Below are 115,343 nucleotides of genomic sequence, written 5' to 3' on the forward strand. Positions count from 1 at the left end.
CTTAATGAAGCGGCGATGGTGTATATCCAGCCATCAGGCCAGTCCAGTTTGGGCAGCGCGTGGCGGACACAGGACTGGGCGAAGGCCGAGCGCTGAAAAGCCCATGGGGCGACCATGGCGAGCACTTCAGTCAGCGTCTTCACCGAGGCGGTGAGAGTGGTTGCCAGCAACTCTTTTTCCGCGCAAACCAGGCGGTACTGACTGACTGCGTCGTTAAGCGCTGAGACCAGTTCTTCCCGCGGGCAAGGTTTACACAGGTAGCGGAAGATGGCCCCTTTGTTGATGGCTGCGATGGAAGATTCCAGGTCGGCCTGCCCGGTGAGCAGCAGACGTACGCTGTCGGGGGAGACTTCCCGAACTTTGGCGAGGAAGGTGGCGCCGTCCATGCCAGGCATACGCATATCGGACATGATCACGGCAAAACGCTCGCCATGGCGGATCGCGTCCAGGCCAGCTTCGCCGCCGTTGGCGACCACAACCTCAAACTCGCCGAAAAGGTTTCGCTCCATCGCAGCGAGCACATTGGGTTCATCATCTACGCACAGCACCCGGGGTAAGGCGGTTTCAGTCATCAAGAGTTTCCTGCGTATGGGCGAGCATCTGCTGCCACAGAGGCAGTTTATTCAGCACGCCAGTTTGTTCGAGATAGTCCGGATCGGGGGCATCGTTGTTGGCGAGAGCTACCGCTACATGCACGGTACCGATCACGCCGAAGGTTTTATCCGCTGCACGGGAGGGCTGTACATGACCGGCCACGGCTTCCACGATGTCGAAGGGTAAACCCCACAAGGCCAACAGATACGCCCCTACCGCGGCGTATACCGGCGTGTTGCAAACCGTGGTGGTCGACTTGTCGTCGGGCTCCCTCAGTTCCGGGATCAGCAGCGCAATCCGGGCGAGCAGGGCGGCGGTCGATTCCAGCCCCTGGTGGCCGCAGATACGCGCGGCCAGGCTGGAGGCGAGCAGGGCGCTCTGTTGTAGCCGCTCCACATAAGGATCGGTCTTCGCATCGGCAAACACCTGAGAGGCCAGAACCAGCAGTTTCACCTGATCCAGACCCAGATGGGTAATGGCGTTTCCGATGTCATGGATCTGGCTGCCTCTGGTGAAATAGGCAGAATTAGCAAGCTGCATAATCCTGGCGCTCAGCGCCGGGTCACTGGCAAGAACAGTGGCGACCTGTCGGGTATCGCTGGCGGGGTCGGCAAGCAGGCGGCATACTTCGAGAAACACTTTTGGGGCGGCAGGCAGTCGGCTGATGCGGCCCACTGCATCGATCACCGCCGGGTCCTGGAACATGTCACGCAGGGCCAGCGCGCTGCTTACCGTCGTCAGCAGCAACGTGCTGTCACAGGGTTTGGCAACAAAGCGGTGGGCTACGTCCAGCATACGCAAGGTGGCGTCGGGCTCAGAATAGCCGGACAGGATAATACGTATTGTGCCAGGCCAGCGGTTGCGTACCTCAGTCAGCAATTCAGCGCCGTCCATAAAAGGCATGCGCATGTCAGACACCACCACGTCGGCTGGTTGTTCCTCCAACATCGTCAGCGCCTGCTGGCCGCTATTGGCGAAGCGGCATTCCCAGTCGGTATCTTGCATCATCAGGGCGCGCTCAATACCAGAGAGTACCCGACTTTCGTCATCGACGAACATCACTTGCATGCGGGAGATTCCTCTTTGTGGCAGTGAAGAGGCAGCCGCAGAATGAAAGTTGTGCCGACACCTTCTTCTGACTCGCAATGGATCCGCCCATCATGTTTGTCCACCACCGTTGAATAGACAATGGCAAGACCCTGACCGGTACCTTTGCCTACTGCTTTGGTGGTGAAGAACGGATCGAAGATGCGGTCGCGGATCCCCACCGGAATGCCGCCGCCGTCGTCTTTGACCCGGATCTCCATATGCTCGCCGTCGCGCGCTGCGGATACGATGATGCTGCCTTTCTCCCTGACGCCTTGCTGGATGGTATCGGCAATCGCATGGGCGGCGTTCACCACCAGGTTGAGAATCGCCTGGCCAATCATATCGCGCAGACACGGCAGTTGCGGCAAGTTGTCCTCGAACTGCGTCTCGAGTTCTGCGACGTATTTCCATTCATTGCGGGCGACGGTCACCGTCGTGTTGATGACCTCGCGCACATCCACCAGTTCTTTCTCATTGCGGGAGGGGTGGGAGAACTCTTTCATGGCGGCGACAATCTTGGCGATATGGCCAAGGCCCTCCAGAGATTCATCTAAGGCGCCAGGGATCTGGCGGCGCAGGAATTCCACTTTAGCGCGCTTAAGCACCGCGTCGAATTCCGCCACCACCGGTTCTTCGGCCATTTTCTCCCGCGCCACCACGGCCAGCGCCAGTGCCGAGTCCAGCAGGGTTAGCAGGGAAACGGTGGCGGCTTTAACGAAACCGACATTATCGGAGACATACTGGGTAGGGGTGTTGATCTCATGGGCAATGCCGGCGGCGAGTTGACCGATGGACTCCATCTTCTGTGCCTGAAGCAACTGAACCTGGGTGAAACGCAACTCGGTCAGCGCTTTTTCTAACTCATGCCGTTCGTTTTCCAGTTCCAGGGTCTTGCGGGCGACCACCTTCTCCAGCCCCACGTGCTGCTCCAGGATGGCAAACGGCGTAGCGTGACTATGCCTGGACTCTTGTGCGATGCGGCGCTTGAGTACATCAATGGTCTTGTCGCGGGCGGCGAGCTTTCGCTCGTATTCGGCGGCGGACAGACCCACAGTGGACGCTTCAGGAAACGCTTCTTCAGGCAACGTTCTATCCTCCAATAGCGACGCCCGTGAAGGTCTGGTTCACGTGCAATCCGTTGTACTGCTCACCGTAGGTGGAAAAACCTACTACCCGGTTTTGCGCCATCACGCTGCCGATCTGCTGCTCAAGCCCTTCCTGTTCAAACTGAAGACGACGCAGGATGCAATCGCAGCCGATGATTACCACCGGATGCGGAATTGTTTCGCGGACTTTGGCAAAGGCCTGCTCCAGCGTTCGGACCGGGTCCTCGGCTTTGCCGATAGCGACGATCAGCCCTGCCTCGATGGCGCAGTAGCAAGTGAGGGAGAGGTCTTCGTTCCATTTCAGAATGGATCGCACGTAGGGCTCGTCGCCAAAGGAGAGTACCAGTGGATTACGGGAGAATACGGTCGGCGTCAACTCCTGCACCGTAAGACCGAGAGCTTCCGCATAAACCTGGGCGGCAGGTTCGCCGTTGATCTCGAGGATGAGTCGTTTCTCCGGATCGGCCTCGGTGATGACCAGCTCCACCTCGCCGGGCTCGAAGTGCTGAACCTTGAAGGTGGTGAGGGGCGAACTGGTCTCGACAACGGCAAACACGGCAGCGTCGGAAATAAACTGCCCATTGCCATCATAGACATAAGTCTTCTCGAAACGCAGGTCATCGCCGGCAGAGCCACCGATGATGGGAACATTACCGACCTGCTGGTAGAGATTCGCGACCAGGCGCTCTTCGGCCATCGAGAGACCGTCTACCAGCAGCAGGCCGAAACGCTGTAGCTGTGGCCGGGTTTCACAGTCGCGGCGAATTTCTTCGGCGATATCGGCCACTACTGCGCTGTAGTCGAGCAAAGGTTGGATCATAAAGCTGCGGGTGCGAAAGCCTCCGCCTAATCCGAGGCCCAGCAGTCCGGAATGCTGGAAGCCTTCCGGGCCAATCTGACCAGAGGAGGTGCAACCTACACAGGGGCAGGAGAAGGTGTTTTTCAACTCACGACCGAGGATGTCCAGGTCATAGTCTGGAGAACAGAAGAAAATAACGGTATCAATGCCTTCATGGCCAATCTGGCTGGCAAATTCTGCGACAGCCTGGACTGGATCCGGAGACTCGCTACTGGCATATTTGGGTTGGAAGTTCACGACGAGTTCTCCCGATCCTAAACAGAAACCATCGCCTGCACTGCTGCGCTGGTCCGATTTAAAATTCTGTCACTTATCCCGATGAAGCTAGATTAGGTGCTGGCAGTACAAATAGCAAATATGCAAAATTTTATCTTTTTAATCTGTTACGGCTTTTCCCGCCGTTCCGCCAATTATCCCGGATAATCAGTCAGGCAACGTAAAACCGCCGCCCTCCGTCCAGAGGGGGGATATTTTATTTTTCATGCTGATATGCCACTAAGCTACCGGTAATCAGCGGTGAAACGGTTGACCGGGAGTGCCTCCTTACTGCGCCGCGCTTATCATTTCCTCACTTGTCTGTCGCCCCCAGTTGTTGCGCTTTGTCCGCATTAAACGCATAGGATAAATTTCACGCAGAGCACGTTCATCGACAATCGAGTCCATGCTGGTCCGTTCAATTTCGGAGTTATTACAGGCGAAGTGTTTCAGTGAAGCGCCGACCCCCTGCTGCTGCAAACCATTAATCACCCCGCTGGCGATATCGCCAGCAATCAGCGGATCTTCTGAATAGTATTCGTAGCTGCGGCCACCCAATGGGGTGCGACGAATATTAATGCCAGGCCCAAGCAGCAGATGGACGCCCATTTGCTGACACTCTTTTCCCAATGCATCACCTAATGTCTGCGCTAACTCCACGTCCCAGCTACAGGCGAAGCTGGAGCCATTGGGGAAACAGGTGGCTGGCTTCATGGTGCCCCAGGCAATTTCAACGTCTTTGGCACGCTGATTCACCACATTGAGGAAGCCGGCGAAATCCTGGCCGCCTTTTTCATCATGATCAATTTGTTGTACCGAGTAACGTACGCCGTAGGTGCCATCAGTCATGACCATGCGGGGAATGCCCAGACGTTCATTAGCTTCTGTTTTCCACATTCCATGGCCACTGAGAATATCGCCTAATTCTGCCGGCGTCATAGAATGGACCAGGGAAGAAAACTCCCCGTTTTCAAACAGCTTATTGCTCATGCTTATATCCTGAAATGATGGCGCAAGGTCCGATGCCAGATAATTAACGACAGACACTATGGCGGCAGCCTGACAAAAGACGCAATTAGTAAATTTCTGGTCTTGATATTAAAAAAAACTATCCAGTGCGTTAATTTTTAATCTCGTGACATCCCGGCATGGTTTGGTTCTCGCGGCGCGCGTCAGATGAATGTTATCTTGCCTTGTTGCCGGTTTTTAAAAGCGCAGCGCGCGATGCACGCTGCCGGAGCGCTGCGCACGTTAATAATGCAGTGTTTTTTTCTGGTGCAGGGTAGAGTTCGCTAATTATTTTGTCGGTCTTTTATCCGCATCAGTTTCTTTTTTTTGGTTTTTTTACCCCGGCTAATAATTATCCGGCCGTACCGTTTTCGATGCCCGGATTAATCGCCGGAGTGAAAGCTAATTTTTAAGTTAATGGCATTTATGGTGCGGCGCTGACGGTTTTTTTTGCTGGCTAATTATTTTCTATCCAGACGCTAGCTTTATAATAATTTACCGATTCATGGCGCTCAAATTATCTTGTTTCCTTCATTTAAAGGTAATCAGCCAATCTATGGCTGCCTGAAGGACGCAGAAATGACAGAAAAAACAACCGTAATTGATACGCTGGTGATTGGAGCGGGTCAGGCTGGTGTGGCGATGAGCGAGCATTTAGGCCGGCTGGATATTCCTCATCTGGTGCTGGAAAAAAATCGTATCGCTGAAGCATGGCGTAGTGGTCGTTGGGATTCGCTGGTGGCCAACGGTCCGGCCTGGCACGATCGTTTCCCGGGGATGACTTTTCCCGATTGCGACCCCGATAGCTTTGTCGCCAAAGAGCAGGTTGCTGACTATTTCGTCGCCTACGCCGGGAAAATTAATGCGCCGATCCGCACTGGCGTTGAAGTGATGCGGGTAGAACGCAATCTGAATCGTTCAGGTTTTACCGTTGAAACCTCCGCAGGCGTGATTGAAGCACAGCGGATTGTCGCGGCCACCGGTCCGTTTCAGCGCCCGGTGATCCCCGCCATTGCCGCTAAAAATCAGCGCATCCATCAGATCCACTCTGCTGAATATCATCATCCCGGGCATCTGCCACCGGGGGGAGTGCTGGTGGTGGGAGCGGGGTCATCCGGCGTGCAGATTGCCGACGAACTGCAACGCGCAGGCAGGGATGTCTGGCTCTCGGTTGGCCCTCACGATCGCCCGCCACGTTCCTACCGAAACCGTGATTTCTGCTGGTGGCTTGGGGTGCTGGGACTCTGGGATGCTGCTGCCAGCCAGCCGGGTAAGGAGCATGTCACCATTGCCGTCAGCGGCGCGCGCGGCGGGCACACCGTCGATTTTCGTCAGCTGGCGCAACAGGGAGTGAAACTGGCTGGCCTGACAAAATCTTTTGACGGCGATGTGGTAACTTTTCAGCCTGATCTGGCGCAGAACATTGCGCGCGGCGATGAAAATTATCTTTCGTTACTGGATGCCGCCGATGCCTGGATCGCCCGCAATGGCGTGGATCTGCCAGAGGAACCTGCGGCGCGCCATTTCTTGCCGGACCCGGAATCGGTGGTGCATCCGCTGCTGGAACTCAATCTGTCGCAGGCGGGCATCACCTCTATTATCTGGGCTACCGGTTATGCCACCGATTATAGCTGGCTCAGGGTTAATGCTTTTGACGCACAGAACAAGCCGCAGCATCACCGCGGGGTTTCCACTGAGCCAGGCGTCTATTTCCTTGGCTTGCCGTGGTTGTCACGCCGTGGTTCTACCTTTATCTGGGGTGTCTGGCACGACGCCAAATTTATTGCCGATCAGATTGCCATTCAGCGCCAGTATCAGCAGTACAAAGACGCCTCTCAGCGTTAACTGAGATTGCTGCCGACGCCGGTTGCTCCTGCCGGGGAAGATGATGATCACTTGTGGGTACGAACCTGAAGGTTGCGGCGGAGAGGGGATTCCCCGGCATACCTCTCTCTGCCATTTTATATGCGGCGCTCACCTGATCTGACTAAGCGCCGCCATTCAGCTGCCTGCGCGCTAAAATCATAATTGAATCGCTTCAGCAAACAAATTTACGCTGAAGGGTTAAAAAACGATCAAATTCTGCAACCCAATACCTACATATAATTCATTTTTTGCCGATATAAACACTCATCCAACATATGAGCGGTAAAAATGTCACCTCTAATCCGGTCTGTTGTATGCGTTCTCATGTGTTCTTCTCCAGAAAAAATAGTGATCTGACATGACCTAATCAGATGCCGGTCTGGCAAAGATTATCGTTTTTTTTGTGATTAAGTGATTGGATAACAATGAAAATATCATGATTTGGTTTTTTGCTTCAGTGTCAGAAACGCAAGCGAAGATGACCAGTCACTCACTAAAAACCACCAGTAAGAGTGCAGTAAATGCATCATCAATCAGTCGCCGGAGCCTTTATGAGAATACTTAAAGATATAACCTTCAGAAAAATGATAATGATTATCCTCATTGCCTTCAGCCTGATTTGGGGGATGGCGACACTTCTGACGTTTAATAACTTTAATTCTATCGACAATTTATTGCAGCAAAATCTTGTGCAAAAAACATCCTACTCCCTGCTGGTGAAAGGGAATGATCAGTATTTTCGTTCCATGACCAGGATGTTACGCGCGCTGGATTATCTCCAGACGGGTAATAGCGCCGATGCGGAAAAAACGTTTGCTTCGGCCAACAAGGCGCTCAAAATTACCCAGGATATGCTGGCGCAGTTTCGTACCAGTCAGCATCCGGGTGTCAGCGACGAAGTCATCCAGACAATGATCAACGACTGGGATACCCTGATTAACAAAGGGATTGTACCGATGCTGGCCGCCGCGGAAAACAATCAGCAGGACCAGTTTCGTGCCTTATTCCGCAAAGTTTATCCGCCGCTGAGTGTGCAGTTTGGTGTTACCGCTGAAAAGTACAGCCAGGGCATTCAGTCCAACGTCCTGGTAGAACAGTCGCTGGCACAGGTGGCTTATAATAAATATGTTTTACTCTGCGCGTTGTTTGCCGGGATTATCACGCTGTTTTTAACCGACCGTTATCTGGTTAGCTATCTGGTGAAGCCGATCTCCTTGATCAAAGCCCATATGGAGATAATGAAATCCGGCAGACTGGACAACGATCTAAAGGATTTTGGCCGTAACTGCGTGGGGCAACTGATACCTTATATTCGCGATATGCAAAAAAATCTGCGTGATACGGTACAGGCGATTCAGGAAAGCTCCGGCAGTATCTACATCAGCACCAATCAGATAAAACAGGGTAACGAAGAGTTGTCCGATCGAACCGATCAGCAAGCTGCCGCTCTGCAACAAACCGCAGCCAGCATGGAACAGCTGACCTCAACCGTCAAAAATAATGCGGAAAACGTGCGTCAGGCGCGTCAGCTGACGGAATCAACTCAGCTGACGGCGAAAAAAGGCGGCGATGTCACCGCCACGGTGGTGGGCACCATGCATCAGATTTCGGAAAATTCCCGCAAAATTGCCGACATCACCGACGTGATAAACAGCATCTCTTTCCAGACCAATATTCTGGCGCTGAATGCCGCGGTGGAAGCCGCCCGCGCCGGGGAACAGGGGCGTGGTTTTGCCGTAGTCGCCAGTGAAGTGCGGGCTCTGGCCCAGCGTAGTGCCCATGCCGCGAAAGAGATTGAAGGGTTGATCAGTGAATCGGTAATTCGCGTCAAAGCGGGTGTGGAACAGGTCCAGCAAACGGGTGATGCGATGTCGATGATTATTGATTCGGTTGAGCAGGTGAATCAGCTGATGGGCGAAATTTCCGTCGCCTCGGAAGAGCAGAGTCGCGGAATTGAGCAAATTGGTCTGGCGATGACTGAAATGGATGGTGTAACCCATCAGAACGCCTCTCTGGTGCAGGAAGCCGCAAGCAGCGCCGCGAATCTGGAAAAAGAGGCTGAGCAGTTGAAAAATACCATTGCGATCTTTGAGCTCGGCACGCATAAAAATACTCCGGTCGCCGCTAAAGTAGTAAAAGCCGATCGCCCCGGTCGGGGAAGCGGTAAAGTGGCGGAGAGCGGGCAGAACTGGGAAACGTTCTGATAAGCCGCAGCGCCAGCCTGTCATCGCGCGGCCACCTTCAGGTGGCCGCGCGGGTTAGCATCAGTGGCAACAGGAAAGACTAACATGCGCGCTGAAAATGGCAGCGGCGCAGCCGCCTGAAGAAAATCTCTCTCCTGCCGATATGATTTACTGATTATTTTAGTAAGGATACTTTATGAGACGCTGTTTATTTCCCCTGCTGCCGTTGCTGCTAAGTGCAACCGGCGCGGCAGGTGCTGAAACCCTCCCGGAAAGTTTAATTCACTGCGACAGTCGCTTCTTCTCTGAACTCTATATTCAGCAAAGCAAATTTAAACATGTTGCCCCTCTGACAACCGATAGCCAACATCACGCATGGTTTGTCGCGCCAAAAGACCGCGGCAATACGGTCTGGTTTGCTCAGCCAGTGGCGGTGCAGCAGCTAACGCTTTCCGGCTATTACTCGCAGCAAGATGATTTAGCGGAGATGGGTAAATATTATTTCTGGGGGCTGGTTATCGACCAGTCTGTGGAAGCCGTGATAAAAGCGATGCCAAATGTTAACTGGAAAAAAGTGAACGATGAATATTTCGCCGTGGCGATGATTAAACGCCCCGGCGAGCAGGTATGGCAGAAGAACGAAACGGCGGTAAGCGGGATTGCGCCTGCCAAAGGAAGTGTGGAAAAGCTCGCTATGCTGAGTGTCAGAAACGGCAAGACCCAGCTGCTGTGCTCGGTGCAGGGAAGTGTGACAAAAGAGGTGTTACTTCCTCTGCGTCCGGACCTGATAGCAGGCAAAAAATGATGAGAGTCTGGATAGGCGCCGTGCTTATTTCACTGGCTGGTTGTGCCAGTCAGACCTCGCCACAGCCGCCAGCAGTGGGTAAACCTCCGGCAGGTTTCGTCAGAATGTTGAGCAATGAACAAGTAATGACTTATGCCGATTTGCACCAGATATCCAGCTATCAGGGAAACTCGCATCTGCGCCGGTTTTATATAATTAATAACTATACCCCGCAAACACGGATAAAAGAAAAACCGCCGATTTATATTGCCAGTTCCCGTGTCATTAACGTGATTAACTGTGATACGCAGGAACGCGCACAATTTGAACATATTTTCTTTTCGCAGCCTTATGGGCAGGGAGAGGTCGTCACGATGGGCGATGCGGTCGGGCAATGGCACGCGTTTCCCAAAGATTCATTGATGGGCATGATGGCTGACATGATCTGTAAAATCGATCCTGCCCGGCTGAAACCAGAACCGGCAAAAGAGACACGCGTACCGCTGCTCGGTTAACCGCTGGTGGGTGAATGGTGAAGATAGTTGCACTACCCTGGCTACCGTCCTGAATATCAGGCGGTAGCAGCATAGGGTTCATCCCGTGCCTGCAGTTTATTGATCACATTGTTGTTCACTGACCATTTGCTGCAGCAGCCGGACAAGAACCTGCTGTTCAGCTGACGAGATGCGCGATAAAAAGGTCATATCGACATCCTTTGCCACCGGCTGCGCGAGCTGTAAGACCTTTTCTCCCTCAGCGGTAAGATAAATATATCGTCGGCGCCGGTCGCTGACCCCGGCTTTGCGCAACAGTAACCCGCGTTTCTCCATACGTAACAGCATCTCTGCCAGCGTGGCTTTGGTGCTGATCGCCGCATCGGTCAGATCCATTTGTTCTATCCCGGGTTGCTCAGCCACGGCACACAGCACGGCATATTGCTGCTTGGTGAGTTCCGGCATCGATTTTTGCCATTGCGCGGTATGTTCCTGAAATAGCTGGCGCATCAGGTGAAAAGGGATGCTTGCAAGGTGGTTATTCATCATGCCTGCTCATATTTTTATAACGATGCTGCGCGGGTGGGCGGATCACCAGAATACTGTAATAGCTGAATGATTTTAAATATCTTTTATTTTGCTATGCGAATAATTCGTATACGAACTATTTTTTCGCGCCCGCCTTGTCTGGCCGGTGATGCGGCGTTAAGCTAATTATATTGTTCGTACACGAACAATATGGTTTTTAGACGCCTTTATGAGATCGATCACAGAGGTTGCGGGCGCGGCTGGTGCGCCATTGGGTGTGGCTCTGTTCAGGGCACAGCTCCGGGGGATAAAGCATGGCATTTGATGATTTACGCAGTTTCTTACAGGCACTTGATGAGCAGGGGCAATTACTCACTATCAGTGAAGAGGTACTGGCCGAGCCGGATATTGCGGCTGCGGCTAACGCCACCGGTCGTATTGGTGAAGGCGCGCCGGCCATCTCTTTCACCAGCATTAAAGGTTTCATTGATGCTCATGTGGTTATGAACACCCTTGGTTCCTGGCAGAATCACGCTATCGCGCTGGGCCTGCCGCCGAACACCCCGGTGAAGCAGCAGATCGAAACCTTTATTCGCCGCTGGGATACCTTTCCCGTGGCGCCGGAACGTCGTGCCAACCCGGCCTGGGCAGAAAACAGTGTGGATGGCGATGATATTAACCTGTTTGATATTTTACCGCTGTTCCGTTTAAACGACGGCGATGGCGGCTTCTATCTTGATAAAGCCTGCGTGGTATCCCGCGATCCACTGGATCCGCTTCACTTTGGCAAACAGAATGTCGGTATCTACCGCATGGAGGTCAAAGGCAAGCGTAAACTCGGTCTGCAGCCGGTTCCGATGCATGATATTGCGCTGCACCTGCATAAAGCGGAGGAGCGGGGCGAGGACCTGCCGATTGCCATCACCCTTGGCAACGATCCGATTATCACGCTGATGGGCGCTACCCCGCTGAAATACGATCAGTCGGAATACGAAATGGCTGGCGCACTGCGTGAAAGTCCTTATCCGATTGCCACTGCGCCACTGACCGGCTTTGATGTGCCATGGGGATCAGAAGTGATCCTCGAAGGGGTGATCGAAGGTCGCAGGCGTGAAATTGAAGGCCCCTTTGGTGAGTTTACCGGCCACTATTCGGGTGGACGTAATATGGCGGTTGTACGTATTGATAAGGTTTCATACCGCAGCAAACCGATCTTTGAGTCGCTCTATCTTGGCATGCCCTGGACCGAAATTGATTACCTGATTGGCCCTGCCACCTGTGTCCCGCTTTATCAGCAACTGAAGGCTGAATTCCCTGAAGTCCAGGCGGTAAACGCCATGTATACCCACGGGCTGCTGGCCATTATCTCGACGAAAAAACGCTATGGCGGCTTTGCCCGCGCAGTTGGCCTGCGTGCGATGACCACGCCACATGGCCTCGGCTACGTCAAAATGGTGATTATGGTGGATGAAGATGTCGATCCGTTCGACCTGCCGCAGGTGATGTGGGCGTTATCTTCGAAAGTGAATCCGGCAGGGGATCTGGTGCAGTTACCCAATATGTCGGTACTGGAACTCGACCCGGGTTCCAGTCCGGCCGGGATAACCGATAAGCTGATCATTGATGCCACCACCCCGGTTGCTCCGGATAGCCGTGGTCACTACAGCCAGCCGGTGAAAGATCTGCCGGAAACAGCGCAGTGGGTCGCAAAGCTGACCGCAATGTTGGCCAACCGTAAATAAGGAGAACAAGATGATTTGTCCACGCTGTGCTGATGAAAAAATTGAAATGATGGCGAAATCACCGGTCAAAGATGTCTGGACGGTTTATCAGTGCCAGCTCTGTCTGTATACCTGGCGCGATACTGAACCCCTCCGCCGCACCAGCCGGGAGCATTATCCGGCGGCCTTTCGCATGACCCGGCAAGATATCGATAATGCGCCTGAAGTTCCTGCCGTTCCGCCGCTGCTGGCAGCCGCTAAAGGTTAACTCCGATGGCGCATCAATGATGCGCCTCATTTCAGTGGTTTCTGCTAAATGCTTAGCGCTTGATACCCGCAAAAAATCGATGTTGGCGCCGGTCCGGGCAGTTAACATCAACCGATCGATTTATGAATTTAACTCATAATGGCATCAATAAAATAGCATCTACCGCCATAATTATGCGCCCCCTATACTGAGCTTAACGTTTAACGAGTAGTTTGAGGGGAAAACAATGAATTTGAAAATCACGCTAAGCGGCTCCCAGCCTTCTCAGCCGGGTCCTGAAAATTACTTTACTGGCAGAGTGCGGATTGATTCGCCTTTTGCCGGCAGTGGTGATGCCAGGATCGGTGGTGCGATGGTGACTTTTGAGCCAGGCGCGCGCACCGCGTGGCATACACATCCATTGGGCCAGACACTGATTGTCACTCATGGGCGCGGATGGCTGCAGGAACAGGGGGATGAGATTCGGGAAATTAATCAGGGTGATACCGTTTGGATCCCAGCCGGTGTAAAACACTGGCATGGCGCGACGCCTGACAATGCCATGACACATATTGCTATTGCCGAGTCAGTAAACGGCAGCCCGGTTGAATGGATGGAAAAAGTGACCGACGCGCAGTACACAAAATAACCCGTAGCTAATCCGCAGTATGGGTCTGGCTGTGGATTATTCACTACCCCGCTAAGCCGCCACTGATAAACCGCACGCGCGGCTTTAACCCTGACGCCAACTCACAGTACACTGGTCGGCAGGGTGTTAACCTGCTTTCCTTGCCATCGGATCCCACTAAATCTATGTATACTCTGAAAGTGTTGAGCATCGTGTTTCTCGGCGTATTACTGCTGTCGTTTGGCAAGAGTCTGGCTCAGGCGATGCGCAATGGCGACTTCGCCAGCGGGCAGAGCTGGGCAACGGCACGGCGTGATTCCGCCGGTATCGCCCCGGATCCGCAACAGTATGCCAGTACGGCTATTGTTCAGGTCTATACCGCACAAACCTATGGCTGGCGCGGGCTATTTGCGGTTCATCCGTGGATCATTTTTAAGAAGGCCGGAGAAAGTCAGTATCACCGTTACGAAGTGATTAGCTGGGGCGGTAATAATGTGGTGCGCCGGGACTATACTATTGCGGATGGTTTCTGGTTTGGCGCCCGGCCGGGACTGTTGCTTGAGCACCGTGGCGCGGAAGCCGAAGCGATGATCCCGCAGATTGAAGCCGCGATTAACAGCTATCCCTGGCCGCACACCTATCACGCCTGGCCAGGTCCCAACAGTAATACCTTTCTTGCCCATATCGGCCGCGAAGTCCCTGAGCTGAAGCTAAATATGCCCGCCAATGCGATTGGCAAAGATTACCGTTCATTAACCAATCCGATGGGTTTACCGCCGTCAGGTAAGGGGCTGCAGGTTTCGCTGCTCGGCGTCCTGGCATTGACGATCGGCAGGGAAGAGGGAGTGGAGGTGAATATCCTGGGTCTCAATCTGGGGGTGAATCTGGATCCGCTGACGCTGCGCTTACCCTTTATCGGCCAGCCTGGTCATGGCAGTGCGGAAAAGCCACAGAGCTAAAACCGGCGCCTTGCCCGGAGTACAGTTTTATCTCTAACCCACCAACGTTGCTGCCCGCTGCCAGTTTGCAGCGTTGATCACACTACCCCCGCCATCCTGCCAGTCTAATGCTGGCAGGGCGGTTTTTTACGGAGAGGTCGCATATGAAAGCCACGGGTAATGATGCAGCGGTGAAAGCACCCTTAAAAGATCATTTACGTTTCCATCGTGCGCATACCCATTTGGCGCCAACGTTTGGTCAGAGCTGGTTTGCGCTGAAAGCCGAGGCATTTGCCCGCTTTTTTGGTACGCCGATGTTCCTTGGTGGGCAGACATTGGTGGTAACGGTCTGGATCGTCCTTAATGTTAGCGGCATCACCCACTTTGATCCCTATCCGTTTATTTTGCTCAATCTGGCTTTTAGTCTGCAGGCCGCCTATGCCGCGCCATTGATTCTGCTGGCGGAAACGCGTCAGGCGGAAAGGGATAAAGCGAACGCCGAAGCGGATGCGCTACATCGTGAAGATTTGGCCAGGGCCAACGAGTTACGGCAGAAGGTGGCTGCCGATCATGCGGAACAGATGATCAGATTGATTGAAATGAATACCGATCTGACCAATGTAACCAAACAACTGACGGAACGGATTGAGCAGTTAACCCTTGAGTTACATAAAAAACTTGTCTGATTAATCACCTCTTTGCCAGCAGGCGGTGACACTTTCGTCTTTACTGGCAAATTAGCGCAGTAAAAACAGCGTCGCCAGACCGAGGAAAATAAAGAACCCTCCGGTATCGGTTAAAGCCGTGATTAACACGCTGGAACCGACTGCCGGATCGCGTTTCATGCGCGTCATAATCAACGGAATGAGCACTCCCATCAGTGCCGCCAGCAGCAAATTCAGCACCATCGCCAGCATCATCACGCCGCCCAGCGCCGGATTGTCATACATCAGCCAGGTAACAATTCCCATAATGCCGCCCCAGAACAGGCCATTAATCAGCGCCACGCCCAGTTCTCGCAGGATCAGAAAAGAGAAGTTACCGGGTTCCACCTGATGCAGCGCCAGCGCGCGCACGATCATGGTGATGGTCTGGTTACCAGTATTGCCGCCAATTCCGGCGACGATCGGCATCAGCGCCGCCAGCGCCACCAGTTGTGAAATGGTGGCTTCAAACAGTCCAATAACCCGTGAGGCGACAAATGCGGTGCAGAGGTTAACCGCCAGCCAGGTCCAGCGGGTGCGTACCGCCTTTCTGACCGGCGCAAATACATCTTCGTCCGGGCTTAAGCCACCCATCTTACGAATATTGCTGTCGCTCTGCTGGTTCACTAAATCCACCACGTCTTCAATGGTGACACGACCAATCAGTTTACCCTGCTGGTCGATCACCGCGGCGGAGATCAGGTTATAACGCTCGAAGGCGCCCGCAGCATCTTCCGCCTTATCATCCAGCCAGAAAGTGGTGGGTTTGGTATTCATCACTTCAAGCACCCGCTTATCCGGGGTGTTTAGCAGAATATCCGTCAGCGTCAGTTCGCCCAGCAGCTGGTTATTTTTGTCGGTCACAAACAGCTTATCGCTACCGGCGGGTATCGACTTCTTACGGCGTAAAAATCGCTGAACCGTGGCCAGCGTAACCCCGGCGCGCACCGTCAGCAGATTGAAATCCATGATGCGGCCGACGCGATCGCGGTCGAAATGCATCATATCCAGCACATGCGCACGCTGGCCGGGTTCCAGCGAGGTCAGCAGACGACCGGTCAGGTCACGTGGCAAATACTTTGCCAGATACGCCTGATCATTGATATCCAGCGGCGCAATCGCCAGCAGGATGGCCTTATCGCTCATCCCGGCAATCAGGCTTTCCCAGACGTTTTCCGAGGCTTCCACCAGCACCTGACCGCGACGCGCGTCATCAATCAGATGCCAGAGCGCCAGACGTTCATCTTCCGGCAAGGCTTCGAGAATATCCGCGAGATCGGCGGCATGCAGTAGCGGAATATAGTATTGCAACTCGGCGGTTTGCTGTTCTGTCGCCTGTTTTTCTTGCTCAGTTGCGCGATGAGGGTGTTCAACAAGGGTATCGACTAAATCATGATTATTAAGCAGCAGGTTGAGAATACGGCTACGAATTTCAGCCAGTTGCCGGGGGTGGGAAGCAGGTGCAGACATAAATATCCCTTGAGTCGGTAAAGCCACACATCTCTGCCCGTCACGCTTCAGGTCGTCAGCGCGCTGCCGGCAGCCGTTTACGGGTTGCCGCCTGCCCGCAACTCGAATTATTCAGGGTTAAGCAGTATAACGCCGATAAAATAAGCTTATGAAATAAGGGTAAGTTGTCTCAGACAAGGCAACTTAACGCTCATGTCATCGTGTGAGCATTATGAGGTTGATACTGGGGCGGTGATTGCCGGTGTTTCGGGTAGCGCTTTCTTTTGCTGATGATGTTCAATAGCACCCGGAATAGTGTAGATCAAACGTGCAAGTAAAATAATAAAACTGATCAGCAAAACGATACGCGTCATTGGTCCAGTTTTTCGGCGTCGGTGGCCAGACATGGCGTTGTTCACGCAAAGGGTTCCTCGGATAAGCCCGCAACGGCGAGCGATGGGTTATTTAGGCACAGCACGGCAATCAGGTCAATCTGCCATGTAACTGAGGGACAACATAGCATCCTATAACCGATCGCTGGCTAAACATGCGGTTTGTACAAAAAATTATCAATCTGTTTGTTGATTTATGTCAAACTAATAGTGACCTGGTGGCATACCAGGCGGCCCCCGAGCGGGGGCGGGCCAGCCCGCATGGGCTTCTTCAGGACGAAGAGCAAGTAACGGCAGAGACAGATTGCCGGGCTCTGCAACATATGATGATACATATGCGCAAAACTTTCTGTTATCGACGCTTCAGCACCCGCTGGTGGGGACTACCGCTACTGCTGCCGCTGATTCTAATGCCCGTTTCCGGCCATTTCTCCGCCCGACTACAACTTGCCGAAGGCTACGTTTATCTGATCTATCTGCCGCTGGCCATGATGGTGGCGATGCTGATGGTGTTTGACTGGGCGGCGCTGCCGGGAATTTGCGTCGCCTTATTATTTCGCTATTTTCCGTTAATCTCGCCGCCGCAGGCGCTGACCCTCAGCGTGCTGTTTCTTATTGCTATCTGTATCAGCTGGGCTGGCTACCGCTTACATGCGCGTAATCGCTGGGGCGTGGGTTTTGGTGAACTGAGCATGGCGCCAATCCGCCTGTTCTGGCTGGCGTTTTTTCTGCCGACGCTGATGTTAATCCTGCTACAAATGGTCGTGACGCTGGGCGTATTGCCGGAGGCCAGTACCCTTTTTTCGCGCGATCCGTTCACCATCCGCACGCTGATTAACTTTCAGGCGCTGCTGCTCTCCTGTGTCTCGCTGCTACAGGTTTATTACTGGCTGATTCGTATCGTCAAAAACCCACGCTTTGCCGCCATCCTGTGGCAGCGTTTACAGCGACAGATGGCGGAAGATGTCACTTTCCGCGAGTTGTTCTGTTGGGGAGTGCTGATGACGGTGATGTTAGGCATCCTCACCCATTTCCGCCTCGACCGGGAAAACCTGCTGACCAGTGACTACACCTTAACCTTACTGCTGCCGCTGATGCTGTGGGCCGCGATGCGCTTTGGTCATCTGCTGACTTCCCTGAGCTGGTCGCTGATCCTGATTGCGCTGTATCAGTTTCGCGAACAGTTTATTGATCTGCAGACGCAGCTGCAGCATCTGGCGATTATCTCCTCCAATCTGCTGGTATTTACCGTCACCATCTTTCTGATGGCGGCAATCGGCACGCATCAACGACGGGTGATTATTAAGGCCAAACGCGCGGCGTTAACCGATCCGGTGATTGGCTTACCCAATTTGCGCGCGCTCAGCGCTGACCTGGCGGCGCGCGCGCATTCGACGATCTGTTTTCTGCGCATTCCGGAACTGGATTTGCTGAGCCGCACTTATGGCCTGCAACTGCGTATCCAGTACAAACGCTGCCTGGCCGGCCATCTGCGCCCCTTTATGCAGCCGGGCGAAGAGGTCTATCAGCTGCCGGGGTTTGATCTCGCTCTGCGACTGGATAGCGCTGCGCCGCTGGTCCGGGTGGAGGAGATTTCTGCGCGCCTGAAGAACTACCGCCTGACCTGGGATGGCTTACCGCTGCAACCCAGCGTCGGGTTAAGCTTTTGCAGCGTCAGACCCCCGATCAGCCATCTGCATGAACTGCTTGGCGAGCTGAGCGCCATGGCGGAGGTATCGCTGAATAGCGGGCTGCCGGAAAATCTGCAACAGGGCGGCATTCCGGTGCAGCGCAAGGTAAAAGATAAGCTGGCGATGCTGCATGAAGTTCAGTTTGCGCTGGATAACGATAAATTTGTGCTACTGGCGCAACGCATTCAGGGTCTGCGTGGCGATGACTACCACGAAATATTATTGCGGATGGTGGATACCCACGGCGAGCAACTGAAACCGCAGGTTTTTCTGCCGGTGGTGCATGAGTTTGGTATGAGCTGGGAGATTGATCGTTGGGTGCTGGAGCAGACACTCAGCTTTATGGACCAGCAACGCGCAGCGCTGCCCGCCGCACGCTTTGCGGTTAATCTGTTTGCTTCCACCATATGCCGTCCGCACCTGGCAAAAGAGATCGGCGCGATGCTGCAACGCTGCAATATTGAGCCGTGGCAACTGATAATTGAGGTGGAGGAGTCGCATATGCTGAGCGACTTAACCTGGGGTAACCGCTCGATTAATCAGCTGCGCGAACTGGGATGTCCGGTTGCGATTGATGATTTCGGTACCGGCTATGCCAGCTATACCCGTCTGCGCGAGATTCAGGCGGATATATTGAAAATTGACGGCAGTTTTGTGCGCAACATTCTGAGCAGCAGTCTGGACTACCATATTATCGAGTCGATTTGCTGCGTCGCGCGTCTGCGACGGATGAAGGTGGTAGCGGAGTTTGTCGAATCGGAGGATATTGCCGCCGCGTTGCGGAAAATGGGCGTGGATTATCTGCAGGGCTATGCAGTCAGCTTGCCCCAGCTGCTGGTCAGCCTGGCGCCAGCAGCCGGTGAAAAAATCAATCCTTAGTCGGGGCTTTTTGCGCCAGCAAAGTGGCGAAGCGCAGACTGATACGATTACCCTGTTCATCGGTTTTAAACAGCTGACCGACATCCTCGTTGTACTTCACAATGTGCCACTTGCGGTAATAGTGGCTGAGTTCACCGGATTTAAAGGTAAAGGTGAAGGGCAGCGGGCACGGGTAGTCGCTGGTGTCCATGGCGGCAACAATCAGGTTGTAACCCTCTTTCACCGTGCTGGCCTGCATATCGCTAATCATCTGCCCAATGGTTGCCGGCTGCAGGAACATCATCACCACGGTAGAGAACACCAGCTGGTACTCGCCGTTAAAGCGCAGATTATCGAGATCTCTCACGGCGGTACTGATATGGCTGAGTGACTCTTGTGCAACAATATGGTCCAGCGTGGCGATACTGCCGGGATTTTTATCCCAGGCGGTGACGTCAAAACCTTTCTGATTCAGGTACAGCGTATTGCGTCCGTTGCCACAGCCGAGATCGAGCGCTTTACCTGGGGCAATACGCGTGGCGGCTGCAACAATTTCGGAGTGTGGTGCGCTGAGTTGATACTTTTCAGTAAAAAAATTGCCGGAGTTTGCAGTTGTCATCATCAAACCATTATTGAGTGCCTGGCGGTTGATGGCGGATGGTCGCGCCATCCGCCATTAACCGCGGCGTGGATAGTTTTGCGCCGGGGTTTATAACCCTTCCTGAATCATCAGCTTCCAGCCGACAACCTCTTCCCAGTAAATCTGCTCGCGCTCAAGGTCGAGCTGCACCAGGTTGTTCTGCGCGAAATAGCCCTCCGGGAAGGTAAGCGTCCAGTGACCATCATCGGTTTCCAGGCGTAATACATCGGGAGTCGTCGTTGCCTGACGCTGATTATTTAATAGCGCGCCTAAACGCAGTAAAAATACCAGCGGCAGAAATTGCTTCTTCTTGAACAGCGTGAAGCGCGGCATCTCATCCACTTTTACTGCCTTACGGTGGTAACGTACCAGCATTGCCAGCAGCGACTGTTGATCCTGGTTAAAACCGGGCATATTGGTATTTTGCAGGATATACGAGGAGTGGCGCTGTAAGCCGCTATGGTTAATGTTCAGCCCGACTTCATGCAGCATCGAGGCCCATTTCAGTAGTGCCGCCAGCTGCGGATTAGCCAGTTTCGGGTTCTGATCTTTCCACTGCAGATAGAGCTGTTCAGTCGTATCGAGTACGCGTCGCGCCTGATCGGTGTCGATATTGTAGTGATTGGCCAGGCTTTGCGCGGTGCGGCTGCGAATATCCTGATGGCGAAAACGGCCCTCCATCTCATACAGCACGCCTTCGCGCAGCGCGCCGTCAGACAGACGTAGCTCACGGATCGCCAGCGCATCGAACACGCCGCACAGGATCGCCAGCCCGGGGACAAACACCGCTTTACGCTCTTCCGACAGCCCTGGCAGGCTGAGCGCATCAAACGATTTATATTTAATCACTTCGTTGTACAGCATATCCAGACGCTCAGGGGTGATCAGTTTTTCTTTCTCCCCCATCGCCTGCAGCACTTCACAGGCCGCTTTAATGGTACCCGACGCTCCCAGCGCAAACTGCCAGCCCAGCAGACGATACTGCCAGGAGAGGGTCTCCAGCTTTTGTGCCGCCGCGAGGCGCGCACGGCGGAAATTCTCTTTGCTGATCACGCCCTGGGCGAAATAGAAGTGGGCAAAACTGACACAGCCCATGCGCCGGCTTTCTACCAGCATCGGCTCAAAATCTTCGCCAATCACCAGTTCCGTCGAGCCGCCGCCGATATCAATAACCAGCTTGCGGCCTTTTTCCGGCTGCGTGTGCTCCACACCCATAAAAATCAGGCGCGCTTCTTCATGACCGGAGATCACTTCGATCGGATAGGGGATCACATCGGCCGCGCGGCGCAGAAACTCTTCAGCATTCACCGCCTGGCGCAGCGTGTGGGTCCCGACAATCGTTACATTCGCCGGGCTGAAGCCCTGCAAACGTTCGGCAAACAGCGCCAGGCAACTTAACCCACGCTGGATAGCCTCTTCGCTGAGGACATTGTTGCTGTCCAGGCCGTCAGCCAGATGTACCCGCTGTTTCAACCGTCCCAGCACCTGCATCGCGCCATCCACCACGCGGGCAATCACCATGTGGAAACTGTTAGAACCGAGGTCAATGGCAGCAAATTCCTGCGGTTTGGGTGTACTTTTATGGGATATTGGCATAGTGAGTTATTCAGGTTGTTCCAGGGATTTGATGTAATCGTATATGGCTAACTGCGCACGTACTTTACGGCGGTTGCCACGCGGCACATAACGGTTACTCAGCTCTTTATCAACGTAGCGGGCTTTCAGAGTATCACTTAACAGGATGCCAATAATATCCAGTATGCGTTGTTTCAGTGTGGGATCGAGGATCGACACTGCCACTTCGATGCGATAATCAATGTTGCGCGTCATCCAGTCGGCGGAAGAAAGATAGACTTTTTTATCGCCGCCATTTTCAAAAATATAGACACGATCGTGCTCAAGATAGCGGTCTATAATACTGATTACACGAATGTTATCGCTAATCCCTTCCAGATTCGGGATCAACGAACACATGCCGCGCACCAGCAGATCCACCTTCACGCCAACGCTGGACGCAGTGTAGAGGCGGTCGACTAAACCTTTATCCACCAAATTGTTTATTTTCAGTGTAATGCCAGCCGAAAGTCCATTTTGTGCGTTGGCAATTTCATTGTCGATCAGCTGATACAGCATACGGCGCGAGTTTTGCGGCGAAACCATCAGATGTTCAAAGCTCACCGGGCGATACGGGTTTTCAATAAAGTTAAATACCCGCCGCACTTCATTGGTGATGCGCGCATCGGCGGTTAGCAACGAGTAGTCCGTATACAGGCGTGCGGTCTTTTCATTAAAGTTGCCGGTGCCGATATGCGCGTAGCGCACAATTTCACCGTTTTCGCGGCGTGACACCAAAAACAGTTTGGCGTGAATTTTCAAACCCGGTGCGGAGAAAATCACATGCACACCGGCTTCCGTTAAGCGTTTGGCCCAGTGAATATTGGCTTCTTCATCAAAGCGCGCCTGCAGCTCCACCACTACCGTGACTTTTTTACCGTTATAGGCGGCGTGGATCATCGCATCAATAATGCGCGAATTTTTGGCGACGCGATAAATATTAATTTTAATCGCCAGCACACTCGGGTCAAAGGAGGCCTGGCGCAGCAGCTCAAGCACATGTTCAAAAGTGTGGTACGGATAGTAGAGCAGCACATCGTGGTGGCGAATGGCGTCAAAGCCGTTACGAAAACGATCAAACCAGATATGACGCAGCTGCGGCAGCGGTTTATTGACCAGGTTGGCCTTACCGACGTTAGGAAAATTAATAAAGTCTTTAAAATTGTGGTAACGACCGCCCGGGATAATCGAGTCGTAGTTAGAGATATTCAGCTTGCCACGCAGCAGTTCGACCAGCGCATCCGGCATATCGCGCTGATAAACAAAACGTACCGGCTCAGCGGTCAGACGCTGTTTCAGACTGGATGACATCAGTTCCAGCAGGCTGGATTCCATCTCTGTCACCAAATCGTACTCCGCATCGCGCGTCATTTTCATCGAATAGGCGTTGAGCGCATCGTAGTCGAAAAAGCCTTTAAAAATATCATCCAGACAGTAGCGCAGGATATTATCCAGCAGGATCATCGGCTTGCGACGGCGTGGCGCTTCTGGCGGCAGATTAACGAAACGCGGCACCTTATCGGACGGGATCTCCAGCAGCGCATGGTGGATCTCCTCGCCACGGATAATCTCTACCGCCAGATAGGTGTAATCATCTTTCAGGAATTCGGTCAGGTCGGTGTCATGGTTAATCAGAATCGGCGTAATGTGCTGGCGCAGTTGATGTTTAAAATAGTGGCGCAGCCAGCTCTGCTGATTGGGGGACAGCTGACGTTCATTGATCAGGAAGATCTGGTTACGGGCCATTTCCAGCAGCAGATCATTGTACAGACCGTCGAATTCCTGATCGGCTTTCATGACCCGTTGCTGGATCTTTTTCAGCAAATGGCGCTGGGTACTGGCCGATCCCTGCTCTTCACCGATTAAAATGCGACGTTTCAGATCGGCAAAGCGGACCTTATAAAATTCATCAAGATTATTGGAATAAATGCCAAGAAAACGCATACGTTCAATCAGCGGGTTGGTCTTGTCGGCTGCTTCCTGCAACACGCGTTCGTTAAAGGATAACCAGCTCAGTTCTTTTTCGATATATAACTTTTCCTGACCCATTTTTACTCCGTTGTGCTGATTTGGGACTAGGGTACCCAGTGTCCACACCCATTATGGCGAGAGTATGGCAGCATTGTCCAACCTCAACAGTTGTCTTATCAAGCGGCTACGGGCAACATAGCGACTTGAAAGCGAAACGGATACCCTGACAGGCATGATCGATAACCATATTCCGGTGCAGTTCAGCGACAGACGTCGGCGATTTATCGACCGGCTGACTCGCCGCGTGGTCACGGCATGTGGCATCGGTATCCTGCTGGTGATGATGCTACTGTTTTTCTGGCTAATCTGGGTGGTGACATCGTTATTTTCCTCACCTTCACTGCAGTCAGTCAGTACCTTCGCGCTGTGGCAGCCGCAACCCGCGGTGGCGCTGGGCCTCAGCGGTAAATGGGGGTGGCGCATTGACCAGCAGGGACTGGGGCGCTTTATTCCTCTTAGCGGCGAACCGGCGGAACCGGCACTGCAACTGGCAAACGGCCCGGTGCAGGCGGCGCTTACCGCCGATAAATCTGCGGTGCTTTTGTTACAGTCTGATGACAGCGTCAAACTGGTGAGCGCAGATTTTACCGCCAGCGATGGCGCACCGCGCTGGACATTCCCTCTCGGCGCGCAGGGGCAAAATCTCTTATCCGCAGGATTACAGCATCCTGCCGTTGCCCGCAACGGCGACAATCAGTGGCTGGCGGCGGCCTCCAGCGGTGATGCCGTGGTGCTGGCACAGCTACGCGCCGACCAGCCGCCGTTTATCCGCACCATTACCAGCCCCGGCAGCGACCAGCTTATCCTGACCCCGGATGGCAAACTGCTGTTTGCTCTCGCCGGCAATCTGCTACGCGTCTGGCGTATCACTGCCGACGAGATTAGTTTACGCGATACGATTACGCTGCAAGAAAAACCGCACCAGATGCAGCTGCTGAGCGGCGGCAACTCGCTACTGATTGCCGGACCATCCGGCATTGCGCAATGGTTTGATATTGCCAGCCACAGCGGGCCGCACCTTAACTTTATTCGTTATTTCCATGGCGCCCGTTCACAGCCGTTGATCATTACCGAATCGCAACGACGGGTATTTGCCACTGTCAGCCCGCAGGGGGAGCTGCAACTGTTTGCCAGCAAACAGGATGGCGCGATCTTCAGCCAGACACTGACCGCCGGCATCAGCCAGGCGCAATTTGCGCCGCAGGGGGATGGCCTGCTGGTGGAGCGTGCCGGACAGTGGCAATACTATCACTTGCATAATCCATGGCCCGATTTTAGCTGGCGCAGCCTGTGGCAGAAAGTCTGGTATGAAAATTATCCGCAGCCAGCCTGGGTATGGCAGTCTACTGCCGCGAATGATAACTATCAGGCGAAATTCAGCCTGATGCCGATGGTTTCCGGGACGCTGAAAGCCGCTGCGCTGGCGCTGCTGTTTGCCACCCCACTGGCGCTGGCCGCCGCGATTTACAGCGCGTGGTTTATGACGCCCGCGCTGCGGCGCTGGGTAAAACCGGGCATCGAAATGATGGGGGCGTTGCCGAGCGTGGTGGTGGGATTGATCGCCGGGCTCTGGCTGGCGCCGCGCATTGCCGATCGGCTGGCCGGGGTGCTATTGCTGCCGTTTATGCTGGCGCTGACGCTGCTATTTTGCGCCTGGGGTTCGCGACGTCTGCCCGCGCGCTGGCGCCAGCGGCTGTGCGCCAACGGGCGGGAAGTCTGGCTGCTGTTGCCGCTATTGCTGCTGGTCAGCGCCCTCAGCCTGTGGCTGCTGCCGTTACTGGATGGCGTTCTGTTTGGCCGCGGGCTGGCCGCTCGCCTGGCGCACGGTTATGAACAACGCAACTTACTGGTGGCCGGGGTGGCGATGGGCTTTGCCCTGGTGCCGCTGATTTTCACCCTTGCAGAAGATGCCATCTTTAGCGTGCCGGCCTCGTTAGGGCAGGGGTCGCTGGCGCTGGGAGCCACTCCGTGGCAAACCCTGTCCAGGGTGGTACTGCCTGGCGCTTCGGCGGGTATTTTCTCCGCGCTAATGATCGGTTTTGGCCGGGCGGTGGGCGAAACCATGATTGTGCTCATGGCGACCGGCAATACGCCGGTCACCGACGGCGGGCTGTTCGACGGATTACGCACCCTGTCGGCGAATATTGCCGTGGAGATGCCGGAAGCGGCGGCGGGCAGCGCCCATTACCGTATCCTGTTCCTTAGTGCGCTGGTGCTGCTGGTATTTACCCTGATGGTCAATACGCTGGCAGAGCTGGTACGCCAGCGGCTGCGTCAACGCTTCGCTAATCATGAGGGGCAGGGATGAATCGCAATATGCGCCAAAACGATCGCTGGCGCTGGTTAACCGCCGGGGCGGTGGCTTTTAGTCTGCTGGCTTTTTTCCTGCTAATACTGCTGCTGGCGTGGCAGGGACTACGTGGTTTCTGGCCACAACCGGTAACGTTGTTTACCCTCAATCAGCCCGGCGCCGGCAGTGTACAACTGCTGGGTGAAGTAGTGAGCAGCAGCCAGATATCGCGTCAGCAGCTGCAGGATAGCGGGCGCGTATTGCCGGCCAGTTTGCCGGATAGCGTGACGCGTTATCTGCTGAAAACCGGTAACCGCGACTTTGCGCCACCGGATTTCCGCGCGCTGTTATCCGCCGATATCAGCCAGCGGCAGCAGCCGGAACAGATTATCGTGCTACAGCGCCGCAGTGGCGGCAATGCCTATGGCTGGTTCGAGGGGCTACGGGAAGGCAGCCAACCGCTCATCGCCCGCAATATGGATCGCGCCCTGCAGCAGCGTTTGCAACAGACGCAGTTGCAGCAGGCACAGGTGGCTGAAATCCGCCGGATTGAGATGGCGCGTATTAACGTCCAGCTGGAAGCCGTAGAGCATCAGGCTGAGGAGCTGCGCGCCGCGCGGCGTTTTGACGCGCAGCAGCAGTCGATATATCAGGCGGACCGCACGGAACTCCAGCGCCAGTTTAATCGTCTGGCGACCCGGCTGGCGTCACTGAATAGCGAGATCGATCGCAGCGCCCTGCTGCTGCGTGATGCCAGCGGCAGTATACAGCGCATTCCGTTAGCGCAGGTGATCACCGCCTGGCATCCCAATGCGATGAGCCTCGGGCAGAAATGGCGGCATTTTGCCAGCCAGTTATGGCACTTTGTCAGTGATTCGCCCACCGACAATCAGTCGGAAGGCGGCGCCTTCCCGGCGATTTTTGGCACGGTATTGATGGTATTACTGATGTCGGTGGTGGTGATGCCGCTGGGAGTGATTGCCGCGGTATGGCTGCATGAATATGCTGGCCGTAATGCCTTAACGCGGCTGGTGCGTATTGCGGTGGTCAATCTGGCCGGGGTACCGTCGATTGTCTATGGCGTATTTGGCCTTGGCTTTTTTGTCTGGCTGATTGGCGGCTCGCTGGATCAGCTGTTTTTCCCGGCATCGCTGCCGAATCCGACCTTTGGTACTCCGGGGCTGTTGTGGGCGTCGCTAACGCTGGCGCTGCTGACGCTGCCGGTGGTGATTGTCGCCACTGAAGAGGGGCTGTCACGCATTCCGCCAACGCTGCGTCAGGGCTCGCTGGCGCTGGGGGCGACGCGTGCGGAAACCTTATGGCATATTACCCTGCCGCTGGCGCTGCCGGCGATGCTCACCGGCTTGATCCTCGCAGTGGCGCGCGCGGCGGGCGAAACCGCACCGCTGATGCTGGTTGGCGTGGTCAAAATGGTCCCGGAGTTGCCGATCGACGGTATTTTCCCCTGGCTGCATCTCGACCGTAAATTTATGCACCTTGGTTTCCAGATCTATGACCTGGCGTTTCAGAGCCCGAACGCCGAAGCTGAGCGGCCGCTGGTGTATGCCACCGCGCTGCTGCTGGTCACCATTGTGTTAGGACTGAACCTGGCGGCGATGGGCTTGCGCCATCGTCTGCGTGAGCGCTACCGCGCGCTGGTGCAATAACTGTGGAACCTGTTATGGATGCAACTGCGGCTTTTGCCGATGCAGAAACGGCGCTGGAATTGCGGCAGCTGTCGTTGTGGTATGGTGAGAAACAGGCGCTGAACGAGATCTCCTTACGGCTGCCGAGAAACCGCATTACCGCGCTAATTGGTCCCTCCGGCTGTGGTAAGTCGACGCTACTGCGCTGCTTTAACCGGATGAATGATCTGATTGACGGCTGTCGGGTGACAGGCGATATTCTGCTGGAAAAACAGTCGATTATACACTCTGCCGGCGATCTTTCCGCACTGCGCCGCCGTGTTGGCATGGTGTTTCAGCGGCCCAACCCATTCCCCAAATCGATTTATGAAAATGTGGTCTATGGCCTGCGTCTGCAGGGCGTTCGCGACAGGCGCGTGCTGGATGAGGCGGTTGAGCGCGCGCTGCGTGCGGCGGCGCTCTGGAGTGAGGTGAAGGACAGTCTGCGGCAAAATGCTCTGACGCTCTCCAGCGGTCAGCAGCAGCGTCTGGTCATTGCGCGGGCGGTGGCGATTGAACCGGAAGTGCTGCTGCTTGATGAGCCGACTTCGGCGCTGGACCCGATCTCCACGCTGGTAATAGAAGAGCTGATGACCACCCTGAAGCAGCATTTCACGCTGGTGCTGGTCACGCATAATATGCAGCAGGCGGCGCGGGTATCGGATTATACCGCCTTTATGCACAACGGCAGCCTGGTGGAGTTCGCACCAACCGACACGCTGTTTACCGCACCGCAACAGCGGCGTACGGAAGACTATATTACCGGCAGGTATGGCTGAGTTTTATCGTCGCTGTCTGTCGCCTGAAATCGGTTTAATTTGACCGCATGCTGTCCCCGGCTTCAGGCCTGCGAGGCAGTGAAGGGATGCGCTGTTTATAGCGCTCCCGCCCGGCTCAACGCTGAGGGTGAAAACGAATTATTCGAAGGCATGGCCTTCAGCGGGCAGTTTTTCACCGTCCATCCATGCGGCATTATCGCGCATCGTCAGACGACCATCAATAAACCAGCTTACCACCAGCGGATAGATCGCGTGTTCCTGGTGCTGAACGCGTGCATTCACCTCATCTTCACTATCACCGGCAAAAATCGGCACTTTGGCCTGCAGAATTACCGGGCCGCCATCCAGTTCATCGGTGACAAAATGCACCGACGTCCCATGCTCTTCATCGCCATTGTCAATTGCCTGACGGTGAGTGTGCAGACCGGGATATTTCGGCAGCAGAGAGGGGTGAATATTCAGCAGACGCTGATGGTAGCGGGCGACAAACGCCGGGCTGAGAATGCGCATATAACCCGCCAGCACCACCAGATCCGGACCATAGGCGTCGATCTCCAGCATCAGCTGGCGATCGAATGCTTCGCGATCGGAGAACTGCGCGGCTTCTATTGCATGAGCCGGAATACCGCCATTACGCGCACGCTCCAGACCAAAGGCATCGGCTTTATTGCTGAAAACGGCAGCGATGCTGCCGTTGATTCGTCCCTGCTGGCAGGCATCCATAATGGCCTGAAGATTGCTTCCATTGCCGGAAACCAGCACGACTATCTTTTTCATGCGTTAATAACCACACGCTCAGCGGAGTCGGACGCTTTGATCACCCCGATTTTCCAGGCTTTTTCGCCGGCGTCAGTCATCAGTTGCACCGCTTTATCGGCTTCCGCCGCGCTGAGCGCAATCACCATACCCACGCCGCAGTTAAAGGTGCGGTACATTTCGTGACGGCTGACATTCCCTGCCTGCTGCATCCAGCTGAAGATTGCCGGCCACTGCCAGCTGGACTCTTCCAGCACCGCCTGCGTATTGTCTGGCAGAACGCGCGGGATATTTTCCCAGAAGCCGCCGCCGGTCAGATGCGCAATAGCATGCACATCAACCTGCTCAATCAGACTCAGGATGTTTTTCACATAGATACGCGTCGGTTCCAGCAGGTGATCGGCAATTGATTTGCCTGCCAGCTGCGCGGTTTCCGGCTTAGTCTGGCTGACTTCAAGGATCTTACGCACCAGTGAGTAGCCATTGGAGTGCGGACCACTGGAGCCGAGGGCAATCAGTACGTCGCCATCCTGCACTTTGCTGCCGTCGATGATTTCTGATTTTTCCACTACGCCGACGCAAAAACCGGCCACGTCGTAATCTTCACCGTGGTACATGCCTGGCATTTCAGCGGTTTCACCGCCAACCAGCGCACAGCCAGACTGCTGGCAGCCTTCGGCGATACCGGTGATCACGCTGGCTGCGGTGTCCACATCCAGTTTGCCGGTAGCGTAATAGTCAAGGAAGAACAGTGGCTCAGCGCCCTGTACCACCAGGTCGTTCACACACATGGCGACCAGATCGATGCCAATGCTATCGTGGCGTTTCAGATCCATAGCCAGACGCAGCTTAGTGCCGACGCCGTCAGTGCCGGAAACCAGAATCGGTTCGCGGTATTTTTGCGGCAGCGCACAAAGGGCACCGAAACCGCCCAGTCCACCCATCACTTCCGGGCGGCGAGTCTTTTTCACTACACCTTTAATACGATCGACTAAAGCATTACCAGCATCGATATCTACGCCGGCGTCTTTATAGCTGAGAGAGGTCTTATCGGTCACTGCGAAATCCCCACGCGGTTGCGGTTGGTGGTTTGAAAATAAAGCGCGGCAATTCTATCAGCGCAGGCAAACGTTTGCGAGTGCCATCTTAACTGACATTGCGTATCGCTTAATTTTAGACAATCCTTAGCCAAAGCGGTGAGAATTGATTTTAATTGCCTTAAGTCATATAGCGCACGGAAAAAAAGGCGGTATAATCCCGCGATTTTTTTTGCCGCCAACCACTCCGGAGAACACCAATGAAGATCGTGGAAGTCAAACACCCGCTCGTCAAACACAAACTGGGCCTGATGCGTGAGCATGATGTCAGCACCAAGCGTTTTCGTGAGCTCGCCTCAGAAGTGGGTAGTTTGCTGACTTATGAAGCCACCGCCGATTTGGAAACGGAAACAATTACTATCGAAGGCTGGAATGGTCCGGTTGAGATCGAACAGATTAAAGGCAAAAAAATTACCGTAGTACCGATTTTACGTGCCGGTTTAGGCATGATGGATGGGGTGCTGGAGAACGTGCCGAGTGCGCGTATCAGCGTGGTCGGCGTTTACCGCGATGAAGAGACGCTGAAACCGGTGCCTTATTTCCAGAAGCTGGTATCGAATATTGCAGAGCGCATGGCGCTGGTGGTGGATCCGATGCTGGCCACCGGCGGCTCCATGATCGCGACTATCGACCTGCTGAAAAAAGCCGGCTGCAGCAGCATTAAAGTGCTGGTGCTGGTTGCTGCTCCTGAAGGTATTGCGGCGCTGGAAAAAGCGCACCCGGATGTCGAGCTGTATACCGCATCGGTTGATCAGGGACTGAATGAGCATGGCTATATTATTCCCGGGCTCGGTGATGCCGGTGATAAGATTTTTGGTACTAAATAAGTTTACTTAACGATTAAGCCGACCGCAGAGTCGGCTTTTTTATGGCAAAAATAACATCTCAAGGGGATACCATGACTCGTCGCGCCATTGGCGTTAGTGAGCGGCCACCGCTGCTTCAAACCATTCCACTCAGCTTCCAGCACCTGTTTGCCATGTTTGGCGCTACGGTACTGGTACCGATTCTGTTTCATATCAACCCGGCAACGGTGCTGTTATTCAACGGTATTGGCACTCTGCTCTATCTGTTTATTTGTAAAGGGAAAATTCCGGCGTACCTCGGTTCCAGCTTTGCCTTTATCTCGCCAGTACTGCTGCTGTTGCCACTGGGTTACGAAGTGGCGCTTGGCGGTTTTATTATGTGCGGCGCGCTGTTCTGTATTGTGGCGATGATTGTCAAAAAAGCCGGTACCGGCTGGCTGGATGTGATGTTCCCGCCGGCAGCCATGGGGGCGATTGTGGCGGTGATTGGTCTGGAACTGGCCGGGGTTGCTGCCAATATGGCCGGTCTGTTGCCGGCGGATGGCGCGCCAGCCGACAGCAAAACGGTGATTATCTCGCTGGTGACGCTGGCGGTAACGGTATTCGGTTCCGTGCTGTTTCGTGGTTTCCTGGCGATCATCCCGATCCTGATTGGCGTACTGGTCGGTTACGTGCTCTCTTTTGCCATGGGGATTGTGGACTGGACGCCGGTGTATAATTCACCCTGGTTCGCGCTGCCGACCTTCTATACGCCACGCTTTGAATGGTATGCCATCTTAACCATTCTGCCCGCTGCGCTGGTGGTGATTGCGGAGCATATCGGCCATCTGGTGGTCACCGCCAGTATTGTGAAAAAAGATCTGCTGAAAGATCCGGGCCTGCATCGCTCGCTGTTTGCCAATGGTATTTCCACCGTTTTCTCTGGTTTCTTTGGTTCAACGCCAAATACCACCTACGGTGAAAATATCGGTGTGATGGCGATCACCCGCGTATACAGTACCTGGGTCATTGGCGGTGCGGCAATTCTGGCGATTATGCTGTCATGCGTGGGTAAACTGGCGGCGGCAATCCAGGCGATTCCGGTACCGGTAATGGGCGGCGTGTCACTGCTGCTGTACGGCGTGATTGGCGCTTCGGGTATTCGCGTGCTGATTGAATCGAAAGTGGACTACAACAAAGCGCAAAACCTGATCCTGACGTCGGTGATCCTGATTATCGGCGTCAGCGGCGCTAAAGTTCATATTGGCGCGGCCGAGCTGAAAGGGATGGCGCTGGCGACCATTGTTGGCGTCGGTTTAAGCCTGATCTTTAAAGTCATCAGTCTGCTGCGCCCGGAAGAAGTGATCCTCGATGCGGATGAAGAGTCATCACATTGATTGACCGGGGAGCCATTACTGGCTCCCCGGCGTCGACAGGGGCGGTATTAATGCCGCCCGTACGCCTGTTTCAACTAATTCCCTAAGTTGTGATAAACTTTTGCGGTTTTCTGCCCGTTCACACTTGAGGTGCTTCTGAACACGCCGGCACAGCTCTCATTGCCACTCTATTTGCCAGACGACGAAACCTTTGCCAGCTTCTGGCCGGGGGAAAATCCGTCGCTGCTGGCTGCGCTTAAAGGCGCGCTGCTACAGGAACATGGCAGCTATCTCTATTTCTGGTCCCGCGAAGGCGGCGGACGCAGTCATTTATTGCACGCCGCTTGCGCCGAGTTATCTGCCCGCGGTGAAGCGGTGGGCTATGTGCCGCTGGATAAACGCACCTGGTTCGTCCCTGAAGTGCTGGATGGTATGGAACAACTGGCGCTGATTTGCATCGATAATATCGAGTGCATTGCCGGTGACGAGCCATGGGAAATGGCGATCTTCGATCTCTACAACCGTATTCTTGAAACCGGTAAGACGCGTTTGCTGATCACCGGCGATCGCCCGCCACGTCAGCTGAACCTGAAACTGGCCGATCTGGCTTCGCGTCTCGACTGGGGGCAAATTTATAAGCTGCAACCGCTTTCCGATGAAGACAAGCTGCAGGCGCTACAGCTGCGCGCCAATTTGCGTGGTTTTGAACTGCCGGAAGACGTTGGCCGCTTTCTGCTGAAGCGGCTGGATCGTGAAATGCGTACGCTGTTTGTCACGCTGGACCGGCTGGATAGTGCCTCCATCAGCGCCCAGCGCAAACTGACCATCCCTTTTGTGAAAGAGACGCTCAACCTGTAACGGCGACTATAAAATCTCCAGCACCTGCTGTGGCGGACGTCCGATACGCGCCTGACCATTGGCCACCACGATAGGGCGCTCAATCAGTTTCGGGTTCGCGATCATTGCCTGTAGCAGCTGTGTCTCACTCAGCGCCGGATCTGCCAACTGCAGCGTCTGGTATAACTCCTCTTTGCTGCGCAGCAGCTCGCGCGCGCTGCTCATCCCCAGCTGCTGTAGCAGCGTTTTCAGCGTAGCCATATCCGGCACTGTCTCCAGATACAGCACAATATCCGGCGTTACGCCGTGCTGCTGCAGCAAAGCAAGAGTTTCCCGGCTCTTTGAGCAACGCGGATTATGATAAATGGTAACCATCTGTTTTCCTTTATGATTTTGAATACTGACGGAAGCGTTTCTGCAGATGACGCAGCTGATCGATACGCGCGTCATAGCGTGCCTGCTTCAGGCTGCCGAGGGGAACCTGCGAACTGGCGCTGCTAAGAGTGGTGATCGCCTGGTCAAGACGTCCGGTGAGCGCCAGACCTTCGGCGCGCGCGGAAAGCTCTTCATCACGTAACCCTTGCGCCGCAGATGCCTGCGCCAGCAGATCCCAGCCGTTAGGGTCGTCAGGATGAGCCCAGGTATAGCGATTGAGAATACGGCTGGCGGCGGCTGGCTGTTTGCTTTCGACATAGGCATTGGCCAGGTTTAGCTGCAGCACCGGATTACTGCTGGCGGTACGGATGGCGCTCAGGCGTTTAATCGCCTGCGGCGCCTGGTTCAGACCGATATCGATATCCGTCATAATATCCAGATACCAGACGTTATCCGGCTGCCTGGCCAGCATCGGCTCAATAATTTTTTTGGCGTCGGCGAAACTTTTCGCTTCCAGAAACTGAATCGCCTTACCATATTGCGCTGCCTGCTGCTCGCGCACATTACCTTTCGCCCAGCCATTAAGCAGATCATCATTCAGCTGATTACGGCCTGTGGCGTACATGCCCAGAGCGCGCACTTTCGCCATGTAGTAATCCTGCGAGGACTGCACCACCACCGGACGCATCTGATTGGCGCGGTTACGCGCATCCGCCAGACGGCTGTCGGGCAGGGGGTGAGTCAGCAGAATTTCTGGCGGTTTGGAAGCAAAGCGCGACTGGTCAGCCAGTTTTTGCAGGAAGTTGGGCATTGCCTGCGGATCGAATCCGGCGCGCTGTAGCACCTGAATGCCGATGCGGTCGGCTTCCTGCTCATTATTCTGGGTAAAACTGATCACCCCTTGCTGGGTACCGGCGAGGGTACCGGTCAGGGCTGCCATTCCCGCCTGCGGATTGGCCATCGCCAGTAAAATCGAGCCTAAGGCGCCGACCCAGGTCAGGGGCGCATTGCGCTGCTGCTCTTCCATTGCGCGCGCAAGATGGCGCTGGGTGACGTGGGAGATTTCATGCGCCATCACGGAAGCCAGCTGGCTTTCGTTGTCGGTATAGCGAAACAGCGCCGAGTGCAGTACCACGTTACCGCCGAAAAAGGCGAAGGCGTTGATTTCATCGTTACGGATTAAATAGAAATGAAATGGGGTACGCACCGATTCGGCGTGGGCAACCAGCCGTTGTCCCAGCTGATTGATATAGTCATTGAGCAGCGGATCGTTAATCAGTGGCGCACTGGCGCGCAGCTGGCGTACATAAAAGTCGCCCATTTGCAGTTCCTGGTCAATCGACAGCGTTCCGCCCGCAGTAGTGCCGATGTCCGGCAGCGAATCGGCCACATTATCGGCCCGGGAAGGGAGCGCGCTGCCTGCCAGCAGTGCGGTAATCAAGGTGGCGACCAGACTTTTCTTCAACCGGTTGAACATACATCAGTCCCATAACAAGAAAGTAGAGTTTTGACAGACTGCAGGATGAAACGTTCTTTTATCACGGCGCAGACGTTCCTTACTCAGGGTGCTAGTTTAGCGAGTGCCGCCAGAGAAAGAAATGAGTTCTCTGGCAGCATTCGTTACTGAGTTGGTGGAAAAAACTGAACATCAATCAAAAATGAAATAACAAAATTGTGCTGATGGTTGGGTTTTTTCCTCCTGAGCTGTGCAGCAGAATTTTAAAGTGTTGTAAACTCATTCAGATAAATTGAATGCTTTAGTCGGTTTAGTAGGGTAAATTCCGAAAAATATACTGCCGTCCCGCTGAAAAATGCGCTGATTTATCCAGCGTATTTAATCTGTAAATCCTCTTCTTTTGCCACTGACGCCGCCATGCTGGTATTAATTGTTTTTCTGCGGAATATATTTACCTGACTATTTAGTGCCAGGGTTTAATTTATCTTTGGCGTGCCAGGGAACATGGTAAAGTAATCAGACGCTATTTTCTCTGTTATTCCCCGGCTGGGATAGTCTGTCGCTGAGGGGGGCGGGGATGAAATCGCAGGTCCAGCGATTAATCGCAGTTGTGGTTTTTTATGGTAAAAAATAACTTCATATTTAAGCATGCTTATTATCAGCAGGAAGGTAAATTAACTTCATCTCAATGTCAGGAAAAAGAGTTCAAAGCCGCAGGCTGCGATATAGATAAATTAGTCAGCATAATCTAAGGTGCCTGAGTGCGCCGGGGGGCAGAGCCGTCTGCACAGCGGCTGGCGCTGATGCTGGCCCTGCGATGCTGAATGAGCGGTGACGGAACAAAATATCGCATTTCACTAAGCCAAACCGGCAGAGAATCGATGTGGTTTTCCCGTTAGCTATGAACTTTTTATCGGTTGTTAAATTACTATCAGGAGAATAGATTATACCTCCTGTTGTCTCTTATGTATTGATTGCAATCATCGCCGGTTTTGTCGGCGGTAATATCACCCAGGCTCCGGCGCTGGCTAATAAAATCAGCGATCGCTTTACTGATAAAACCGACCCCGCCAATTTCTGGAGCATGCCAGCGATCCCCGGTTATGGGAAAATACATTATGTGGATACCGCTGCATTTAAACCTGGCGGCGATCTAAGTAATAAAGTTGTTTTTCAAATTAACCGAAGTGAAGGGGAGATGACTAATCCGAATCCTGGGCTTGAGCGCGTGGCGCGCGTCACCAACCTGGATGTGGCCGCCGGATACCGGTTGACAAGCTGAAATTTGTGGTATCGATCAATAGCGATGCGGTGCCGGCAGCACTGAATAATCAGCAATTTCATAAGATTTATGGCGTGGATAACCCGAACCTGAAGCTGATCGCTGAGTTGAGACAAGCCGGAGTAGAAGTCTCGATTTGTGACCAGTCGGTGGCCTTTCATCATCTGCAGCGCGACTGGATAGACAAATCGGTTACCCATACCACTTTTCAGTGGTACGACGGTGGCAACGTTAGAAAATCAGGGTTACGCCTTTTTACCCTTATAAGCGGCAAACCGTGATCCCCTCTGGCTGATAACCTGATATCCGGGCGGGGTATCTGTAGCAACCTAATATATTTAAATGCGATTTATCCGCAGCGGCGAAATAAATGATCAAAAATTTCGCCTGGCGGCTAAAGGTATTTGCAGTTAAAGCCAACGGAGGAATACAATTGCGTGGTGCTTAACCAGGGCATACGCCGCACGTATAAGATTGCGCACTATAAAATTGATTTCAAGGCGCTACCACAATGTTCAGTAAAATCGAGGTAAGTCTATGTTGAGGCGACTGTGGCCCAAGACAGACTTACGCACCCTGATCACGTTGCTCGCCATCGCCAGCATCGTTATTACCCTGGCCAATACGCTGTATGCGACTTGGCGCGTTCAGCGTGGTCTGCTGATTAATACCACGCTGGAGTCGAACCGGGTTTATGCCACCAAACTGGCGGCCACCACGGAAATCTTCTTTCAGCTGGCGCAATCCCAGCTGGCTTACAGCGCCAATGTATTAAGCAGCGGTCTCGACAATGAGAACTCACTACAGCAGGAAGTCGATCGTTTACGTGAGCAAACCGACAGTTTTAACTCGGTGGTAATTGTTGATGCCGATGGCTGGGTGCGGTCGATATCGCCGGAGTCCATGATGCTGCAGGGCATGCGTCTGACCACCAGCACGTCGCGCCAGGCGCTGGCGGAGCGGAAACCGATGATCAGTCAGCCAGGCATCTCGGCGGCGAATAATCTGATGGTATTTATCTCAACCCCTATCTGGTCGAAAACTGGCCGCTATCTGGGATACGTTGGCGGTACGCTGTATCTGAAGAAAAAAAGCATTCTTAACGCACTGCTCGGCGAACAGTACTACCGTGACGGCTCTTCGCTGTATGTGGTCGATAAACAGAACCAGGTACTGTATCACCAGGACAGTAAGCTAATTGGTAAAACCATTGCGCCGCTGGTCGCTGACGAAGTCAAAAACCTGCGGCCTAATGGCTATCTGGAAATCAGCGCGCAGAATGGCGAACCGATGCTGGCGGGTTACGCCACGGTACCCACTTCAGACTGGATGATTGTCGCGCTGAAGCCGACTCAAACCACACTGCAGCCACTCACCAGTCTGTTACTGCAGGTGTTAAAAAATTCGGTGCCGTTCGCGTTGCTGACGCTGATTGCCGCATGGATTCTGGCGCGGCTGATTGCCTTACCGTTGTGGCAACTGGCGCGTAAGGCCAGTCAGATGGATACCCAGGGGGTGTCAAAAGAGATCAATGGCATTCGCTCATGGTACTTTGAAGCGGCGCAGATCAAACGCGCGATGCTGGCGGGGATTGGTATTCTGCAGGATAAAATTGGCCGGTTGAAATTTGAGGTGCAAACCGATCCCTTAACACGCTTGCTAAACCGGCGGGGTCTGAGTGCGGTACTGGAGTATTTTCTCACCACCCGCCAGCCGTTTGCCGTACTGGCACTGGATATTGACCATTTTAAACGGGTCAATGATACCTTTGGCCATGACGTCGGGGATGAGGTGATTATCCGCATCGCCCGTGAACTGGAAGAGAGTTCACGCCAGACCGATGTGGTGTGTCGTAATGGCGGCGAAGAGTTTTTAATGATTCTGCCCGGCGCGGATAGTGAGACGGCGCTAAGTATTGCTGATCGCGTGCGGCTGCAGGTGGTGCAGACCGAGATCCCGGCGGTGGGGCGCATGTCGGTTTCCGTTGGCGTTGCCCTGTGGCAGCCCGACAAGGAGAGTATGGAAGAGGTGTTTAAACTGGCGGATGAAGCGTTGTATCAGGCAAAAAAAGCCGGACGCAACTGTGTGATCCTAGCGGGTAAACAGCAACCGCAGCTGACGGAGCCGGCTCGTCTGCATGGCTAAATAATACCGACCCGGCAGCCGGAAACCGGCTGCCGCCTTTCTGCCGGCCGAAATCGACTGTGGTGAGATAAAAATTGCGCTTACCTGCCTGCTGCCTTTCTGTTCAGCGCGCCTTTCAAGTACAATCCTGCCTTTTCCAAAATGAACTCAAGGAAGTAAATGTCATGCTGGCATTGTTAATACAGTGGTATCGCCGTCGCTTCAGCGATCCACAGGCCATTGCGCTGCTGATCATTTTGGTTGCCGCGTTCTGTATTTTATTCTTTTTTAGCGGCTTACTGGCGCCGCTGCTGGTGGCGCTGGTACTGGCTTATCTGCTGGAGTGGCCCACCGTCCGCCTGGAACGCATGGGGTGTTCGCGCAGCTGGGCGACGACGCTGGTGCTGCTGGTGTTCGCCGGTATTTTACTGCTGGTGCTGCTGGTCGTCGCGCCGGTGGTCTGGCAACAGGGCATCAATCTGACGCGCGATATGCCGAACATGCTGACGAAGCTCTACAAATATGCCGCCGGCTTACCGAAGCGCTTCCCGGCGCTGATGGACGCGGGGATCATCGATATTCTGGTGGAAAATTTGCGCGGTCGTCTGACCGGCCTTGGCGAGTCACTGGTGAAATACTCGCTGGCATCGCTGGTCGGTTTGATGACGCTGGCGATCTACCTGGTGCTGGTACCGTTGATGGTGTTCTTCCTGCTGAAGGATAAAGAGCAGATGCTGAATGCCGTGCGCCGGGTATTGCCGCGTAATCGCGGGCTGGCGGGGCAGGTGTGGAGCGAAATGAATCAGCAAATCACCAATTATATCCGCGGTAAGGTGCTGGAGATGGTGGTGGTCGGGATTGCTACCTGGATAGGCTTTCTCGCCATTGGTCTGAACTACTCACTGTTGCTGGCGGTTCTGGTTGGCTTCTCGGTGTTAATTCCTTACGTCGGCGCGCTGATGGTGACGATCCCTGTGGTCTGCGTCGGTCTGTTTCAGTGGGGGCTCGGCGGTGATTTCTGGACGATGTTCATCGTCTATCTGGTGATTCAGGCGCTGGACGGTAATCTGCTGGTGCCGGTACTGTTCTCGGAGGCGGTTAACCTGCATCCGTTAGTGATTATTCTTTCGGTAGTGATATTCGGCGGTCTGTGGGGCTTCTGGGGGGTATTTTTCGCCATCCCGCTGGCGACGCTGGTCAAAGCGGTGGTGCACGCCTGGCCTGACGGCTTACTGGTGGACGAAGAGTAATGAAAACGGGAGCCAGTGACGGCTCCCGTTCGGTGTTGCGCGCTGCCCGCAGGCATCACTCTGATTTCAGATAGTCCATCACAATATCGTGGTGATTGGTGGTTTTGAAATCATCGAACACTTTTTCCACCTTACCATTGCCATCCAGCAGGAAGCTGACGCGATGAATGCCGTCGTAGGTTTTCCCCATAAAGGTTTTTTCTCCCCAGACACCAAACTGCTCGCAAACCTGGTGGTCTTCATCGGAAAGGAGCGTGAAATTCAATAGCTCTTTCTCGGCAAATCGTGACAATTTTTCCGGTTTATCGGTGCTGATACCCAGCACTTCTACCCCGGATTTCTTCAAGTCGTCCATGTTATCGCGCAAGCCGCACGCCTGAACGGTGCAGCCCGGTGTCATCGCTTTCGGGTAGAAATAGACCAACACGCGCTGTCCCTGGAAGTCGGCCAAATTTACTTGTTCGCCGTCCTGATCGGGCAAGCTAAATTTCGGTGCACTGTCACCGGCTTTCAGTGGATTCATCACTACTCTCCATTTTTTCTTCATGCTGTGGGTAATTCACGACACTAATAGTGCCCTGAGCCTGCAGTTCTGTACATAGCTTGTTAAACGCTTGTTCAATAAATGAGGCGTCCTGGCTGGCTGGACTGTGCGCAGTAATCTGAATATAGAGTAATGGCGGCTGATTTTCTTGTGCAGGTTGTGTGCGCGACACCAGTTCCGCAATATTCATTTGATGTGAATCAAACAGATCGGTGAAACGTTCGATGATATGCGGCGAGTCGGTGACTTCCACCTGCACCCATACCGTAGCCGGCATTGGTGGGTGTGCCCGGGCATTGGTGCGCTTCATTACGATCAGCAATTCCAGCTCCGCGCCCTTGAGCGGCAGGGTCGATTCAATCAGCGTAATGGCATTCCAGCTACCGGAAAGCAGCATGATAAAGGTGAATTCATCGCCGAGCATGGCCAGCCGGCTGTCTTCAATATTGCACCCACAGCTGCTGACATGGCGGGTAATGGTATTGACGATACCCGGACGGTCAACGCCCAGTGCGGTAATGACCAAATGATGTTGCTGTGACTGCGGCAAAATGATACTTCCTGTCCGTCATGGTGATTAGCAATAGTGATAACCCTAAGGTAAACATAAAAAATACCCTCTGCCAAGCGCCTCAGCGGCCTTGTCTGCTTGCTTTTCAATGCCCGTCAAACGTACCATGAAGGACTTGTTTGTGGAGGGGATGGCCAATGTTCACGGGAAGTATTGTTGCGCTCGTTACGCCGATGGATGACAAAGGTAATGTCTGCCGTGCGAGTCTGAAAAAACTGATTGATTATCATGTCGCTAGCGGCACCAAAGCGATCGTATCTGTAGGTACCACCGGCGAATCCGCCACCCTCAGCCATGATGAACATGGCGATGTGGTGATGCTGACGCTGGAGCTGGCCGATGGGCGTATTCCGGTGATTGCCGGAACCGGTGCTAACGCGACAGCGGAAGGCATCTCTCTAACCAAACGCTTCGAGAATTCTGGTGTTATCGGTTGTCTGACCGTCACGCCATACTACAACCGTCCGACGCAGGAAGGGTTGTATCAGCATTTTAAAGCCATCGCCGAAAGCACCGCGCTGCCGCAGATGCTGTATAACGTTCCTTCACGTACTGGCTGCGATATGCTGCCGGCAACCGTGGGTCGTCTGGCCAAAATTAAAAATATTATCGGGATTAAGGAAGCCACCGGGAACTTATCTCGTGTTAGTCAGATCCAAGAGCTGGTTGATGAAGACTTTGTGCTGGTAAGCGGCGATGACGCTTCGGCACTGGACTTTATGCAACTGGGCGGTAAAGGCGTCATCTCGGTAACGGCAAACATTGCCGCCCGTGAGATGGTTGAACTCTGCGCCTTAGCGCAGCAGGGCAACTTTGTTGAAGCGCGCCGCCTTAACCAGCGCCTGATGCATCTGCATCAGAAGTTATTTTTTGAACCCAATCCTATCCCGGTAAAATGGGCTGCGAAGAAATTAGGATTAATAGCAACCGATACGCTGCGTCTTCCAATGACGCCATTAACCGACGCGGGGCGTCCGGTTATCGAGCAGGCGCTCAGGCATGCGGGTCTGCTGTAAATTAGGGAGATTTGATGGCTTACTCAGTAAAGAAGTCCACGGTAGTGAAAGTTGTTGGACTGTCAACGGTGATGCTGCTTGCAGCTTGTTCCAGCGACCAGCGCTATAAGCGTCAGGTGAGCGGTGACGAGTCTTATTTGCAGGCGACCGAACTGAAAGATTTAACCGCACCAGCAGGAACCATTCTGCCGCTGCAAAATGGTGATTATGAGATCGCGGCAACCACCAGCAATGGCGCGGTTGGCAAACAGCTCGACATTCGTCCACCGGCCCAGCCTCTGGCGCTGGTGAACGGTACGCGCACGCAGTTTACCGGCAATACCGGCATGCTGCTGCTGGAAAATGGGCGTAGCGGATCTATCTGGTCACAGGTAGTGAGTGTGGTTCAGTCGTATAAGTTCCCGATTGCCGATCGTCAGGATGCCAGCCAGCAGCTGACTACCGACTGGGTACAGTGGAATCGCGCGGATGAAGATAACCAATATCGTGGTCGTTATCAGATCAGCGTGCAGCAACAGGGCTATCAGCAGGCTCTGACGGTGCGTCTGTTGCAGTTGCAGCAGCAGGGACAAGACATCACCGCCCCGGTACAGGTTCAGCGCTATACCGCGCAGATGCTTAACGACATCAGCACCGGTTTAGACAAGAACCAAAGTGCGCAGGAAGATGCTGCCGCCAATCGCAGCGTATCGCATATTGATGTGCAGAGCGGCGCTGATGATACCGGTTTGCCAAATCTGATTCTGCGCGCACCTTTCAATGCGGTCTGGCAGCGTTTGCCTGATGCACTGAAACGCGCAGGAATGGAAGTGACCGATAACAACCGTTCGCAGGGTAGTCTGGCGGTGACCTATAAATCACCGGGCAGCGGCCACTGGGAAGATCTTGGCGCTAAAGATCCGGAGTTGCCAAACGGCGATTACAAACTGCAAGTGGGTGATTTAGATAACCGCAGTAGCCTGCAGTTTATCGATCCGAAAGGACATCCGCTGACCCAGTCGCAGAACGATGCGCTGGTCGCCGTGTTCCAGGCGGCATTTAGCAAGTAAACTAAAAGGGCCGGAGCACTCCGGCCTTTTTTCATTGCTGCAACCGATTTAGTCGACGCAGGGGACGGATTACTTCCGCCCGTGCAGATGTATAGCAACACTTCTATCACGTTTGGAGTTAATCAAGATGCAAAAGAAAGCTGAGTTGTATCGCGGCAAAGCGAAGACCGTTTACAGCACCGAAAACCCGGACCTGCTGATACTCGAATTCCGCAACGATACGTCAGCAGGAGATGGTGCGCGTATTGAGCAGTTCGACCGCAAGGGGATGGTCAATAATAAGTTTAACCACTTTATTATGACCAAACTTGAAGAAGCGGGTATCCCGACGCAAATGGAAGCGCTGCTGTCCGATAACGAAGTGCTGGTGAAAAAGCTGGAGATGGTGCCGGTTGAATGTGTGATTCGCAACCGTGCGGCTGGTTCACTGGTGAAACGTCTCGGTGTGGAAGAGGGTATCGTGCTCAATCCGCCACTGTTCGATCTGTTTCTGAAAGATGATGCCAAACACGATCCGATGGTCAATGAGTCTTACTGCGAGACCTTCGGTTGGGTGAACAAAGAGAACCTGGCGCGCATGCGTGAGCTGAGCTATAAAGCGAACGAAGTGCTGAGCAAGATGTTCTCTGACGCCGGTCTGATTCTGGTGGACTTTAAACTGGAGTTTGGCCTGTTCAACGGTGAAGTGGTGCTGGGTGATGAGTTCTCACCTGATGGTGCGCGCCTGTGGGACAAAGAAACCCTGGCGAAAATGGACAAAGACCGTTTCCGTCAGAGCCTGGGTGGCCTGATTGAAGCCTATGAAGAAGTCGCACATCGTCTTGGCGTTAAATTAGACTAACCGCGCAATCGTTTCCCTCGCACTATTCCTGCAACAGGTCGGTTAATCCGGCCTTTTTTTATCAGCTGCATTGCCCGCTGTTATCGCAAAGAAAGCCTGCGGTTGCGCGCTGGCCGTGTGGCGCTCTGGTTATTCGCTGGCGCCACGACTACTATAACCGGAGTTATTCCCGTTGCAGGACGGGTCTTCGCCGCAATAAGTGATTACAGAGGTTAGCATGCGTTGGCAGGGGCGTCGCGAGAGCGACAATGTGGAAGATCGTCGTTATCAGTCACCCTCGATGGGCGGCGCGCGCATGCGCATTCCGCGTGGTAAAGGCGGAATCATCTTACTGGTTCTGGTGATGGTGGCCGGTTATTACGGCTATGATCTGACGCCATTACTTTCCGGCGAGCAGTCCGCGCGATCGTCGCAGCAGAATAGCAACGCAGGCGGTGATGAAGCGGCAAAATTTACGGCGGTAATGCTGGCCACCACGGAAGATACCTGGCAAAAACTGTTCCGCCAGATGGATAAACCCTGGCAGGCGCCGAAGCTGGTAATGTATCGCGGCGCCACCGCTACCGGCTGCGGTACCGGCCAGTCAGTTACCGGGCCCTTTTATTGTCCGGCTGACCAGACGGTGTATATCGACCTCTCTTTTTATGACCAGATGAAAAACAAACTTAACGCCAACGGTGATTTTGCGCAGGGTTATGTGATCGCTCATGAGGTGGGGCATCATGTGCAGAAGCTGTTGGGCATTGAGGCCAAAGTGCGCCAGATGCAGCAAAACGCCGCACCAGGTCAGGTTAACCAGCTGTCAGTAAACATGGAGCTGCAGGCTGACTGTTTCGCCGGCGTCTGGGGATACTATATGCAGCAGCAACATATCCTCGAAGCTGGCGATCTGCAGGAAGCGCTGAATGCTGCGAAAGCGATTGGCGATGATCGCCTGCAACAGCAGAGTCAGGGGCGGGTAGTCGCCGACAGTTTTACCCATGGCAGCTCTGAGCAGCGTTACAGCTGGTTTAAACGTGGCTATGACAGCGGCGATCCGGGTAAATGTAATACCTTTGGCGGTTAATTGCTGATGGATCTGCTTAACCTTACGGCGGCGATGCAACAACAGGGCGTGCGTCGTTTGCTGGTGATCAGCGGCGACGCACGCTGGTGCGAGCAGCAGGCTCAGCAGTGGATGGCGCAACTGACCGGCGACTGGTTGTCTGTCGGCGATGCGCCGCTGACTGCGTTGCACTGCGCGCCTGGCGCGCTGCGTACCCTGCTGGGGCGGGAGTTCCGCCATGCGCTGTTTGATGCCCGTCGCGGTTTTCACGCTGAAGCTTTTGCCGCGCTGGCCGGTACGCTGGTTGCCGGTAGCTGGCTGCTATTGCTGGCGCCGCCCTGGCCGGCATGGCCCGCCACGGTGGATAACGATTCCCTGCGCTGGAATGATGCCGCTGAGGCCATTGCCACGCCCAATTTTGTTACTCATCTGCAACGACAACTGCTGACTGATACGCGCGTGGCGCTACTGCGCCAGCATCTGCCGCTACGGTTGTTGCCCTTAGCGGCGCGTGCGGACTGGCAGCCAGCTGGCGAACGCCAGCAACAGCAACTGCTGCAGAAATTACTGACTGCGCCGCCGGGTATCGCGGTACTGACCGCGCCACGCGGTCGTGGCAAGTCAGCGCTGGCGGGTATGCTGGCGCAGCGCTGGCCGGGACGATGCTGGGTAACTGCGCCAGCCAAAGTCTCAACCGGCGTACTGGCGCAGTTTGCCGGCGCGGCTTTTCACTTTTTTGCCCCGGATGCTTTGCTGGCGGCCTGTGCCAGCCAGTTACCATCACAAGTCGACTGGCTACTGATCGATGAAGCGGCGGCGATCCCGGCGCCGCTATTGCAGCGTTTAATCAGCTATTTCCCGCGCGTATTACTGACCACAACGGTGCAGGGTTATGAAGGCACCGGGCGCGGTTTTCTGCTGAAGTTTTGTGCCGCACTGCCACAGGCGCAGTTCTATACGCTCGACCAGCCACTGCGCTGGGCGCCGGACGACCCGCTGGAAGAGTTTATCGATCGCTGTTTACTGTTGAATGATGGCGACAACCTCAGTGTTGCCGGCGAAGCGGATGTTCAACCGCTGGAGCAGGCGGAGTGGCAGACACGGCCGCAGCCGCTGGCGGCGTTGTATCAACTACTGACCAGCGCACACTACCGCACCTCACCGCTCGATTTACGCCGGATGATGGATGCCGCAGGGATGCATTTTGTCGCCGCACACTGTCAGCAGCAGATTTGCGCCGCGCTTTGGCTGTCAGACGAGGGGGGATTGTCCGCTGAACTGGCCGACGCGGTTTGGGCGGGGACGCGTCGGCCACGCGGTAATCTGGTCGCGCAGTCGCTGGCCGCTCACTCCGGCTTTCCGCAAGCCGCGCAGCTGCATTCTCGACGCATTACGCGAATTGCCGTGGCGCCAGCGCGACGCCGGACGGGCATTGGACGTCAAATCATTGCCCGGTGCGTGACCGATGCCGCCGGGCTGGATTTTCTCTCGGTCAGTTTTGGTTACACCGATGAACTGTGGCAATTCTGGCAAGCCTGCGGTTTTCAGCTGGTGCGTATCGGTACGCAGCGTGAAGCCAGTAGTGGTTGCTATAGCGCAATGGCGCTGCTGCCGCTTAGCGCCGCAGGAGAGGACCTGACACGGCGGGCGGTAACGCGACTGGCGCGTGACTGGTACTGGTTGCAGCAGCAGCTGGATCAGCCGATAGCGATAACCACTACGCTGGCGCAGAGTTTTAGCCGCGAGGACTGGCGGGATATTGCCGGATTTGCCTTTGCGTATCGTCCGTTTGAGGCCGCCTGGCCGGCGCTGGGACGACTGCTGGCGCACTCGCCGCTGGCGCTGCCGGCGCTGCGCGGCGCCATCAGTCAGCAGCTGCCAGCCAGCGAGTTATGCCGCATGCTGGGCTTAAGCGGTCGCAAAGCCTTGTTGTTGCGCTGGCGTCAGGAGGCACAGCAGGCGCTGGCTGATTGTGATCGGGAACGAACCCGGGAGTGGCGGCAACAGTTACTACGTTGAGATTTTACCCGGATGGCTCCTCGCGCGGATGGCAGAGGAGCGTCAGTCACAAGGCGACTATTTCTTTTTCGGCCAGTCGTCTTCGTCATCCCACTTATCGTTAAAGTCACGATGGGGCGGCAGCTCGGGCCGGTTGTCCATAAACTTTTTGTGGTCGATACGTTTCAGGTCTTTGTAGACATTCATCAGTATGCCGACCATTAATACGATAATCAGAATCCACCAGTGTTCTTTAAGCCATTCCATGATCTTTCTCCTCAGTGATACGCTTATGCGACCAGCTGTTCCATAATACGTTGATACATGCGGCTAAGCAGTTGCAGATCGGAAGCCTTCACACATTCGTTGATTTTATGAATGGTGGCATTCACCGGACCCAGCTCAACAACCTGTGCTCCCATCCGGGCGATAAAGCGACCATCAGAGGTTCCGCCGGTGGTCAGCAACTGCGGTTTAATTTCATTATAGTGCTCAACGGCCTTTACTACCGCATCCACCAGTTTACCGCGTGACGTCAGGAAGGGCTGGCCGGAGAGTTTCCATTCAATGGTATAGCGCAGCTGATGGCGATCCAGCAGTTGTTCAACGCGCTGTTGAATCAGGGTGTCGGTCAGTTCAGTGCTGAAACGGAAGTTAAATTGCACGAAGCATTCACCGGGGATGACATTATTACTGCCGGTGCCTGCCTGTATATTGGCAATCTGCATACTGGTGGCCGGAAAGAATTCGTTGCCCTGATCCCATTCGGTGGCCACCAGCTCATTTAGCGCCGGCATCGCGCGATGCACCGGATTATCCGCCAGATGCGGATAGGCGACGTGCCCCTGTACGCCATGAATGGTCAGATTAGCGGTGATCGATCCGCGACGGCCATTCTTCACCACGTCTCCTACCATTTCGGTGCTTGATGGTTCTCCTACCAGGCAGTAGTCGAGGCGTTCATTACGCGCCATCAGTTTTTCCACCACTTTTACCGTACCGTTAGCGCCGCTGGCTTCTTCATCCGAGGTGATTAAAAACGCCAGCCGGCCCTTATGGTTTGGATTGGCCGCGACAAAGCGTTCAGCTGCCACCACCATCGCCGCCAGCGATCCTTTCATATCCGCAGTACCGCGGCCAAATAACATGCCGTCACGGATGGTGGGTTCAAACGGCGGGTTAATCCAGCGGCTGGCATCCCCGGTAGGCACCACATCGGTATGGCCTGCAAAGGCTAAGGTTTCGCCCTGACCGCGCCATGCCCAAAAATTCAGCGTATCGTCGATGTTCATCGGCTCGATAGTGAAGCCAATCGCCTGCAGGCGGGCAATCATGATGGCCTGACAACCGGCATCATCCGGACTGAGGGAAGGGCGACGAATGAGCTGCTGCGTCAGCTCAATGACCGGACAGAACATATTATGACTTCTCCTGGATAAACTGCTGATAAGTTGTTTCACTAAAGCCCAGCAGCATAGAGCCGCTGGCGTCGCAGAGCAATGGGCGTTTGATGATCGCCGGCTGCGCCAGCATCAGTTCCCGTGCCGCATCAGCATTATCAATCGCATTGCGCTGCGCGTCGGGCAGTTTACGCCAGGTGGTGCCGCGGGTGTTTAACAACGCGGCAAAGCCCAGCTTATCAATAAAGGTTTGTAATAATTCAGCGTCCAGCCCATCGGCGCGATAGTCGTGAAACTGAAAGGCCACATCATGGCTTTCCAGATAACGGCGGGCTTTTTTAATAGTATCGCAATTTTTGATGCCATACAGGGTCAGCGGGGAGTTCTGATTTTCATCAGCCATAACTGATTATTCTCCGGAAAATAATTTTAAACGACTTGCCGATCATGCAATAAAGTGAGTATGCAATACAATATTAATTTCACGCGCGCTCATATTTTTAGCAATTATTAATTGCGCGGCTAATGACGGGGGTAAATATCTCGCGCTACCATTCAGTCCGCTGCCTGCAGTTGTCTGCTGCAGGTATAATATGGGAATGGACAGAAGAAGACCCGCGGTCAATTTTTTCATTAACCTGAGGCCATCCCAAACATCGAACAATGTCAGGATCGCCGCTTAATTGCAGCAATGCAACGGAGAACAAAATGCCAAAAAGGCATTTATTACATGGAGTAGTTGTAGTTTGCATCACCCTGCTGGCCAGCCTGTGGCGGGTACGGGAGCGTTGAAGCGAAGTCAGTATTACTTATGGTAGTCATGCCTGTGCGGTGTTTCTGCACGACGAATTTAACAGCGAACCGCAGGCGGGGGCAACCCCGCCGGCTTAATGGTGAATACCCGAACTTTGCCCCTTTTAAATACGCTATTATTTGAAATTATTTTTGAGGTTATAGTCAGGGTTATATTAATACTCAGTCAATAAAATTACCCTGGCGCAGGCGGGCAATAATATTATCCGGGCCATAGACCATGGCGCTATTCAGCCGGTGGAATTGCAGGTTCTGGTAAAATTCAATTTTATCCGGCATTGAGTAGATCACCACTTTGCCGAGCGGCGCCAGGGTATCGAGGATCGTTTGCATCAGCTGACGCCCGTAGCCTCGCCCCTGATAGTGCGGATCAACCACCACATCAGAAAGGTAGGAGCTATAGGTTAAATCGCTGATGGCATGGGCGGTAGCCATTAATTTTCCGTCGACATAGCCAAACCAGGCGAACTGGCTATTTTGATAGGCCTTTTGCAGTATAATGTGATCGCGCGCACTTAATCCGCCGCGTTCAATCAATTCTGCCAGCGCCTGCCAGTCAACTGGCGGGTGATCATCTTTGGTTTTAAGCATAAAACACATTTGCAGGCTCCTTCACAGATAAATGGTATGCCAAATCATTCATGACGCTAATTTATTCAATATATATTAACATTAAAAAGTTTTACAGTTTTACTAAAAGATGCCGATAGTAATAATAGTCCGCTGCTATTCACCTGAGTGGAAAACAAGCGTATACTGGCACTAATTATAAGAGAGGGTATTATGATTGATTTAGAGCTGGGGACCTGGAAAGAATTTATTGAAGCAATGTTGCGTAAGTAAGCTTTTCGTTAAGAGAAGCGGTTGCAGTATCTGTTGCGATAAGTGTTCTGACCATCTGAAATATAATAAAGGCAGCCAGCGTATTGGCTGCCTTATTTATTTTCAGTCAGGTAGCTGTTCTTTTAATGGGAAGCGCTGCCGCACCACCACAAAGAACAATGGCACAAAGAAAATCGCCAGGATGGTAGCGGAAATCATGCCGCCCATCACCCCGGTGCCTACCGCATGCTGACTTCCCGAGCCGGCGCCATTGCTGATGGCCATCGGCAGCACACCAAACACAAACGCCAGTGAGGTCATCAGAATCGGACGCAGGCGCTGGCGTGATGCTTCAAGGGTCGATTCAATCAGGTCATGTCCTTTGGTATTCATTTCATTGGCAAATTCGACGATCAGAATCGCGTTTTTCGCCGACAAGCCAATAACCGTGAGCAGCCCCACCTGGAAATAGACATCGTTCTCCAGCCCGCGCATCCAGGTCGCTGCCAGCGCACCAAGCACCCCCAGCGGCACCACCAGCATCACGGAGAAGGGCACCGACCAGCTCTCATAGAGTGCCGCCAGGCAGAGGAAAACCACTAACAGGGAAATGGCATACAGCGCCGGCGCCTGGGAGCCGGACATCCGTTCCTGGTAAGAGGCGCCGGTCCATTCAAAACCCACCCCCAGTGGTAACTGACTGACCAGTTTCTCCATCACATCCATTGCCGTACCGGTACTGATGCCCGCCGAAGCCTCACCGACGATCTCCAGGGCGGAATAGCCATTATAGCGCTCCAGTCGCGGTGATCCGGTTTCCCAGGCGGTGGTGGCAAAGGCGGTAAAAGGCACCATGCCGCCACTGCTGTTACGCACATACCACTTACTGATATCGTCCGGCAGCATGCGGTATTTTGCCGCGGCCTGGACGTAGACTTTCTTCACCCGGCCACGGTCAAGGAAATCATTGACATAGGTTGACCCCCAGCCGGTGGTCAGGGTGTCATTGATATCGTCAAGTGACACGCCAAGCGCCTGCGCTTTGCGCTGATCGATATCAATACGTAACTGCGGGCTGTCATCGAGGCCGTTATGACGAACGCGGGCAAGATGCGGATTTTGCGCCGCCAGCTCCAGCAACTTATCGCGCATTGCCATCAGTTGCGTGTGGCCAATTCCGGCGTGATCCTGCAGTTCCATATCAAAACCAGCGGAGTTGCCGAGGCCGGTAATCGCCGGTGGGCTACTGGCGATGACCCGTGCCTCCTTGATTTTGCTAAAGGCGCGGGTGGCGCGTTCAATAAGGGCAAATGAGGTGCGATCGGCGCCTGGCCGTTCTTCCCAGTCTTTCAGCCGGATAAACAGGCGTGCGACGTTTTGTCCGTTACCGCCAGGGCCTGAACCGACGGTGGCAAACACTGACGCCACATTCTCCTGCTCCCTGGTCATGTAATACTGCTCGACCTTCTGCACCACTTTCAGCGTTTGCTGCTGGGTGGCGCCCGGTGGTAATTGCACCTGGGTGGTAAATACGCCGCGATCTTCCAGCGGCAGAAACGAGGTGGGCAGGCGTAAAAACAGAAATGCCATAATGCCGATAATCGCCAGATACAGCAGCAGCCAGCGTCCGCTTTTCTGCAGAATTCTCGCCACGCCGCGCTCATAACGTTCGCTGTTACGATTAAACATGCGGTTAAACCAGCCGAAAAAACCGCGCCGGCCATGCTGATGCCCCTGCGCCAGCGGTTTCAGCAGGGTGGCGCATAGCGCCGGGGTCAGAATCATCGCCACCAGTACCGACAGTACCATCGCCGCGACAATGGTGATCGAGAACTGGCGATAGATAGCGCCGGTGGTGCCGCCAAAAAAAGCCATCGGGATAAAGACCGCGGAGAGCACCATCGCGATACCGACCAGCGCTCCCTGGATCTGCCCCATCGATTTACGTGTTGCGGCACGTGGCGACAGACCCTCTTCGCTCATAATACGTTCGACGTTCTCCACCACCACAATCGCATCATCCACCAGCAGACCGATGGCCAGCACCATGGCAAACATCGTCAGGGTGTTAATACTAAAGCCGCAGAGCGAAAGCACCGTAAAGGTACCCAGCAGCACCACCGGCACCGCAATGGTGGGGATGAGCGTGGCGCGGAAGTTTTGCAGGAACAGATACATCACCAGAAACACCAGCAGCACTGCTTCAAACAACGTCTTCACCACATCATGGATTGATGCGGTGACGAACGGGGTGGTTTCATAGGCAATTTTGGCTTCCAGCCCGTGCGGGAAGAATTGGGAAAGCTCGGCGATGCGCGCCCGCACCAGCTTATCGGTTTCCAGCTCATTAGCGCCGGAGGCCAGTTTAATCCCTAAACCGGACGCTTGCTGACCATTGTAACGGCTGAGAAAGTCATATTTTTCTGCCCCCAGCGCGACTTCGGCGACGTCACCGAGAGTTACCACCGATCCATCCTGGTTGGTACGCAGGGTAATGGCCCGAAACTGCGCCGGGGTTTGCAACAATGACTGGGAAGTAATGGAAGCATTCAGCGCCTGATTATCCACCGAGGGCGTACCGCCAACCTGACCAACGGCAATCTGGCTATTCTGCGAGGTAATGGCGTCGACCACATCCGCGGTGGTCATGGCATAGTTAATCAGCTTGTTCGGATCGAGCCAGATGCGCATGGCATATTGTGAACCATAGGCATCGACCTGACCGACGCCGCTGATACGGCTCAGCGGATCCTGAATATTACTGGCAACATAGTCGGCAATATCCTGTTTATCCATACTGCCGTCGGTAGAGACGAAAGCCAGCATTAAAATATTGGTATCGCCGGTTTTATTGACCGTCACCCCCTGGTTTTGTACCGCCTGCGGAAGTTTACGCAGTGCGGTCTGCAGCTGGTTTTGCACCTGCTGTCGCGCTTCATCAGGGTTAGTCCCGGCGGTAAAGGTCAGGGTAATGGTGGCCTGGCCGGTGTCACTACTTTGTGAGGACATATACATCAGGTTATCGATACCCGTCATGTTCTGTTCGATAACCTGCGTAACGGTATTCTCCAGTGTTTCTGCCGAGGCGCCCGGATAGTTAGCGGTAATACGTACGTTAGGCGGAGCAAGGTCGGGGTACTGCTCAATGGGGAGTGACATAATCGACAATACACCGGTCAGACACATGATTATCGCCAGTACCCAGGCAAAAATCGGGCGATCAATAAAGAAATTCGCCATCGAATCAGAGCTCCTCAGCAGCGTTCAGTCAAAACTCACAGTAAAAGTGCGCCAGCGGTACAGTTATTGGCGAATGGGTTAGCTGCCGGGTTAAAATTATCTGTGGATTCAGGATCCTCCGGCAAGAAATTACTTTACTCGCAGCGGATAAAAGAATCGTGGAGAAATTGAGGAGAAAATGTAAAAGATCGTCCTGAATATCGGCAGGGGGTTTCTGTCGCCGACACCCGCGGGGTGATATTTATGCCTGGGCCGGCGGCGTTTTTTTCCCGGCGGTGCGAATACTGACCAGCAGCCACGCCAGCAAAAATAGCATTGACTGAATCAGTACAATACAGGGGCCGGTTGCCGCATCCAGCCAGAAGCTGGCGAGCGTACCGGTAAAAGCAGACAACGCCGCGCTCAGTACCGCACAGATTAGCATGGCGCTAAAACGGCGACACAGCATAAAGGCCGTGATGCCGGGAGTAATCAGCATGGCGATCACCAGCACGATGCCGATTGCCTGCAGCGCGGCGACAATGGTTAGCGCCAGCATACTGAGCAAGCCGTAATGCAGCCATTTAACCCGTAAGCCAATCACGCGTGCCTGTGCCGGGTCAAAGCAGTACAGCAGCATATCCTTGCGTTTTACCAGCATCACCAGGATAACCACCGTACTGATCGCCACACACTGCCAGAATTCTGCCGGTGTTACCCCCAGCACATTACCAAACAAAATATGGCTCAGATGCTGATCGCTCTCGATGCGGGAAAAAATCACCAGTCCAATGGCAAACATGCCGGAAAAGACAATCCCCATCACCGTATCTTCTTTTATCCGACAGTTATCGCGGATGTAGCCGGTTGCAATCGCGCAGCATAACCCGGAAGCAAAGGCGCCCACCACCAGCGGGGCGCCAGCGATATAGGCCAGAACCACGCCGGGCAGCACCGCATGGGATATGGCATCGCCCATTAGCGACCAGCCTTTTAATACCAGGTAACAGGAGAGAATGGCGCAGACGCTGCCGCTTACTATCGCGGTTAGCAGCGCGCGCTGCATAAACGGGAAGCTTAAGGGCAGAGTCATCAACTCGATGATGTTGCTCATGCGACGGCTCTCCGTGATTTGCGCCGGCTGGATAACAGGCCATATTTAGGCGCAAAGATAAATGCCAGCAGAAAAATAACGCTTTGCAGAGTAACAATGACCCCACCGGTGGCGCCATCAAGATAATAACTAAGCCAGGCGCCCAGCGCGCTGGTCACCGCGCCGAGCACTACCGCCATCAGCAGCAGACGGGGAAAGCGGTCGGTTAATAGCCATGCGGTGGCGCCGGGAGTGATGACCATCGCAATCACCAGAATAGCGCCGACGGTTTGCAGTGCGGCAACCGTTGCGGCGCTCAACAGGGTGAAAAAGATAATTTTCAGACGCAGCGGCGAGAGACCGACGGAAAGCGCATGGCCTTCGTCAAAAAATACCGCCAGCAGATCTTTCCAGATAACCAGCATCACCAGCAGCGATACGCCGCTAATCAGCGCCACCTGAATCACATCCTCATCGGCGATGCCGAGAATATTGCCGTAAATAATCGACTGGATATTTATCGCCGTCGGATTGAGGGAAATAATTAACAGCCCGGCGGCGAAAAAAGTCGAAAATACAAAGCCGATAATCGCATCCTCGCGTAAGCGCGTCAGATGGCGCACCAGCGTCATCCCCAGTGCCGCCAGCATACCGGTAATAAACGCCCCCAGAGCATAAGGCAGACCGATAGCATAAGCCGCCGCCACGCCGGGCACCACCGAATGCGACAGCGCATCGCCCATCAGCGACCAGCCTTTCAGCATCAGAAAGGCGGATAAGAAGGCGCAGCTGGCGCCAACCAGCGCACTGACGCCAATCGCCTTGACCATATAGTTATAATGAAACGGCTCCAGCAACAGCGCTATCATGATGCCGCACCGCTAAACCGCGCCGCGTCTTCGGCGGGCAAATTGAGATAACGCAATACGCCACCGAATGTTTGCTGCAGGTTGTCAGAGGTAAAGGTGCTTTCTGTCGGTCCGGCGGCGATAACGGTGCGGTTAATCATCACCACCCGATCGCAGAAGGTTGGCACCGAACTGAGGTTATGGGTGGAGACCAGTAGCAGATGCCCCTCATCGCGCAGCGCTTTCAGCAGATCGACAATGGCATTTTCCGTTTGCACATCCACGCCGGTAAAGGGTTCGTCCAGTAGCAAAATTTTCCCCTGCTGCGCCAGCGCCCGTGCCAGGAACACCCGTTTGCGCTGGCCGCCTGAGAGCTCGCCGATTTGGCGGTTGCGCAGTGGCAGCATACCGACGCGGTCGAGCGCCTGTTCGACATGGCGTTTATCTTCCGCTGAGGGGATGCGCAGAAATGACATCCGGCCATAACGCCCCATCATCACCACATCGTTAACCAGTACCGGAAAGTTCCAGTCGACCTCTTCCGTCTGCGGCACATAGGCAATCAGATTGCTGCGCAGCGCTTTGGCCACCGGCTGCTGGTTAATGGTGACCTGACCGCTAACCGGTTTCACCAGGCCCATAATGCTTTTAAACAGCGTAGATTTACCGCTACCGTTGACGCCGATTAAAGCGCATAAGCTACCGGCATTCAGCTCGAAACTGGCGCCGGCCAGCGCGGTATGGCCATTGCGGTAAGTGACGGTGATATTCTGCAGTGAAATATGGGCTGGGGTGGTCATTGTCCGAATCCTCTGGCAATGGTATCGACCGTCACCTGCAACAGATCGATATAGGTGGGCACCGGCCCGTTGGCTTGTGACAACGAGTCGACATAGAGTACGCCGCCATAACGCGCGCCGGTCTCTTTACTGACCTGTTTCGCCGGTTTATCCGAAATAGTGCTTTCACTGAATACCACCGGGATATGGTGCTGGCGCACAGTCTCAATCACCCGTTTAACCTGCTGCGGCGAACCTTGCTCATCGGCATTGACGGGCCACAACCACGCCTCTTTCAGCTGATAATCGCGTGCCAGATAACTAAATGCGCCTTCGCTGGTCACCAGCCAGCGCTGCTGTGCGGGAATTCGCCCGAGGCGGGCGCGCAACGGAGCATCGAGCGCCGCGATTTTCGCCGCATAGGCTTTGGCGTTTTGGTTGTAGGTTTGCGCATGTTGCGGATCGTATTCAACCAGAGCTTTACGGATATTTTCAATATAGATCAACGCATTGGCAGGCGACATCCAGGCGTGCGGGTTTGGCTTGCCGGAGTAAGGGCCGGAGCTGACCGACAGCGGTGTGATACCTTCAGTGATCACCACGGAAGGAACATTATGCAAACTGTTAAAGAAGCGGCTGAACCAGCGCTCCAGATTGAGGCCATTCCACAGAATCAGATCGGCCGACTGGGCTTTCATCACGTCGCGCGGCGTCGGCTGATAGTCATGGATCTCGGCGCCTGGTCGGGTGATGGACTCCACCACCGCCGCATCACCAGCAATATTCTGTGCCATATCCTGAATAATGGTAAAGGTGGTAACCACCTTAAACTTCTCTGCCGCGCTGACACTACATGCCAGCATCAGGCTGAGGGTTAAGGTTGCCAGTAACGGGTAGAAAACCGCTAAGCGGGTGCCAGAAAGTATCTTCATTAACTTTTTTCCTCAGGCGACGTTTCCATGGCTGCAGCGTTATCACAGACGTATTTATATACAGATATAGCATTGGCTATATTAGTTAGCAAGTGCTATGAGGCGGGATAATGGGAATTATTCTCGCCGGCAAATAGCGCGGCAAGGCCAGCAGCAAAGGCGTGGGTTGAAGATGGCAGGGGCTTGAGAGAATAGCAGGGCAGCGCTACAGTGGGATGGCGACCCGGACGCTGGCGGCGAAATGTTTCTCCGCCCACACGCTTTATCACATCAGGTTACAGCTATCACAAAATGTCACGGATGCTGACGTTTTACCCGGATTCCTCCCGATTCTCTTCACAAAGCTTTCACGCTTTTACCTGTGCACCACGTTGGCTTTCATTGTAACGGCAATAATTAACGCCGTGATTACGAATCAACTAACGAATAAAACGCACTGAGGAGCATCTCATGAAGATTAAATTACCGGCCATTATTGCTGTTGCCCTGTTCGCCACGACGTCATTTACCGCGATGGCGGCGACCGAAGTTGATCGCCAGCAGGCGCAGGATCTGCAGAGTATCGGTAGCGTTTCGGTCTCCGCCGTGAAGGGTACGATGGATGACGCAACGCATAAACTTTCGCAAAAAGCGGAAGAGATGGGTGCTACCCATTATCGTGTCGTGGGTATAGACAGCCCGGGTGATTCCAGCCTGTGGAGTGGTACCGCCGAAATTTATCGTTAACCCCGTTTCCCCTCCCTCCCTTGTAGCCTTAGTTTGCCTGCGGGCATCGACTGAACCGACCGATTATTACGGTCGGTTTTTTTGTTTTACGTCAAGCAAAGCATAAATTTTTTCCTTGCTGCCCCTCATTATTACAAATCATAACGAATTCCGTATTGGGTTTTTTTGCTTCGTTCCCGGAGAACGGGTAGGATTCATCGCCGTAAAAAAAGCTACATCCGCAATATTATAAATAACAGGGTGATAGTGATTCCCCTCCATTGCAGACGACGTGGCGCAAACGATTGGTTATAGCGTCAGCGATGGACAGAGCGAACAGGCGCTCTATACCCTGCATCATTCGGGTTGCCGGCGCAGAGAGGGCAGCTATACCGCCCGGGCAGTCAACGCCTCTGCGACTTGAAACATGACGGGTGTATCAATGGACAGGAAACAGGACAGATAATGAAAGCTACGAAAAAAAGCGCAGCTGATGCTCGCGCTGCAAAAAGACGTTGGTTGAACTCCCATGACACGGGTTATCAGAAAGCGATGGGCAATCGTCAGGTACAGATGATTGCTATCGGTGGCGCCATCGGGACGGGTCTGTTCCTTGGCGCGGGTGGACGTTTGCAGGCTGCCGGACCGGCGCTGGCGGTGGTCTACCTGGTTTGCGGTATCTTCTCCTTCTTTATTCTGCGTGCGCTGGGTGAGCTGGTGCTGCATCGCCCTTCCAGTGGCAGCTTTGTCTCTTATGCCCGTGAATTCCTCGGTGAAAAAGCCTCGTATGTCGCTGGCTGGATGTATTTCGTTAACTGGGCGATGACCGGTATCGTCGATATTACCGCCGTCGCGCTCTATATGCATTACTGGGGCGCCTTCGGTGATGTGCCGCAGTGGGTGTTTGCGCTGGGAGCGCTGGGCATCGTCGGCACCATGAACATGATCGGCGTTAAATGGTTTGCCGAGATGGAGTTCTGGTTTGCGCTGATTAAAGTACTGGCGATTGTGGTGTTCCTGATTGTCGGTACGGTATTTCTCGGCAGCGGTAAAGTGCTGGATGGTAATGCTACCGGCTTCCATCTGATAACCGATAACGGCGGCTTCTTCCCGCATGGCCTGTTGCCGGCGTTAGTGCTGGTGCAGGGGGTGGTTTTTGCCTTTGCTTCTATCGAACTGGTGGGGACGGCGGCCGGTGAGTGCAAAGATCCGCAAACTGTACTGCCAAAAGCGATTAACAGCGTGATCTGGCGTATCGGTCTGTTCTATGTCGGCTCGGTAGTGTTGCTGGTGCTGCTGTTGCCATGGAATGCTTACCAGGCCGGGCAGAGTCCGTTTGTGACCTTCTTCAGCAAACTCGGCGTACCTTACATCGGCAGTATCATGAATATTGTGGTACTGAGTGCGGCGCTTTCCAGCCTGAACTCGGGCCTGTACTGTACCGGGCGTATTCTGCGTTCGATGTCGATGGGGGGATCGGCACCCCAGTTTATGTCGAAGATGAATAAACAGCAGGTGCCTTACGCCGGGATCCTGGCCACCATCGCGTTGTATATCATTGGTGTGGTACTGAACTACTATGTGCCGTCACAGGTGTTTGAGATTGTCCTCAATATCGCCTCACTGGGCATTATCAGTTCCTGGGCATTTATTGTGGTGTGCCAGATGCGTCTGCGTAAGGCGATCAGGGAAGGTAAGGCTGATGATGTCAGTTTTAAAATGCCGTGGGCGCCGTTCACCTCATGGCTGACGCTGCTATTCCTTGCCAGCGTACTGGTACTGATGGCATTTGACTATCCCAACGGTACTTACACTATCGCCTCCATTCCGTTGATTGCCGTGGCGCTGGTTCTGGGCTGGTTTGGCGTGCGTAAACGTGTTAACGCCATTGCTGCCAAAGAACACGAATATCATGAGCAACATGAACATCGTGAGCAGCATGATGGTTCGCTGGAAAATCAGCCAGGCTGATTTTCTTCACCGGGTCAGCGCTGGCTGGCCCGGTTTATTCCCGCTTTCAGATAGTTTTCCCTCACTTTCCGCCTTAAGATGACAGACTCCCATACTTTGTCATGGAGACGCTATGTCAGCGAAAGTCGAAATTATCAAAAATAAAATCCTTTCCGAAAACTGGTTTGTATTACGCAATTTTACTTACGATCTGATCGCTAAAGATGGCTCTACGCTACGCCATAAGCGTGAAGTGTACGATCGCGGTAACGGCGCCACTATTCTGTTGTATAACCGTGATAAAAATAGCGTGGTATTGACGACGCAGTTTCGCATCGCGACTTATGTCAATGGCAATCAGACTGGTATGCTGATTGAAGCCTGCGCCGGTCTGCTCGATGATGATTCACCGGAAGATTGCATCCGCAAAGAGGCGATCGAAGAGACCGGTTATAACATCGGTGCGGTAGAGAAAATCTTTGAGGCTTATATGTCGCCTGGGGGCGTAACCGAGCTGATTCACTTTTTTGCCGCGGAATATGATGAATCGCTGCGCGATAACGCAGGCGGCGGCGTTGAGGACGAAGATATCGACGTGATGGAAGTCAGTTTCCCGACCGCGCTGGAGATGGTGAAAGATGGCCGTATCCGTGACGGTAAGACCATTATGTTACTGCAGCATGCGCAACTGGCTGGCTGGCTAAAAGCTTAACCACCACAGGCGACGGCCGGTCGCCTGTGCGTATTCCCCCCCTCCCGAAACCGTTGTTTTCAGCGTCTGAGCAAAATTGTCCGACGAATCCGATTGAGCCACTGACATCCGGTCAGGATGATAACAATTCATCAACACTTTCTGCCGCCGGTTCCTTCCGTGCTTCGTTGGCCTTTATGGCCTGAGTCACAGATTAAGGCCTGTTGCGCGTCTGCCGTTGCGTTATCATCACCGCTTAATGATTACAGGGGTCAGATTATTTAATGTCTTATTGGATCAAGCCGCTGCTCATATTGCCGTTTTTGTTGGTTAGCAGCTTACGGGCCGAGCCGCTGCAAAAGACATTTTCCGACTGGCAAGTGACCTGTAATAACCTTAATTTTTGTGAGGCACGCAGTACCACCGGTGATAATGGTCTGGTGATGACGCTCTCTCGTCATGCCGGAGGCGATGACCGTCCGCGGTTGCGCATTGATTATGGTAATCACAATAGCGGTGAACTGAGCGGCGGCCCCTTGCAGGGTAACCTGCTGCTTGACCAGCAGCGCCTGCGGCCCGATCTGCAACACTGGACGGTAGAACCGCATCATCTCTCGACCTCGCATCCCGTCGCGATCGACGAATTTCTCGCCCAGGTGATGGATACCAATACCCTGCAGCTGACTTACCGGCCACAGGCGATGATTTCATTACACGGTATGAAAGCCGCTCTGCTGCTGATTGATGATATTCAGGGGCGGATCAATGGTATGAGCGCCTGGGTTAGCCGTGGGGATCGCCGGGCGTTTGATGTGCCGCCCGAGCCTGGCGCGCCGTCGCTAAAGATGGCGCCGCACCCGCCGGCGCCGCTGACGCGTGAAGAGAGTAACGGCCTGATTGATTTTGCTACCTGGCGCCTGGATACCAATGAGTGCTCCCTGGATTCGATGCGTCGCGAGGTTAGCGTTGCGCCGCTGACCGATCAGCAGGCACTGCTGCTGGTGAGCTGTGAAATGGGCGCCTACAACGTTATTTATTTAGCATTTGAAGTTACGCGGACGCTGCCGTATCGCGCCCGCGGTATCAGCCTGGATTTGCCGTTTACGCCGCCCGGCAGCAGCGAAACGCAGATGGAGTTAATGAACGCTGAGTTTGATGCCGCCAGTGGTCAGCTGCTGACCTTTTCAAAAGGGCGCGGACTGGGCGACTGTGGCAATACTTCACGCTGGCAGTTTGACGGGCAGGGTTTTGTGCTGGCCAGTTATGCCGAAGAGTCAACCTGCGACAGCTGGCATGGCAGCGATCAATGGCCGACGTTATGGGTGACCCGCGACACAATATCAGAACGGGAGCCATAAATGTGACGGGAGCCATAAATGGCTCCCCTACAGTGTTTCAGATAAGCCATTGTAGGGGCGGCATTAATGCCGCCCGTGCCGAAGATTAGCACCACAGAGAATGGCGGCATGAATGCCGCCCACAACCTCAGTGCGGTTTTAGCAGTGCTTCAGCATGGCTGACAATATTTTCCACCGTAAAGCCAAACTCGACAAACAGCTTCTCGGCCGGAGCCGACTCACCAAAGCCGGTCATGCCGACAATCGCACCGTTCAGGCCGACATATTTGTACCAGTAATCGGCAATTCCCGCTTCGACCGCCACGCGGGCGGTAACCGTCGAAGGCAGCACCGATTCACGGTAAGCGGCATCCTGCTTATCAAACATATCGGTTGATGGCATCGATACCACCCGGACCTTGTGACCGCTGGCGCTGAGTTTCTGTGCGGCGCCAAGGGTGATTTCCACCTCGGAACCGGTGGCGATTAAAATCACATCCGGCGTACCCTCCGCATCCAGCAGCACGTAAGCGCCGCGCGAAATATTCTCCAGCTGAGCCGGCGTGCGTTCCGGTTGCGCCAGATTCTGCCGTGACAGGATCAGCGCGGTAGGGCCGTGGTGGCGTTCCACCGCATGTTTCCATGCTACTGCGGTTTCAACCTGATCGCACGGACGCCAGACGCACATATTCGGCGTCAGACGCAGGCTGGCGAGCTGCTCGACCGGCTGGTGGGTCGGGCCATCTTCGCCAAGGCCAATCGAATCGTGGGTATAGACCATAATCTGACGGGCTTTCATCAGTGCCGCCATCCGCACCGCATTACGCGCATATTCGACAAACATCAGGAAGGTCGCGGTATAAGGTACAAAACCACCATGATGGGCAATGCCGTTGGCAATTGCCGTCATGCCGAACTCACGCACGCCATAATGGATATAGTTTCCAGCAACATCCTCTTTAATCGATTTCGAGCCGGACCAGATGGTCAGATTACTTGGCGCGAGGTCAGCGGAGCCGCCAAGAAATTCCGGCAACAACTTACCGTACGTTTCCAGTGCATTCTGTGACGCTTTACGGCTGGCAATCTTCTGCGGATTAGCCTGCAGCTGCGCAATATATTTTTGCGCTTCCGCCTGCCAGTTCTCCGGCATGCCGCCGTCCATGCGGCGGGCAAACTCTTTTGCCAGCTCCGGATAAGCCGCCTGATAAGCCGCGTATTTCTGGTTCCAGCTTGTTTCTCTTTCCTGACCGGCGGCTTTGGCATCCCACTGGCGATAAATCTCTGGCGGGATTTCAAACGGCGGATAATTCCAGCCGAGCGCCTTACGCGTCAGGGCCACTTCTTCCTCACCCAGCGCCGCGCCGTGCGCTTCCTCTTTACCGGCTTTATTCGGCGAACCGAAACCAATAATGGTACGGCAGATAATCAGCGACGGCTTGTCAGTAACGCTCTGCGCCTGCTTAATCGCCTGCGCTATCGCCTCAGGATCGTGGCCGTCAATTTCATGCACCACGTGCCAGTTATAGGCTTCAAAACGTTTTGCGGTGTCATCGGTAAACCAGCCTGCGGTTTCACCATCGATGGAGATGCCGTTGTGATCGTAAAAACCGATCAGTTTGCCCAGACCCAGCGTACCTGCCAGCGAAGAGACTTCATGGGAGATGCCTTCCATCAGGCAGCCATCGCCCATAAACACATAGGTGAAGTGGTCGACAATATTATGTTGCGGCCGGTTAAACTGCGCGCCGAGCGTACGTTCCGCAATCGCCATACCGACGGCGTTTGCCAGACCCTGACCCAGCGGGCCGGTGGTGGTTTCCACCCCCGGGGTATAGCCGATTTCCGGGTGACCCGGCGTTTTCGAGTGCAGCTGGCGGAAGTTTTTCAGCTCTTCCATCGGCAAATCGTAGCCGCTGAGGTGCAGCAGGCTGTAGAGCAGCATCGAACCATGGCCGTTAGAAAGAATAAAACGGTCGCGATCGGCCCAGGCCGGATTGGTCGGGTTGTGTTTGAGGAAATCGCGCCACAGCACTTCAGCGATGTCTGCCATCCCCATTGGGGCTCCGGGATGACCCGATTTAGCTTTCTGTACGGCATCCATACTTAGCGCACGAATTGCGTTAGCAAGCTCTCTACGTGAAGACATATCTTCTCCCCTGTTTTTTTGGCGGAAATAAAGCACGGGCGATGCGGTCATCGTCCGTGCATACAGATAGTGGCAGGGCTGAACTACAGTCTGGCGGCCAGCACATCTTCCAGTTTCTGCTGGTCGACAGCGAACTGACGGATGCCCTCAGCCAGTTTTTCGACTGCCATTGGATCCTGGTTATGCTCCCAACGGAATTCCGCTTCTGACAGCGGCGTCGGCTGGTGGAAGGCTTCCGTCGACGGCGCCAGTTTACGTTCCACCGGCGCATCGCTGGCCTGTAGCTCTTCCAGCAGGTTAGGGGAGATAGTCAGGCGATCGCAGCCAGCCAGCGCGAGGATCTGTTCAACTTTACGGAAGCTGGCGCCCATGATCACCGTGTTATAACGATGCTGTTTGTAGTAATCATAGATAGCGCGGACGGATTTCACGCCTGGATCTTCATCCGCCACATACGGGTTCAGGGGTTTGCGGCTGTTGTACCAGTCGTAAATACGGCCGACGAACGGCGAAATCAGGAACACGCCCGCTTCGGCGCAGGCCCGTGCCTGAGCAAAGGAGAACAGTAGCGTCAGGTTACAGTTGATGCCATTTTTCTCCAGCTCTTCGGCGGCGCGGATACCTTCCCAGGTTGATGCCAGTTTAATCAGGATGCGTGAACGGTCGATGCCGTGGTCTTCGTACATTCTCACCAGTTTTTCGGCTTTGGTGACGCACATACCGCGATTAAACGACAGACGTGCATCCACTTCGGTGGAAACCCGGCCCGGCACGCTTTTCAGAATCTCCATGCCGAGATTAATCGCCACTTTATCGCTGGCGTTGATAATCTGCGTCTCTTTGCTGCCACCCTGTTTTTTGGCGTAATCGATAGCATCGTCGATCAGGTGTTTGTAGGAGTCGAGGCCGGCGGCTTTCAGAATAAGAGAAGGGTTGGTGGTTGCATCTTCAGGATGATAATTACGAATGGATTCAATATCGCCACTATCCGCCACCACGGTAGTGAACTGTTTTAATGCCTCTAGCTGGTTCATCTGTTGTCTCCTTGATAAGCAATCGCTAATGCCGGAACCGGGCGCGTCAGGAGGATCGCCTCTCCACCTGCGGCGCCCGATCCAGTGAATTCAGGTAGTCCACCTTGCATCAGACGCATTGCGGTGAAAATGCGTTTTCTCTGATTATTGCGATGGGCTTAGCCAATGTCGGCCGCTGGTGAGGGGTATAGCGGGTCTGCTTTGTTGCCATAGAGCGCCATGCAGCGACGGCTGTATCTGTGTCATTCATCTGCATTAAGCATAGCAGAGCAGGAGAAATGCGTGGCTAACTGGTGCTGGCCCTGGCGCAAACGGACCGGGATAATTTTGGAAATTATTTCCATATTTAGCTTCTGCTGCTGAAAAATTTGAAGCGCTTCATGTTTTTTCCACTTTTGCCACTTCTATACTGTTCGACTCGGACCTTTCAATAACCAGCCAAGGATTCTGACGATGGACGAACAACTGAAGCAGAGTGCGCTCGATTTTCACCAGTTCCCTACCCCGGGTAAGATTCAGGTCTCCCCCACGAAACCACTGGCAACACAGCGCGATCTGGCGCTGGCCTATTCACCAGGCGTGGCCGCGCCTTGTCTTGAGATCGCCAAAGATCCGTTAGCCGCGCATAAATATACCGCACGCGGCAACCTGGTGGCGGTTATCTCTAACGGCACCGCGGTGCTGGGACTGGGCAATATTGGCGCGCTGGCAGGTAAGCCAGTCATGGAAGGTAAAGGGGTGCTGTTTAAAAAGTTCGCCGGTATCGATGTATTTGATATCGAAATCGATGAGCTGGATCCAGACAAACTGATTAACGTGATCGCCGCGCTGGAACCCACTTTTGGCGGCATTAACCTCGAAGATATCAAAGCGCCGGAGTGCTTCTATATTGAGAAAGCGCTGCGTGAACGGATGAAAATCCCGGTGTTCCATGACGATCAGCACGGCACGGCGATAATCTGTACCGCCGCGGTGCTGAATGGTTTACGGGTAGTGAAGAAAAATATCACCGACGTACGGCTGGTGGTTTCCGGCGCCGGCGCTTCGGCGATTGCCTGTATGAACCTGCTGGTGGCGCTGGGTTTGCAGAAACACAATATCGTGGTGTGCGACTCGAAAGGGGTGATCTGGCAGGGGCGCGATGAGAAAATGGCGGAAACCAAAGCGGCGTATGCGATAGCGGATGACGGCAGACGTAGCCTGGATGACGTGATTACCGGCGCGGATATTTTCCTCGGCTGTTCCGGACCGGGAGTGATGAGCCAGGATATGGTGAAGCGCATGGCGCCCAACCCGCTGATTCTGGCGCTGGCCAATCCTGAGCCGGAAATTCTGCCGCCGCTGGCGAAGGAAGTGCGCCCTGACGCCATTATCTGCACCGGTCGTTCGGACTATCCGAACCAGGTCAATAATGTGCTCTGTTTTCCGTTTATCTTCCGTGGCGCGCTGGATGTCGGCGCCACCGCGATTAACGAAGAGATGAAGCTGGCGGCGGTGCATGCCATCGCTGAGCTGGCGCTGGCGGAGCAAAGCGATGTGGTGGCTTCCGCCTATGGCGATCAGGAGCTGACCTTTGGCGCCGATTACCTGATCCCGAAACCTTTCGATCCGCGGCTGATTGTTAAGATTGCGCCGGCAGTCGCCAGAGCGGCAATGGAGTCCGGGGTGGCGACCCGACCTATCGAAGATTTTGACGCCTATCGCGAAAAACTGACGGAATTTGTCTATAAAACCAATCTGTTTATGAAGCCGATCTTCTCCCAGGCACGCCAGGATCCGAAACGCGTGGTGCTGGCGGAAGGTGAAGAGGCGCGGGTGCTGCACGCCACCCAGGAGCTGATTAGCTTAGGGCTGGCGAAGCCGATTCTGATTGGCCGTCCGAGTGTGATTGAGATGCGTCTGCAAAAACTCGGGCTGAAAATTGAGGCCGGAAAAGATTTTGAAGTGGTCAATAACGAGTCCGATCCGCGTTTTAAAGCCTACTGGACGGAGTATTACCAGATTATGAAACGGCGCGGGGTCTCCGCCGAAGAGGCGCAGCGGACGGTTATCGGCAATCCTACGCTGATTGGCGCAATTATGGTTCATCGTGGCGAGGCGGATGCGCTGATTTGCGGCACCATCGGCGATTATAAATCCCATTATGATATCGTGGAAAAACTGTTTGGTTTTCGTTCCGATGTGAAGATGGCCGGGGCGATGAATGCGCTGTTACTGCCCAGCGGCAACACCTTTATTGCCGATACCTATGTTAACGAAGATCCGACCCCGAAAGAGCTGGCGGAGCTAACGCTGATGGCTGCCGAAACCGTGCGTCGTTTTGGTATTGAGCCGAAGGTGGCGCTGTTGTCGCACTCCAGTTTTGGTACTTCTAATGCACCGGCGGCGCGCAAGATGCGTGAGACGCTGGCGCTGGTGAACGCCATGGCGCCGGATCTGGAGATTGACGGCGAGATGCATGGTGATGCCGCGCTGGTGGAGAGTATCCGGCACGATTTAATGCCGGACAGCCCGCTAAAAGGCGCAGCCAATATTCTGATTATGCCGAATGTGGAAGCGGCGCGGATCAGTTATAACCTGCTGCGCGTCTCCTGTTCGGAAGGGGTCACCGTCGGGCCGGTACTGATGGGGATCGCCAAACCGGTGCATGTACTGACGCCGGTCGCCTCGGTGCGGCGTATCGTCAATATGGTGGCGCTGGCGGTGGTAGAGGCGCAAACCCAGCCGCTGTAAGCGCGATATATTTGCCGCCCATACCCATCACCATCACCATCACCATTGTAGGGGCGGCATTTATGCCGCCCGTCTAAATGGTTTGCACCAGCCGCAATGTCGGCATTTATGCCGCCCGTCTAAATGATTTGCACCAGCCGCAATGTCGGCATTTATGCCGCCCGTCTAAATGGTTTGCACCAGCCGCAATGTCGGCATTTATGCCGCCCGTCTTACAGCCAGTCGCGTACCGGCAGAAAATCACGATACAGCGCAGCCTCGGCCGATCCCTCTGCCGGCTGATAATCATATTCCCAGCGCGCCAGCGGAGGCATCGACATCAGGATCGATTCGGTGCGGCCGCCGGTTTGCAGACCGAACAGGGTGCCGCGATCCCACACCAGATTAAACTCCACATAGCGACCACGACGGTACAGCTGGAACTGCCGTTCACGCTCGCCCCACGGCAGCGCTTTGCGCCGTTCAACGATCGGCAGATAAGCGTCGAGGAAGCCACGTCCTACCGCCTGAATAAAATTGAAGCCGTAATCAAAATCCGGGCTATTCAGATCGTCAAAAAACAGGCCGCCGATTCCGCGTTGCTCATCGCGATGTTTTAGCCAGAAATAGTCATCACACCATTTTTTGTAGCGCGCGTAGACCTGGTCGCCAAACGGCTGGCAGAGATTAAACGCCGTCTGATGCCAGTGCACCGCATCTTCCTGAAAACCATAAAATGGCGTTAAGTCGAAGCCGCCGCCAAACCACCATACCGGCGCTTCCCCCGGTTTTTCGGCAATAAAGAAACGCACATTGGCATGGCTGGTCGGCACATAGGGGTTTTCCGGGTGGATAACCAGTGAGACGCCCATCGCTTCAAAGCTGCGGCCCGCCAGTTCCGGGCGATGCGCGGTAGCGGAAGCCGGCATGGTGTCGCCGTGCACATGGGAGAAATTTACGCCTGCCTGCTCAAATACCCCGCCGTTGCGCAGTACGCGGCTGCGTCCGCCGCCGCCGCCGGGGCGCTGCCAGTTATCTTCGGCAAACTGCGCCACGCCATCGGCGAGTGTCAGTTGCTGACAAATCTGGTCCTGCAGCGAGAGCAGAAACTGTTTTACGCTAGCAATATCGGGAGAGTTCATAAACATGCCGTAGTTAATCATTTTTGCCGATTATACCTAACCGGGGCGCCGATTGTGACGATCAAAATCATCGAAATAACTGACGATACCGCTAACAATGGCGGCGGCAATTTTTTGCCGGAAGGCGGTTGTGCCTAACAACTGCTCTTCGTCAGGGTTAGTGATAAATGAGGTCTCGACCAGTACTGATGGGATCGACGGTGATTTCAGCACCGCAAAGGCGGCCTGCTCGGTGTGCTGGCTGTGCAGATGATGCACCGGACGGATCTGATTCAGCACATGTCTGCCCAGCGTCAGACTGTTTTTAATGGTATCGGTTTGCACCAGATCAAACAGGATCTGCTGCAGATAGTGATCCTGCTCAGCTACTTTCACGCCGCCAACATCGTCAGCGGCGTTTTCGCGGTCCGACAGGTAGCGGGCCATGGTGCTGCTGGCGCCGCGATTAGACAGCGCGAACACCGATGCGCCGCTGGCGTCCGGGCTGGTATAGCCATCAGCATGAATCGACATAAACAGACTGGCGCCGTGCTGGTGTGCGATCTCCACGCGCTGAAATAACGGAATAAAATGGTCGCTTTCACGCGTCAGGTGCACTTCAATCTGCTGATGCCCGCTCAGCAACTGGCGAATGTGGTTAGCGATCTCCAGCACCACATGCTTCTCTTCCGAACCCTGATGGCCGATAGCCCCGGAATCAATACCGCCGTGGCCGGGGTCGATCATCACAATTTTTTTGCCATTGCTGGCGGCCGGGGCCGGCGGCGTATGGCCGGCGCTGGTTTTCAACTGCTCCTGCGCCCGTGCGCCCTTAGCGGAGAACAGCGCCAGCGCCAGCCCGGAGAGTAACAGCTGGCGGCGCGATGCCAGAGGTGTCAGTGGTGAAAATTTTTTCATAGTAGTCCTGCCCGGCATAAGAGAGGGGATTGTTATATCGTATCAATTAACGGGCGGCGACCCCGGAACTATTTCAGTGTTTTACTTTTTATTTCAGCGGGCTAATAACGGGAAAAGGTTTTTTTTCCCGCCGAAAGGGATTCGCCCCTTGCACCGGCGTAAGAATGCGTGATAATCAGCAAATTGTGCTAAACATTTGAGAATACTCCATGGAAATCCGCGTATTCCGCCAGGACGATTTTGAAGAAGTCATCACTCTCTGGGAGCGTTGCGACCTGTTACGTCCGTGGAACGATCCCGAGATGGATATTGAACGCAAACTGAATCATGACCCCGACCTGTTTCTGGTGGCGGTGGTGGGGGGGGAAATCGTCGGTACCCTGATGGGCGGCTACGACGGTCATCGTGGGTCGGCCTATTATCTTGGCGTGCACCCTGATTACCGTGGTCGCGGCTTTGCCAATGCGCTGATTAACCGGCTGGAAAAAAAGCTGATTGCGCGCGGCTGCCCGAAAATTAATCTGATGGTGCGCGAAGAGAATGATGCGGTGATCGGCTTTTATGAAAAGCTGGATTATGAAATGCAGGACTCGGTTTGCCTCGGCAAGCGTCTGATTGAAGATCGCGAATATTAAGCCGTAGCCGGGCGGGTTCACTCGCCCGGGTTGACCCTTCTCCGTGGTACTCCTGATTATCTATGACCTCTCCCGACGATTACGACCATAAAGGCCAGCTACGGTTGCCGGTCACATTCTGGATTATTCTGCTGTTACAGGCGCGGACCTGGCTGTTATTTGTCATGGCCGGCGCGTCACGGCAGCAGGGCTCGCAATTACTGGAACTGTTTTATCCCGACACCCGGTCATTCTGGATCGGTATGGCGTCGGGGGTTCCGGCGGCCATTGGCCTGCTGCTGACCGGCTATCGCCAGCGTCTGCCGCGGCTGTGGCAGAGCTGGCGCTGGGTGTTGTGCCTCGATTTGCTGGCGATGCTGCTGTTGCAGGGGCTGACGTTATGGTGCGGGGATGAGGCATTCTCGCCGCTGGTGCTGCTGTTTGTGCTATTTGATCTGCTGGCGCTGGGCTATGTGCTGTTTAGCCAACGCCTGCGTCACTGTTTTGATCGAAAGTTAAATGGCGCGGAATAAAACTTTTTCCGTGGCCCGCACTCAAAGCTGACTCACACGGGTTACGTGTTGACTACAGGAGTTGCAATGAAATCTGTTTATCCGGCGCTAATTGTCGCCGCGCTATTAGCCACCGGTTGTGCCAGCTCCGGCTCGCAATCTGAAAGCAGCTGGTGGAATCCGTTTGCCAAAGTATCCTGGTCAAGCCTCTCGCCGTTTAACTGGTTTGGCTCCTCGTTACAGGTCACTGAGCAGGGCGTCGGCGGGCTGAATGGCAGCACTGCCCTGAACGCCAGCGCCATCGACAACGGTCTGAAGGGGCATTACACCCTGCGCCAGGGAATGCGTACCAGCAATGGTGATGTGGTCTCGTTCTGGCAGGCGCTGGATGACGGCAAGGTGAAGCTGGTGATTAACGGCAAAAGCACGGTCAGCAGCGTTGAGGTGATGGATGAAGCCGTCACCAGCAGCGATGGCAGCAAAATCGGCAATAAATTCAGCGATCGTTACAGTAAAGCTTTTGGCGCCTGTGAGAAAGCCGCCGGTTCCGACAGCAGCGCGGTAGAGTGTAAAGCGCCGGGCAGCCAGCATATCAGCTACCTTTACAGCGGCGAATGGCATGGCCCGGAAGACTTAATGCCGTCTGACGACACGCTGAAAAGCTGGACGCTGAGTAAAATCATCTGGCGTAGCTAATTACCGCGGTTAATTTGCCGTGGCGCAAGATGCTGTCTGAAACATCGCGTATGATAAGCGCTTAAATTGCTTCGCGTTTAATATCATACTCAGGAGAACCTCCGCATGTCTCAGTTTCAGAGCGGCATTTTACTGGAACATCGCCGTTTTGCGATTTATCTCGAAGCCAGCGTTCAGGGCGATTTAGACGCGATTCGCAGTGGCAGTAAACAGTTTCTGCAGCAGCTGGCGCAGTTACAGCTGCAATACCCGGATGCCGGTTTGGGCGCGGTGCTGGCCTTTGGCCATAGCCTGTGGCGCGATCTGCAGGCCGGGCAGGGAGCGGCAGAACTGAAAGCGTTTCTGCCGCTGGGCAAAGGGATGGCGCCCGCCACGCAGCGCGACCTGCTGATTCATATCCAGTCACTGCGCCATGATGTCAACTTCAGCGTGGCGCAGGCGGCACTGGCATCGTTTGGCGCGGCGATAACGATCGAAGAGGAAACTCACGGTTTTCGCTGGACAGAAGATCGCGATCTTACCGGTTTTGTTGATGGCACCGAAAATCCCCAGGGCGAGAAGCGTCAGCAGGTGGCGATTATTGCCGACGGCGACGATTGCGGCGGCAGCTACGTCTTTACCCAGCGCTGGCAGCATAATCTTACCCAGTGGCAGCGTCTGGACGTCAGCAAGCAGGAGCAGGTGATTGGCCGCAGCAAAGTGGCCAATGAAGAGCTGGATAGCGCGACGCGCCCGGCAACCTCGCATATCAGCCGCGTTGATTTAAAACAACATGGTCAGGGGCTGAAAATCTTGCGTCAGAGCCTGCCCTATGGCAGCGCCAGCGGCACTAACGGCCTGTTCTTTATCGCCTACTGCGCCACGCTATATAATATTGAGCAGCAATTGCTGAGCATGTTTGGCGAGACCGACGGCAAGTATGATGCGATGCTGCGCTTTACCAAACCGGTTAGCGGCAGCTACTTCTATGCACCATCACTTAACCAGCTGATGGCGCTATAATCCGCCCGGAGCAACCCTGCGCGCCCGGGGGGTTATTTCCTGCTGTTGCATAACCTTACCCGGGCGCTTATAGCTTTTTCGACTTCCAAATCACCAAACGGTATATAAAACCGTTACAGCTTTTACCTGCGTTATAAATACACTGATGGTCACTGGTGGCATTCGCCAGATGCTGACTTCAGGGTGCTAAATGACTTCTTCCAGGATAAACAAATTCGTAAGCGGCGCAGCGTTATCTCTGCTGCTGGCGAGCGCTGCGCAGGCGACAGAGCTGCTTAACAGCTCTTATGACGTCTCACGGGAGCTATTTGTTGCGCTGAATGCGCCCTTTGAAAAGCAGTGGGCGCAACAGCATCCTGGCGATACGCTGACCATCAAACAGTCGCATGCCGGTTCATCAAAACAGGCGCTGGCGATTTTGCAGGGCCTGAAAGCCGATGTGGTGACCTATAACCAGGTGACCGATGTGCAGATTCTGCACGATCGCGGCCAGCTGATCCCGGCTGACTGGCGGCAGCGTCTGCCGAATAACAGCTCGCCGTTTTACTCCACCATGGGTTTCCTGGTGCGCAAAGGTAACCCGAAAAATATTCATGACTGGAGCGATCTGGTTCGCAGCGACGTGAAGCTGATTTTCCCGAACCCAAAAACCTCCGGCAACGGGCGCTATACCTGGTTAGCGGCCTGGGGGGCTTTTGATCAGGCGGATGGTAAAAATCAGGCTAAAACCGCTCAGCAGATGGCCCGGTTGGTGAAGAACGTCGAAGTATTTGATACCGGCGGGCGCGGCGCTACCACCACTTTTGTCGAGCGCGGTCTGGGTGATGTGCTGATCAGCTTCGAGTCGGAAGTGAATAATATTCGCAACCAGTACGGTAAAGACGATTACCAGGTGATCGTGCCGAAAACCAATATTCTGGCGGAGTTCCCGGTGGCGTGGATCGATAAAAATGTCGAACACAACCACACTACGCTCGCGGCGCGGGAGTACCTGAACTACCTCTGGACGCCGCAGGCGCAGCAGATCATCACGCAGTACTACTATCGCGTGAATAATCCTGAACTGATGGCGCAGCAGAAAGATCGTTTCCCGCCAACTGCCCTGTTTCGTGTGGAAGATGCGTTTGGCAGCTGGGAGCAGGTGATGAAAACCCATTTCGCCAGCGGTGGTGAGTTAGATAAGTTGTTAGCGGCGGGGCGTGGGTAATGTTTGCAGCAAGCAGTAAACGGGTATTGCCCGGATTTGGCATCAGCCTTGGCAGTAGCCTGTTCTTCACCTGTCTGGTGTTGTTACTACCGTTAAGCGCGCTGTTAATGCAGCTGTCGCAGATGACGCTGGCGCAGTACTGGGAAGTGATTACCAATCAGCAGGTAGTGGCGGCATATAAAGTGACGCTATTGTCCGCCGGCGTGGCGTCAATTTTTAATGCGCTGTTCGGTATGCTGATGGCGTGGATCTTAACCCGCTACCGCTTTCCGGGCCGCGGCCTGCTGGATGGCCTGATGGATTTACCGTTTGCCCTGCCGACGGCGGTCGCCGGTTTAACGCTTGCCGGGTTGTTCTCGGTGAACGGCTGGTATGGCGAGTGGTTAGCGCAGTTCGGCATTAAAGTCTCTTACACCTGGCTGGGTATTGCCGTTGCGATGGCGTTTACCAGCATCCCGTTTGTGGTGCGTACCGTACAGCCGGTGCTGGAAGAGTTAGGGCCGGAATATGAAGAAGCGGCGCGAACCCTCGGCGCCAGTCCGTGGCAGAGCTTTCGCCGTGTGGTATTGCCGGAGGTGGCGCCCGCGCTGCTGGCCGGAACCGCGCTGTCGTTTACCCGCAGCCTCGGTGAATTTGGCGCGGTGATTTTTATCGCCGGCAATATCGCCTGGAAAACCGAAGTGACCTCGCTGATGATTTTTGTGCGCCTGCAGGAGTTTGATTATCCGGCCGCCAGCGCCATCGCCTCGGTGATCCTCGCCGCTTCGTTGCTGCTGCTGTTTGCCATTAATACTCTGCAGAGCCGCTTTGGCCGCCGTCTGGGAGGTCATTAATGGCTGATATCTCCGAATTTAAAGGCGCCGTGCGCCCGCGCATTAACTGGAGCAAATGGCTGCTGATTAGTCTCGGCGTGCTGATCTCTCTGGGATTGCTGGTGGTGCCGCTGGTGGTTATTTTTGTTGAAGCGTTTGCCCAGGGCATTGGCGCGGTGTTCAGCAATCTGCAGGATGCCGATATGTTGCACTCCATCTGGCTGACGGTGCTGGTGGCATTGATCACCGTCCCGGTTAACCTGGTGTTCGGGACGCTGCTGGCATGGCTGGTGACGCGCTTTACCTTTCCCGGCCGCCAGCTGTTGCTGACGCTGTTTGATGTGCCGTTCGCGGTATCGCCGGTGGTCGCCGGGCTGATTTATCTGCTGTTTTACGGCACCAACGGGCCGGTAGGCGGCTGGCTGGATGCGCATAATATCCAGCTGATGTTCTCCTGGCCTGGCATGGCGATGGTGACGATATTTGTTACCTGTCCGTTTGTGGTGCGTGAACTGGTACCGGTAATGCTGAGCCAGGGCAGCCATGAAGATGAAGCGGCGGTGCTGTTGGGCGCCTCCGGCTGGCAGATGTTTCGGCGCGTAACGCTACCGAATATTCGCTGGGCCTTGTTATACGGCATTGTGCTGACCAACGCCCGCGCGATTGGCGAGTTTGGTGCGGTCTCGGTGGTATCGGGATCGATTCGCGGCGAAACCTATACGCTGCCATTACAAATCGAATTACTGCATCAGGATTACAACAGTGTGGGCGCCTTTACTGCCGCCGCACTGCTGACCGTGATGGCGATAGTGACACTGTTTCTGAAAAGCGCACTGCAATGGCGATTAGAGAGCCAGGACAAGCGTTTGCAACAGGAGGGAAATCATGAGCATTGAGATTAACTACATCAATAAATCTTTTGGCCGCACGAAAGTGCTGAATGACATCTCGCTGGATATCCCTTCTGGCCAAATGGTGGCGCTGCTCGGTCCTTCCGGTTCCGGTAAAACCACCTTACTGCGTATTATCGCCGGTCTGGAGCATCAGAGCAGCGGTCAGCTGAGCTTTCATGGCAAAGATGTCAGCCGCCTGCATGCGCGTGACCGTCAGGTCGGCTTTGTCTTCCAGCATTACGCCCTGTTTCGCCATATGACGGTATTCGACAATATCGCCTTTGGTCTGACGGTGCTGCCGCGTCGTGAGCGTCCTTCGACGGCGGTCATTAAACAGAAGGTCACCCAGTTGCTGGAGATGGTGCAACTGAGCCATTTAGCGAATCGCTATCCGGCGCAGCTGTCAGGCGGTCAGAAACAGCGTGTGGCGCTGGCCCGCGCGCTGGCGGTAGAGCCGCAAATCCTGCTGCTGGATGAACCCTTTGGCGCGCTGGATGCGCAGGTGCGTAAAGAGCTGCGCCGCTGGCTGCGTCAGCTGCACGAAGAGCTGAAATTCACCAGCGTGTTTGTGACCCACGATCAGGAAGAAGCGATGGAAGTCGCCGACCGTGTGGTAGTGATGAGTCAGGGGAATATTGAACAGGTCGGTACGCCGGATGAAGTCTGGCGTGATCCGGCAACGCGTTTTGTGCTGGAATTCCTTGGTGAAGTGAACCGGTTTGACGGAGAGATTCACGGTTCGCAATTCCATGTCGGCGCGCATCGCTGGCCGCTGGGTTACGCTCCGGCGCATCAGGGGAAAGTGGAGTTGTTCCTGCGCCCATGGGAAGTTGACGTCAGTCGTCAGAGCAGCCTGGAAACGCCGCTGCCGGTGCAGGTACTGGAAGTCAGCCCGCGCGGTCATTACTGGCAGTTAGTGGCCCAGCCTGCGGGCTGGCATTCTGACCCGATTACGCTGGTGATGGATGGCGATAGCGTGGCGCCGATCCGCGGTGAACGTCTGTTTGTTGGTTTGCAGCAGGCGCGTCTGTATAACGGCGATGTGCCGCTGCGGGCGGTTGCCTTTGCCGAAAGCGCCTGATATTTTCTGGTGGTGCAACTCCGTGCCACGGAATATCTGAAACACTCCAGGGGAGCCATTTGTGGCTCCCCTGTTGATTGGGAACTACAGTGACGACACTCGAACAGACCATCGGTAATACACCTCTGATTAAATTACAGCGCCTGACAGCGGCTAACGGCAGTGAAATCTGGCTGAAACTGGAAGGGAATAACCCGGCCGGTTCAGTAAAAGATCGCGCGGCGTTGTGGATGATTCAGCAGGCGGAGCAGCGTGGTGAAATTCATCCGGGAGAGGTGCTGATTGAGGCAACCAGCGGCAATACCGGCATTGCTCTGGCGATGATCGCGGCAATGAAAGGCTATCGGCTGAAGCTGCTGATGCCGGACAATATGAGTATTGAGCGTCAGGCGGCGATGAAAGCCTATGGTGCGGAACTGATTCTGGTCAGCAGGCAGCAGGGGATGGAAGGCGCGCGCGATCTGGCGCAGGAGATGGCGGCACGCGGCGAAGGCAGAGTGCTGGATCAATTTAATAATCCGGATAACCCGCTGGCGCATTACCGTACCACCGGGCCGGAGATCTGGCGGCAGAGCAACGGACGCCTGACCCATTTTGTTTCCAGTATGGGCACCACCGGCACCATTACCGGCGTCGGTCGCTATCTGAAAGAGCAGGGCGCCAGAGTTGAAATTGTCGGCCTGCAGCCGGAAGAGGGCAGTGCCATTCCGGGTATCCGCCGCTGGCCGCAGGCTTATCTGCCGGGTATCTTTCGCCCGGAGCTGGTTGACCGGGTGATTGATATGAGCCAGAGCGAAGCGGAGCATACTATGCGTCAGCTGGCGCAGCGGGAAGGGATCTTTTGCGGCGTCAGTTCCGGCGGCGCGGTGGCGGCCGCCCTGCGTATTGCCGCAGAGCAGCCCGGCAGCGTGGTGGTGGCGATTATCTGCGATCGCGGCGACCGCTATCTCTCCACCGGGGTCTATAACTAACGCCGAACCCGCATTTATTCACGTTCCAGCGCATGGATCGGATCCATCCGTGCGGCGCGCCGTGCCGGAAAGAAGCCAAACAACACGCCGATCAGGCTGGAACAGACAAAAGCGGCAATAATCGAAAACGGTGAATAGATCATCGCAAAATTGCTGCTGGTCTGTGCCAGAATAATGCCCGGCGCCAGCGCCAGCAGTACGCCAATTACCCCGCCGGTCAGACAGACCAGCACCGCCTCAATCAGAAATTGCTGCATAATATCGCTGGCGCGCGCGCCCACCGCCATGCGCACGCCAATTTCGCGGGTTCGTTCAGTGACCGACACCAGCATAATATTCATCACGCCGATACCACCGACCAGCAGGGAAATCAGGGCGATAGCGGCAACCAGCAGGGTCATGGTATTGGTGGTGCTTTCAATGGTTTTACGGATACTGTCGGTATTTAAAATAAAGAAATCTTTGTTGCCATGGCGCTGCAGCAGCAATTTGCTGACACCCTGCTCGGCCGCGTTAAGATCGATATTATCCCTGATGCGCACCGTAATACCGCTAAGCCAGGTTTTACCCATCATGCGTTTCATCACGGTGGTGTAAGGCAGCCAGATATTAAGATTACTGTCGCTGCCAAAACTACTCTGGCGCGTGGCGACCCCCACAATCCGTACCGGCATATTATCGAGAATGACCACTGCTCCCAGCGGATTTTCATCAGCGGGAAACAGTTTTTTCAGCGTATTTTCATCAATCACCGCTTCCTGAGCGAGCGTATCGACGCTGCTGCGGGTAAATGCCATGCCGCGGGTCAGGGTATAGCCGCGGACGGCAAAAAATTGCTCGCCGACGCCATTGGCCGCCACCGTCAGTGCCTGGTTGCGATATTTCAGCGTCGTGCTGTGAGTAATTGACGGCGTAACACTGTGCACATAGGGCTGCTGCGCAAGGGCATCGGCATCGCTGGCACGCAGCGTCTGGATGCGCGCCGAGCGCATATCGCCAAAGTCAGTACCGGGGAAAATATCCAGCGTACTGGTCCCCATGGCGCTGATTTCTTTCAGGATCATTTGCTGAGAGCCTTTTCCCAGCGCCACCACCGCCACCACCGAGGCGATGCCGATAATAATACCGAGCATGGTAAGAAAGGTTCGTAGCCGCTGCGACATCATCGATACCAGCGCCATCTTAAAGGCTTCGCTTAGCCGGTCAGATAGCGCGCGCCAGGGATGAGTCAGCTGCGCTGCGTGGGCAGGGATGCGCGCCGCAGGCAGCGGTTTTTTGCTGCGGTTATCGGCCATGATTGCACCATCATGGATTTCGATAATCCGATCGGCGGTTTGGGCGATGCGGATATCGTGGGTGACGATCACCACGGTATGCCCCTGCTGATGCAGATCGCGCAAAATAGTCAGTACCTCTTCGCCGCTATGGCTGTCGAGGGCGCCGGTCGGTTCATCGGCAAGGATCACTTCACCGCCGTTGATCAGCGCGCGGGCGATACTGACACGCTGCTGCTGGCCGCCGGAAAGCTGGCCCGGGCGATAGTGCAGGCGTTCACCCAGCCCGAGGCGGGTCAGCAGTTCGCTGGCACGCTGGCGACGTTCGGCATGACTTTTTCCGGCATAGATCGCCGGGATCTCCACGTTGCCGAGGGCGCTAAGATCGCCGAGCAGGTGATAGCGCTGAAAGATAAAACCGAAGTGTTCGCGCCGCAGTTCGGCCAGCGCGTCGCTGTTCAGTTGCGCGGTGGCGTGACCGGCGATCAGATAATCGCCGCTGCTGGCTTTATCCAGACAGCCAAGCAGATTCATCAGGGTGGATTTGCCGGATCCGGAGGCGCCAACGATCGCCACAAACTCCCCGGCGTCAATCGACAGATTAATATCTTTCAGCACCCGCACGCGCTGCTCACCGCTGATAAACTCACGGTTAATATGATTAAGCTGCAGAAGCGCCATCCGCTATCTCCCCATCGGCGCATCGGGGCGCATACTGTCTGTGGAGGTTCCCTCGCTGATGATCACCCGTTCTCCGGCTCGCAGTCCGGCAGTAATTTGCGCTTCAATATTGTTGTTAATCCCAACCTGAACTTCACGCCGGGTGACATTCTGCCGATCGTCCACCACCCGTACGCTGGTTTTACCATTGACCTTATCCAGCGCGGTGGCAGGGATAACAATTGCGCCAGGCCGATCGCCCAGTACGATATGCACCTCTGCGCTCATCGAAATCCGCAGCGTCTGCTGCGGATTGGCGACATCAAACAGACCATAGTAGTAAATCGCCTCACTGGTGGCGGATGAGCTGCCGGTGCTGCTACTGGCGGTGCTGACGCTGCTGTCGGTATTGATGGAATCAGGGGCGGGTTCAATGGCGCGCAGGGTGGCGTAGTAGCGCTTATCCGGCTGGCCGAGGATGGTAAACCACACTTTCATCCCCGGCCTGACGTTCACCACATCGGCTTCGGAAATCTGGGCTTTCACCGTCATGGTATCGAGGTTGGCAACTTTAACAATGGTGGGCGCGCTCTGTACCGCATTTACCGTCTGGCCCTCTTCGACCGGAATCGACACCACGGTGCCATCCATTGGCGAGGTGATTTTGCTATAGCCGAGATTCACCTGGGCAGTATTGACCTGGATCTGCGACTGGATAATCTGCGCGTCCAGCGCCCGGATCTCGGCCTCAGTACCGTTGAGATTTGCCAGCGCGCTATCGTAATCCGCTTTGGCCGTCAGATTTTTCGCCAGCATCGCTTTTTGGCGTAAAAAAGCCGCATTATAGTTGGCTACCATCGCCTGCTTTGCGGCGCGCTGCGCTTCGACATTTTTCAGCGCCGCCTGAGCATTTCTCAGTTCGTTTTGCTGCGTCATGCTGTCGATTTCCGCAATCAGCTGGCCCTGTTTGATCTGTTCACCGAGCGCCACCTGCAGCGATTTAATCTGACCCGAGGCCTGGGCGCCGACGCTGACCTGCCTGCTGGCGGTGATCTTGCCATCGGCCAGCACGGTCTGTTGTAGATCGCGCTGTTCGGCCAGCGCCGTAATATAATTGGGTTTCTGCTGAACTTTATGCAGGGTAAACCAGCCAAACAACCCGGTAACTGCCACAATTAGCAGAGAGATAATGATCCAGCGTCGACCTGAAGCCCGGCGTAATTCCATAACAAAACAATTCCTTAATCCGTGTAGTGACAGATGTAGTGACAGATATAGCGTAAAACTTTACGGCAATACAGCTAAACCAGCGTTCAAGGATATGCTGTTTGACTGTAAGGATTGAGTAAAATCAGCTGCTAAACCGCCTGGCACAGGTGAAAATAGCGTCAACTATGACCGAGAGAAGCATAATGAAAATTTTATTAGTCGACGACGATGTTGAATTAGGCACCATGCTGAGTCAGTACCTGATTGGCGAGGGCTTTGATGCATCGCTGGTGCTAACCGGCAAAGCGGGTGTGGAGGGGGCGCTTTCGGGAGACTATACCGCGATGATTCTCGATATCATGCTGCCGGATATGAGCGGCATTGATGTGCTGCGTCAGGTACGCCAGAACAGCCGGCTGCCGGTGATTATGCTGACGGCGAAAGGCGACAATATCGACCGGGTGATCGGCCTGGAGATGGGGGCGGATGACTATATGCCGAAACCCTGCTATCCGCGTGAGCTGGTGGCGCGTCTGCGTGCGGTACTGCGTCGGTTTGAAGAGCAGGTCCCGGCGCCGGAGAAAAAAGATCTTATCACCTGGGGCGATCTGGCGCTTAATCCGGCGACGCGCATCAGCGAATGGAAAAATAAGCCTTTTGATCTGACCGCGTCAGAATTTAATCTGCTCGACCTGCTGCTGCGCTCGCCGGATCGGGTGGTATCGAAAGATGAGCTGTCTGAAAAGGGCTTAGGGCGTCCGCGCGAAGCCTATGACCGCAGTGTTGATGTGCACATCAGTAATATTCGTCAGAAGCTGTCGCAGCTGACCGCTGATACCATCAATATTGAAACGGTGCGCAGCATCGGTTATCGCATTCGATGAAGAGTCGTTTATTCTGGAAAATCCTGTTTGGCTTCTGGCTGGTATTTCTGGTGATCAGCCAGCTGTTATGGCTGGGTTTTTCGCTGAATGGCAAACATCATGAACCGCCGGAAAATATCACCGTTCGACGTATTGTTAACCTGCAGATGACCTCCGCCGTCTCGGTATTACAGCGCGGCGGCTTGCAGGCGCTGAATGATATGATGGCTGGCTGGTCGCCGGCAGACCGGCGCTTCTTCTCGGTGGTGCCGATGGCGATACCGCCGCAGGAGCAGTCACGCCGCGAGCTCGATAAGATACTGCCGCCGGGCGAGTTCCCGAAAGAAGTGATTGAATGGGTGACCGGCGCCGATGGCAAGCAGTATATGCTGCGTTATGACGTAAGGGGCTTACGCGAGGACAGCGCCCTTGGCGGCCATCCCCCACGCAGCATCCTGAATATCCCGGAACCCATGTTTGTCTTCGCCGGTGTCGCCGGTTTACTGTTTAGTCTGCTGCTGGCGTGGAATCTGACGCGTCCGATGCGCCAGTTGCGCGAAGGTTTTGCCCGGGTATCGAAAGGCGACCTCTCGGTGCGTCTCTATCCGGTTATGCGTCGTCGCCATGATGAGCTGTCAATTGTGGCCAGTGATTTTGATGCGATGGTCGAACGTCTGTCGGTGCTGGTGCGCGCGCGCGAAGAGTTACTGCACGATGTCTCCCATGAGCTACGCTCGCCGCTGGCGCGCTTGCAGCTGGCTACCGGACTGGCGCGCCAGATGCCGGCCTCGGTTGAAAGTTCGCTGGACCGCATTGATGAGGAAGCGCGACGTCTGGATAAGATGATCGGCGAACTGCTGACGTTGTCGCGGGCAGAGAATGATGCGATGCCCGACGAGCAATATTTCGATCTGCGTGGCCTGCTGGAAGTGGTGGTCAACGATGCGCGCTATGAGGCGCAGGTGCCGGGCGTGGAGATCCTGCTGGAGACCAGCAACCATGCGGACTTTACCGTAAAAGGCAATGCTGAGCTGATCCGGCGCGGAGTGGAGAATGTGGTACGCAACGCGCTGCGTTTTTCATTGCAGGGACAGCAGGTGAAAGTGAGTCTGCGCCAGGATAATAACTGGCTGGAGATTAATGTCAGTGACCAGGGACCGGGTGTTGATGCGGATAAACTTTCCAGTATTTTTGACCCTTTTGTGCGCGTTAATTCTCCGTTAATGGGTAAGGGGTACGGCTTAGGCCTGTCGATTGTGCGTAAGGTGATCCTCGCCCATCAGGGGGAAGTCCATGCGGTTAATGGCAAGCAGGGCGGTCTGGAACTGACCATTCGTCTGCCGCACTGGGTGGCCTAATGGCAAAAAAAAACGGCACCTCAGGTGCCGTTTTTTGATGATATCGGTTATTACTTTTTGATACGGATGATCGGGGTTTCACCCACCACTACGGTACCGGTAAGCTTAATCAGCTCTTTGATCTCGTCCATATTGGAGATCACTACCGGAGTCAGCGTTGATTTTGCTTTTTCTTCCAACAGCGCCAGATCAAACTCGATGACCACGTCACCTTTCTTCACTTTCTGGCCTTCTTCAGCGATGCGTTTAAAGCCTTCGCCTTTCAGTTCAACTGTATCAATACCGAAGTGGACAAACAGCTCAATGCCGCTGTCAGATTCGATAGAAAAAGCATGGTTAGTTTCGAAAATTTTACCAATGGTACCATCTACCGGCGCAACCATTTTGTTGCCAGCAGGTTTGATGGCGATACCGTCACCAACAATTTTTTCTGCAAACACAACATCCGGCACATCCTCGATATTTACGATTTCGCCAGACAGTGGTGCAACGATCTCAATGGCACCAGATGTTGTTTCTGATTTATCGCCAAAAAGTTTAGAAAACAAACCCATGATCTTCTCCTAAGCAGTAATATTGGGCCAGCGTCTCGCGGAATCAGCAGAGTGTTTTTTCTTCAATGAACTTGTTGACCAGGTTCATTAACTCTTCCGCTGTCGGTTGAGCCAGAGCCTGCTCTGCTAATGCCTTCGCATCTTCAAAATTCGTATTACGAATGATTTTCTTGATGCTTGGGATAGAAATGGCACTCATACTGAATTCATCCAGCCCCATTCCCAATAACAGTAGTGTAGCACGTTCATCACCTGCCAGCTCACCACACATACCGGTCCATTTGCCTTCAGCATGAGAAGCATCAATAACTTGCTTGATCAGGCCAAGTACGGACGGCGTCATTGGGTTGTAGAGATGGGAAATCAGGTCGTTGCCACGATCAACCGCCAGAGTATACTGCGTCAGGTCGTTTGTCCCAATACTAAAGAAATCAACTTCTTTCGCCAGGTGACGCGCAATGACCGCCGATGCCGGTGTTTCCACCATAATACCGACTTCGATGCTCTCATCGAAAGACTTGCCTTCTTCACGCAGCTGGGCTTTCAGCAATTCCAGTTCAATTTTCAGCGCACGTACTTCTTCAACCGAAATAATCATCGGGAACATGATACGCAGTTTGCCGAAAGAGGAAGCGCGCAGGATGGCGCGCAGCTGCGCGTGCAGGATCTCTTTGCGGTCCATAGCGATACGAATGGCGCGCCAGCCGAGGAACGGGTTGTCTTCTTTTGGCAGGTTCATGTACGGCAGATCTTTGTCGCCGCCGATATCCATGGTACGCACGATAACTGCCTGTGAACCCATGCCTTCCGCCACGGCTTTATAGGCCTGGAACTGTTCTTCTTCGGTTGGCAGCGAGTCGCGATCCATAAACAGGAATTCGGTACGATACAGGCCGACACCTTCAGCGCCGTTGCGCTCTGCACCGGCGATATCACGCACGGTACCGATGTTGGCGCACACTTCAACCTGATGTCCATCAAGGGTGATGGCCGGCAGATCTTTCAGTTTCGCCAGATCGTTTTTCTCGGTAACATATTGATTATGTACCGCTTTTAGTTCCTCGATAACTTCAGCAGTCGGGTTAACATAAATTTTGTTGTTAACGCCATCGAGAATCAGATAATCATCATTTTTAACGCGACTGGTGACGTCACCGGTACCGACAATCGCAGGCAGTTCCAGGGAACGCGCCATAATCGAGGTATGTGAAGTACGGCCACCCAGATCGGTAATAAAGCCCAGCACCTTGTTCAGGTTCAGCTGTGCGGTTTCTGAAGGGGTTAAATCTTTTGCTACCAGCAGCACTTCGTCTTTAATGGCGCTCAGATCGACGATATGCAGGCCGAGAATGTTCTGCAGCAGACGTTTACCGATATCGCGCACGTCAGCCGCACGCTCTTTCAGGTATTCATCGTCCAGCTCTTCCAGAGCCTTAGCCTGACCTTCAATCACCGAGTGAGCCGCAGCGTCAGCAGAGGCATGCTCGTCTTTAATCAGGGCTATGATTTCCTGCTCCAGCTCTTCATCTTCCAGCAACATAATGTGGCCTTCGAAGATGGCTTCTTTTTCTTCACCGAATGTTTCGCCGGCTTTGATTTTGATCGCTTCGAGCTGTTCAGCGGCCTTACTGCGGCCATCCAGGAAGCGTTGAACTTCCTGATCCACGTGTTCAGCAGAAATCTTTTTCCGGTTAATGACGATTTCATCTTCCTTCAGCAGAAGTGCTTTGCCGAAAGCGATACCCGGTGATGCTAAAATGCCTGAAATCATAACCTTACCTTTTTATAACGATGGCTTATTAGGCGACAAAAACGCGGTGCCAGAGTTGCAAAAGTGTACTTTACGGAAGCAACAACGCGGACGTGATGTCCGCGATCAAAATATTTGCACTCACTTCTGCCTGATCAAACAGTTGCCCCGACGGACCGGGCGACTGACTTACTCGAGCTCGGCCATCAGTTTAACCAGATGCTCAACCGCTTGTTGCTCATCTTCACCTTCCGCAGACAGTGTCACTACGGTGCCCTGAGTCAGGCCCAGAGTCTGCAGTTTAAACAGGCTTTTAGCGCTGGCAGATTTACCATTAGAGGTAACGGTGATTTCAGAAGCGAAGCCTTTAGCTTCTTTAACGAACTGTGCAGCCGGGCGAGTGTGCAGACCGTTTGGTGCGGTAATTGTAACTTCTTGCTGGAACATTATGTTTCCCCAACTTAATTGGTTTGGTGTTGTGGATCTAAAGTCTAGCCTGGAGGCCGAACTTTAGCCTGTGTTGGTCGCGCTGGCATGAGTACAGAACTCGCCAAAAAATGCGCAATTAAGGGTATAAGATGCAGCGCCGCAATAATCCGCTCAGTGCGTCACTGATCCACTTCCCATTATGCCGCGCTTTGTGTTGCTGCGCCAAATCAGTAAATCGATTCAGCGTGATCCATCTCGCGCGGCGATTAATTTTGTGGATCGAAATAATTGGCAGCTTAAATACCAGACCCGACGGGGTAAAATCAATCTGTACCCCCACTAAAGTTTGATGGCGGTCACAAAAAAGAGGGATTAAGCACCTTGTGCCACATTAAATTCGCTGGTTTTTACCCTCGCCCTGAGTCCGGAAAGGGATGGATTTTTTGGGCACAAATCAGACTAATCCGTAGCGCCATAAAAAAACGCTCCACAGAGGAGCGTTTTGCCCGAATATTATCGCGCCATTTGCCGAAAAAAACCGCTGCCTGCGGTGAAAACTTACTGCTGCAGCTCTTTCTCGGTAAACAGATCGGCAAACAGTGCGGTACTGAGATAGCGTTCACCGGAAGAGGGCAGGATCACCACGATGTTCTTGTTAGCAAAGGCTTCATCTTCCTGCAGTTTCAGCGCCGCCGCGACAGCCGCGCCGGAAGAGATACCCGCCAGAATCCCTTCTTCTTCCATCAGACGACGTGCGGTCGAGATGGCTTCTTCGTTGGTAATCGCCACCACGCGATCGATAAGTTTCAGATCGAGGTTGCCTGGGATAAAGCCTGCGCCGATACCCTGAATTTTGTGCGGGCCCGGTTTAATCTCTTCACCGGCCAGCGCCTGGGCAATCACCGGCGAATCAACAGGCTCGACGGCGACGGAAATCAGATCGGTTTTACCTTTGGTATTTTTAATGTAACGCGTCACGCCGGTCAGCGTACCGCCAGTGCCGACGCCGGCAATAAACACATCCACTTCGCCATCGGTGTCTTCCCAGATTTCCGGGCCGGTGGTTTTTTCGTGAATTTCCGGGTTTGCCGGATTGCTGAACTGTTGCAGCAAGACAAATTTATCCGGATCGCCAGCCACAATCTCTTCGGCTTTGGCAATCGCGCCTTTCATGCCTTTGGCGCCTTCGGTCAGGATCAAATTCGCCCCCAGCGCTTTCAGCAGCTTGCGGCGCTCGACACTCATGGTTTCCGGCATGGTCAGGGTTAACTTGTAACCACGTGCGGCAGCGACGTAAGCCAGCGCGATACCGGTGTTCCCACTGGTGGGTTCAACCAGCTCAATGCCGGGTTTCAGAATGCCACGTTTTTCAGCGTCCCAAATCATATTGGCACCGATACGGCATTTGACGCTGAAACTTGGGTTACGGGATTCTACCTTCGCCAGAATGCGCCCATTACCGATGCGGTTCAGTCGAACCAGCGGCGTATGACCGATTGTCAGAGAGTTGTCTTCATAGATCTTACTCATAGCCCGTCCTTAACTGGATGAAATTTTGGCAACGCTAAGAGCATACCCTTTCATATTCAGCGCGGAAGGAAAGAAATCGTATATGTATATGATTGGCTGAAATAAGGCCTGAAAAAATGGCATAAGCCTCAGCCGGGGAGGGGGCCATGGATGGCCCCGTCACATTACTGTATCCGGTGCTGGTTACGATAACGATCAACCCACATTGCGGTGGCGCCACAAACCGCCACCGGCATAATCGCCAGATTAAGCAGTGGGATCATGGTAAACAGGCTGACCAGCGCGCCAAACTGCATATTGTCGGTTTTATGCTGACGCAGGGCAGTGCGCATCTGCTGAAAGCTCACTTTGTGGTTATCAAACGGGTAATCGCAATACTGGATCGACAGCATCCAGGCGCTGAACAGGAACCACAGCACCGGCGCCACTGTCTGGCCAAAGCCGGGGATAAAATAGAGCAACAACAGCCCCAGCGCCCGTGGCAAATACCAGGCAAACTTTTGCCATTCGCGTTTCATAATGCGCGGGATATCTTTCATGATTCCGACCCAGCCGCTGTCGGGCAGTGATTCACCGGTCAGTCGTGCTTCAAGCTGTTCCGCCAGCAGACCGCAGAACGGGGCGGCAATCCAGTTGGCGACGGTGGAAAACAGATAACTGAATACCAGCACAATCGAAATCACCGTCACCGGCCACAGCAGATAGCTTAACCACTGAAGCCAGTCGGGAATATGGGCCATCAGTGTCGGGATCCATTGTCCGAGACGATAAAATAACCAGACAAAGGCGCCGCCCATTAGTAAAATATTGATCAGCAGCGGCAGAATGACGAAGCGACGAATGCCAGGCAGGCGGATCAGATTCCAGCCTTGTCTGAAGTAGTGAATACCGTTATGTTCTTTAAGAATTTTCTTAGTCGCCATCGACAGCTTTCTCCTTTTGGCAGTAGCGCAAGGTTATCATATCGCAGCTTTTTACTCTGACCAGCGGGTGATTGGATGAAAAAACAGCGAAAAAGCGTGCTGACGCTATCTAATTTGTCAGAAAATAGTGCACAGACTTGCACTTGTGTACTGGGGCAAATACAGTTAGAGGATAAAGTTTGCCGCGGTGGCAAGGTATTGGAACAACAGAGAATACAATGATGCAGGATTTGCGTCTGATATTAATCGTTGTTGGCGCGATCGCCATAATAGCGCTTCTTCTTCACGGCCTGTGGACCAGTCGTAAAGAGCGCTCATCCGTTTTTCGTGATCGCCCGCACAAGCGTTTAAAGCAAGACAAACAGCAGGGCCCGGCCGACGAAGATGAAGGCGTGGGTGAAGTGCGCGTGCGCCGTTCAACCTCTCAGCACGATGAGCCGTCATTCGGTGGCTTTGATGCGGCTAAGGACGATGAACCGCCACGTCAGCCTGCGCCACGCAAACAGCCTGAGCCCGTGCGTCATGTGCCAGCGGTTGAAGAGCAGCCTGAGCTTGATCCGCTGTTCGATGCTGAACCGCCTTATGCGGCGCCACCGAAGCCGAAAGCGCCGCCGGTGGCTGATGCGTCGCGTCGCGCGCCAGCTGCGCGTCAGTCAGCGCCGCGGCCGGTGAAGGCTGAGCCGCAATTTGATCCGCTGCTGGATGATGAGCCGGAATATAACGAGGCTGAAGCGCCGAAGCCACAGCCGGTCGCGGAACCTGAGCCGGCCAAAGCGCGCAGCAAAGAGACGGTGCTGGTTCTGCATGTCGCGGCCCATGCGGGTGGCGTGCTCAACGGCGAAGCCTTGCTGCAGGGGGTGCTGCAGGCCGGTTTCCAGTTTGGCGAAATGAATATCTTCCATCGCCATCTGAATCCGTCGGGCAGTGGCCCGGTATTGTTCAGTCTGGCGAATATGGTGAAGCCGGGCTCATTTAACCCGGATGAAATGTCGGATTTCTCTACGCCTGGCGTGTCGATTTTTATGATGGTGCCGTCTTATGGCGACGCCCACCAGAACTTTAAGCTGATGCTGCAATCGGCCCAGCGTATTGCCGACGACGTTGGCGGCGTGGTGCTGGATGACGAGCGTCGTATGATGACGCCGCAGAAGCTGGAAACTTATAAGGCGCGTATTCGCGACGTTATTGACGCCAACGCCTGACAGCCGTTTTAATTATTCTCCCCAAACCCCCGCCTGTCGGGGGTTTTTTATCTCCGATGGTGCGTTATGGAATCCATACAAGACAAAATCACCCATTTGCGAACCACGCTTGCTCATCATGAATACCTGTATCACGTGTTGGATGCGCCCGAAGTGCCGGATGCGGAATACGATCGCCTGATGCGTGAGCTGCGTGAGCTGGAACAGCAACATCCTGAACTTATTACCCCGGATTCTCCGACGCAGCGTGTCGGTGCCGCGCCGCTCAGTGCTTTTGAGCAGGTGCGCCATGAAGTGCCAATGCTGTCGCTCGACAACGCCTTTGATGAGGCGACTTACCTGGCGTTTAACAAGCGAGTGCAGGATCGACTGAAAAGCAGCGATGACATCACCTTCTGCTGTGAGCTGAAGCTGGACGGGCTGGCGGTGAGTCTGCTGTATGAAGGGGGGCTGCTGGTGCGTGCCGCGACGCGCGGCGACGGCACTACCGGTGAGAACATTACCGCCAATGTCCGCACTATCCGGGCGATTCCTTTGCGCCTGCATGGCGACAATATTCCGGCGCGCATTGAAGTGCGGGGCGAAGTGTTTTTGCCGCAGGCCGGTTTTGAAAAACTGAATGACGAAGCGCGACGTAGCGGCAATAAAGTTTTTGCCAATCCGCGTAATGCGGCGGCGGGATCGCTGCGTCAGCTGGATCCGCGTATCACCGCCAAACGTCCCCTGACGTTCTTCTGTTACGGCGTGGGCCTGCTGGAGGGCGGCGAGATGCCCGGCAGCCACTGGCAGCGTTTACAGCAGCTGAAAGCCTGGGGGTTGCCGGTAAGCGATCGCATACGTCTGTGTCATAACGCCGAAGAGGTGCTGGCCTTTTATCGTCAGGTGGAAGCGGAACGGCCAACTCTCGGTTTTGATATCGACGGCGTGGTGATTAAAGTCGATTCTCAGCAGTTGCAGGAGCAACTGGGATTTGTCGCACGTGCGCCGCGCTGGGCCGTGGCGTTTAAATTCCCGGCGCAGGAGCAGATAACCACCGTCCGTGACGTTGAGTTTCAGGTTGGCCGCACCGGCGCGATTACGCCCGTAGCCCGTCTTGAGCCGGTGCTGGTGGCGGGGGTGATGGTCAGTAATGCCACGCTGCATAACGCCGATGAAATCGAACGTCTTGGCTTGCGTATTGGCGACCAGGTGGTGATCCGTCGCGCCGGGGATGTGATCCCGCAGGTGGTTGGCGTGGTCGAATCCGCGCGACCTGCCGACAGCCGCGAAATCTGCTTCCCCACCCACTGTCCGGTGTGCGGTTCCGATGTGGAACGCGTTGAGGGCGAAGCGGTGACGCGCTGCACCGGCGGCCTGATTTGCGGTGCGCAACGCAAAGAGGCGCTGAAGCATTTTGTTTCGCGCCGGGCGCTGGATGTCGATGGCATGGGCGACAAGATTATCGATCAACTGGTAGAGAAAGAGTATGTTAAAACGCCGGCCGATCTGTTCCGTCTTAGCGCCGGCGTGCTGACCGGCCTGGATCGCATGGGGCCGAAATCGGCGCAGAACACCGTTGATGCACTGAATAAATCGAAGCAGACCACGCTGGCGCGTTTTCTTTATGCGCTGGGCATTCGTGAGGTTGGCGAAGCCACCGCGGCTAATCTGGCGGCCCATTTTGGTACGCTGGAGAAGATTATGGCTGCCGATCTGGATGCGTTACTCGCGGTGCCGGATGTCGGCAAGGTGGTTGCCAGCCATCTGCGCAACTTTATGGAAGAAGAGAGCAACCGTGAAGTGATTCGCCAGCTGGTCGAGGATATCGGCATTCACTGGCCGGCGGTGGAAGTGGTGGATGTTGCCGGGATCGACAGCCCGTTTGCCGGAAAAACGTTGGTACTGACCGGCACGCTGAATATTATGTCGCGTGATGATGCCAAAGCCAGATTAGTGGCGCTGGGCGCGAAAGTCAGTGGCAGCGTATCGAAGAAAACCGATCTGGTGATTGCCGGTGAAGCGGCAGGCTCCAAGCTGGCGAAAGCGCAGGAACTGGGCATTGAGGTGATTGATGAAGCCGAAATGATTCGTTTACTGGGTGATTAATATGGAAAAAGAGAACCTGATTGAAATTGCCAATACCGTGATGCCATTCGGCAAGTATCAGGGGCGGGTGCTGATCGACCTGCCGGAAGCTTATCTGCTATGGTTCGCCCGCAAGGATGAGTTCCCTGTCGGGCATCTTGGCGAACTGATGCAGCTGACGCTGGCAATTAAAATCGAGGGGCTTGAAGGTCTGGTGAAGCCCCTCAGACGTGACCGAACCTAACCGCGGCGTTTCCCCAACCTGGCGCCGTGGCGCACATCATCGTAGCGGGAGCCATATGGCTCCCCTGTGCTCACTTCTGCGATTCAACCACCGCTTTACCGCTGCGGGTCGACAGCTTTTGGGCCGTTTCGGCTTCGCCCTTTTTCTTGTAACGCTGGGCGATGATTGAGCACACCATCAGCTGTACCTGATGGAAAATCATCAGCGGCAGCACAATGATCCCCACCGCGGCTGCCGGGAACAGAATATTGGCCATCGGCACGCCATTCGCCAGGCTCTTCTTCGATCCACAGAACAGAATGGTAATCTCATCGGCGCGGTTAAAGCCGAACAGGCGCGCCGCCAGCAGGTTAATCGTCAGAATAATCAACAGCAGGCCAAGGCTGACGGCGAGGATAAACAGCAGCGTGGTAACGCCGACACGATGCCAGATGCCATTCACCACCGCTTCGCTGAAGGCGGAATAGACCACCAGCAGAATCGACGTCTGGTCGGTTTTGCCAATCAGGCCACGATGTTTCTCCACCCAGCCGCCAATCCAGCGACGTGACAGATGCCCCAGCACAAATGGCAGCAACAGTTGCAGCATAATATTACCAATCTGCCCAAGGCTGCCGCCGGCATAGTCACTGTGGACATTCATCACCAGATGCACCAGCAGCGGGGAGATAAATACCCCGAGCAGGCTGGATGCCGATGCGCTGCAAATCGCTGCGGCAACGTTGCCCCCGGCCAGCGAGGTGAGGGCGATAGCCGACTGTACCGTCGCGGGCAAAATGCAGAGATACATAAAGCCGGTATAAATATCCTCGCCGATATCTACCGGATGCCACCAGGTAAACAGCAGGCCGACCAGCGGAAACAGCACAAAGGTGCTGAACATCACCCACAGATGCAGACGCCAGTGGCTGCTGCCGGCAATAATTTTCTCGCGTGACAGCTTAGCGCCATGCATAAAAAACAGCAGCGCAATCGCGGCCGTCGTGAGCCAGTGGAAAAACACCACGAAGTCACCGCGTGCTGGCAGAAAGCTGGCCAGTAATACGGTGATAATCAGTTTTACCATCAGCGGATCAAGTCTGAGAATACCCATTGTTAATGCCTGGTTAAATAACTATCCGCCTATTGTGCATCGGACAGTTTTAGAAATAAAATTGATTTATTGAATTCATATATGAATAAAATCGATGAATTATAGCATTCGCCAGCTGCGGGTTTTTGTCGCCGTCGCCCGGCATGGCAGTTTCAGTCAGGCCGGTCAGACCATCGGGCTGAGTCAGTCGGCGGTCAGCCACAGTATCAAAGAGCTGGAAGCGGAAATGGGCATTCGCCTGCTGGACCGCACCACGCGTGAAGTTATGCTGACCGCCGCAGGGCAACAGCTGGCTACGCGGCTGGAACGCCTGCTGGAAGAGCTGAACACCACCCTGCTGGATGTGCGCAGCTATGGGCAGCAGCGCAGCGGTACGGTGCGTGTCGCCGCCAGCCAGACTATTTCAGCGCATTTAATGCCGCAATGCCTTGCCGCCAGCCAGCAGGCTTACCCGGATATCAAAGTGATGCTGCGCGATCGCCCGCAGCAGTGGGTATTGCAGAGCGTGCGCAATGCCGAAGTGGATTTTGGCATTGTTATCGGCCCGCTGCAGTCGCCCGATTTTCAGTATGAACCGATTCTTGATGAGCCCTTTCTGCTGTTATGCCGGCGCGATGATGTGCTGGCCAGCGCCGCTGAGATCCACTGGAGCATGCTGAATGGCCGTACCATGGTGCTGCAGGATTATGCTTCCGGTAGTCGCTTGTTAATTGACGAAGCATTGCGTGGACAACGGGTGCAGGCGGAAATTGTGCAGGAGATTGGTCACCCGGCGACGCTGTATCCGATGGTGGAAGCCGGTATTGGCATCAGTATCTTACCGGCGCTGGCGTTACCGCTGCCGGAAGGGCGTCCGCTAATGGTCAGGCGCATCCTGCCGGAAATTAACCGTACGCTGATGCTGATACGACGCAAAAATCGTTCATTATCGCCGGCAGCCGAGGCGATCTGGCAGGAAGTGCGTCAGCAGGCAGCCCTGCTGACGCGTCAGAGAGAAATTGCACCAGCGTTTTAAATATAAACGTTTAGTGAATTGCGCTCGGTTGGGCGATTAACGCCATCTGCAATAGCCTGACTGGCGGTTGTTGATGTCTCTTCTGTTGCCTGAGCTTTCTCCGTTTGCGCCTGTTGTAGTTGAGCAATTTGCACTTGCAGCATTTGGATTTGCGATTCCAGCATCTGTTGCTGTTCTGCTTTTTGCTCGTCAGTCAGTTCACTGGAGTCTGACAGCTCTTTCACTTGCTGGGTAAGATTTTGGATCTGTTTAGTCAGGCTGGCGATTTGTGATGCAACACTACTGCCCCCGCTGCTGGCACTACTACCGCTGCTTTGACCTATACTAGTGATTGATGACATTTTTTCCTCCGTTTACAGTTCATCAATACGAGTATCGGAACGGGGATGAGGAAGCTTGAGAGAGGAAAGTGTTAAAGTTTTGCAAGGAAGTCGTAATAATCAGGCAGGGGCATTTATGCCACCCTTTCTGTCCTTTCGCAGAAAGGAGCCATGACTGGCTCCTTTTGAATACCAGGGCGCCGTTTATCCGATAGAACGCTGCCCGAGGCTGGCGGGTTCGTTGACTTTAAACACCCGGATGATCTGAGAAAGTTGCCCGGCCTGCTCCTGCATCGATTGTGCCGCCGCTGCAGACTGATTCACCAGCGCCGCATTTTGCTGAGTGACCTGATCCATTTGGGTAATCGCCATATTGATCTCGCCAATTCCGCTGCTTTGCTCGGCGCTGGCGATGGAGATTTCGCCCATAATCGCCGTTACGCTGTTCACGCTGGCGAGCACTTCCTCCATCGTGGCGCCGGCTTTGGCGACCTGCTGACCCCCTTCATCGACTCTGGCGACCGAATCGCCGATCAGCTGAGCAATCTCTTTGGCTGCGGAAGCCGAACGCTGCGCCAGACTGCGCACTTCGGAGGCCACCACCGCAAAGCCACGTCCTTGCTCGCCCGCACGCGCGGCTTCTACCGCAGCGTTCAGCGCCAGGATATTGGTCTGGAAGGCAATACCATCAATCACGCTGATGATATCGACGATTTTCTTCGACGAGCCGTTAATCATCGCCATGGTGCTGACCACCTGTTTCACCGCATCGCCACTCTGCACTGCGACTTTTGATGCCTGTGCCGCCAGCTGGTTAGCCTGACGCGCATTATCCGCATTGAGCTTCACGGTTGAGGTCATCTGTTCCATGGCGGAGGCGGTCTCTTCCAGCGAACTGGCCTGTTGCTCGGTACGGGAGGAGAGGTCAATATTGCCGGCAGAAATCTCACTGGAGGCATGGGCAATCAAATCGGTGCCCGCGCGCACTTCCGTGACAATTTTAAGCAGGTTGTCATTCATGTTTTTCAGCGCCTGCATCAACTGCCCGGTTTCGTCAGTCGAGGTCACGCGAATAGTGGTGCGCAGATCGCCCGCAGCGACATTTTCGGCAATACCGACCGCTTCACGCAGCGGACGCACAATCGACAGCGTCAGGAAATAGCCCAGCAGGATAGCGGCAATAATCGCCAGTACGGAGCAGATAAGGGTGACGTTAATCGCGGTAGAGCCGTCAGCGACGGCTTGCGTGCCTTCCGACTGTAACTGCTGAGACTGAGAATCGGCGAACTTTACCGCGGTATCCAGAAAGGCATTCTGTGAGGTGGTAATTTTTCTCAGGGCATAATTGCCTGCGTCATCCAATTTGCCGGCACGAACCATCGTCAGCAACTCCTGCCTGTCGTTTTCAAATGCCTGTGCGGCATCTTTCAGCAGCTGAACTTTCTTCTGACCCGCTTCCGTAGTTTGTAATCTGGCGATTTTTTCAATGGAGACATTGGTTGCTTTGGTGGCATCGGCAAGGCTGCCAAAGCGGGTTTCATTAAATTGCGGCCGGTTGGTATCGATCACAATGCCACGCAAAAATTTTATCTGGTCATTCACGCCGTCGCGAACTTCAAATGCCAGGCGGACTTTGAGAAAGCGGTCATTAACGATGCTATCAATCGCATGGTTAATATTACCGATCTTCACCACGGCCGTGACGCTGACAATAATTAACAATAGAATCACCAAACTGAATGCTGCGCCAAGGCGAGCGCCGACTTTCATATTTTTCACTGATGCCATCACATGATTCCCTCTGAATTGAATGCAGCAACGCGGATAGCTGAAAACACCATTTGTTCCGCGATAACTTACTGTTTTTAATTATCAAATTAACACCCGGTTATCGAGAACGTTTGGCGATGTTTAGCGGAACACAGGGCGCATTTTTTACGCTCGTCGAGGCTGTTAAAATCGGCATAACCGCCGGGAACTTGATAAGATTTTTTGAAGTGTGTTGTATTGCCGGGAAAGTTTGAAGCGGATCACATAAATAGCAGGTTCGAACCCCGCACGAATAATTCCGGTGTTCAGAAACGAAAAAAGCACCCAAAGGTGCTTTTTTCTTAATTTGGTGGGTCGTGCAGGATAACTCGGCCGTTGGCCTCGCCCTTCGGGCCGTTGCCTGCGGCAACGTTGTCTCGCATACGCTCGACCCGAACCTGCAGCAGGTTCGAACCCCGCACGAATAATTCCGGTGTTCAGAAACGAAAAAAGCACCCAAAGGGTGCTTTTTTCTTAATTTGGTGGGTCGTGCAGGATAACTCGGCCGTTGGCCTCGCCCTTCGGGCCGTTGCCTGCGGCAACGTTGTCTCGCATACGCTCGACCCGAACCTGCGGCAGGTTCGAACCCCGCACGAATAATTCCGGTGTTCAGAAACGAAAAAAGCACCCAAAGGGTGCTTTTTTCTTAATTTGGTGGGTCGTGCAGGATTCGAACCTGCGACCAATTGATTAAAAGTCAACTGCTCTACCAACTGAGCTAACGACCCGAAATGGTGGGTGATGACGGGCTCGAACCGCCGACCCCCTCCGTGTAAAGGAGATGCTCTACCAACTGAGCTAATCACCCATTTCGTTACTGCTATAGCAAGACACGCAAATTTACTAAAAAACTGTCGTGTGCTGAGTCATGGTGGGCGATGACGGGCTCGAACCGCCGACCCCCTCCGTGTAAAGGAGATGCTCTACCAACTGAGCTAATCGCCCATGTCTCAACTTTCCTGCTCACACTGCGGCCATCGTAAAGGATGGTGGGTGATGACGGGCTCGAACCGCCGACCCCCTCCGTGTAAAGGAGATGCTCTACCAACTGAGCTAATCACCCCCGCTGTGTGGAGTCGCATTATAGGGATCCTTCGAAGTGAGTCAACGATTTTTAAAACGAAAATGATCGTTCGTCTTAAATTTAGTCAGGATGTCGCCGTTTTAAGCAAAAGCACTGTTTTCTTGTGCGATATTGCGCCATATCTGATCGACAGGTCAGGTAAGGCCGTTGAGGAATCGCTGTCAGGTGATAGAATGCAGGCACAAGATTCAGCACTATGCCCGTGATACTTCAGGCTGCAGCGGCGCTGGCTAAGCGGGCGGCATCAATGCCGCCCCTATCTGTGTAGGGGAGCCATTAATGGCTCCCGTGCCTGCCGTCCTCCTGCAACCTGAATGATTTAGGGGATAATTAGTGTTTACTGGCAATCGTCAGAGCATCCGCGTAATAAGGCATCGTTTAATGAAAATCAAAACCCGTTTTGCCCCCAGCCCGACCGGCTATCTGCACGTTGGTGGCGCTCGTACCGCACTCTATTCCTGGCTGTTTGCCCGCAATCATGGCGGTGAGTTCGTTCTGCGTATTGAAGATACCGATCTGGAACGCTCCACTCAGCAGGCTATCGACGCCATTATGGACGGTATGAACTGGTTGAGCCTCGACTGGGATGAGGGTCCGTACTATCAGACCAAACGTTTCGATCGCTACAACGCGGTGATTGATGAGATGTTAGAGGCGGGCAGCGCATATAAATGCTATTGCTCGAAGGAGCGTCTGGAAGCGCTGCGTGAAAACCAGATGGCCAATGGCGAGAAGCCACGCTACGACGGCCGTTGCCGCGACAGCCACCAGCATCATGCTGCTGATGAGCCTTGCGTGGTGCGTTTTCGCAACCCGCAGGAAGGCTCGGTTATTTTTGACGATCAGATCCGCGGGCCGATTGAATTCAGCAACCAGGAGCTGGACGATCTGATTATCCGTCGCACCGACGGGGCGCCGACCTATAACTTTTGCGTGGTGATCGATGACTGGGATATGGAAATCACCCATGTGATTCGTGGCGAAGACCATATCAACAATACCCCGCGCCAGATTAATATTCTGCAAGCGATTGGCGCCCAGGTGCCGGTATATGCGCATGTGTCGATGATCCTTGGCGATGACGGTAAAAAGCTCTCCAAACGTCACGGCGCCGTCGGCGTGATGCAGTATCGTGATGACGGTTATCTGCCGGAAGCATTGCTGAACTACCTGGTGCGTCTCGGCTGGTCCCATGGCGACCAGGAGATTTTCACCATTGACGAGATGAAAAAGCTGTTTGATCTCGACGCGGTAAGCAAATCTGCCAGCGCCTTTAACACCGAGAAACTGCAGTGGCTGAACCATCACTACATTAACTCGCTGGCGCCGGAATATGTCGCGACCCACCTGCAATGGCATATTGAGCAGGAAAATATTGATACGCGTAACGGCCCGGAACTGGCTCAGCTGGTAAAACTGCTGGGTGAGCGCTGTAAAACGCTGAAAGAGATGGCTGCGACCTGCCGCTACTTCTACGAAGATTTTGACCAGTTTGATGCCGATGCGGCGAAAAAACATCTGCGCCCGGTGGCGCGTCAGCCGCTAGAAGTGGTGCGTGACAAACTGTCAGCCATCGCTGACTGGACAGCCGAAAATGTGCACCACGCCATTCAGGCGACGGCGGATGAGCTGGAAGTGGGAATGGGCAAGGTTGGCATGCCGTTACGTGTCGCGGTGACCGGTGCCGGCCAGTCCCCGGCGCTGGACGTTACGGTTCATGCGATCGGTAAGTCACGTTCGGTGGCGCGCATTGAGCAAGCACTGGCTTATATCGCGGAACGCGAAGCCCAGGCTTAATCAGGCGATGAATAAAAAAACCGGAAGCAGCAAGGTTGCTTCCGGTTTTTTTTTACCCTTCGCTAATTCCCAGACGCATTAAAATGCCCTGAATACCTTCGCGTACCAGCAATGCCGCCAGTTTCGCCTGCTCTTCCGGCGTCATCTGCTGCAAAGAGGTAATTAACAAGCCAGGTAATGGGTTCTGATTTACCACGTAGGACGCCGAAGGTTCGGTGGCATGGCGTGTGGATTTCAGAAATTCCTTAACCCGCTCATCAATGTGAATCATCCGCGCTTTACCACCCTGAACCCCGGGTTTTGGCGCAGTGGTCCAACTTTCTCGTTTAATCCATTTGTTGATGGTTTGACGGCTATAGCCCGTCACCTTAGCCAGCTCTTCAGGTGTTAACCAGTCCTTTTTCACGTTTCAGTCCCTGTAACGAATGTATTAGCAGGACATCTTACAATAATTCGTTAAAGGAATAACTAACGGATAAAAAAATCCGAGCTGACGCAAAAATTGGCCCTTACCCGATGGCAAAGGGCCGGGGAGAATTTAGCGGCTGGCGTTAGCGCTTTCAGCGGCCTGGCGGAAGGCAAGGAAGTAAGCCAGGCCGACAAATACCGCGCCGCCAACCGCATTGCCGAGGAACACGGCAGCAAAGTTTGGCAGATACTCCGCCCAACTGAGATAGCCGGCAAAAATCGCCGCCGGGATAATAAACATATTGGCGACCACGTGCTGGAAGCCGATAGCCACAAATGCCATTACCGGGAACCACATTCCGAAGATTTTGCCGACCATATCTTTACTGGCGAAGGCCAGCCAGGTCGCCAGGCACACCAGCCAGTTACAACCGATACCGGAAATAAACGACTGGGTAAAATCGGCGTGTACTTTGGCGCTGGCGATAGCCACGGTTTTTTTCAGAAAGTCGCCTTCGGTCATGCCCAGCAGATGGCCGAAGAACCAGGCCACCGCCAGGCTGCCGATAAAGTTTGCCAGCGTGACCCAGAACCAGTTACGCAGCACGCTAAGGCCGCTGATCTGCCGGGCGAACCAGGCGATGGGCATAGTCATCATATTGCCGGTTAATAGCTCGCCTCCGGCCAGTACTGTCAGAATGATGCCCACCGGGAATACCGCTGCGCCTAACAGGCCATTGAATGACCCCCATTCAGCCGGAAGCTGGTAGATAACATGCAGATCGAGCAAAAAGCCGGTGGCGATAAAGGCGCCAGCCATAAAACCAAGGATGATTAACGTGGAGACCGGGGCGTGACTTTTCGCCACTCCCGCCTGGATGGCGATGGCCGCAATTTCTTTGGGTGAGTGCAAGGACATAGTCGCTCTGGGGTGATGGTTTATACAAAATAGCCAATATCCGGCGCTGGTTTCTGGCAGTGCGCACCGGGCGCAGAACAGGGGAGGGTATTGGTTAATTAATTAGCGCGCGAAGTTTTACACGAGGCGTTAACAAAAACAAGCGACTTTTAATTTCATTTTTAACCCGGCGGCAACATTGGCGGTCGGCACTGCGCCGCCGTCAGCAATAAATCTTATCCGGGTGGTCAGCCGCGCCATAAATCTCATCCGCATCAGCGTTAACACGCGGAACCGGCTGCCGGCAGCCGGATAAATTTCCGCCATTTGCCGGCGGATTGACGCCTTTTTCAGCGATCGGCCACAGAAATCTAATTTGCCGTTGACACCCTTCAGGCTGTCTCATATTATCCCGTCCGTCGATACGACACTGTTTTTCAGTTTGGGGCTATAGCTCAGCTGGGAGAGCGCTTGCATGGCATGCAAGAGGTCAGCGGTTCGATCCCGCTTAGCTCCACCAAATCTACACCAGCAGATTTGGAACTGAAAAATGCATCTCTGTAGTGGGGGTATAGCTCAGCTGGGAGAGCGCTTGCATGGCATGCAAGAGGTCAGCGGTTCGATCCCGCTTATCTCCACCATCTCTTTTTTTTAATCAATCTCTGTGCTTTTCGTAGCGCAATCGCCAACAACGCCAATCTTATTTCCCTGTGCTAAGCCTGCAGCCCGTGTGGATGACGTCTGGCCCGATTTCGTTGGTCTTTTTTTCGCAACTCCCCCTCTCCGGCAGGACAAATTTTACCGGCGGACACTGGCTGGCGATAATCCGTCGCGCATAGCTTGTTGCTGGACTGTATATAAAACGTCCGATAACATAAGAAAAGTTTAACCAACGGGGGCGGTATGAAGACAACAGCGCAACTGAATGGCACTGATTTCTCTGCTGGTGGTTCCGGTGGCAGTGCCGGTGAGCTTTTTTAGAATCTTTTGCGAGGAGATAGCAAGATATGGACAGTCCTGAACAGCAGATTTATGAAATGGTGGCCAGCTGGCATGGCCGGTGCTGGTGGGCATTTAATAAAACGCCCCTGACGGCCGAGTGTTCCCTCAACCATACGTTGAACATTGATGCGGAAGAGGCGGAGGAATTACTTGAAGAGATATTTGAGCGTTTTCATCTGGAACAGAGCGATTTAGATTTTCGCCGCTATTTCCCGCCGGGTGAGGAAAAAAGCGCTCCGCCGCTGACGATTGCGATGCTAATCGCCTCAGCAAAGGCTGGCGCCTGGCTCTACGATTAATCCTCTGCAGCACAGAGGCGCGACAATAACGACACAGGGGCCAGGCTGAACCTGGCCCCTGTGGATTACAGTACCAGACCGGCAATCGATGCCGACAGTACGCTGACCAGCGTCGAACCGTACAGCAGTTTCAGGCCGAAGCGCGAAACCACATTGCCCTGCTCTTCATTCAGGCCTTTAATCGCACCGGCGACAATCCCGATGGAAGAGAAGTTGGCGAAAGAGACCAGGAACACGGACAGGATGCCTTCACCGCGTGGTGACAGCTGACCGGCGATTTTCTGCAGATCCATCATGGCGACAAATTCGTTAGAAACCAGTTTGGTGGCCATAATACTGCCGACCTGCAGCGCTTCATTTGCCGGAACGCCCATTACCCAGGCAAACGGGAAGAACACATAGCCGAGAATGCCCTGGAAACTGATGCCGAAAATGGTATCAAACAGCGCATTGATCGCCGAAATCAGCGCGATAAAACCGATCAGCATCGCCGCAACGATAATCGCCACTTTGAAACCGGCCAGAATATATTCGCCCAGCATCTCGAAGAAGCTCTGGCCTTTATGCGCATTGCTCAGTTGCAGATCTTCTTCGTTGTCCACACGGTACGGGTTAATCAGCGACAGCACGATAAAGGTACTGAACATATTCAGGATCAGCGCAGCAACTACATACTTTGGCTGCAGCATGGTCATATACGCGCCGACAATCGACATGGAAACCGTCGACATTGCGGTGGCGGCCATGGTGTACATGCGACGCTGCGACATTTTGCCGAGAATATCCTTATAGGCGATAAAGTTTTCTGACTGTCCCAAAATCAGCGAGCTTACCGCATTGAAGGATTCCAGCTTGCCCATGCCGTTGACTTTCGACAGCAGGGTACCGATCGCACGGATAATCACTGGCAGAATGCGGAAATGCTGCAAAATACCAATCAGTGCGGAGATAAACACGATAGGGCAGAGTACGTTCAGGAAGAAGAACGCCAGGCCTTTATCATTCATACCACCAAAGACAAAGCCCGTTCCCTGTGCTGCGTATTTCAGCAGTTTTTCAAAGAGCCCCGAGAAGCCTTGTACAAATCCGAGGCCGATTTCCGAGTTCAGGAAGAACCAGGCAAGCAGAACCTCAATCACCAGCAGCTGTATGACAAAACGAACGCGGATGTTTTTACGATCGCTGCTGACCAGTAGGGCCAGTAACGCCACAACCCCCAGCGCCAAAGCAAAGTGCAGAATACGGGACATGATTGCTCCAAATTTGAGGCAGGTTATATTTCGCTGTGTATTCTATGTAACGTCGAGCGCAAAAACGAGATCTTCGCCACATTATAATAATTACCTATCATGACTAAGATCAGAAAAGCTTGATAGATCACATCCCTGAGAGCACGCGCCTGAAGAGGCGAGAGTTGTGAAGCATCGCGATTTAACTTACAGTGAAATCTATTGCTCATTTTTTAGCAGTAATTTATTGTCACTGTTTATATAGCACAGGCTATACTTTATAGCGCTGGCTATCACAGCAATAGCCATAATCGAATTCTATCGCGCCTGACAATCCGTATGCTAAAGGAAGGTTAAGCGTTCAGGTAAGGGTCACCACTATGTCAGAGAGCCGTACCGCGGAACGTGTAGCACGCGGAGCCAGAAGAGTTAAATTAGCTCTGCTGGGACCTGCATTTATTGCGGCGATTGGCTACATCGATCCCGGCAATTTTGCCACTAATATCCAGGCCGGGGCCTCTTACGGCTATAAACTGCTGTGGGTGGTGGTGTGGGCCAATGTTATGGCGATGCTGATCCAGCTGATGTCGGCCAAACTCGGCATCGCTACCGGGAAAAATCTGGCGGAACATATTCGCGATCGCTTCCCCCGTCCGACAGTATGGCTCTACTGGGTACAGGCGGAAATTATCGCCATGGCGACCGATCTGGCGGAATTTATCGGCGCGGCGATTGGCTTTAAGCTACTGCTCGGCGTCTCCCTGTTGCAGGGCGCGGTGCTGACCGGTATCGCCACCTTCCTGATCCTGATGTTGCAAAGCCGCGGGCAAAAGCCACTGGAGCTGGTGATCGCCGGTCTGCTGCTGTTTGTCGCGGCGGCTTATATTGTCGAACTGTTCTTTTCGCAGCCGAAAATGGTCGATCTGCTGCAAGGCATGGCGTTTCCGTCGCTGCCAACCTCTGATGCGGTGCTGCTTGCCGCTGGGGTGCTCGGCGCCACCATTATGCCGCATGTCATCTATCTACACTCCGCGCTGACGCAGGTTGGTGAAAAGAGTAGCCGTGCGCAACGCTACTCCTCGACCAAGCTGGATGTGGCGATTGCCATGACCATCGCCGGATTTGTTAACCTCGCGATGATGGCAACGGCGGCCGCGGCATTCCACTTTAGCGGTAACAGCGGGATTGCCGATCTGGAACAAGCCTATCTGACGCTGCAGCCATTGCTGGGTCATGCTGCGGCGACGGTATTTAGTCTTAGCCTGGTTGCCGCCGGATTGTCGTCAACCGTCGTGGGTACTCTGGCGGGACAGGTGGTCATGCAGGGGTTTATCCGCTTCCATATTCCGCTGTGGGTACGGCGCGTGGTAACCATGCTGCCGTCGTTTATCGTGATTATGGCGGGCTGGGATCCAACGCGTATTCTGGTGATGAGCCAGGTATTGCTCAGCTTCGGTATCGCGCTGGCGCTGGTGCCGCTACTGGCTTTTACCGGCAATCGCGAAATCATGGGCGATATGGTGAATTCGCGTCTGATGCAAAATGCCGGCAGAGTGATCGTGTTGCTGGTAGTGGCGCTGAATCTCTATCTGCTGCTGGGGATGGCGTTCGGCTGGTAAGCCCTCAGCGCTGGCTTTTGCTCATCTCCGGTAGCTCACCTATGCTATCTGGGTAAGCAAAGATTTCTATTCGCCGGGATCGTCCCATTCCTGGCGCCTGCCACACTTTCTTGATCTAACCACAACAACAGGAAATGCAATCTATTTTCTGCTTACCGGGTCTTATTCCCAACCGGATGGGGGCACAATGCCTTCATTAAACAGTCACGTAAGCAACGTAAAGCAGGTTTAAGGGAGGCGACGACCAAATAGCGACTCTGTGAGGTCTGCATCCATGAACGAACATCTCTCCAAACAACCCGATCGCCGGGCGGCGTTAAAACAGATAGCGGCCGTTTCTGTTCTGGCGGTCACCGGGGTGGCCGGGTTTACATTACCTGCGGTATCGGTAGCGGCGGTAATGAGCAAAGAACAACGCGATAAAATGACACCGAATGATGTTATTACCCACTTTAAAAAAGGCAATCAGCGCTTTCGCGACGGCAAAATGTTGCGCCATGATTACCTGGCGCAGAAGCGCGGCAGTCGTGCCGGACAGTATCCGCTGGCGGTTATTTTGAGCTGTATCGATTCACGCGCGCCGGCGGAAATTTTGCTGGATACCGGGATCGGTGAAACCTTTAATTCCCGGGTGGCGGGTAATATTGAAAACGGCGATATTCTCGGCAGTCTGGAATTTGCCTGTGCTCTGGCCGGCGCTAAAGTGGTGCTGGTGATGGGGCATACTTCCTGCGGCGCGGTGAAAGGGGCGATTAATAATGCCGAATTAGGCAACCTGACCGGCCTGCTGAATAAGATCAAACCGGCTATTGCCAGAACCGTCTATGAGGGGAAGCGAAGCGGGGATAATTATGGTTTTGTCGATGCGGTGGCTAAAACCAATGTGCAAATGACCGTTGAAGATATCCGTAAAGACAGTCCGGTGCTGAAAAAACTGGAAGACGAAGGAAAGATCAAGATTGTCGGCAGTCTGTACCATCTGGAGGGCGGCCGCGTCGAATTTTTCTGATTGTCATCTGCGGGCGGCAGTCATGCCGCCCGTTGCTGGCCGATTGATTAATGGTCGTGGCCGCGATGATCTTCCCAGTCCGGGCCCGGACCGCCACGGTGGTCATGCTCGTCAGGACCACCCGGACCACGGCCACGCTGATGATGTTCCCATTGGCGACGACGTTGTTCTTCGCGCCACGCCTGCTGGCGCTCCCATTCCTGATGACGGCGCCACTCCTCCTGACGCCACCAGCGGCCTTCATTCCAGCGGTAATTATCGCGCCACCAGCGATCATCGCGCCAGCGGTCACCGTCCCAGTAGTGTCCGCGATCATCGCGATCGCCCAGATGCAGGGTAATGCCAGGTGCTATGGTGATGTCGGCGCTATTGGCTTGTGCTGTGGTAATAGCCAAAGGCGATAAGCTTGCCAGTACGGCGGCAAAAATAATGGCACGTTGCATATTATCTCCTTATCAGCGGTTTACTGCGCCGCTGTGTCAGGCAAGACTATCCTGAGATCTCGCCACTGGCATTCCGGTAGCGTCTGAAAAAATTGAGGAAAGTCTGATTTGGGATTTATCTGGAGGGGAACGCCCGCCATCAGTGATGGCGGGGAGAACGACTAGAGTAAAATGGCTTCAATCTGTTCCAGCTGTTGGGCGCTGAACTGGCGGTTAGCCAGCATTCCGACAGCATCATCAATCTGGCTGGTTTTACTGGCGCCGATTAATACTGAGGTAACGCGATCGCCGCGTAACACCCAGGCCAGCGCCATTTGCGACAATTTCTGGCCGCGTTCGCCGGCCAGCTGATTCAGCTGACGCACTTTCGCCATTTTCTCTGCGGTCAGCTGCTCGCTGTTGAGGAAGCGGCTGCCGCTGGCGGCGCGAGAGTCTTCGGGAATGCCCTGCAGATAGCGATCGGTTAACACGCCACCGGCCAGCGGCGAGAAAGCGATACTGCCGACGCCGCCCTGTTGCAGCACATCCAGCAGACCGGCTTCCGGCGTGCGTTCAAACATTGAGTATTTTGGCTGATGGATCAGGCATGGGGTGCCGAGATCGCGCAGAATGGCGATCGCCTGTTCAGCCAGCGGCGCCGGATAGTTGGAAATCGCCGCATACAGCGCTTTCCCCTGGCGCACCAGATGATCGAGCGCGGTCATGGTCTCTTCCAGCGGCGTTTCCGGATCTGGCCGGTGGTGATAGAAGATATCGACATACTCAAGGCCCATACGTTTCAGGCTTTGATCGAGGCTGGAAACCAGATATTTGCGCGAACCCCAGTCGCCATAAGGGCCATCCCACATGGTATAGCCCGCTTTCGACGAAATAATTAATTCATCGCGGTACGGGCGGAAGTCTTCACGCAGAATACGGCCAAAGTTCTCTTCAGCCGAACCCGGTGGTGGGCCATAATTATTGGCGAGGTCAAAATGGGTAATGCCACGATCAAAAGCATGGCGCAGCAGATTGCGGCTATTATCTACCAGCGTGCTATCGCCAAAGTTATGCCATAAACCGAGAGAGATTGCCGGAAGCCTCAGTCCGCTGCGTCCACAGCGGCGATACTCCATCTGTTGATAACGCCCGGCATCGGGAAGATAGTGCATGTTTTTAATCCTGCAATTTAACGGCGGAAGCCATACAGCTTAGCAGTGTATGCGGTTACACTAATCCAATCCGCGCGGCGGATCGCAACTTACAGATTTTTCTGTCGGCGTAACAGGTAACAATAGCGCCAGCCATTTTGACTCAGGCTTCACCTTTCTTCCCGCTGAGCGTTGTTGTTTTATCGGGGGAAATTTATAGTGTTACTCATTGACTTAAACGGAGCAGCAGCGGAATGACAAAATATGCTTTGGTAGGTGATGTTGGTGGCACCAACGCGCGCCTTGCCCTGTGCGAACTGGAAACCGGCAGCATTTCACAGGCCAAAACCTTCTCAACATCAGAATATGAAAACCTTGAAGCGGTTATTCGCGTTTATCTTGATGAGCAGAAACAGGATATTCAGGATGGCTGCATTGCCATCGCCTGCCCGGTGACGGAAGACTGGGTAGAGATGACCAATCACGACTGGGCCTTTTCCATCAAACAGATGAAGGCGAACCTCGGTCTGCAGCATCTTGAGGTGATTAACGATTTTACCGCCGTATCGATGGCTATCCCGATGCTGTCAGCGGCGGATGTGATTCAGTTTGGTGGCGAAGCGCCGATTGACGGTCGGCCGATTGCGGTTTACGGCGCCGGTACCGGGCTGGGGGTGGCGCATTTAGTCCATGTCGCTAAACGCTGGATCAGTCTGCCGGGCGAGGGCGGCCATGTTGATTTTGCACCCAACAGTGAAGAGGAAGATCTGATCCTCGAAGTGCTGCGTCCTGAACTGGGCCATGTTTCCGCCGAGCGCCTGCTCTCCGGTGGCGGGCTGGTTAATCTCTATCGGGCGATTGTTAAATCAGATGACCGTGTACCAGAAAACCTGAAACCGCGGGATGTTACGGAGCGGGCGCTGGCGGATAGCTGCATTGACTGTCGGCGTGCGCTGTCGCTGTTCTGTGTGATTATGGGACGCTTTGGCGGCAATCTGGCGCTGACGCTGGGGACCTTCGGTGGGGTGTATATTGCCGGTGGCATCGTGCCACGTTTCCTTGAGTTCTTTAAAGCGTCGGGTTTCCGCGCGGCCTTTGAAGATAAAGGGCGTTTTAAAGATTATGTCTCAGAAATTCCGGTCTATCTGATCACGCACGATCAGCCAGGTCTGCTGGGTGCCGGGGCGCATCTGCGCCAGACCTTAGGCCGCGTTCTGTAACTGACGGTGACGCCCTCTGCAGGCAGTGGCGAGGGCGGTAACCGGTTACAAGCGCATTAACTGGCGAAATTCCTTTACCTTACTTCTGCTGACCGGTACCTGAAAATCCAGATCGCGCAGTTTGAGAATATAGGTATTGTTAAACCAGGGTTCGATCTCGCGGATCTTGCTGAGATTGACGCACCACGAGCGGTGACAACGGAAAAAATACTCTTCCGGCAACCGGCTGCAAAATTCAGTGATATTCATCGACATCACATACTCTTCCCGCCGCGTATAGACGAAGGTCATCTTTTCATGTGCTTCGGCATAGTAGATATCATTGATATCGGTGACGATAATGCGCTCATCTTTCTCTAAATTAATGGTCATGGCGGTGTTACGCGGCGCAGGCCCGCCGGCATTTTGCCCCGGCAGGTTTTGCTGATGGCTGGCTTCCAGCTTACGCAGCATGGTGACAATCCGCGATTCGTGGTAGGGCTTGAGGATGTAGTCAAAGGCTTCCAGCTCAAAGGCTTCTACCGCATGCTCTTTCCAGGCGGTAATAAAGACGATCAGCGGTTTATCGGCAAACTTACTGATATTTTGCGCCAGCAGCACGCCATCCAGCGAGGGGATATTAATGTCGAGAAAGATCACGTCCACCTGATGGTTTTGCAGGTATTTCAGCACATCAAGGCCATCATCAAAGCTGGCGGCAATCTTTATCTGGCTATGCTGTTGAATCAACCAGCTCAGCTCTTGCTGCGCCAGAAACTCATCTTCAACAATAATCGCATTCACAGGCTTTTCCCCAATAACCGCGGCCTGTCAGACCGAAAGTGAGACATTATTCTCGGGCAGTGAACTGCCATTTTTACTGATATAGAAGGCAATTTCAGTGCCGGGATTGAGTCGGTAGATCTGCAACCCTTCGCCATATAACAGCCGGACGCGGTGATGCACATTGAGCAGGCCGATCTTATTGCCGGGCATTTCATTATTTTCCACGCGCGCCATCACTTCATCACTGATGCCATTACCGGTATCGCGTACTGAAATTCGCACCCGATCGCCCTGGTCCTGCACCGCCAGCACCACCACCCCTTTCCCGCGGCAGGGCTGAATACCGTGCACAATGGCGTTCTCCACCAGTGGCTGGATCAGCAGGCTCGGCACTTTGCAGGCGACATCTTCATCAATTTCATAAATGACCGTCAGTTTATCGCCAAAGCGCGCCTGCTCAATGGCGATATAGTCTTTCACCTGATACAGCTCTTTTTTAATATCGATGGTGTCATCGTCATTCAGTTCAAGGTTGTAGCGCAGATAGCGCGACAGATTAATGATCAGCTGGCGTGCGGTATCGGGATTAAGGCGAATGGACGATGAAATGGCATTGAGCGCATTAAACAGAAAATGCGGGTTAATCTTGCTCTGCAGGGCGCGTAACTCGGCCTTGTTGGCCATTTCACGCAGCTGTTCAGCGCGTGATACCTCCAGCTGAGTGGAGATAATTTGTGACAGACCGACCGCCATCTCTTTTAACGACCAGGTGATACGGTGCGCATGGCGATAGTAGATCTTCAGCGTGCCGGTTACTTCGCCTTTTTCGCGCAACGGAATCACGATCATGGAGTGGATCTCCGGGGTGCGATGAGCCTCATCATTGTTTTTAATGATAATTTTCCCGGTGGAAATCGCCTGAGCGGTGGTCGGGCTAATGCCGGTATCGCCGTTGGTATAGTTACGTTCGCCAAAGCCGACGTAGGCGAGGATCTGGTGTTTATTGGTCATCGCTACCGCATCGGCATTGATATCGCTGCGGATAATATCGCACACCTTGCGCAGCGACTGGCTGTTAACCTGGCGAAACAGCGGCAGGGTTTTATTGGCGATATCCAGCGCCAGCTTAGCCTGACGCGCGGCAACCGCCTCTTTTTCCCCTTCCACGCTCTGCACCAGCAGCACAATCAGACCGATACACACCGCGCCGAGGATCATTGGAATGGCAATTTCCGAGATAATCGCCACCCCCAACGATTTCGGTTCGGCCCACAGCACAATTAACAACATGGTCAGCGATTCGCACAGCATGCCGCCGAAGATACCGACGCTCCACTGCTTATCTTTAGCGACTTTCAGATTGATCCAGCCGGCGATAAAACCGGCGGTAATACTGGTAATTAAGCAGGGAACGGAAGTTACGCCATGAATATCGATCAGGAAGCGGTGCACCCCGGCGATCACCCCGGTGGCAATACCGACCCACGGCCCAAACAGAATACCGCCGGACATCACCGCGATCACCCGCACGTTAACCAGCGAGCCATCAACGTTAATCCCGGTCCAGGTACTGAACAGGGCAAATAGCGAGAAGATGGCGGTCACCGCCACCAGCTCAAGGCGCGAATGCTCATCTTTTTGCAATAGCTGGCGGAACTGACGCGTACGCGTCATAAAGAACAGGCTGATAAGCATCAGTGCCGCGCGGTCAAAAACCGCCAGCAGCATATCGAAAATGGATTGCACAGGCATCCCGTAAGACTAAGGCTGAAGTCCCAATAATAAGGAAACTCACGGTAATGTGCCAGCAGGTGCGCAGCAGTGTGGCGCAAAGGCGGTTTAGATCAATTTTGCCCGCAATGGCGCTTTTTTTAAAAATGCCCTGGCTGACGTCCGGGTATGATGGCGAACAGCAGGATGAGGGGGGGATTACTTCAACCTTGTGTCTGCCCCGGTCAGAATGAGGGGGATTTGTCGTTACTGACAAATGTCACGAATGCCATATCAGCGACCGGGCTTAGCGTGACAATGACATCAGCGCAAAATGGAGAGCATCCATATCCACCCGGCTATTTCGCTGCTATTGAATATCGACAGCCGGCAGCGGCTTATCGCGATGATGGTAGGTTACCACCACCGCGCCACCATCCGCTGCGGCATTAACGCCGCCGCAGCTGCGCCATCAGCTTAAGATTAAACTCGGGGAAACGTTGCGACGGGTACCGCAGAGAGCGGCCCCATGGCTGGTATTGGCTGTTGCCAGGGCGCAGATCACCAATGAGCGTCATCCCGAGCCCTTGATCGCTATCTTCCCTGTAATGGCATTCTTCTCGCATCAGGCGTCAGCGCCGTAATTAAGGAAATCAGACTAAGTAAAAGGGGATTATCTATTTCCTGTACCGCCAGTTTTCATTCGGGTGGCGCAGCGCGCACTGGCGCAACCCGGCAGGCAAAGCGGTGGTTTTGGTCGCTGGCTAATACAACCCTGATGAGCAGTACATCACGGTAACGGGCTAACTCGCGGCGTAGTCTGGCATTTATCGTGCGGATAGCGGCAGGAATGTTATCGATATAGCGCGCTACTATAAGCTGTTGTTCCCCTGGTAACCGCTAACTGCGATGCGACAGTAAACAAAAGCGGAATAAAACCGGGCTGACCTTAAAGTAAAATTTCCCGTTTTGGAGAGAGAAATATGTATCTGACCACTGAGCGCTTGCGGTTAAGCAAGCTGCAACCTGAAGACTGGCAGCTATTTCAGGCAGTGCATAACGATCAGGCGATCATGCGCTGGATTGGGGCGATCCCGACGGTTAATGATGTGCGTCAGCGGTTTACCGAGCGTCTGGCGCCGTGGCAAACCACCAGTTATCACATGCTGTGCCTGGTGATCCGCCAGCAGCAGAGCGGTGAGGCCGTGGGGCTGCTGGGGGCAAATCCGGCCTGGATCCCGCATCGTCAGGTGGAAGTAGGCTACTCGCTGCTGGCGGCACACTGGGGCAACGGCTATGCCAGCGAGGCGCTTGGCGCCTTATGTCAGTTTCTCAGCCGCGAATGCGAATTTCATAAACTCACCGCTTCAGTGGTGGAGGGCAACTGGCGGTCGCGGCGGGTGCTGGAGAAAAATGGTTTTCAGCTGGAGGGCACGTTGCGGGACAATTATCTGTTGCGCGACCAGTGGGTGAACGATTGGGTGTTTGGTCGCCTGCCGGATGATAAATAAAAAAATTTTATCCCACCACTCGACAGTCGACGAAAGAGTGCGATATGTTCATTCTTCGACCACCACAGTGGTCAGCGTCGCTCGGACGGTCCGGGCGCTTACGTAAATCAGAGGACTCTATGGCTGACAACAGCTCTGCTCGTCGTTTTTCCCGTATTGAACGTCTCCCGCCGTATGTTTTTAACATTACCGCTGAACTGAAAATGGCTGCGCGTCGGCGCGGCGAAGATATTATCGATTTCAGTATGGGTAACCCGGATGGCCCCACGCCGCCGCATATTGTGGAAAAACTCTGTACTGTCGCCCAGCGTGAAGATACCCACGGTTACTCCACCTCACGCGGCATTCCTCGTTTACGTCGGGCGATCTCGCGCTGGTATGCCGATCGCTATCAGGTGGAGATCGATGCTGAGTCGGAAGCGATTGTCACCATTGGCTCCAAAGAGGGGCTGGCGCATCTGATGCTGGCCACCCTCGACCATGGCGATATGGTGCTGGTGCCCAATCCCAGTTATCCGATCCATATCTACGGCGCGGTAATTGCCGGTGCGCAGGTGCGTTCTGTGCCGCTGGTGGAAGGGGTTGATTTCTTTAACGAACTGGAGCGGGCGATTCGCGAAAGCTATCCAAAACCGAAAATGATGATCCTCGGTTTCCCGTCCAACCCGACGGCGCAGTGTGTTGAGCTGGACTTTTTCGAGCGTGTGATTGCGCTGGCGAAACAGTACAACGTGCTGGTGATCCACGATCTGGCGTACGCCGATATCGTCTACGATGGCTGGAAAGCGCCGTCAATTATGCAGGTGCCAGGCGCGCGCGATGTGGCGGTGGAGTTTTTCACCCTGTCGAAAAGTTACAATATGGCGGGCTGGCGCATTGGTTTTATGGTGGGTAATAAAGAGCTGGTTAACGCGCTGGCGCGGATCAAAAGCTATCACGATTACGGTACCTTTACTCCGTTGCAGGTGGCGGCGATTGCGGCGCTGGAAGGCGATCAGCAATGCGTGCGCGATATTGCCGAACAGTATAAGCGCCGTCGCGATGTGCTGGTGAAAGGTCTGCATGAAGCTGGCTGGATGGTGGAATTACCGAAGGCCTCGATGTATGTCTGGGCGAAAATTCCCGACCATTATGCGCATTTAGGTTCACTGGAGTTTGCCAAACATATGCTGCAGGAAGCAAAAGTGTGCGTGTCGCCAGGTATTGGTTTTGGCGATTATGGCGATACCCATGTGCGTTTTGCGCTGATTGAAAATAGCGATCGTATTCGCCAGGCGGTTAGAGGGATTAAAGCGATGTTCCGCGCCGATGGCATTCTGCCGCTCACGGCGAAGAGCGGGGACGCGGAAGAGTAAGCGCTGAGCCGCCCCTGAAGACCTGCGGTAGCTGAAAATTATACGGGAGCCATAAATGGCTCCCGCTATATAATTCCATACCCGGTAAATTTTTAGCTCAGGGAGTATAAACCCTGTGCTACACCATCAGCATAAAAGTACCAACCCAGACCAACAGGAAGAATGAGATTCCCATCAAAGCGTATTTCACCAGACAACTCCTCTGAGCGGCTGCGACAACGGCGATCCCAAACCCGCGCAACACAAACAGAACGGGAAAAAAGGCGAGCTTATTAGGGTGCCTCACGCTTTTATCCCGGGTAGCTTCAGGTAACCCGAAGCAGGATCGCGACTAATCTACGCTGAATATCCGGCAAAATAAATAGACTTGTTCTGAGACATTCCTCACATTTATTTTACTAAAATCTGTGGCACTACCGACATACCCACCCGCAGGCGCGCAAGGTCCGGTTGATCGGGATCCAGCACAATTTTTACCGGCAGACGCTGCACCACTTTAGTGAAATTTCCTGTGGCGTTATCGGCGGTAATCGCGGAGAAAGTACTGCCGGTAGCCGGCGCCACGCTGTCAACATGACCACGGAATTTGGCCCCTGGCAGGGCATCAACGGTGATGGTCACCGGCAGTCCACTGCGCACATTGGCCAACTGGGTTTCAAGAAAATTCGCCACCACATAGCTTTGCTGCAGCGGGACCACCGCCAGTAAGCGCGTTCCGGCTGAAACAAACGCTCCCTGACGTACCGCGCGCTGGCCGACGGTACCCTCGACCGGCGCGCTGATGCGGGTATAGGAGAGGTTCAGCCGCGCCTGGTCAACACTGGCCTGCGCCGCAGCAATATCCGCCTGCGCCTGCTTCAGACTGGCCTGCAGAATACCGACCTCTTTATTGGCCGCCACTACCGCCGCCTGATCCTGCTGTACCTGAGCGGCAGCGGAACGCATGGTGGAACTGGCTTTCTGCTGTTCGTCGGCCGTCGCGGTACCGGTTTTTAACAGCCGCTGATAGCGGTCAGCATTCTGACCGGCATAGCTGAGCGTTGCCTGGCTGGAGGTCACCGCGGCCCGTTTCTGATTGATCACCGCCTGCTGCTGTTCCAGTTGCGCTTCAATACTGCTGAGCTTGGCGTTACTGATTTGCAGGTTGGCGGCGGCGGTTTCCAGAGCGACGCGGTAGTCGCGGTCGTCGAGCGTTGCCAGCAGATCGCCTGCTTTGACCTGCTGATTATCGCTGACATTCACGCTGGCGATATAGCCGGAGATCTTCGGCGCCACCAGCGTGTAATCGGCGGTGACATAAGCATCATTAGTACGATAATCGTTGTGGTGCAGGCTGGACCAGGTAAACAACGCCATCGCCAGCAGAATAACCAGCAACAGGACCAGCAGAAGAGTTCGTTTTGCAGGAGTGAAACGCATAATCATTTTCCCGGGGTGTGCGTGACAGGTTGAATAAGAGTTTGCGGCGGCCAGACGCGTTTCGGCAGCCAGGCAGTAAGCAGCACCAGCAAAATGGCAAAGCCAATCAGCATCAGATAGGTATCACTGATACTCAGCACCATCGCCTGATGTTTCACCAGCGTGGAAAACTGGCTGATATTTTCGCTGGAACTGATGCTGCCGTCTGGCAGCAGTGGTGCGGTTGCGCTGGCGCTGGCCGATGACCCGGCGCTCATTAGCCAGCTGCGGTTTGCCGCCTGATCGAGCAGGCTGTGAGAGTGAAATTTCTCCCGCTGGCTGAGAAAACACGCCACCAGCGTTCCGCCCGCCACGCTGGAGAAACCGCGCACGGTATTGAACATCGCCGAGGCAAACGGACCTTCCGGCGGCAGCACCACGCTGGTGGCGCTCATCAGAACCGGCATAATCATCATCGGCTGACCAAAGGCCTGCAGAATCTGGATCAGCCAGAAATTGTCGCGTGCCCACTCGCTGGTTAACTGCGCGCCCATCAGGCAGGAGGCCACGATCAGCGCCACGCCGCAGGTCAGCATCCAGCGGCAATCAATCCAGCGCAGATTAAGCAGTGCGGCCAGCAACGGGGCGATAATCAGCTGCGGCAGGCCGATAGTCAGCGCCAGCGGCGCAAACTGCAGCGTGCGGAACCCCTCCACCTGGGCGAAATAGGCGGAAGGCAGCGCCGACCCGGAAAGCGCCACGGTCAGGAGTCCGGCCAGCACCAGTAAACCGTGGGCGAGGTTTTTGCGCGCCAGCATCTGCAGACGAAACAGCGGCAGTGGATGGAACCACTCATTAATCAGGAACACCAGCAGCAAGGCGCAGGCGCTCAGCAGCATCGCGCTAATCAGCGGCGAGTCAAACCAGTCCAGTCGCTCGCCCTGCACCAGCGCCATAATCAGCAATGCCATGCCGCTACAACCGGTGATCATGCCAAACAGGTCAATCTGCTGGAAGCGTTCG

101 protein-coding genes, 6 tRNA genes, 2 other RNA genes and 2 pseudogenes (2 of these 111 running past the window's edge) are annotated in these 115,343 nt (G+C 54.3%); 55 read left to right on the forward strand and 56 right to left on the reverse strand.

Annotation, left to right across the window (positions count from 1 at the left end; all coding sequences use genetic code 11):
• The 5 genes and pseudogenes from JWF83_RS06190 to JWF83_RS06210 form a co-directional block, all read right to left on the reverse strand.
• On the reverse strand, positions 1-572 hold the 5' portion of the coding sequence (locus JWF83_RS06190) for a response regulator (RefSeq protein WP_413649326.1). Its footprint begins 571 nt before the window's first position; 572 of the gene's 1,143 nt are visible here — the first part of the coding sequence; it begins with the start codon at positions 570-572; its stop codon lies off the left edge, out of view.
• Positions 565-1,662, reverse strand: a complete 1,098-nt coding sequence (locus tag JWF83_RS06195) for an HDOD domain-containing protein (protein WP_413649327.1) — start codon at positions 1,660-1,662, stop codon at positions 565-567. The genes JWF83_RS06190 and JWF83_RS06195 overlap by 8 nt, the downstream gene beginning before the upstream one ends.
• Positions 1,653-2,768: a sensor histidine kinase gene (locus tag JWF83_RS06200; RefSeq protein ID WP_413649328.1), complete on the reverse strand. Its 1,116-nt coding sequence runs from the start codon at positions 2,766-2,768 to the stop codon at positions 1,653-1,655. Before JWF83_RS06200 ends, JWF83_RS06195 begins: the two co-directional genes overlap by 10 nt.
• A 4-nt stretch (positions 2,769-2,772) precedes the next feature.
• Positions 2,773-3,885 (reverse strand): FIST N-terminal domain-containing protein, encoded by a 1,113-nt coding sequence (locus JWF83_RS06205; RefSeq protein WP_413649329.1) that lies wholly within the window; start codon positions 3,883-3,885, stop codon positions 2,773-2,775.
• A gap of 380 nt (positions 3,886-4,265) precedes the next feature.
• Positions 4,266-4,893 (reverse strand): annotated as a pseudogene (locus JWF83_RS06210) (glycoside hydrolase family 3 N-terminal domain-containing protein); the annotation flags it as partial.
• Between the two features lie 597 nt (positions 4,894-5,490).
• Here JWF83_RS06210 and JWF83_RS06215 point away from each other — a divergent pair.
• From JWF83_RS06215 to JWF83_RS06230, 4 genes are all read left to right on the forward strand, one after another.
• A complete protein-coding gene (locus JWF83_RS06215) occupies positions 5,491-6,756 on the forward strand; it encodes a flavin-containing monooxygenase (RefSeq protein ID WP_413649330.1) in 1,266 nt (421 codons plus the stop codon).
• 572 nt (positions 6,757-7,328) lie between these two features.
• Positions 7,329-8,981: a methyl-accepting chemotaxis protein gene (locus JWF83_RS06220; RefSeq protein ID WP_413649331.1), complete on the forward strand. Its 1,653-nt coding sequence runs from the start codon at positions 7,329-7,331 to the stop codon at positions 8,979-8,981.
• Positions 8,982-9,156: 175 nt separating this feature from the next.
• The gene (locus JWF83_RS06225) at positions 9,157-9,765 is read left to right on the forward strand and encodes a hypothetical protein (RefSeq protein ID WP_413649332.1); all 609 of its coding nucleotides are present in this window, start codon (positions 9,157-9,159) and stop codon (positions 9,763-9,765) included.
• A complete protein-coding gene (locus tag JWF83_RS06230; protein WP_413649333.1) occupies positions 9,762-10,259 on the forward strand; it encodes a surface-adhesin E family protein in 498 nt (165 codons plus the stop codon). Before JWF83_RS06225 ends, JWF83_RS06230 begins: the two co-directional genes overlap by 4 nt.
• A 96-nt stretch (positions 10,260-10,355) precedes the next feature.
• On the opposite strand, the gene JWF83_RS06235 is transcribed toward JWF83_RS06230, so the two are convergent.
• Positions 10,356-10,784 carry a MarR family winged helix-turn-helix transcriptional regulator gene (locus JWF83_RS06235; protein WP_413649441.1) on the reverse strand — a complete coding sequence of 143 codons (429 nt, stop codon included), beginning with the start codon at positions 10,782-10,784 and terminating at the stop codon, positions 10,356-10,358.
• A 296-nt stretch (positions 10,785-11,080) separates the two neighbouring features.
• Between JWF83_RS06235 and JWF83_RS06240 the strand changes: the two genes are divergently transcribed.
• The 5 genes from JWF83_RS06240 (at position 11,081) to JWF83_RS06260 (ending at position 14,986) form a co-directional block, all read left to right on the forward strand.
• Positions 11,081-12,508 carry a non-oxidative hydroxyarylic acid decarboxylases subunit C gene (locus tag JWF83_RS06240; RefSeq protein WP_413649334.1) on the forward strand — a complete coding sequence of 476 codons (1,428 nt, stop codon included), beginning with the start codon at positions 11,081-11,083 and terminating at the stop codon, positions 12,506-12,508.
• A gap of 10 nt (positions 12,509-12,518) precedes the next feature.
• Entirely contained in the window at positions 12,519-12,755 is a 237-nt protein-coding gene (locus JWF83_RS06245; RefSeq protein ID WP_413649335.1) for a non-oxidative hydroxyarylic acid decarboxylases subunit D, read from the forward strand.
• A gap of 226 nt (positions 12,756-12,981) precedes the next feature.
• A complete protein-coding gene (locus JWF83_RS06250; protein WP_413649336.1) occupies positions 12,982-13,383 on the forward strand; it encodes a cupin domain-containing protein in 402 nt (133 codons plus the stop codon).
• A gap of 164 nt (positions 13,384-13,547) precedes the next feature.
• A complete protein-coding gene (locus JWF83_RS06255) occupies positions 13,548-14,321 on the forward strand; it encodes a DUF3750 domain-containing protein (RefSeq protein ID WP_413649337.1) in 774 nt (257 codons plus the stop codon).
• A 143-nt stretch (positions 14,322-14,464) separates the two neighbouring features.
• Positions 14,465-14,986 carry a DUF1003 domain-containing protein gene (locus JWF83_RS06260; RefSeq protein WP_413649338.1) on the forward strand — a complete coding sequence of 174 codons (522 nt, stop codon included), beginning with the start codon at positions 14,465-14,467 and terminating at the stop codon, positions 14,984-14,986.
• A 51-nt stretch (positions 14,987-15,037) separates the two neighbouring features.
• Here the strand turns inward: JWF83_RS06260 and mgtE are convergent, their stop codons facing one another.
• Positions 15,038-16,501, reverse strand: coding sequence for a magnesium transporter (gene mgtE, locus JWF83_RS06265; RefSeq protein ID WP_413649339.1), 1,464 nt, complete (start codon positions 16,499-16,501; stop codon positions 15,038-15,040).
• 182 nt (positions 16,502-16,683) lie between these two features.
• Positions 16,684-16,872: a YfgG family protein gene (locus JWF83_RS06270; RefSeq protein ID WP_413649340.1), complete on the reverse strand. Its 189-nt coding sequence runs from the start codon at positions 16,870-16,872 to the stop codon at positions 16,684-16,686.
• 308 nt (positions 16,873-17,180) lie between these two features.
• Here JWF83_RS06270 and JWF83_RS06275 point away from each other — a divergent pair, with 308 nt between their 5' ends.
• Positions 17,181-19,415, forward strand: a complete 2,235-nt coding sequence (locus JWF83_RS06275) for an EAL domain-containing protein (RefSeq protein ID WP_413649341.1) — start codon at positions 17,181-17,183, stop codon at positions 19,413-19,415.
• Here the strand turns inward: JWF83_RS06275 and tehB are convergent.
• The 3 genes from tehB to ppk1 all read right to left on the reverse strand — a co-directional run bounded on the left by tehB (position 19,405) and on the right by ppk1 (position 23,697).
• Positions 19,405-20,013: a tellurite resistance methyltransferase TehB gene (gene tehB / locus JWF83_RS06280; protein ID WP_413649442.1), complete on the reverse strand. Its 609-nt coding sequence runs from the start codon at positions 20,011-20,013 to the stop codon at positions 19,405-19,407. The genes JWF83_RS06275 and tehB overlap by 11 nt on opposite strands.
• Positions 20,014-20,103: 90 nt before the next feature.
• The gene (gene ppx, locus JWF83_RS06285; protein WP_413649342.1) at positions 20,104-21,630 is read right to left on the reverse strand and encodes an exopolyphosphatase; all 1,527 of its coding nucleotides are present in this window, start codon (positions 21,628-21,630) and stop codon (positions 20,104-20,106) included.
• A 6-nt stretch (positions 21,631-21,636) separates the two neighbouring features.
• A complete protein-coding gene (ppk1, locus tag JWF83_RS06290; RefSeq protein ID WP_413649343.1) occupies positions 21,637-23,697 on the reverse strand; it encodes a polyphosphate kinase 1 in 2,061 nt (686 codons plus the stop codon).
• 154 nt (positions 23,698-23,851) lie between these two features.
• On the opposite strand from ppk1, the gene JWF83_RS06295 reads away from it, so the two are divergent.
• From JWF83_RS06295 to pstB, 3 genes are read left to right on the forward strand one after another with little or no spacing between them, the layout of a single operon-like run.
• Positions 23,852-25,987 (forward strand): ABC transporter permease subunit, encoded by a 2,136-nt coding sequence (locus JWF83_RS06295; RefSeq protein WP_413649344.1) that lies wholly within the window; start codon positions 23,852-23,854, stop codon positions 25,985-25,987.
• Positions 25,984-27,636: a phosphate ABC transporter permease PstA gene (gene pstA / locus JWF83_RS06300; protein WP_413649345.1), complete on the forward strand. Its 1,653-nt coding sequence runs from the start codon at positions 25,984-25,986 to the stop codon at positions 27,634-27,636. The genes JWF83_RS06295 and pstA overlap by 4 nt, the downstream gene beginning before the upstream one ends.
• A 14-nt stretch (positions 27,637-27,650) precedes the next feature.
• Entirely contained in the window at positions 27,651-28,433 is a 783-nt protein-coding gene (pstB, locus tag JWF83_RS06305; RefSeq protein WP_413649346.1) for a phosphate ABC transporter ATP-binding protein PstB, read from the forward strand.
• 138 nt (positions 28,434-28,571) lie between these two features.
• On the opposite strand, the gene purN is transcribed toward pstB, so the two are convergent.
• A complete protein-coding gene (gene purN, locus JWF83_RS06310; RefSeq protein WP_413649347.1) occupies positions 28,572-29,210 on the reverse strand; it encodes a phosphoribosylglycinamide formyltransferase in 639 nt (212 codons plus the stop codon).
• On the reverse strand, positions 29,207-30,247 hold the full coding sequence (gene purM / locus JWF83_RS06315; protein ID WP_413649348.1) for a phosphoribosylformylglycinamidine cyclo-ligase: 1,041 nt from the start codon (positions 30,245-30,247) through the stop codon (positions 29,207-29,209). Before purM ends, purN begins: the two co-directional genes overlap by 4 nt.
• A gap of 239 nt (positions 30,248-30,486) precedes the next feature.
• Here purM and upp point away from each other — a divergent pair, with 239 nt between their 5' ends.
• The 3 genes from upp to hda all read left to right on the forward strand — a co-directional run bounded on the left by upp (position 30,487) and on the right by hda (position 33,305).
• Positions 30,487-31,113 carry a uracil phosphoribosyltransferase gene (upp, locus tag JWF83_RS06320; protein ID WP_413649349.1) on the forward strand — a complete coding sequence of 209 codons (627 nt, stop codon included), beginning with the start codon at positions 30,487-30,489 and terminating at the stop codon, positions 31,111-31,113.
• Between the two features lie 71 nt (positions 31,114-31,184).
• Complete coding sequence (gene uraA, locus JWF83_RS06325) at positions 31,185-32,468, forward strand: uracil permease (protein WP_413649350.1); 1,284 nt, start codon at positions 31,185-31,187, stop codon at positions 32,466-32,468.
• 135 nt (positions 32,469-32,603) lie between these two features.
• Positions 32,604-33,305 carry a DnaA inactivator Hda gene (hda, locus tag JWF83_RS06330; protein ID WP_413649443.1) on the forward strand — a complete coding sequence of 234 codons (702 nt, stop codon included), beginning with the start codon at positions 32,604-32,606 and terminating at the stop codon, positions 33,303-33,305.
• Positions 33,306-33,311: 6 nt separating this feature from the next.
• Here the strand turns inward: hda and arsC are convergent, their stop codons facing one another.
• Together arsC and JWF83_RS06340 are read right to left on the reverse strand one after the other, a co-directional pair.
• Positions 33,312-33,659, reverse strand: a complete 348-nt coding sequence (arsC, locus tag JWF83_RS06335; protein ID WP_413649351.1) for an arsenate reductase (glutaredoxin) — start codon at positions 33,657-33,659, stop codon at positions 33,312-33,314.
• A 10-nt stretch (positions 33,660-33,669) separates the two neighbouring features.
• The gene (locus JWF83_RS06340) at positions 33,670-35,136 is read right to left on the reverse strand and encodes a M48 family metalloprotease (RefSeq protein ID WP_413649352.1); all 1,467 of its coding nucleotides are present in this window, start codon (positions 35,134-35,136) and stop codon (positions 33,670-33,672) included.
• A 925-nt stretch (positions 35,137-36,061) separates the two neighbouring features.
• Here JWF83_RS06340 and JWF83_RS06345 point away from each other — a divergent pair.
• The 3 genes and pseudogenes from JWF83_RS06345 (at position 36,062) to JWF83_RS06355 (ending at position 39,771) form a co-directional block, all read left to right on the forward strand.
• Positions 36,062-36,664, forward strand: a pseudogene (locus JWF83_RS06345) (DsrE family protein).
• 270 nt (positions 36,665-36,934) lie between these two features.
• Positions 36,935-38,542 (forward strand): sensor domain-containing diguanylate cyclase, encoded by a 1,608-nt coding sequence (locus JWF83_RS06350; protein ID WP_413649353.1) that lies wholly within the window; start codon positions 36,935-36,937, stop codon positions 38,540-38,542.
• Between the two features lie 164 nt (positions 38,543-38,706).
• Positions 38,707-39,771 carry an AI-2E family transporter gene (locus tag JWF83_RS06355; protein WP_413649354.1) on the forward strand — a complete coding sequence of 355 codons (1,065 nt, stop codon included), beginning with the start codon at positions 38,707-38,709 and terminating at the stop codon, positions 39,769-39,771.
• 55 nt (positions 39,772-39,826) lie between these two features.
• On the opposite strand, the gene bcp is transcribed toward JWF83_RS06355, so the two are convergent.
• Both bcp and JWF83_RS06365 read right to left on the reverse strand, forming a co-directional pair.
• Positions 39,827-40,294, reverse strand: coding sequence for a thioredoxin-dependent thiol peroxidase (bcp, locus tag JWF83_RS06360; RefSeq protein WP_413649355.1), 468 nt, complete (start codon positions 40,292-40,294; stop codon positions 39,827-39,829).
• Positions 40,272-40,865, reverse strand: a complete 594-nt coding sequence (locus tag JWF83_RS06365; protein ID WP_413649356.1) for a glycine cleavage system transcriptional repressor — start codon at positions 40,863-40,865, stop codon at positions 40,272-40,274. Before JWF83_RS06365 ends, bcp begins: the two co-directional genes overlap by 23 nt.
• 158 nt (positions 40,866-41,023) lie before the next feature.
• Here JWF83_RS06365 and dapA point away from each other — a divergent pair, with 158 nt between their 5' ends.
• The 5 genes from dapA (at position 41,024) to JWF83_RS06390 (ending at position 46,856) form a co-directional block, all read left to right on the forward strand.
• Positions 41,024-41,902: a 4-hydroxy-tetrahydrodipicolinate synthase gene (gene dapA / locus JWF83_RS06370; RefSeq protein WP_413649357.1), complete on the forward strand. Its 879-nt coding sequence runs from the start codon at positions 41,024-41,026 to the stop codon at positions 41,900-41,902.
• A gap of 14 nt (positions 41,903-41,916) precedes the next feature.
• The gene (gene bamC, locus JWF83_RS06375) at positions 41,917-42,951 is read left to right on the forward strand and encodes an outer membrane protein assembly factor BamC (protein ID WP_413649358.1); all 1,035 of its coding nucleotides are present in this window, start codon (positions 41,917-41,919) and stop codon (positions 42,949-42,951) included.
• A gap of 127 nt (positions 42,952-43,078) precedes the next feature.
• A complete protein-coding gene (gene purC, locus JWF83_RS06380) occupies positions 43,079-43,792 on the forward strand; it encodes a phosphoribosylaminoimidazolesuccinocarboxamide synthase (RefSeq protein WP_413649359.1) in 714 nt (237 codons plus the stop codon).
• 217 nt (positions 43,793-44,009) lie between these two features.
• The gene (locus tag JWF83_RS06385) at positions 44,010-44,858 is read left to right on the forward strand and encodes a neutral zinc metallopeptidase (protein WP_413649360.1); all 849 of its coding nucleotides are present in this window, start codon (positions 44,010-44,012) and stop codon (positions 44,856-44,858) included.
• Positions 44,859-44,864: 6 nt separating this feature from the next.
• Positions 44,865-46,856 (forward strand): tRNA(Met) cytidine acetyltransferase TmcA, encoded by a 1,992-nt coding sequence (locus JWF83_RS06390; protein ID WP_413649361.1) that lies wholly within the window; start codon positions 44,865-44,867, stop codon positions 46,854-46,856.
• Positions 46,857-46,913: 57 nt separating this feature from the next.
• Here JWF83_RS06390 and JWF83_RS06395 read toward each other — a convergent pair whose 3' ends face one another.
• From JWF83_RS06395 to JWF83_RS06410, 4 genes are all read right to left on the reverse strand, one after another.
• The gene (locus JWF83_RS06395) at positions 46,914-47,102 is read right to left on the reverse strand and encodes a YpfN family protein (protein ID WP_413649362.1); all 189 of its coding nucleotides are present in this window, start codon (positions 47,100-47,102) and stop codon (positions 46,914-46,916) included.
• A 23-nt stretch (positions 47,103-47,125) separates the two neighbouring features.
• Positions 47,126-48,253 carry a succinyl-diaminopimelate desuccinylase gene (gene dapE / locus JWF83_RS06400; protein ID WP_413649363.1) on the reverse strand — a complete coding sequence of 376 codons (1,128 nt, stop codon included), beginning with the start codon at positions 48,251-48,253 and terminating at the stop codon, positions 47,126-47,128.
• A 1-nt stretch (position 48,254) separates the two neighbouring features.
• Positions 48,255-48,638, reverse strand: a complete 384-nt coding sequence (locus JWF83_RS06405; protein ID WP_413649364.1) for an ArsC family reductase — start codon at positions 48,636-48,638, stop codon at positions 48,255-48,257.
• A 572-nt stretch (positions 48,639-49,210) separates the two neighbouring features.
• Positions 49,211-49,648 (reverse strand): GNAT family N-acetyltransferase, encoded by a 438-nt coding sequence (locus JWF83_RS06410; RefSeq protein ID WP_413649365.1) that lies wholly within the window; start codon positions 49,646-49,648, stop codon positions 49,211-49,213.
• Positions 49,649-49,831: 183 nt separating this feature from the next.
• On the opposite strand from JWF83_RS06410, the gene ypfM reads away from it, so the two are divergent.
• The gene (gene ypfM, locus JWF83_RS06415; RefSeq protein ID WP_413649444.1) at positions 49,832-49,891 is read left to right on the forward strand and encodes a protein YpfM; all 60 of its coding nucleotides are present in this window, start codon (positions 49,832-49,834) and stop codon (positions 49,889-49,891) included.
• Between the two features lie 102 nt (positions 49,892-49,993).
• Here the strand turns inward: ypfM and acrD are convergent, their stop codons facing one another.
• From acrD to JWF83_RS06440, 5 genes are all read right to left on the reverse strand, one after another.
• A complete protein-coding gene (gene acrD / locus JWF83_RS06420; RefSeq protein WP_413649366.1) occupies positions 49,994-53,110 on the reverse strand; it encodes a multidrug efflux RND transporter permease AcrD in 3,117 nt (1,038 codons plus the stop codon).
• A gap of 241 nt (positions 53,111-53,351) precedes the next feature.
• On the reverse strand, positions 53,352-54,203 hold the full coding sequence (locus tag JWF83_RS06425) for a metal ABC transporter permease (protein ID WP_413649367.1): 852 nt from the start codon (positions 54,201-54,203) through the stop codon (positions 53,352-53,354).
• Positions 54,200-55,051, reverse strand: a complete 852-nt coding sequence (locus JWF83_RS06430) for a metal ABC transporter permease (protein WP_413649368.1) — start codon at positions 55,049-55,051, stop codon at positions 54,200-54,202. Before JWF83_RS06430 ends, JWF83_RS06425 begins: the two co-directional genes overlap by 4 nt.
• Positions 55,048-55,830, reverse strand: a complete 783-nt coding sequence (locus JWF83_RS06435) for a manganese/iron ABC transporter ATP-binding protein (RefSeq protein WP_413649369.1) — start codon at positions 55,828-55,830, stop codon at positions 55,048-55,050. Before JWF83_RS06435 ends, JWF83_RS06430 begins: the two co-directional genes overlap by 4 nt.
• Positions 55,827-56,741 (reverse strand): metal ABC transporter substrate-binding protein, encoded by a 915-nt coding sequence (locus JWF83_RS06440; protein WP_413649370.1) that lies wholly within the window; start codon positions 56,739-56,741, stop codon positions 55,827-55,829. Before JWF83_RS06440 ends, JWF83_RS06435 begins: the two co-directional genes overlap by 4 nt.
• Before the next feature lie 450 nt (positions 56,742-57,191).
• Between JWF83_RS06440 and JWF83_RS06445 the strand changes: the two genes are divergently transcribed.
• The 4 genes from JWF83_RS06445 (at position 57,192) to JWF83_RS06460 (ending at position 61,445) form a co-directional block, all read left to right on the forward strand.
• Positions 57,192-57,467, forward strand: a complete 276-nt coding sequence (locus JWF83_RS06445; protein ID WP_413649371.1) for a YdgH/BhsA/McbA-like domain containing protein — start codon at positions 57,192-57,194, stop codon at positions 57,465-57,467.
• Positions 57,468-57,911: 444 nt separating this feature from the next.
• Positions 57,912-59,417, forward strand: coding sequence for an L-asparagine permease (ansP, locus tag JWF83_RS06450; protein ID WP_413649372.1), 1,506 nt, complete (start codon positions 57,912-57,914; stop codon positions 59,415-59,417).
• Positions 59,418-59,529: 112 nt separating this feature from the next.
• Positions 59,530-60,108: a GDP-mannose pyrophosphatase NudK gene (gene nudK / locus JWF83_RS06455; protein ID WP_413649373.1), complete on the forward strand. Its 579-nt coding sequence runs from the start codon at positions 59,530-59,532 to the stop codon at positions 60,106-60,108.
• A 263-nt stretch (positions 60,109-60,371) separates the two neighbouring features.
• Positions 60,372-61,445: a DUF1176 domain-containing protein gene (locus tag JWF83_RS06460; RefSeq protein WP_413649374.1), complete on the forward strand. Its 1,074-nt coding sequence runs from the start codon at positions 60,372-60,374 to the stop codon at positions 61,443-61,445.
• A 127-nt stretch (positions 61,446-61,572) separates the two neighbouring features.
• Here the strand turns inward: JWF83_RS06460 and tkt are convergent, their stop codons facing one another.
• Both tkt and tal read right to left on the reverse strand, forming a co-directional pair.
• Positions 61,573-63,573, reverse strand: coding sequence for a transketolase (tkt, locus tag JWF83_RS06465; RefSeq protein WP_413649375.1), 2,001 nt, complete (start codon positions 63,571-63,573; stop codon positions 61,573-61,575).
• An 83-nt stretch (positions 63,574-63,656) separates the two neighbouring features.
• The gene (tal, locus tag JWF83_RS06470) at positions 63,657-64,607 is read right to left on the reverse strand and encodes a transaldolase (protein ID WP_413649376.1); all 951 of its coding nucleotides are present in this window, start codon (positions 64,605-64,607) and stop codon (positions 63,657-63,659) included.
• 453 nt (positions 64,608-65,060) lie between these two features.
• Here tal and maeB point away from each other — a divergent pair, with 453 nt between their 5' ends.
• The gene (gene maeB, locus JWF83_RS06475) at positions 65,061-67,340 is read left to right on the forward strand and encodes an NADP-dependent oxaloacetate-decarboxylating malate dehydrogenase (protein ID WP_413649377.1); all 2,280 of its coding nucleotides are present in this window, start codon (positions 65,061-65,063) and stop codon (positions 67,338-67,340) included.
• Positions 67,341-67,552: 212 nt separating this feature from the next.
• Here the strand turns inward: maeB and hemF are convergent, their stop codons facing one another.
• On the reverse strand, positions 67,553-68,461 hold the full coding sequence (gene hemF, locus JWF83_RS06480; protein ID WP_413649378.1) for an oxygen-dependent coproporphyrinogen oxidase: 909 nt from the start codon (positions 68,459-68,461) through the stop codon (positions 67,553-67,555).
• A 36-nt stretch (positions 68,462-68,497) separates the two neighbouring features.
• Positions 68,498-69,358, reverse strand: coding sequence for an N-acetylmuramoyl-L-alanine amidase AmiA (amiA, locus tag JWF83_RS06485; protein WP_413649379.1), 861 nt, complete (start codon positions 69,356-69,358; stop codon positions 68,498-68,500).
• Between the two features lie 209 nt (positions 69,359-69,567).
• Here amiA and JWF83_RS06490 point away from each other — a divergent pair, with 209 nt between their 5' ends.
• From JWF83_RS06490 to cysM, 9 genes are all read left to right on the forward strand, one after another.
• Entirely contained in the window at positions 69,568-69,993 is a 426-nt protein-coding gene (locus JWF83_RS06490) for a GNAT family acetyltransferase (RefSeq protein ID WP_413649380.1), read from the forward strand.
• Between the two features lie 62 nt (positions 69,994-70,055).
• Positions 70,056-70,505 carry a DUF2919 domain-containing protein gene (locus JWF83_RS06495; RefSeq protein WP_413649381.1) on the forward strand — a complete coding sequence of 150 codons (450 nt, stop codon included), beginning with the start codon at positions 70,056-70,058 and terminating at the stop codon, positions 70,503-70,505.
• Between the two features lie 66 nt (positions 70,506-70,571).
• Positions 70,572-71,180: an RpoE-regulated lipoprotein gene (locus JWF83_RS06500; protein WP_413649382.1), complete on the forward strand. Its 609-nt coding sequence runs from the start codon at positions 70,572-70,574 to the stop codon at positions 71,178-71,180.
• Between the two features lie 105 nt (positions 71,181-71,285).
• Positions 71,286-72,182, forward strand: a complete 897-nt coding sequence (locus JWF83_RS06505; RefSeq protein ID WP_413649383.1) for a Dyp-type peroxidase — start codon at positions 71,286-71,288, stop codon at positions 72,180-72,182.
• Between the two features lie 190 nt (positions 72,183-72,372).
• Positions 72,373-73,389, forward strand: coding sequence for a sulfate ABC transporter substrate-binding protein (locus JWF83_RS06510; protein WP_413649384.1), 1,017 nt, complete (start codon positions 72,373-72,375; stop codon positions 73,387-73,389).
• On the forward strand, positions 73,389-74,222 hold the full coding sequence (gene cysT, locus JWF83_RS06515) for a sulfate/thiosulfate ABC transporter permease CysT (protein WP_413649385.1): 834 nt from the start codon (positions 73,389-73,391) through the stop codon (positions 74,220-74,222). The genes JWF83_RS06510 and cysT overlap by 1 nt, the downstream gene beginning before the upstream one ends.
• A complete protein-coding gene (gene cysW / locus JWF83_RS06520; protein ID WP_413649386.1) occupies positions 74,222-75,097 on the forward strand; it encodes a sulfate/thiosulfate ABC transporter permease CysW in 876 nt (291 codons plus the stop codon). Before cysT ends, cysW begins: the two co-directional genes overlap by 1 nt.
• Positions 75,087-76,175, forward strand: a complete 1,089-nt coding sequence (gene cysA / locus JWF83_RS06525) for a sulfate/thiosulfate ABC transporter ATP-binding protein CysA (RefSeq protein WP_413649387.1) — start codon at positions 75,087-75,089, stop codon at positions 76,173-76,175. Before cysW ends, cysA begins: the two co-directional genes overlap by 11 nt.
• Before the next feature lie 89 nt (positions 76,176-76,264).
• Entirely contained in the window at positions 76,265-77,146 is an 882-nt protein-coding gene (gene cysM / locus JWF83_RS06530) for a cysteine synthase CysM (protein ID WP_413649388.1), read from the forward strand.
• Positions 77,147-77,160: 14 nt separating this feature from the next.
• Here cysM and JWF83_RS06535 read toward each other — a convergent pair whose 3' ends face one another.
• Together JWF83_RS06535 and JWF83_RS06540 are read right to left on the reverse strand one after the other, a co-directional pair.
• Positions 77,161-79,101: a MacB family efflux pump subunit gene (locus tag JWF83_RS06535; RefSeq protein WP_413649389.1), complete on the reverse strand. Its 1,941-nt coding sequence runs from the start codon at positions 79,099-79,101 to the stop codon at positions 77,161-77,163.
• Positions 79,102-79,104: 3 nt separating this feature from the next.
• Positions 79,105-80,307, reverse strand: coding sequence for an efflux RND transporter periplasmic adaptor subunit (locus tag JWF83_RS06540; protein WP_413649390.1), 1,203 nt, complete (start codon positions 80,305-80,307; stop codon positions 79,105-79,107).
• A gap of 185 nt (positions 80,308-80,492) precedes the next feature.
• Here JWF83_RS06540 and JWF83_RS06545 point away from each other — a divergent pair, with 185 nt between their 5' ends.
• Positions 80,493-81,173: a response regulator transcription factor gene (locus JWF83_RS06545; RefSeq protein WP_413649391.1), complete on the forward strand. Its 681-nt coding sequence runs from the start codon at positions 80,493-80,495 to the stop codon at positions 81,171-81,173.
• Positions 81,170-82,510: an ATP-binding protein gene (locus JWF83_RS06550; RefSeq protein ID WP_413649392.1), complete on the forward strand. Its 1,341-nt coding sequence runs from the start codon at positions 81,170-81,172 to the stop codon at positions 82,508-82,510. Before JWF83_RS06545 ends, JWF83_RS06550 begins: the two co-directional genes overlap by 4 nt.
• 50 nt (positions 82,511-82,560) lie before the next feature.
• On the opposite strand, the gene crr is transcribed toward JWF83_RS06550, so the two are convergent.
• The 5 genes from crr to cysZ form a co-directional block, all read right to left on the reverse strand.
• The gene (crr, locus tag JWF83_RS06555) at positions 82,561-83,064 is read right to left on the reverse strand and encodes a PTS glucose transporter subunit IIA (RefSeq protein WP_413649393.1); all 504 of its coding nucleotides are present in this window, start codon (positions 83,062-83,064) and stop codon (positions 82,561-82,563) included.
• Positions 83,065-83,107: 43 nt separating this feature from the next.
• Complete coding sequence (gene ptsI / locus JWF83_RS06560) at positions 83,108-84,835, reverse strand: phosphoenolpyruvate-protein phosphotransferase PtsI (protein ID WP_413649394.1); 1,728 nt, start codon at positions 84,833-84,835, stop codon at positions 83,108-83,110.
• A gap of 168 nt (positions 84,836-85,003) precedes the next feature.
• A complete protein-coding gene (ptsH, locus tag JWF83_RS06565) occupies positions 85,004-85,261 on the reverse strand; it encodes a phosphocarrier protein Hpr (RefSeq protein WP_128179220.1) in 258 nt (85 codons plus the stop codon).
• A 540-nt stretch (positions 85,262-85,801) separates the two neighbouring features.
• Positions 85,802-86,773, reverse strand: coding sequence for a cysteine synthase A (gene cysK, locus JWF83_RS06570; RefSeq protein WP_413649395.1), 972 nt, complete (start codon positions 86,771-86,773; stop codon positions 85,802-85,804).
• 164 nt (positions 86,774-86,937) lie between these two features.
• Complete coding sequence (gene cysZ, locus JWF83_RS06575; RefSeq protein ID WP_413649396.1) at positions 86,938-87,696, reverse strand: sulfate transporter CysZ; 759 nt, start codon at positions 87,694-87,696, stop codon at positions 86,938-86,940.
• Between the two features lie 218 nt (positions 87,697-87,914).
• On the opposite strand from cysZ, the gene zipA reads away from it, so the two are divergent.
• The 3 genes from zipA to JWF83_RS06590 all read left to right on the forward strand — a co-directional run bounded on the left by zipA (position 87,915) and on the right by JWF83_RS06590 (position 91,206).
• On the forward strand, positions 87,915-88,898 hold the full coding sequence (gene zipA, locus JWF83_RS06580; RefSeq protein ID WP_413649397.1) for a cell division protein ZipA: 984 nt from the start codon (positions 87,915-87,917) through the stop codon (positions 88,896-88,898).
• 66 nt (positions 88,899-88,964) lie between these two features.
• Positions 88,965-90,983 (forward strand): NAD-dependent DNA ligase LigA, encoded by a 2,019-nt coding sequence (gene ligA / locus JWF83_RS06585; protein WP_413649398.1) that lies wholly within the window; start codon positions 88,965-88,967, stop codon positions 90,981-90,983.
• A 1-nt stretch (position 90,984) separates the two neighbouring features.
• Positions 90,985-91,206, forward strand: a complete 222-nt coding sequence (locus tag JWF83_RS06590) for a DUF3820 family protein (protein WP_413649399.1) — start codon at positions 90,985-90,987, stop codon at positions 91,204-91,206.
• A gap of 70 nt (positions 91,207-91,276) precedes the next feature.
• Here the strand turns inward: JWF83_RS06590 and JWF83_RS06595 are convergent, their stop codons facing one another.
• Complete coding sequence (locus tag JWF83_RS06595; protein WP_413649400.1) at positions 91,277-92,299, reverse strand: bile acid:sodium symporter family protein; 1,023 nt, start codon at positions 92,297-92,299, stop codon at positions 91,277-91,279.
• A 94-nt stretch (positions 92,300-92,393) separates the two neighbouring features.
• Between JWF83_RS06595 and JWF83_RS06600 the strand changes: the two genes are divergently transcribed.
• Positions 92,394-93,314, forward strand: coding sequence for a LysR family transcriptional regulator (locus JWF83_RS06600; protein WP_413649401.1), 921 nt, complete (start codon positions 92,394-92,396; stop codon positions 93,312-93,314).
• On the opposite strand, the gene JWF83_RS06605 is transcribed toward JWF83_RS06600, so the two are convergent.
• The 8 genes from JWF83_RS06605 to JWF83_RS06640 form a co-directional block, all read right to left on the reverse strand.
• Complete coding sequence (locus tag JWF83_RS06605) at positions 93,311-93,655, reverse strand: FlxA-like family protein (RefSeq protein ID WP_413649402.1); 345 nt, start codon at positions 93,653-93,655, stop codon at positions 93,311-93,313. The two genes, JWF83_RS06600 and JWF83_RS06605, sit on opposite strands and share 4 nt — an antisense overlap.
• Before the next feature lie 183 nt (positions 93,656-93,838).
• Positions 93,839-95,422 carry a methyl-accepting chemotaxis protein gene (locus JWF83_RS06610; RefSeq protein WP_413649403.1) on the reverse strand — a complete coding sequence of 528 codons (1,584 nt, stop codon included), beginning with the start codon at positions 95,420-95,422 and terminating at the stop codon, positions 93,839-93,841.
• Between the two features lie 329 nt (positions 95,423-95,751).
• A non-coding RNA gene (locus tag JWF83_RS06615) (RtT sRNA) lies at positions 95,752-95,879 on the reverse strand.
• Between the two features lie 44 nt (positions 95,880-95,923).
• Positions 95,924-96,051: non-coding RNA, RtT sRNA (locus JWF83_RS06620), on the reverse strand.
• Positions 96,052-96,095: 44 nt separating this feature from the next.
• A tRNA-Lys gene (locus tag JWF83_RS06625) sits at positions 96,096-96,171 on the reverse strand.
• 4 nt (positions 96,172-96,175) lie between these two features.
• Positions 96,176-96,251: transfer RNA gene (locus tag JWF83_RS06630), tRNA-Val, on the reverse strand.
• Positions 96,252-96,312: 61 nt separating this feature from the next.
• A tRNA-Val gene (locus tag JWF83_RS06635) sits at positions 96,313-96,388 on the reverse strand.
• Positions 96,389-96,430: 42 nt separating this feature from the next.
• A tRNA-Val gene (locus JWF83_RS06640) sits at positions 96,431-96,506 on the reverse strand.
• A 402-nt stretch (positions 96,507-96,908) separates the two neighbouring features.
• Between JWF83_RS06640 and gltX the strand changes: the two genes are divergently transcribed.
• On the forward strand, positions 96,909-98,324 hold the full coding sequence (gene gltX, locus JWF83_RS06645; RefSeq protein WP_413649404.1) for a glutamate--tRNA ligase: 1,416 nt from the start codon (positions 96,909-96,911) through the stop codon (positions 98,322-98,324).
• A gap of 52 nt (positions 98,325-98,376) precedes the next feature.
• On the opposite strand, the gene JWF83_RS06650 is transcribed toward gltX, so the two are convergent.
• On the reverse strand, positions 98,377-98,730 hold the full coding sequence (locus JWF83_RS06650; protein WP_413649405.1) for a YfeC-like transcriptional regulator: 354 nt from the start codon (positions 98,728-98,730) through the stop codon (positions 98,377-98,379).
• 132 nt (positions 98,731-98,862) lie between these two features.
• Positions 98,863-99,651: a formate/nitrite transporter family protein gene (locus tag JWF83_RS06655; RefSeq protein WP_413649406.1), complete on the reverse strand. Its 789-nt coding sequence runs from the start codon at positions 99,649-99,651 to the stop codon at positions 98,863-98,865.
• Positions 99,652-100,074: 423 nt separating this feature from the next.
• Between JWF83_RS06655 and JWF83_RS06660 the strand changes: the two genes are divergently transcribed.
• The 3 genes from JWF83_RS06660 to JWF83_RS06670 all read left to right on the forward strand — a co-directional run bounded on the left by JWF83_RS06660 (position 100,075) and on the right by JWF83_RS06670 (position 100,931).
• A tRNA-Ala gene (locus JWF83_RS06660) sits at positions 100,075-100,150 on the forward strand.
• A gap of 45 nt (positions 100,151-100,195) precedes the next feature.
• A tRNA-Ala gene (locus JWF83_RS06665) sits at positions 100,196-100,271 on the forward strand.
• A gap of 366 nt (positions 100,272-100,637) precedes the next feature.
• Positions 100,638-100,931: a DUF1493 family protein gene (locus JWF83_RS06670; RefSeq protein ID WP_413649407.1), complete on the forward strand. Its 294-nt coding sequence runs from the start codon at positions 100,638-100,640 to the stop codon at positions 100,929-100,931.
• A 65-nt stretch (positions 100,932-100,996) separates the two neighbouring features.
• On the opposite strand, the gene JWF83_RS06675 is transcribed toward JWF83_RS06670, so the two are convergent.
• Positions 100,997-102,181 carry a NupC/NupG family nucleoside CNT transporter gene (locus tag JWF83_RS06675; RefSeq protein ID WP_413649408.1) on the reverse strand — a complete coding sequence of 395 codons (1,185 nt, stop codon included), beginning with the start codon at positions 102,179-102,181 and terminating at the stop codon, positions 100,997-100,999.
• Between the two features lie 359 nt (positions 102,182-102,540).
• Between JWF83_RS06675 and JWF83_RS06680 the strand changes: the two genes are divergently transcribed.
• Together JWF83_RS06680 and JWF83_RS06685 are read left to right on the forward strand one after the other, a co-directional pair.
• Entirely contained in the window at positions 102,541-103,779 is a 1,239-nt protein-coding gene (locus JWF83_RS06680) for an Nramp family divalent metal transporter (protein ID WP_413649409.1), read from the forward strand.
• Positions 103,780-104,053: 274 nt separating this feature from the next.
• The gene (locus JWF83_RS06685; protein ID WP_413649410.1) at positions 104,054-104,788 is read left to right on the forward strand and encodes a carbonic anhydrase; all 735 of its coding nucleotides are present in this window, start codon (positions 104,054-104,056) and stop codon (positions 104,786-104,788) included.
• Positions 104,789-104,835: 47 nt separating this feature from the next.
• Here JWF83_RS06685 and JWF83_RS06690 read toward each other — a convergent pair whose 3' ends face one another.
• Both JWF83_RS06690 and mgrA read right to left on the reverse strand, forming a co-directional pair.
• A complete protein-coding gene (locus JWF83_RS06690; RefSeq protein ID WP_413649411.1) occupies positions 104,836-105,231 on the reverse strand; it encodes a DUF2502 domain-containing protein in 396 nt (131 codons plus the stop codon).
• A 161-nt stretch (positions 105,232-105,392) separates the two neighbouring features.
• The gene (gene mgrA, locus JWF83_RS06695) at positions 105,393-106,382 is read right to left on the reverse strand and encodes an L-glyceraldehyde 3-phosphate reductase (protein ID WP_413649412.1); all 990 of its coding nucleotides are present in this window, start codon (positions 106,380-106,382) and stop codon (positions 105,393-105,395) included.
• Positions 106,383-106,615: 233 nt separating this feature from the next.
• On the opposite strand from mgrA, the gene glk reads away from it, so the two are divergent.
• Positions 106,616-107,581: a glucokinase gene (gene glk / locus JWF83_RS06700; protein WP_413649413.1), complete on the forward strand. Its 966-nt coding sequence runs from the start codon at positions 106,616-106,618 to the stop codon at positions 107,579-107,581.
• 45 nt (positions 107,582-107,626) lie between these two features.
• Here the strand turns inward: glk and JWF83_RS06705 are convergent, their stop codons facing one another.
• Positions 107,627-108,364, reverse strand: coding sequence for a LytR/AlgR family response regulator transcription factor (locus tag JWF83_RS06705; RefSeq protein ID WP_413649414.1), 738 nt, complete (start codon positions 108,362-108,364; stop codon positions 107,627-107,629).
• Between the two features lie 27 nt (positions 108,365-108,391).
• A complete protein-coding gene (locus JWF83_RS06710; protein ID WP_413649445.1) occupies positions 108,392-110,074 on the reverse strand; it encodes a LytS/YhcK type 5TM receptor domain-containing protein in 1,683 nt (560 codons plus the stop codon).
• 316 nt (positions 110,075-110,390) lie between these two features.
• Between JWF83_RS06710 and JWF83_RS06715 the strand changes: the two genes are divergently transcribed.
• From JWF83_RS06715 to alaC, 3 genes are all read left to right on the forward strand, one after another.
• Complete coding sequence (locus tag JWF83_RS06715) at positions 110,391-110,537, forward strand: hypothetical protein (RefSeq protein WP_413649415.1); 147 nt, start codon at positions 110,391-110,393, stop codon at positions 110,535-110,537.
• Between the two features lie 502 nt (positions 110,538-111,039).
• Positions 111,040-111,567: a GNAT family N-acetyltransferase gene (locus JWF83_RS06720; RefSeq protein ID WP_413649416.1), complete on the forward strand. Its 528-nt coding sequence runs from the start codon at positions 111,040-111,042 to the stop codon at positions 111,565-111,567.
• A gap of 119 nt (positions 111,568-111,686) precedes the next feature.
• On the forward strand, positions 111,687-112,922 hold the full coding sequence (gene alaC, locus JWF83_RS06725) for an alanine transaminase (protein ID WP_413649417.1): 1,236 nt from the start codon (positions 111,687-111,689) through the stop codon (positions 112,920-112,922).
• A gap of 118 nt (positions 112,923-113,040) precedes the next feature.
• On the opposite strand, the gene ypdK is transcribed toward alaC, so the two are convergent.
• From ypdK to JWF83_RS06740, 3 genes are all read right to left on the reverse strand, one after another.
• Entirely contained in the window at positions 113,041-113,112 is a 72-nt protein-coding gene (gene ypdK / locus JWF83_RS06730) for a membrane protein YpdK (RefSeq protein WP_413649446.1), read from the reverse strand.
• A gap of 200 nt (positions 113,113-113,312) precedes the next feature.
• Complete coding sequence (locus JWF83_RS06735; RefSeq protein ID WP_413649418.1) at positions 113,313-114,341, reverse strand: efflux RND transporter periplasmic adaptor subunit; 1,029 nt, start codon at positions 114,339-114,341, stop codon at positions 113,313-113,315.
• A 2-nt stretch (positions 114,342-114,343) separates the two neighbouring features.
• Positions 114,344-115,343, reverse strand: the 3' portion of a protein-coding gene (locus JWF83_RS06740; RefSeq protein WP_413649419.1) for an MFS transporter. 605 nt of this gene lie beyond the right edge of the window; 1,000 of the gene's 1,605 nt are visible here — the last part of the coding sequence; its start codon lies beyond the right edge, outside the window; it ends in the stop codon at positions 114,344-114,346.

Source organism: Pantoea sp. B65 (assembly GCF_047308185.1).
Lineage (GTDB): Bacteria > Pseudomonadota > Gammaproteobacteria > Enterobacterales > Enterobacteriaceae > Erwinia.

What these genes read in the sequence shown, in the direction of transcription:
- JWF83_RS06610 (WP_413649403.1), bottom strand. Translation starts at nt 95,422, where the DNA reads ATGGCATCAGTGAAAAATATGAAAGTCGGCGCTCGCCTTGGCGCAGCA.
- cysW (WP_413649386.1), top strand. Translation starts at nt 74,222, where the DNA reads ATGGCTGATATCTCCGAATTTAAAGGCGCCGTGCGCCCGCGCATTAAC.
- cysA (WP_413649387.1), top strand. Translation starts at nt 75,087, where the DNA reads ATGAGCATTGAGATTAACTACATCAATAAATCTTTTGGCCGCACGAAA.
- JWF83_RS06590 (WP_413649399.1), top strand. Translation starts at nt 90,985, where the DNA reads ATGGAAAAAGAGAACCTGATTGAAATTGCCAATACCGTGATGCCATTC.
- pstA (WP_413649345.1), top strand. Translation starts at nt 25,984, where the DNA reads ATGAATCGCAATATGCGCCAAAACGATCGCTGGCGCTGGTTAACCGCC.
- JWF83_RS06680 (WP_413649409.1), top strand. Translation starts at nt 102,541, where the DNA reads ATGTCAGAGAGCCGTACCGCGGAACGTGTAGCACGCGGAGCCAGAAGA.
- JWF83_RS06500 (WP_413649382.1), top strand. Translation starts at nt 70,572, where the DNA reads ATGAAATCTGTTTATCCGGCGCTAATTGTCGCCGCGCTATTAGCCACC.
- JWF83_RS06410 (WP_413649365.1), bottom strand. Translation starts at nt 49,648, where the DNA reads ATGTGTTTTATGCTTAAAACCAAAGATGATCACCCGCCAGTTGACTGG.
- JWF83_RS06715 (WP_413649415.1), top strand. Translation starts at nt 110,391, where the DNA reads ATGGAGAGCATCCATATCCACCCGGCTATTTCGCTGCTATTGAATATC.
- mgrA (WP_413649412.1), bottom strand. Translation starts at nt 106,382, where the DNA reads ATGCACTATCTTCCCGATGCCGGGCGTTATCAACAGATGGAGTATCGC.
- alaC (WP_413649417.1), top strand. Translation starts at nt 111,687, where the DNA reads ATGGCTGACAACAGCTCTGCTCGTCGTTTTTCCCGTATTGAACGTCTC.
- JWF83_RS06405 (WP_413649364.1), bottom strand. Translation starts at nt 48,638, where the DNA reads ATGGCTGATGAAAATCAGAACTCCCCGCTGACCCTGTATGGCATCAAA.
- JWF83_RS06690 (WP_413649411.1), bottom strand. Translation starts at nt 105,231, where the DNA reads ATGCAACGTGCCATTATTTTTGCCGCCGTACTGGCAAGCTTATCGCCT.
- JWF83_RS06235 (WP_413649441.1), bottom strand. Translation starts at nt 10,784, where the DNA reads ATGAATAACCACCTTGCAAGCATCCCTTTTCACCTGATGCGCCAGCTA.
- JWF83_RS06605 (WP_413649402.1), bottom strand. Translation starts at nt 93,655, where the DNA reads ATGTCATCAATCACTAGTATAGGTCAAAGCAGCGGTAGTAGTGCCAGC.
- ansP (WP_413649372.1), top strand. Translation starts at nt 57,912, where the DNA reads ATGAAAGCTACGAAAAAAAGCGCAGCTGATGCTCGCGCTGCAAAAAGA.
- ppx (WP_413649342.1), bottom strand. Translation starts at nt 21,630, where the DNA reads ATGCCAATATCCCATAAAAGTACACCCAAACCGCAGGAATTTGCTGCC.
- JWF83_RS06215 (WP_413649330.1), top strand. Translation starts at nt 5,491, where the DNA reads ATGACAGAAAAAACAACCGTAATTGATACGCTGGTGATTGGAGCGGGT.
- JWF83_RS06670 (WP_413649407.1), top strand. Translation starts at nt 100,638, where the DNA reads ATGGACAGTCCTGAACAGCAGATTTATGAAATGGTGGCCAGCTGGCAT.
- JWF83_RS06225 (WP_413649332.1), top strand. Translation starts at nt 9,157, where the DNA reads ATGAGACGCTGTTTATTTCCCCTGCTGCCGTTGCTGCTAAGTGCAACC.
- JWF83_RS06720 (WP_413649416.1), top strand. Translation starts at nt 111,040, where the DNA reads ATGTATCTGACCACTGAGCGCTTGCGGTTAAGCAAGCTGCAACCTGAA.
- gltX (WP_413649404.1), top strand. Translation starts at nt 96,909, where the DNA reads ATGAAAATCAAAACCCGTTTTGCCCCCAGCCCGACCGGCTATCTGCAC.
- JWF83_RS06655 (WP_413649406.1), bottom strand. Translation starts at nt 99,651, where the DNA reads ATGTCCTTGCACTCACCCAAAGAAATTGCGGCCATCGCCATCCAGGCG.
- JWF83_RS06295 (WP_413649344.1), top strand. Translation starts at nt 23,852, where the DNA reads ATGATCGATAACCATATTCCGGTGCAGTTCAGCGACAGACGTCGGCGA.
- amiA (WP_413649379.1), bottom strand. Translation starts at nt 69,358, where the DNA reads ATGAAAAAATTTTCACCACTGACACCTCTGGCATCGCGCCGCCAGCTG.
- JWF83_RS06545 (WP_413649391.1), top strand. Translation starts at nt 80,493, where the DNA reads ATGAAAATTTTATTAGTCGACGACGATGTTGAATTAGGCACCATGCTG.
- ptsH (WP_128179220.1), bottom strand. Translation starts at nt 85,261, where the DNA reads ATGTTCCAGCAAGAAGTTACAATTACCGCACCAAACGGTCTGCACACT.
- JWF83_RS06230 (WP_413649333.1), top strand. Translation starts at nt 9,762, where the DNA reads ATGATGAGAGTCTGGATAGGCGCCGTGCTTATTTCACTGGCTGGTTGT.
- upp (WP_413649349.1), top strand. Translation starts at nt 30,487, where the DNA reads ATGAAGATCGTGGAAGTCAAACACCCGCTCGTCAAACACAAACTGGGC.
- JWF83_RS06710 (WP_413649445.1), bottom strand. Translation starts at nt 110,074, where the DNA reads ATGCTGCTGGCGGTTTTTGACCGCGCGGCACTGATGCTTATCAGCCTG.
- JWF83_RS06535 (WP_413649389.1), bottom strand. Translation starts at nt 79,101, where the DNA reads ATGGCGCTTCTGCAGCTTAATCATATTAACCGTGAGTTTATCAGCGGT.
- JWF83_RS06240 (WP_413649334.1), top strand. Translation starts at nt 11,081, where the DNA reads ATGGCATTTGATGATTTACGCAGTTTCTTACAGGCACTTGATGAGCAG.
- dapA (WP_413649357.1), top strand. Translation starts at nt 41,024, where the DNA reads ATGTTCACGGGAAGTATTGTTGCGCTCGTTACGCCGATGGATGACAAA.
- JWF83_RS06340 (WP_413649352.1), bottom strand. Translation starts at nt 35,136, where the DNA reads ATGTTCAACCGGTTGAAGAAAAGTCTGGTCGCCACCTTGATTACCGCA.
- ptsI (WP_413649394.1), bottom strand. Translation starts at nt 84,835, where the DNA reads ATGATTTCAGGCATTTTAGCATCACCGGGTATCGCTTTCGGCAAAGCA.
- JWF83_RS06245 (WP_413649335.1), top strand. Translation starts at nt 12,519, where the DNA reads ATGATTTGTCCACGCTGTGCTGATGAAAAAATTGAAATGATGGCGAAA.
- JWF83_RS06255 (WP_413649337.1), top strand. Translation starts at nt 13,548, where the DNA reads ATGTATACTCTGAAAGTGTTGAGCATCGTGTTTCTCGGCGTATTACTG.
- JWF83_RS06385 (WP_413649360.1), top strand. Translation starts at nt 44,010, where the DNA reads ATGCGTTGGCAGGGGCGTCGCGAGAGCGACAATGTGGAAGATCGTCGT.
- nudK (WP_413649373.1), top strand. Translation starts at nt 59,530, where the DNA reads ATGTCAGCGAAAGTCGAAATTATCAAAAATAAAATCCTTTCCGAAAAC.
- tehB (WP_413649442.1), bottom strand. Translation starts at nt 20,013, where the DNA reads ATGACAACTGCAAACTCCGGCAATTTTTTTACTGAAAAGTATCAACTC.
- JWF83_RS06600 (WP_413649401.1), top strand. Translation starts at nt 92,394, where the DNA reads ATGAATTATAGCATTCGCCAGCTGCGGGTTTTTGTCGCCGTCGCCCGG.
- arsC (WP_413649351.1), bottom strand. Translation starts at nt 33,659, where the DNA reads ATGGTTACCATTTATCATAATCCGCGTTGCTCAAAGAGCCGGGAAACT.
- tal (WP_413649376.1), bottom strand. Translation starts at nt 64,607, where the DNA reads ATGAACCAGCTAGAGGCATTAAAACAGTTCACTACCGTGGTGGCGGAT.
- JWF83_RS06220 (WP_413649331.1), top strand. Translation starts at nt 7,329, where the DNA reads ATGAGAATACTTAAAGATATAACCTTCAGAAAAATGATAATGATTATC.
- bamC (WP_413649358.1), top strand. Translation starts at nt 41,917, where the DNA reads ATGGCTTACTCAGTAAAGAAGTCCACGGTAGTGAAAGTTGTTGGACTG.
- glk (WP_413649413.1), top strand. Translation starts at nt 106,616, where the DNA reads ATGACAAAATATGCTTTGGTAGGTGATGTTGGTGGCACCAACGCGCGC.
- JWF83_RS06390 (WP_413649361.1), top strand. Translation starts at nt 44,865, where the DNA reads ATGGATCTGCTTAACCTTACGGCGGCGATGCAACAACAGGGCGTGCGT.
- JWF83_RS06350 (WP_413649353.1), top strand. Translation starts at nt 36,935, where the DNA reads ATGTTGAGGCGACTGTGGCCCAAGACAGACTTACGCACCCTGATCACG.
- JWF83_RS06275 (WP_413649341.1), top strand. Translation starts at nt 17,181, where the DNA reads ATGCGCAAAACTTTCTGTTATCGACGCTTCAGCACCCGCTGGTGGGGA.
- JWF83_RS06540 (WP_413649390.1), bottom strand. Translation starts at nt 80,307, where the DNA reads ATGGAATTACGCCGGGCTTCAGGTCGACGCTGGATCATTATCTCTCTG.
- purC (WP_413649359.1), top strand. Translation starts at nt 43,079, where the DNA reads ATGCAAAAGAAAGCTGAGTTGTATCGCGGCAAAGCGAAGACCGTTTAC.
- JWF83_RS06510 (WP_413649384.1), top strand. Translation starts at nt 72,373, where the DNA reads ATGACTTCTTCCAGGATAAACAAATTCGTAAGCGGCGCAGCGTTATCT.
- tkt (WP_413649375.1), bottom strand. Translation starts at nt 63,573, where the DNA reads ATGTCTTCACGTAGAGAGCTTGCTAACGCAATTCGTGCGCTAAGTATG.
- uraA (WP_413649350.1), top strand. Translation starts at nt 31,185, where the DNA reads ATGACTCGTCGCGCCATTGGCGTTAGTGAGCGGCCACCGCTGCTTCAA.
- cysT (WP_413649385.1), top strand. Translation starts at nt 73,389, where the DNA reads ATGTTTGCAGCAAGCAGTAAACGGGTATTGCCCGGATTTGGCATCAGC.
- purN (WP_413649347.1), bottom strand. Translation starts at nt 29,210, where the DNA reads ATGAAAAAGATAGTCGTGCTGGTTTCCGGCAATGGAAGCAATCTTCAG.
- cysK (WP_413649395.1), bottom strand. Translation starts at nt 86,773, where the DNA reads ATGAGTAAGATCTATGAAGACAACTCTCTGACAATCGGTCATACGCCG.
- maeB (WP_413649377.1), top strand. Translation starts at nt 65,061, where the DNA reads ATGGACGAACAACTGAAGCAGAGTGCGCTCGATTTTCACCAGTTCCCT.
- JWF83_RS06460 (WP_413649374.1), top strand. Translation starts at nt 60,372, where the DNA reads ATGTCTTATTGGATCAAGCCGCTGCTCATATTGCCGTTTTTGTTGGTT.
- JWF83_RS06550 (WP_413649392.1), top strand. Translation starts at nt 81,170, where the DNA reads ATGAAGAGTCGTTTATTCTGGAAAATCCTGTTTGGCTTCTGGCTGGTA.
- JWF83_RS06595 (WP_413649400.1), bottom strand. Translation starts at nt 92,299, where the DNA reads ATGGGTATTCTCAGACTTGATCCGCTGATGGTAAAACTGATTATCACC.
- JWF83_RS06355 (WP_413649354.1), top strand. Translation starts at nt 38,707, where the DNA reads ATGCTGGCATTGTTAATACAGTGGTATCGCCGTCGCTTCAGCGATCCA.
- JWF83_RS06495 (WP_413649381.1), top strand. Translation starts at nt 70,056, where the DNA reads ATGACCTCTCCCGACGATTACGACCATAAAGGCCAGCTACGGTTGCCG.
- JWF83_RS06440 (WP_413649370.1), bottom strand. Translation starts at nt 56,741, where the DNA reads ATGAAGATACTTTCTGGCACCCGCTTAGCGGTTTTCTACCCGTTACTG.
- acrD (WP_413649366.1), bottom strand. Translation starts at nt 53,110, where the DNA reads ATGGCGAATTTCTTTATTGATCGCCCGATTTTTGCCTGGGTACTGGCG.
- JWF83_RS06685 (WP_413649410.1), top strand. Translation starts at nt 104,054, where the DNA reads ATGAACGAACATCTCTCCAAACAACCCGATCGCCGGGCGGCGTTAAAA.
- JWF83_RS06395 (WP_413649362.1), bottom strand. Translation starts at nt 47,102, where the DNA reads ATGGAATGGCTTAAAGAACACTGGTGGATTCTGATTATCGTATTAATG.
- cysZ (WP_413649396.1), bottom strand. Translation starts at nt 87,696, where the DNA reads ATGGCGACTAAGAAAATTCTTAAAGAACATAACGGTATTCACTACTTC.
- ppk1 (WP_413649343.1), bottom strand. Translation starts at nt 23,697, where the DNA reads ATGGGTCAGGAAAAGTTATATATCGAAAAAGAACTGAGCTGGTTATCC.
- JWF83_RS06675 (WP_413649408.1), bottom strand. Translation starts at nt 102,181, where the DNA reads ATGTCCCGTATTCTGCACTTTGCTTTGGCGCTGGGGGTTGTGGCGTTA.
- JWF83_RS06425 (WP_413649367.1), bottom strand. Translation starts at nt 54,203, where the DNA reads ATGAGCAACATCATCGAGTTGATGACTCTGCCCTTAAGCTTCCCGTTT.
- hemF (WP_413649378.1), bottom strand. Translation starts at nt 68,461, where the DNA reads ATGAACTCTCCCGATATTGCTAGCGTAAAACAGTTTCTGCTCTCGCTG.
- JWF83_RS06445 (WP_413649371.1), top strand. Translation starts at nt 57,192, where the DNA reads ATGAAGATTAAATTACCGGCCATTATTGCTGTTGCCCTGTTCGCCACG.
- pstB (WP_413649346.1), top strand. Translation starts at nt 27,651, where the DNA reads ATGGATGCAACTGCGGCTTTTGCCGATGCAGAAACGGCGCTGGAATTG.
- JWF83_RS06260 (WP_413649338.1), top strand. Translation starts at nt 14,465, where the DNA reads ATGAAAGCCACGGGTAATGATGCAGCGGTGAAAGCACCCTTAAAAGAT.
- ligA (WP_413649398.1), top strand. Translation starts at nt 88,965, where the DNA reads ATGGAATCCATACAAGACAAAATCACCCATTTGCGAACCACGCTTGCT.
- JWF83_RS06250 (WP_413649336.1), top strand. Translation starts at nt 12,982, where the DNA reads ATGAATTTGAAAATCACGCTAAGCGGCTCCCAGCCTTCTCAGCCGGGT.
- JWF83_RS06505 (WP_413649383.1), top strand. Translation starts at nt 71,286, where the DNA reads ATGTCTCAGTTTCAGAGCGGCATTTTACTGGAACATCGCCGTTTTGCG.
- dapE (WP_413649363.1), bottom strand. Translation starts at nt 48,253, where the DNA reads ATGTTCTGTCCGGTCATTGAGCTGACGCAGCAGCTCATTCGTCGCCCT.
- JWF83_RS06735 (WP_413649418.1), bottom strand. Translation starts at nt 114,341, where the DNA reads ATGCGTTTCACTCCTGCAAAACGAACTCTTCTGCTGGTCCTGTTGCTG.
- zipA (WP_413649397.1), top strand. Translation starts at nt 87,915, where the DNA reads ATGATGCAGGATTTGCGTCTGATATTAATCGTTGTTGGCGCGATCGCC.
- JWF83_RS06430 (WP_413649368.1), bottom strand. Translation starts at nt 55,051, where the DNA reads ATGATAGCGCTGTTGCTGGAGCCGTTTCATTATAACTATATGGTCAAG.
- JWF83_RS06195 (WP_413649327.1), bottom strand. Translation starts at nt 1,662, where the DNA reads ATGCAAGTGATGTTCGTCGATGACGAAAGTCGGGTACTCTCTGGTATT.
- JWF83_RS06490 (WP_413649380.1), top strand. Translation starts at nt 69,568, where the DNA reads ATGGAAATCCGCGTATTCCGCCAGGACGATTTTGAAGAAGTCATCACT.
- crr (WP_413649393.1), bottom strand. Translation starts at nt 83,064, where the DNA reads ATGGGTTTGTTTTCTAAACTTTTTGGCGATAAATCAGAAACAACATCT.
- JWF83_RS06435 (WP_413649369.1), bottom strand. Translation starts at nt 55,830, where the DNA reads ATGACCACCCCAGCCCATATTTCACTGCAGAATATCACCGTCACTTAC.
- bcp (WP_413649355.1), bottom strand. Translation starts at nt 40,294, where the DNA reads ATGAATCCACTGAAAGCCGGTGACAGTGCACCGAAATTTAGCTTGCCC.